A 115343-nucleotide genomic window follows, 5' to 3' on the forward strand; every position below is an offset into this window, starting at 1 on the left:
TTAAAATCAATAAGTTATATGGTGGAGGCGGCGGGAATCGAACCCGCGTCCGCAAATCCTCTGCCTTTGGTTCTACATGCGTAGCCTTGTCATTTGATTTAACTGTGGACTCTCCGACGGGCAGGATAGTACACAGCGATTCCCTGAGTTTCGCATCTTAACCCGGGATGGATTAAGACACTAGCTTATCTTCTATGACCGTTGATTCGATACCGATAAGCGAGCTCGGTCAACGGGGCACTGGGGTTTAGGCCAGTACACATTGCTTCCACTAAGATTGATTATGCTGCAATAGCACCCTCAAAATCAGCTTCTGCGAAGTTTGCATCGTTTGCATTTATATTTATTGAGCCTGATTTACGAGAGTTCTCATTCTCGGCATGCACCTCTGGTTTTGCAACCCACGTCGAAGCCAGGTCGCCCCCAATTCTGTACACTTTAATTATAACATAAAATGAAGAAGTATAAGCAGCTTCTTATTAAATTCTCATCAACATTAGCCTTTTTCTTGAAAAGTGGTGAAAAACTGTTGTCTTTGCAAATGAAGTGAAACAATCCAGATCTGAGTTTTATCTGCTTCGCTAACGCTCGCAAAGACGGTTTCTTATCGGCTTTTATAAAAGGCTAAGGTCCACTCTGAACTTTACAAAATCCCATTATGTCTTAAGAGGGCATCAACGGTAGCCGCACGGCCTCTGAATTCTTTATAGGCTTCTGCTGCTTTCTTGGATCCGCCGACTTCTAAAATGAATTTTAGAAAATCCTGTCCTGTTTTTTGATTAAATACCCCTTCCTCTTCAAAACGGGAGAAAGCATCGCTGGAAAGCACTTCGGCCCAACTGTAGCTGTAGTAACCTGCGGCATAGCCTCCGCCGAAAATATGGCTGAAACTGTGTTGAAAGCGGTTATAGGGAGCAATGGGAACGATGCTGGTTTTAGATCGCACGTTGGATAAAATATCAGTAACAAAGGATTCATTACTTGCTTCATATTCTTGATGAATACGAAAATCAAATAAAGAAAATTCGATTTGTCTTAACATGGCCATTGCCGATTGAAAATTCTTTGCCGCCAGTAATCGTTCAAATATTGGGGCAGGAAGAACTTCTCCGGTTTCCACATGAGAGGTCAGCAAAGAAAGAGCTCCTTCCTCCCAGCACCAGTTTTCGAAAAACTGGCTGGGTAATTCCACGGCATCCCATTCCACGCCATTAATGCCTGAACTGCTCAGGAAATCAACCTGAGTCAGAATATGATGCAAGCAGTGACCAAACTCATGGAATAAAGTGATGACCTCTTCATGAGAAAGCATTGCCGGTTTATCTTCAGAAGTTTTGGCAAAATTGCAGGTCAATGTGGCAATGGGCCGCTGGATGTGGCCGTCTGCTAATTTTCGGCGACTTTGCAAAGAGTCCATCCATGCCCCACCTCGTTTATGAGGTCTGGCGTATAAATCCGTGTAGATAAAACCACGGGTTTGATTGTGTTCATCAATCACCCCGTAACATTGAACGTCTTTATGCCAAACATCAACACCTTTAATTTCCTCAATAGTCATCCCATATAATTTATTGGCAATGTCGAACAAACCTTGCATGACTTTAGGTTGGGGGAAATAAGGGCGTAACTCTTCTTGAGACAAGGTATACAAATCCTGTCTTCTTTTTTCTGACAAATAACCGACGTCCCAAGGTTGTATTTGGTTCAAGTGAAATTTGTCTGCGGCAAACTGGGTCAATTGGTTGAATTCATTTTGGGCTTGATGAAGTGCTTTGTTGATCAAATCTTCCATAAACTCAATCACTTGATCCGGTGATTCGGCCATTTTGGTGGCCAAAGACAGTTCGGCATAATTATTGAAGCCTAAAAGCTGGGCTTTTTCATGTCTTAGCGCCAAAATTTCATTGATCAACGGCGTATTATCATATTTCCCGGCGGTTGGGCCTTGCTCAGAAGCACGGGTCACATAGGCCTGGTGCATTTCTTCCCGTAGACTACGGTCTTCGGCATAGCTCATTACAGCAAGATAGCAAGGAAACTCAAGGGTTAAGACATGCCCTGGCAAGCCCTTTTCCACGGCCAATGCTTTGGCGGTATTTAAAGCATGCTCAGGCAAGCCCGCCAGACGTTTTGGGTCGGTAATGTGTAGCGTAAATGCTTGTGTAGCATCAAGGATGTTATTACTAAATTGATTGGATAATTCATCTAAACGCGCTTGAATGGCTTCGAAGCGTTTTTTATTCTCTTTAGACAAAGCAACCCCGGATAATTCAAAATCACGAATGTTATCGGCAATGATTTTTTGCTGGGCCGGCTCCAAATGTTCCGTATCAATGGATTTAATGGCTTCGTATAATTGATGATTGTGGCCAATTGCCGCTTCATAAGCTGACAACAAAGGCAGGCAGGCTTCATAACAGTCACGTAATGCCGGCGAGTCCATCACTCCATGTAAATGTGACAGGGGGGACCAAAAACGTTCAAGCTCATCAGCCAAATCGTCTAAGGGATACATTAAATTATCCCAGGTATAATAATGATTTTCTTTAAGTAAGCGCTGAATTTGCTCTAAATGGTTTTTCAACATGGCTTCAAGGTGGTCCTTAAATCCATCTACATCAATATGGCTAAATTGTGGTAATCCGATAGTTGCTGACATGTTAGGCCTTCTGAAATTAATGCATGATTAAAAGCATAGCATTCAATTGCAGAAGGCTCTATAACTTTAAACTGATTAGACGAATGAATACCGTTCTGAGGCGAGAAAATCTTCTTCGGAAGTTAATTTCTGCTCATACGATAAGGAGGAATCCTCTTTGGGTTTGCAGGCAAAAAAGCCCAGCGTTGCGACATTGGATGGTCTTTCCACAGCATCATTAGGCCTGTATTGCTCCAGTCGGAGTGTTAAGGTATAACTGGCTACCCAAATCGCAATTAATAACAAGGCACCTATAAAAGGAATCACCGGGTTAACTGCAAACATCGGAAGAGCAAAACACATGGCGATAAATACCGCGGTGGTGGTGGCAACAGAAAGACCTAAACGCAGTTTTTCAAATTCTATGCGGTGGGTGATGAAGTTTTGATGGTCTTGAATTGCTCTTCTCTTCTCGGGATTTTCTTCCTTTTGCAACAGAGCGCTGTATTCTTGTTGTAATTTATATAATCGATTTAATTCAATGTAGGCACGCAAGCTGGTATTGGCTATATCAAAAGCAAAAGCAAACAAGGTGACGTAAATAGAAAGAGGAGCTAAGGCGCCAATCAGAACAAAGCAGTTTAGTAATCCAACGGTAATCCACACGCTGTCATTAGCCAGTTCAAACCAACGACGTTTTACTTGGGCTTCCAGGCGAGTCCACCACCCCAGATCTTTTTCCTTGTCGTCCATCCAGGGCCAGGGAATTGTATGTTTGACGAGAAGGAACAGATTGGTTGCAAAGCGGGGAATAAAAAAACACCAGGCCACATAGGCCAAAATAGGATTGGTGTATTTATCCAGTAGACCTATTAAATTTCGATAGGTTTCTGAACCCGTACCCACCAGATCCAGAAAATTTAAAACCCGCTTACTGCGTGTAAAGAGAAGCCTGAACCAGTTGATCAGCGCGGTATTTTCTCGTACTTGTTGCGACAGCGATAAGCCCACCTGGATGCTGACCTGCGGTTGGGGCGTAAAGATGTATCCACCCATTTCTCTTAAGAGCCCCCGGTACACCTCCTGGTGTCGGCGTAAACGCGCCACTTCACGAGGAACAATTAAATAATGAAGGTGGAGGTGCTCCAATAATTCAGCAAACATTAAAGCAGCTGTTAATTGGTCAATGATTTGTTCTTTGTTGATTTGCCCGGGAAAAGAAAAGTGATGCCTTAATTGATTGCATAAAATGCTGTATTCCATATTCAGCACGGGATGCATAGAAACTACTTTAGAATAAAAATCAGGCCCTAGCCGTTTAACGCGTGCATCAAAGGTCCAGTTTAATGAATGGTCCTCTGCAGGCAAAGGCAGTTCTAGAAAATGGGTTCGTAAATGTCTAATAACTGGCGTCATGATTTCCTAAACTTATTCTTGGGATATCAATTTTATTTTTATTTTGTATTTTGCTGTCCGTAAAACCCCAGCTCCAACTTAAAGTTGAAAAACGGCAGCATTATGCCAAAAAATAAACAAAAAGTAAAATTTTAAAAACATTGCGCTATAAAATTTACATTAGTTATTAGTAAAATTAAACTGTTTTCTTGCTGATTTATGCCTTCTGAGCGACAATAGCGCCTCGGTTTAAATGCAGAAGAGTACGCATGAATCTTTCCAGAGAACTAGCCAATGCCTTGCGCATATTGAGTGTTGATGCGGTTAACCAAGCCCAATCAGGCCATCCGGGGATGCCCTTGGGTATGGCAGATATAGCCACCGTGTTATGGAAAAAATTCTTAAAATTCAATCCTAAGAATCCTTATTGGTTTAACCGGGACCGTTTTGTCTTGTCAAATGGCCATGGTTCGATGCTGCTCTACTCCTTATTACATCTGACCGGTTACAGTCTATCCATTGACGAACTTAAAAATTTTCGTCAGCTCAACTCTAAAACCCCTGGCCATCCCGAACTGGGGCATACGCCAGGAGTAGAAACCACAACCGGCCCCTTGGGGCAAGGATTGGCCAATTCAGTGGGCATGGCTCTTGCCGAGCGCGTTCTCGCCAGCCAATATAATCGCAATGAGCTTAACCTGGTAGATCATTATACTTATGCTTTTGCCGGTGATGGCTGCCTCATGGAAGGTATTTCCCACGAAGCCTGTTCTTTAGCCGGCACTTTAGGCTTGGGTAAACTGATTGTTTTTTACGACGATAATGGCATTTCTATTGATGGCAAAGTGGAGTCCTGGTTTACCGATGATACGGCCTCCCGTTTTAGAGCGTACAATTGGCAAGTCATCGAGGCGATAGACGGCCATGATATGGATGCTATCGAACAAGCCATTATTAAGGCTCGTGCCAATACCACCCAACCCAGCTTAATCATCTGTAAAACCGTCATCGGCTTAGGTTCTTCTGTCGCCGGGAGTGAGAAATCACACGGTTCCCCATTAAGCGCTGATGATATCCTCAAAGTCCGGGAGTTTTTTAACTGGCAGCATGCTCCTTTTGAAATTCCTGATTCCATTTATCAACAATGGAGTCACGTAAAACAAGGGGAACAGGAAGAACAACAATGGTTGATGCTGCAGCAGAAGTACCAACAGCTTCATCCTAAAGAAAACTATGAATTTTTACGCCGCATTAACGGCGATCTGCCGGATAATTGGCAAGAAGATACTGCTGCGTTCTTAAAACAATGCCTCAATAATGAGAAAGCCATTGCTACCCGTAAAGCCTCTCAACAATGCATTGAGCATTTCGCGGCCTTATTACCCGAAATGTTTGGTGGCTCAGCTGATCTGACTGGTTCCAATAACACGGACTGGTCAGGCAGCAAAGCCATTTCAGCCCAAGATTTTTCGGGCAATTATCTGTACTACGGCGTGCGTGAATTTGCTATGGCAGCTATAATGAATGGATTAGCAGTACACGGCGGATTTATTCCTTATGGTGGAACCTTCCTGGTTTTTGCTGATTACGCGCGCAATGCAGTGCGCTTAAGTGCATTGATGAAACAACGAGTAATTTATGTATTTACTCATGACTCAATTGGCTTAGGTGAAGATGGCCCAACCCATCAACCTGTAGAACATGCTGCGATGTTACGAATGACCCCGAACATGACTGTATGGCGGCCTGCTGATTTAATGGAAACCGCCGTGGCATGGCAACAAGCTCTGGAACAGCATAATGGACCCAGTTCATTATTGCTCTCCCGACAAAACTTACCTGCCTTGCCACACGCTTCTGAAGCGGCTGAATTAATTAAAAAAGGCGGTTATATTATTGTTGACTGTGAAGGAAAGCCAGATGCCATCCTCATCTCAACGGGTTCTGAGGTCCAATTGGCCATCGCAGCTGCAGAACAGGTTAAATCCCAGGGACTAAAGGTAAGAGTGGTTTCTATGCCTTGTGGCGAGCGATTCCTGGCACAAGACCGTGATTATAGAAATCAGGTGTTACCTGAAGACGTTCGCATCCGTATCGCAATAGAAGCAGCCAGTAGTGCTTACTGGTATCAATTTGTTGGCTTGGACGGTGCAGTAATCGGTTTGGACTGTTTTGGCGTTTCAGCTCCAGCCGCACATGCGTACAACTTTTTAGGAATTACTGTAGAAAAAATAATTCAGACCCTGGATACATTAACAAAACAAACCATCGTGTAACACGCTAGATTTTGTAATTTGTAAAAAGAATAGCGAGAACACCTTAACTCGGAGAAGTACTATGGCAATACGAGTCGCAATTAATGGCTATGGCCGAATTGGTCGTTGCATTTTAAGATCGATTTTTGAATCCAATAGACAAAATGAATTTGACGTGGTTGCAATCAATGATCTGTCAGGTATCGATGTCACTGCACACCTTACCCGTTTTGATTCAACCCATGGTTCTTTTGCATCGGATGTCAGTGTTGAAGGCAACATGCTGATTGTTGATGGACATGCCATTCAAGTTCTGGCGCAACGTGATCCCAAGAATCTGCCCTGGAAAGAACTGAATATTGATTTGGTTCTGGAATGTACCGGCTATTTTACCGATCGTGAATCCGCCATGCAGCATATTACTGCCGGCGCTAAAAAAGTATTAATTTCAGCTCCTGGCAAAGGGGTGGATGCCACTATAGTTTATGGTGTTAACCATTCCGTGCTCAAAAATTCTGACATCATTGTTTCTAATGCTTCTTGCACGACAAACTGCCTGGCTCCGGTCGTCAAACCATTAAATGATGCCATAGGCATTGAACATGGCTTACTGAATACCGTCCATGCGTACACTAACGATCAAATGTTATTGGATGGCAGCCATGAGGATTTACGCCGTGCTCGTTCCGCAACTCAGTCCATCATTCCGACTAAAACCGGTGCAGCTTCTGCCGTAGGTCTGGTATTACCTGAATTAGCAGGAAAACTGGATGGTTTTGCCATGCGCGTTCCTGTTCTTAACGTATCCGTTATTGATTTAACGTTTACCAGCCGACGAGAAACAACAGTGGCCGAAGTGAATGATATAGTACGTAATGCGAAAAGCCGCATCTTACAAATTAATGAAGATCCTTTGGTTTCTTGTGATTTCAACCATAACTCTGCTTCAGCTATTTTTGATGCCACTCAAACTAAAGTATTAGGCAATTTGGTCAAGGTAGTTGCATGGTATGACAACGAATGGGGATTCTCTAATCGTATGATTGATACGGCACACCAAATGATGAATTGTTAAGGGATAACTAATGAATCTGATTAAAATGAGCGATGTAGACCTGAAAGGTAAACGGGTTTTAATTCGCGAAGATTTAAATGTCCCCATTAAAGAGGGGATAATAACCAGCGACCAGAGACTGCAGGCGGCATTACCTACCCTGCAGGCAGCACTGGACGCTGGTGCTGCGGTCATGGTGCTTTCGCACCTTGGCCGTCCCGAAGAAGGCAAATTTGAAAGTCGTTTCTCTTTGCAACCTATTGCAGATTATTTAAAACAAAATCTGAACTATCCTGTCCGCTTTGTTACTGATTATCTTGATGGTATAGAAGTAAAACCCGGTGAATTAGTTATTTGTGAAAACGTACGCTTTAATCCCGGTGAAAAAAGCAATGACACTACTCTGGCCAAAAAATTGGCAAAGTTATGTGACGTTTTTGTTATGGATGCCTTCGGTACTGCTCATAGAGCACAGGCATCTACTTACGGTGTGGCACAGTATGCGCCAGTGGCAGTCGCAGGCCCCTTATTGGTAAGAGAACTTGAGGCCTTGCAACAGGTGCTGAAAAGCCCTCAAAGACCTATTGTGGCCATCGTGGGTGGGGCAAAGGTTTCATCCAAACTCAGTTTATTAAAACAATTAGTGGGCATGGTAGACTACCTGATTCCCGGCGGAGGCATTGCCAATACGTTTCTCAAAGCCCAAGGTTTTGAGGTGGGTGTTTCTCTTTATGAACCCGAGTTATTGGACGAGGCGCGAACCATACTGGCTCTTGCTAAAGAAAAAGGCTGCCACATTCCTTTACCCTCGGATGTTGTCGTAGGTAAAACATTTAGTGAGCACTGCCCTGCGTTCAATAAGTCTTTGGCAAATGTAGCAATTGACGATATGATTCTTGATATTGGCCCCATTACGATTAGCGATTATGTTGACATAATCGATATGGCTAAAACCATTATCTGGAATGGTCCTGTAGGCGTATTTGAGTTTGCTCAATTTGCTTATGGAACACGAGCCCTGGCCATTGCCATCGCTGAAAGCGATGCATTTTCAATAGCTGGAGGCGGTGATACTTTGGCTGCTGTTGATCTTTATGATCTGAATCAGCAAATTTCTTATATTTCCACAGGAGGTGGGGCGTTTCTGGAGTACTTAGAAGGAAAATCCTTGCCAGCGGTCGCCATTTTGCAGGAGCGTGCTAAAGATGTTACGACGAACTAAGATAGTTGCCACATTAGGCCCAACCAGTAATGACCCTGTAACGCTGCGCGCCATGCTCAGCGCCGGGGTCGATGTAGTGCGAATTAATTTCTCTCATGCTGATTCTTCTGCAGTGGAACTGATTGCCTCAGTACGCAAAATTGCTGAAGAATTAAATCATCCTCTGGCTGTTATGGCTGATTTACAAGGCCCTAAAATACGAATAGGCCGTTTCAAGAATAAATCGATCACTTTAGTCGATGGCCAGTCGTTTACTCTTGATTGCTCGTCCACTAATGCACTGGGTGATCTACAGGGGGTTTCGGTCGCCTATCCCAACCTGGCTAATGAACTATCAGTTGGGGATCACCTGCTACTCAATGATGGGGTAATTGAATTGGAAGTAACCCAAATCATTGCCACTAAAATTCACTGCATTGTTATTGAGGGCGGTGTATTAACTGATCTTAAGGGAATAAATAGAAAAGGCGGCGGACTGGCTGCCCGGGCATTAACGGATAAAGACATTCAGGATATGCGCACAGCGGTCGAGGCGGAAGTTGATTACATCAGTTTATCTTTTGTAAAAGATGCTGCGGATATTCGTCATGCCCGATCATTAATGAATGAATTTGGGGCAAAAAAAACCCCCATTATTGCTAAAATTGAACGAACTGAAGCCCTGGAACACCTGACCGATATTATTCATGAAGCCGATGCCATAATGGTGGCGCGCGGTGATTTGGGAGTAGAAGTTGGTGCGGCAGAAGTTCCTGCGATACAAAAGCATATTATCGAACAAACCCGCCTGCTGGATAAGGTGGTGATTACTGCAACCCAGATGATGGAGTCCATGATCAGCAACCCGCAGCCTACTCGTGCTGAAGTTTCTGATGTTGCCAATGCCATCTTAGACGGTACAGATGCCGTCATGCTTTCAGCAGAAACTGCGAATGGTCTTTTCCCGGTAAAAGTGATCACTATGGTCAATAAAATTTGCCTGAGCGCCGAAAAGCATGCCAGTTTTTTCTATGATTCCGATTCGGAAAGCTGCCATTATCAGCGCGCCGATCAAGCAATTGCTATGGCCACCATGCATGCAGCCAATCATTTTCCCATTCAGGCAATAGTGACCCTTACTGAATCAGGAGATACCGCTTTATGGATATCGCGACAGCACAGTACTGTCCCCATTTTTGCAGTATCAGCCAATAAACGAACTATTGGACGACTGAGTCTGGTTAATAACGTGTTCCCCATCTATGTGAATTATCATGAATTTAACCCCCTTGATTTGCATCAGCAAATCATTAATGAATTGGTGAACGCTAACCATCTTGAAAAGAAAGGCTTTGTCCTATTAACTCGAGGCAGACAAATAGGAACCCCGGGCGGAACTAATTGCATGGAAATTATTCAGATAGGAAAATAAAATACCTATGGGTTAGGTACTTCAGGGATTTGTTGAGACAAGGAAGAAAAAATGAAAAATTGTTATTTAATATTAATGTTGCTGTTAAGCTTTTTTACGGTTAGCTCCTATGCAGCATCGAAGGACCAGCCGATTATCTGTATACAAGAGTACGCTCTGTGCACTTCAGCACCTTGCATTCCAGATCCGAGAAATCCGGACTATGCTATTTGCTCTTGTGTTGTGGAGACAGGAGACAGCATCGGCTATCAAACGTGTGCAAAACGTGCTCCCCAAAAAGGACCGTTTAAAACAAGGCAATTATCATCGACTTTTTCTTTCAAGCAATTTAACACCAAAAAAAGCATGAGTTGCGCCCGTGGAAAACCGTGGACAGACTGTCTTGATGCCCCGTGTACCGTCAATCCCCGGGATAAAAAGAAAGCCATCTGCAGTTGTAAAATCAATCATGATCAGGATTTTGTGACTTTCGGAGGGGGCTGCGACGTTGCTACTTGCGCAACCGGTTTCTGGTCAGGGGCGACAATCACTACGAGCAAGGCCTTGCGCAAATCACTGCTTGAAAAACTCAATATTACCCAAAATCCATGGCCAAATGGGAAGTGCTCCGGTGAGAAAATAAATAAACAATAGCAGTTACTCAACCTTGAACTTTTTTTGAACATTGGCGAAAAACTGTCGTCTTTGCGAGCGTTAGCGAAGCAAAGACGGTTTGTAAAAAAGGCCATTCAGTATTCAGTATTCAGTATTCAGTATTCAGTATTCAGTATTCAGTATTCAGTATTCAGTATTCAGTATTCAGTATTCAGTATTCAGTATTCAGTATTCAGTATTCAGTATCGTCACATTAAAGTACTATTACAAAAATAGTACTTTAATGCTTACTAGAATCCATGCACTGAGAACTGCTACCCCTTAATTGGCTATAAATGAAAATCATAATCATTTAAATTGTACTTTTTTAATTGACGATGCCCGCAATTTTGCTATCCTGCATCACTTTATTACAATGTGCCGCATACGGTATATCCTAAAAGAAGAATAATAGAGGTGTATCTTGAAGTTTTTTAAAGTATCTAAAAAAACTCCCCAAAAAACGACTACCTATATACGCTATAGCGATGGCCCGGAAGGCAATACGGTGGTATGTATTGCTAAAAAAGAAAATGGAGAAAAAAAAGTATTACTGAAAACTGGTGATACTGATGGTAATGAGACTCTTTATAGTAGGGTACATCATATTGGCGATTCAGGTGATAGCGCAAGAGAAGTCTTTGCTGACGCTGTTGTTGAAAAGGGATTTGATGAGGAAATTGAGCCCTATGAAGAAGAGTTTGCCATCTCCAGAGAAGTATTCTGTGCGGAAATGATCCGTGATGTGGATCCACATTGTACCCCTAAATATAACCGTTACTATGAAGAAGGTGACCATCCATTAATAGGCCCTGATTTTATAAATGATTTTCGCTCATGGAAATCCAGTTATCATTATAAAAATCAAACCATATTCGGATTTAGAATTAATACAATGGGGTTGGTTGATTTTCCAGCGCGCGATGAACTCCCTGCTCAACAAAAACGAATACGCGGCCTAGGCGTTTGCGCTGTTTTATTGGCGCTACTTGGTAAAGATGATAGAGGTGGGGAGAATTGGGGATTAATTGAAAGGCACAATCACCTGCAAGTGGTTTTGATTGATTTTGGCCGTTGTCTTTGTAAAATGATGTTTTCAGAAAAAAATAATCCGGAGAACACTTACACCAACCCCTTCGACATTATAAAAGCGGTATTCGAACCTTATGCGACAGCAGACGAACCCCCTCTGCCCCAGTCCTTCTTTGAGTCAGCTCATCTAAAATATGAAATTTTTGAAACGATAGACAAACTTTATCATATGCCGGCCTCATCTCTGGAAAAAAGAGCAGACGATAATTTCAAACAATTTCCCCTTTTTAAAGCAGCAATGTTGCAGGATAAAAGAAGAGGCATTGAGCATTTATATAATCAGTTCAAAGATAATAAAGAATATATTGCGACCCAATACATTAATGAAGTGCTTGAAAGAACAGGGGCCTCGGTCAAACTAAGCGAGCTGGATAATGAGTCAGTTGGTTATGTGATGAGTGTCTACACCTATTTAAATCCTTCTGAAAACCCGCTCAAAGGAGAGCTGTTTTTTAGACAAATGATGAATATATTTAGCTCTGAAGATCTTCGGGAAACCCCTCGAATAGCCCCTCAATCAATGTAAGGATACATTGATCGGGGAACTCAAATTGGCACACGCTTAGGAAATAAGCTAAATCTTCTGAGCTATACGCCTCTTCTTCTCTATTTTCTGCCGCTTTGTGCAGCTGCCTGTATAGCTTTTGCTGCTATCAGCACTATATCTACCGGTTTAGTCGTAGTATTACGATCATCAGTTATTGTTCCCCCTAGGCAGTTGATAGCAGCTATGGAGCAATAGTGAGAAGGGCTTTAAGAGTAGCCAAAAATTAGTTGCGTTTTATATGACCCACATGTTAATGTTTGTTCAGATTTAACTAAATTGGATCGGATTGACTTAAAGTGCAAGCCAATAATTTATTTAGTAACAATCAGAACTGTTCCACTCGAAACTAGAACACCATGAGAAATCAAAACAGAATAAAAATTACCAGATAATTGTTATCAATTGATCTACAGATAAATTGTGGGAGTAGCAATGGCAGCGTTAAACAAATTTTCTCTTAAGTCCAAACCCTCTTTCTTTAAACACTCAAAGCTAAAAGAAGACTGCTCATTAATTGAAGATTTACAAAATTTAAAAGAAACAATCCGTGCGGAAATCAATGCGAGCATCACTAAAGCCAAAGGGAAGCAGCACGTAATAGCAACTCACGGAAGGCATAAAATAGCAGCAATAGACAAACTTATTTCTGCCGTAGAGGGTAAACCCGTGACTTTTAATCTTGCAGACGATTATCACTATCATGTAAAAAAGGGACGACTAAAAGATATTCTGCATCAACACCTTGACCAGTCCGGAATACTGAAAGAAATTAAAGCAGACCGCGATGTAGTAATGGGAATCCAGATTGCTGCCAATTTCTCAAAACTGGGAATGGGTAATTTTATCTAGAAATGCAGAATACAGCCGTCTATCCTCTTCCCGTTCGAGCTGAAGAAGCGCTTTCGAGGAGAGATAAGAATTCACGCAATGGCGTCAATAAGGGAACACTGTAGCCAGGATGGGGCGAAGCACAATCCCGGGCTCAAGACTCGAATCAGGTTTCGATCCCGGGTTAGGGCTGCGCCCTCACCCAGGCTACATCCCCTAAGTTGACGCCATTGAGACTATTTTATTTACTCTCTTTTAACACCATAAAATAAGCATCTACATAATCTGGCAAATGACGCGTCGCTTGAGAAAAAGCCTCTCTACCAGGATAACTGCCTGCCAAATAATCTACTTGATACAAATTATCAGCAAAAGCACCACCCGTATCAGCTAAAATACCCGCCTTAGAGACTACTGCTCCCGATGGATCATGATATTGAATCATCAACATTTTACCCAAACCAAGCTGCTCCAAATCAGCAGCGAAGGTCACAGCAGGGTTAACGGTTATTTTATATTCAGCATCTTTACCATAGCCTTTTATTCCGGCTACCTGTTTAAAATACCAAAACCGTTCTTGGGTATAGGGATTTTTGCTGCGATCATATGCAATATTATTATTTCGATGTACATTAAATATTTTCTTCCCGCGAGCACCACCAAAATCAGCCACCACTGTCCCCTGCAATAAGGCGGCCTCTAAATCCTCACGACTAAAGTAAGCTAATTTCGGCACTGCTTGATGTTCTAATGCACCTTTTAATATAGATTGTTTGCCGTATTTAAATCGCGTTAGATGCGGTTGCGTATTCGCCTGCTCCAGAGTTAGATGTTGTTCGTCTTTAGGTAATGCATACAATGCAAAAGGGGTTGCGGGAGTAGGCAGGGAACTGGCTTTGGCTAAATGAACATAGTACTTAGTCATTAAAATGCGATCTTTGGGTAAATGGAGCAGCAAGGGCTTGTTCGCAGCCAATTGTTTTGCGCGATTCAAATCAGGATACCAACGGACAAAATCGAAATGTTGCTTTATAAAAGCCGGATTATTCAATTGATTCTGGTTTTGGCAAATAAATACCAACGTCGCTTTAACCCGCTCTAAGGGTATTTTGATGGCCTTGCCTGCATGAATCACTTGAGGATCATAAGCAGAGCCTTTATTCAAATAGGCTAAGGTCTCTTTTGCCGTAGCACATAATTCGGCTGCCTTAAAATCAAAATGGCTTTGAAAGTCAGGAGTAGACACTTTAAATTGCGGTGCAGCGAAGGTCAGTTGAATAAACATCAAACTGGAAAAGAATGTCCCTATTCTCATTTTACTCAGCCGTTTCTTTTTTCTCTTCTAAACTGCGTGACAGGCCCAATTTTTCTTTCAAGCGAGCTACTGCATCAGGATCATATTGTCTTGTGGCTTTATGCTTCACCACAACGGCCGCAGTTCGGGTGGGTTGGGTTGGCACAGTTTGAGGGCTGTACGCAGGCCCTCGGGCTGGATAGATTGGTAAATAATCATCAGATCCAGAAGACGATTGACTGCTTGATTTTGACGTATAGCCAGTACTTTGTGCCATGCTAACCGGTTGACTTGCGTTTTTCTCCGCCATCATTTTACGGGCATTCCGCACGCTTTTTTCTACTCGTTTTTTTATTTTAACAGCCGCGTGTTCTGCCTCTTCTTCTGTAACTTCAGATACAGTATTACCTTGCAAATCAATCCGCATTTCACGAGCCTTGAGACAGGCGAGGTAATCCAAACGACGAGTAAATAGGACAACAGCTTCTCTTAATTTGCTTTTTGATATCCCTGCTTCAGCAGCTTTTTCGGCGTGAAGCATGATGTCATCCATAATTCCTTTTTTCAAAGGGTTTATGCGCATCGAATTATCAAATGCATTGGGGAAGTTTACCGCAAGCCAAGACAGAGCATCAATTCTGGCTTTCTTAGATTGATTTTTTTGCTTTTTATTGATGACAGCGGTGCGTGGATGCAGCTCCTGTTTTCTCATTCTGGTACCTTTATTATATAGAGTGAAATAATGGGAAAATAACCAAAGTCATTTGATTTGAAAAAGTCTGTTGACCATGCGTTGTTGGTTGTCATATCCGGAAATTAGCTAGTGGAATAATACAGTTATTCGATTTAGAAATGAGCGCACAATGTACAATGTTTAATGAATGTTTGCAAGCACTCTCTGCTATTTACCGGTAATCAATAAAATCACTATTATCTGATATTTGAATTGTCTCAAATTAGCCAATAAAGCAGGATCAGCATATAATTAATATATTTATAAGTAATGGAGACATAATGAAACGGACAATGATGTCAATTCTTGCTATATTCTTACCGTGGCTAGTACTATTACTTTACGATAACCCAGGTGGCGCGTTCCTGGCCTTAATTATGCAGGCGACAATCATTGGATGGCCTTTTGCCGCCATATGGGCCTGGCGTATGGTTCATCCTGAAACAAACACAACTGAACGTTAACTCTCAATCCTGAACACAGCCCTAGACATTGGTTTTCTCAAGATTGGAAAGTACTCTAAATGGAGAACAGATGGTAACTCGAGTCATAGTGAATGGCGCTAATGGGAAAATGGGCTCTCTTGCCTGTGAAACCTTAGCAAATCATAGCGAATTTGAATTGGTAGCCCAGCTCAATAAACAAGACCATTTGGCCCAAACGATTAGAGATACGGATGCTCAAATCGTTGTGGATTTAACGCGGGCTGATTGTGTCTATGATAACTGTATGACGATTGTTGATCAGGGTGCTCATCCAGTGATTGGCACTTCAGGATTAACTGGTGCGCAAATCAAAGAATTAACCGAACGCTGTGAGGCAAAACAATTAGGGGGGCTTATTGTCCCCAATTTTTCAATTAGTGCTGTTTTGATGATGATTTTTGCAGCAAAGGCAGCGGAGTACTTGCCCGAAGTAGAAATTATAGAAGCCCATCATCAACAGAAACTGGATGCTCCTTCAGGCACTGCTCTAAAAACTGCAGAAATGATTGCTGCAGCAAGAAAAAAACCCAAGAACAAACTGGCTCTGAAAGAATTAATTCCCGGGGCTCGCGGCGGCACGCATCATGATGTGACTATTCACTCATTACGCTTGCCCGGAGTTCTTGCTCGCCAAGAAGTTCTCTTTGGTAACCTGGGTGAAACCCTGTCTCTCACTCACGACAGTATTGACCGTCGTTGTTTTATGCCTGGGGTAGTATTAGCCTGTCAAAAAGTACTTAATTTGAATACCCTGGTTTACGGTCTGGAACATTTACTTTAATAGAGTGGAGCCTAAAGCCCTTTCTACGTCTTACCCGATGATATAGCTTGGATGCAACCCTGTGACAGGAAAACCCGGGTTACGCCTACGGCTGCACCCAGGCTACGTCTTAATTAATAAACTAAACCCACGGTTGCCCCGTTGGTTTTGGACTTTTCAAACAATAACTCCCACTCTTTTACTGCTATCTCAGCAAGAACGTCAAGTTTATCGTTTGATTTTGGATTGGCTATATTACGCAGATGAGCATAAACTGAGGTAGTTGCCGGAGTTAGAGTTCCGGTGTCGGTATCCTTTAAAATAGCGCCAAATATTTTTGCAAGTCGTTGAGTATTCTTTTTACCGGCATGTTCATCAAACATGATTGCTCGAATGGCATCTATGCCTTTAGCCGTTGAGCTAGGCTCTTTATACCAGGTAGGAAGCCACCCTTTTTCTACCTTTTTAAATAGATGTACTTCATTAATCAATGCGCCTAATGCATTATACAGTGTGGTGCATGTAGCCTCACCCAGTTGCCTTGCCATCAATTTACATAACAATTCATTTTCTGGTAAGAAGTAACTTTTTAAATCTTTACTAATGTTCTTTACTTCATTATCGGTTGCTAAACGATCATCATACTCCAGAGCCCTTGAGTCTAAACGTTTATTAAGCAAATCGAAACGTTTATTAATTGCCTCGACAATATCTTTAGGTAAATACCAAGCAGGCGTTTTAATTCCCTCAGAACCCGGGGCGTTTTGCCCGGCAAGTTCGTGCTGATGGCGTGAAATATAAAGATCGACAAAGATATTAACAAAGCGAATGCGATCCTCTTTGTTAGATTCGCCAAATTTTGGCCAGCTGCCATATCTTGATTTATACAGAAGCATGGCATCAGTATGCATTAATTCTAGTGCTTTTCGGTCCTTGCCACTGACACAAGAGCCATAGCTGAATCCCCCTATGGTGAGAATAATTAAATGCTCCATAGAGCTTAAAAATAGTTCTCTTCCATCGTAATCCCAAAAAGTAGCCGAGCCAGTGGGGGATTCCAATGCACTTTTATAGTCGTCTAGAAGGTCCTGTAGGCCTGGGGTTGTTGCAACATATTTCTGTGCCTTTTCTAATATTGCCAAGCTGTCAGGATCGTTAGCCTGAGTATAATAATAGAGCTTGGCAATATTGAAAGGATGATTGTGTTGCCATGTATCAGCGACTCGTTTGCTTCGAGCAACTGCAGCGCGGGCTATTTTATATAATTCAAGATCAGGCGGTAATTCAGGTAAATAATCCGTTACGATACTTGGTACATAATCTACCGCATGAATTGGACTAATCAAAGTTTGCATCAAACAAGGCTTGCCTGGAGTGGCTGCTTCCGTAACCTTGGCAAAATTTGCATCGCAATGACGTTGTTGCACTGCTTCTGGAAATTTTAAACCATCCCGCGTTGCCACATGACTGGACCTATATCTTCTACCAAAAAGATCAACCACTTCCCCTTTAGCATTAATTTTTTTTAAGCTATGGGCTCCGAAATTTGCAGGAAGGGGCAGACCACGATTACGACTGGATATGGTTGCAACAGCGTCTTCCACCGTTTCGGAATGTTTCAGTACATGTCCTAAAAAAGATTGCTGCCGTCGAGATAAAACCCAATACCATTGAGGGATTGCAGGTACCAAAGCAAGAGTTTTCTTAAATTCAAAATTCGTTGCATGTTCAGTTAGCATGGATTTAAACTGAACAAGTTTAGTCTTGATGCGATCTGGTTTAAGGGCTAAAACCTTTATCATTTCTTTAAGCTGCCCATTTAATTCATTATACCATTTAGGAAATGGAGGAGAGTTGGCGTGAATTTTTGTTAATTCGGTAATCAGATTCGCGGATTTATTTTTAATATCCTCCCATGCCAGAATAAATTTATTAAGATCCTGAACCACCGTTGTTGGTGTGATCTCCTTTAATTGCAAATTACAGAAATAGGCTTGTTGATACTCAGGTAATTTGCGAAACCAAGCTGGTGTTTGGGGATGTTGCCTGGTTTTTATAGCCTCCAGTTCAGTGATTAACTGCTCATAATGAGGTGGGAGTATCTCATCATATTGGAGAACATACTCTACTCCGCCCTCTACATCTAATGTGGTTAAAGTGGCTATATCAGGGCGCCCGTGTTGCATCATTAAGTTATAACATTCGCCCTCATTCAAACAAGCGATCGCTTGTTTTACGGCACTACTTTTATCTGCGGTTTTACCATTGTCTTTAGGCTCCCATTTCCAGCATGTTGCTAAAACATCCACTAATTTAGCGGTAAACTTCTCTAATTCTTTGTGTAAATCATCTAGTGAATCGTTCTTTAAATCACATTCATTTTTACATTCTTCAACATAAGCTTTTAATGTATCTGCGGTAATGGGGGTGAATGCAGGATCAAGGGGATAAGCATTAAGAACAAATAAAAATGCATCATGAAGACTGTTAATGCGGCGCGTAATACTTCTTTTATAATCAGGGGATTGCTCATAAGATTCTAGTACATAACCCGGGATAAGTTGACTTAATGCAGAAGTTATCTCAGCTGGTAGTTCTGTACCATTCGCGACACGTAAAATTATACCTTTTCCCATAGCGATATTCCCTTACTGCTTTGTAATAATTCATTATTGTATAAATAATTCAATGAAACAATTACCCGATAAAAAGATTTGAATTATTTAACCCTCTTTGAACTAAAGTTGAGTACCTTAATAGTTTTACTTCATGCTAAACTATATCTCTCTAGGAAGAATGTTAAAAGGATGTCTATGAAAAGTATAGAAGTTTTTACAGGATTTTCGGAATCAGGAATTGATGATGCCATTCAAAATGCATTAGATAATGCTGGTAATCCCATTCATTTTGAAGTGATAGAAACACGAGGCTCACGAGATAATGACGCCTATCGCCAATATCAAGCCACCTTAAAAACCGTGACTAAATAAATAGCCAACCAAAAATATTAAAAAGGAGTTTAGTAATGGGATACAACGTACCACACCACATCGGTGGTCAACCGGTTAATGAAACCAATACGGAAAGCCACCCTATTTATAATCCCGCTTTAGGCGAAACCATTGGCCAGGTACATTTCGCCTCTAAGGCGACCTGCGATAAGGCAGTTGCTGTTGCCAAAGAAGCAGGCATAGATTGGGCACAAACTCCCGCCATAAAGAGAGCGCGAATTTTATTTAGATTTAGAGACTTATTAGAAAAACACCAAATGGATTTAGCGAGAATTGTAACTCGTGAACACGGTAAAACTATAGAAGATGCCAAAGGTTCGGTGGCTCGAGCAATAGAAGTCGTAGAGCTCCATTGCGGTCTGGTCAATCAACTCAAAGGTGATTTTTCTGCTAACGTCGCCAGCCACATTGATTGTCATACGGTCAGGCAACCATTGGGAGTCTGCGCTGGCGTGTCCCCTTTTAATTTTCCGGTAATGGTTCCTATTTGGATGATGATCCCAGCTATTGCCTGTGGTAACACCTTCATTCTTAAACCTTCAGAGCAAGATCCTTCAGCTCCCATTCGCTTACTGGAATTATTAACCGAGGCGGGTCTACCAGCGGGTGTTGCCAATTGTGTTCAAGGTAATAAAACTACCGTGGAACAATTATTAGCTCATCCGGATATTGCTGCCTTTACCGCAGTAGCTTCTACACCAGTCGCCCAATCCATTTACACCACCGCTACCGCCTATGGAAAACGGGCCCATACTTTTGGCGGAGCCAAAAATCATTGCGTGGTCATGCCCGATGCCGATTTGGATCAAGCAGCCAGCGCCATAGTCGGTGCGGCGTACGGTTCTGCAGGAGAGCGTTGCATGGCTATCTCCGTAGTAGTTGCCGTAGGCGATCAGACCGCCGATGCGCTCATCGCCAAAATGGCACCTCAAATTCGCGCCATGCGTATTGATGCCGGAGATGTGGCAAACACCGATATGGGACCTTTAATTAGTGACGCTCATCGCCAAAAAGTTCTGGCGGCTATAGATAAGGGTATAAACGAAGGGGCCAAATTAGTCATTGATGGCAGAACATTTAAACACCCCCAGCATGAACAAGGGTTCTTCCTGGGCCCATGCCTTTTTGATGAAGTAGAAGAACGGATGTCCGTGTATCAAAATGAAATTTTTGGTCCCGTTTTAGTGATTGTCCGGGTAAATAATTTTGAACAGGCTCTGGCTGTAGTTAATAAAAATCAATACGGTAATGGCACAGCCATTTTCACCCGAGATGGATTCAGTGCCCGTGAATACAGTCAACGAGTTCAGGTCGGTATGGTGGGAATTAATATTCCTATACCCGTCCCTATCGCTAACCATCCCTTTGGTGGCTGGAAAAGATCGGTTTTTGGCGACACCAATATGCATGGAGAAGAAAGTATTCACTTTTATACTCGCCGCAAAACAGTAACCAGTAAATGGCCTGTCACCGATTTAAAGGAAAGTGCCTTTGCTATGCCAACCCATGATTAAGCTGGATGATTACGGAGATATAAATGGCAAAAATAGGATTTGTAGGATTGGGGCATATGGGTTTACCTATGGCCATCAATCTTGTTAAAGCGGGTCATAGTGTTACCGGATATGATTTGCAACCGCCTGCTATGGAGCGGTTTTCTGAAGCGGGTGGCCTAATTGCCCACACGTTACAAGATACCTCCAAAGATCAAGACATCCTCATTACCATGTTACAGACAGGACAGCAGGTATTGCATGTTTGCACCGGGGTAGATGGGTTATTTAATAAAGCAAAAGAAGGCGCCCTGTTTATTGATTGTTCTACCATAGATGTAAAAACATCGCGAGAGTTACATCAAATCGCCAAAGAAAGTCATCTGCTGGCGGTTGATGCACCTGTCTCTGGTGGTGTAGGTGGGGCAGTTGCCGCTACCCTGACCTTTATGGTGGGGGGCGAAGAGGATGCATACAAAGTTGCGAAACCCATACTCTCATTGATGGGGCAAAAAGTAATCCATACAGGAAGTGCCGGCAGTGGTCAGGCAGCCAAGATATGTAACAATATGATCTTGGGGATTTCCATGATTGCAGTGTCTGAGGCTTTTACCTTGGCAGAGAAACTGGGGCTTTCTACCCAAAAATTATTTGAAGTAGTGAATAATTCATCAGGCCAATGCTGGGTTGTTAGTAAGTATATCCCTGTTCCCGATATTTTAGAAAATGTTCCGGCAAATAATGATTACAAAGCCGGCTTTGCTGCGGCAATGATGCTAAAAGATTTAAATTTAAGCCAAAATACTGCTCGTGCAGTCAATCTGGAAACCCCGCTGGGAGCCAAAACCACAGAACTTTATCAACATTTTATTGATGAAGGTCTGGGGGACGCAGATTTTTCAGCTATCATTAAACTGATTGCAAAAGCTAAAGAGGTGTAGCATGCATTCAGTGCATTTTATCCATCCAAAATTGACTCCTACGGAAGAGTCCTTAACTGAATTTTGGGCTGAAATTGCCAAACAGACCGTTGATTGGATGCAGCCTTGGCGAACTCCTCTTACCGGAGGATTAAAACATGGCGATGTCAAATGGTTTCAGGGGGGGATGCTGAATGTCAGCTCCAATTGCCTGGACAGACACCTACCTCACAAAGCCAATCAGCCCGCCATTATCTGGGAAGGTGATGATGAAAAAGACCAAAAAACCCTGACTTTTGCCCAGCTACATGATGAAGTCTGCCGAATGAGTAATGTGCTTAAACAGCTAAATGTGCATAAAGGTGATACTGTAGCCATCTATTTACCGATGATACCTGAAGCGGCCATTGCCATGCTCGCTTGTGCTCGCATTGGTGCAGTTCATACGGTTATATTCGCAGGATTTTCTGCTCATGCTCTGAAACAACGTCTGCTGGCCTCAGCATGTAAGCACCTGATTACCGCGGACAGTTTCCAGCGTGGCGGTAAACTCGTTCCCTTAAAAGAACAGGCGGACGAAGCCTGTAACGATTTAAACATTCAAACGCTGGTGGTTAAAACCAACGATCATCCTGTCACTTTAAATAAAAACAAAGAATATTGGTGGCATGAATTAAAACAGCAAGTCACGGCTCAATGTGCTCCAGAACCCATGAATGCGGAAGATCCGCTGTTTATCCTTTACACCTCTGGCAGTACAGGACAGCCGAAAGGAGTGGTACATAGTACTGGAGGCTATCTGGTACAAGCAGCCTACACCCATCAATTAATATTTGATTGTCATCAAAGCGAAGTATTTTGGTGTACCGCTGATGTTGGCTGGATTACAGGACACAGTTACGTAGTCTATGGTCCCCTTTGTAATGGCATTACCACTTTAATATTTGAAGGTATTCCCACGTGGCCAGACGCTGCAAGAAATTGGCATATCGTTGATAAACATCAGGTTAATGTATTTTATACTGCCCCTACGGCCATTCGCGCCTTGATGCGGGCGGGGGATAAATGGCTCAATTCAAGCTCAAGGCAGTCCTTGCGTTTACTGGGTAGTGTCGGAGAACCCATCAATCCGGAAGCATGGCAATGGTATAAGGAAAAAGTCGGGCAAGGCAGATGTCCTGTAGTCGATACCTGGTGGCAAACCGAAACTGGCGCCATCATGATAAGCCCCCGGATGACCGATCCCGTTATAAAACCAGGAGCAGCAAGCCAGCCTATACCAGGGATAGTTCCGGTATTACTTAATGATCATGGCCATGAATTAACGGGTGCAGGAGAAGGTTTTTTAGCCATTAAATATCCCTGGCCTTCTATGGCAAGAACTATTGCCGGCGATCACAAACGGTATTGCGAAACCTATTTATCTAATGGGTACTTCATCACTGGAGATGGAGCAAAACGTGATAAAGACGGTGATTATTGGATTACAGGTCGCGTGGATGATGTTGTTAATGTTTCAGGTCACCGTCTGGGAACTGCTGAAATTGAAAGCGCGCTAGTCAGTCACCCAATGGTTGCAGAAGCAGGCGTAGTGGGCATACCGCATGATCTCAAAGGCCAGGGCATTTACGCTTTTGTTATTCTAAAGCAAGGCCCCCATGTGGACACAACCTTACGTGAAGAACTCACCAATCATGTAAAAAAAGAAATAAGTGCTATAGCAAAACCGGATGTCATTCATTTTGCCAATGACTTGCCTAAAACGCGTTCTGGTAAAATTATGCGCCGTATTTTACGTAAAATAGCGTGTCAGGAAATAACGAATATTGAAGACTTGGGTGATTTGTCTACCCTGGCTAATCCCCATATCATTGAAGAGTTGATGAAAGAAGTCCAAAAATAAATGAGGTGAATCCAGTTCGCCTCCGTCTCATCATGAAAACAGGAACCGCTAATGGCCCTATTGGAACAGTCTGAAAAAGTGATTCACCAGAACCTCATCCCCCCTTTGTTGTATGGGACAGCCTGGAAAGAAGAGCGAACTCAAGAATTAGTCGTTCAAGCTTTAAATGCAGGCTTTATCGGCATTGATACGGCAAATCAGCGTAAACATTATTACGAGGAAGGGGTAGGACTTGGGATCCGACAGTTTTTGCATGCAAGTTCGATGAAAAGAGAAGACTTGTTTATGCAAACAAAGTTCACCTTTGCCCCAGGACAGGATGAACGAAAACCGTATAATGACCAAGATTCTTTTAAAAACCAGGTTGCCCAATCCTTTGCGAGCTCACTGCACCATTTACAAACGGAGTACATTGATTCTTATGTGCTGCATGGCCCATTCTACAATAGAGGTCTTAGCTCAGCAGATTGGGAGGTCTGGGCAGCAATGGAACAGTTGATTGATGCAGGAAAGGTAAAGTTTTTAGGCATTTCCAATGTCAGTATGAGTCAACTCGCCGAACTCTATAAAGAGGTGTCAATTAAACCAACCTTTGTACAAAATCGCTGTTTTGCCAGCACTCAGTGGGATCGGGAAATTAGAGAATTTTGTACGGAACATGGGCTTATTTATCAAGGTTTTTCTCTCCTTACAGCCAATCAACCCTATCTTTTGCAGCCAGTCATCCAAGCCATTGCGACTAAATATAAAAAAACCATTCCCCAAATTATTTTTCGTTTTGCCAAAGATATGGGGATGCTGCCTTTGACCGGAACTACCAATCCACAACATATGAATGAGGATTTGCATCTTGATGATTTTCAATTAACTAGTGATGAACTCAGACAAATTGAATTAATCAGTTCTTAAAAAAGCCGGCTAACGCCATCATCTCGAGTATCATCCTTTCGCTTAGCAAGCATAGCAAGCGTAGGCTGGGCTGTTAAGCCCAGCATCCTTCATTCGTGCACCAAGAAATATTGAATAAGAGCCAATGCTGGGCTTAACAGCCCAGCCTACCCGTAAATACTATCTAAGACCATTTAAGCCATTGGTTTAGAGTAGAAATCAATTCATCAATCCCCTCTTTTTTCAAAGAAGAAAAAGCAAGCGTAGGCTGGGCTGTTAAGCCCAGCATCCTTCATTCGTGCACCAAGAAACATTGAATAAGAGCCAATACTGGGCTTAACAGCCCAGCCTACCCGTAAATATTATCTAAGACCATTCAAACCATTGGTTTAGAGTAGAAATCAATTCATCAATCCCCTCTTTTTTCAAAGAAGAAAAAGATTGCACGGTAATAAGATGTTGGGCTAAATCATAATGCTTGCGCACTTTGAGCACACAGTTTTTTACTTCACTACGGCTTAATTTATCTGATTTAGTCAATAAGATATGGACGGGAAGCTCACGATTTAAAGCCCAATCAATCATCATCTGATCCAGATCTTTTAATGGGTGTCGTATATCCATTAAAAGAACCAAACCTTTCAGGCTTTCTCTTACTTCCAAATAGTGCGCCAGATTTTTTTGCCATTCCAGTTTCACTTGCAAGGCGACTTTTGCATAACCATAACCAGGCAAATCCACAAGACGTCGCTGCTCATCTAAAGAAAAAAGATTAATTAATTGAGTCCGGCCAGGAGTTTTACTGGTGCGTGCTAAATTTTTTATTGTGGTCAAGCAATTCAAAGCACTGGATTTGCCCGCATTGGAACGTCCAGCAAAAGCGACTTCATAGCCCGAATCCTCGGGTAATTGGTCAACACGAGCTGCGCTTTTTAAAAATACTGCTTTAGAATATGGATTTACTGACATGTGATCTAATTTCATTTTGGGATTTGGACCTAAGCAGTGTACCATTAATTCAAGAATTTATGATGAGAAATCGATGAAAAAATTAGCACTAATCTTTATTCTGTGCTCGCCAATTGCAATTTATGCTCAAGATAAGCCCACATCAGAGTCCAATAAAGCCTTGGTATGTGCCGCCTGTCATGGCCAACAAGGAATTAGTTCTAATCCTGAATGGCCCAATCTTGCGGGACAAAATGAGAAATATTTTATCAAGCAACTCGATGATCTGAAAAAAGGGACTCAACGCAATGCACCAACGATGACCACCATACTTGCAACCCTTAGTTCACAGGACATAGATGACTTGGCAACATATTATGCTAAAATGCCTCTCGCCCAAGGCGCAACTCCTAAGAAATTCGTACAACGTGGCGAGCAGCTTTATAAAGGTGGCGATTTTAATAAACAGATAACAGCATGTATTGCTTGCCATGGCCCAAAAGGTACCGGTAATGCCCAAGCGGGATTTCCTGTACTTTCAGGACAACATGCAGCCTATACGGTAACGCAGTTACAAGCATTTAAAGACGCGAAACGAACCAACGATTTAAACCATATTATGCAGGACATCTGTAGCAGAATGAATCAAGATGATATGGAAGCAGTGGCGCATTATATTGAAGGTCTATATTAAGGAACTATAAACATGTTAAGAAAATTAGTCGGGTTAATAATCCTTTTACCAGCCATAGCTCTGGCTGCAGCCTTTACTGAAGGTAAAGATTATCAGGTTGTTTCTAATCCTCAGGCTACAGAAAATAAAAGCAAAACCCCTGTGGTTACCGAGTTCTTCAGTTACGGTTGTCCCTGGTGTTACCGTATGGAAGCACCTCTTAATGAATGGGTAGGCAAAATGGGGAAAAATGCACAGCTGGAACGTATTCCTGTGGTATTTAAACCGGATTGGGAATTATATGCCAAAGCTTATTATACTGCGAAAACCCTTGCTTTATCCGACAAACTGAATCCAGCTTTATTTAAGGCCATCCAGGAAGATAAAAAAACCTTAAACACCAAACAATCAATGATTGATTTTTTTGTTGGCCAGGGAGTGGATAGAGAAATCGCCAAAAGCGCTTTTGAGAACTCACCAACTATTGACATGCACGTCGGTAATGGCATGCGTTTAATGGCCGCTTATCAAATCAACGCGGTACCCGCTTTTGTTATTAACAATAAATATAAAACGGATTTACAAATGGCCGGAAGTCCAGAACGTCTGTTCCAAATTCTTGATTATCTGATGAGACAACCTGCTTAATGGTGAAGGCCCCCGGGAGGAATGAACTGAAACCCGGGGGTGAAGCGATATTGTCCTCGGTTTTCTAAAAATTCCGAGATTGCAATATATCACAAGCAAAAACCGCCGTATGCAACCCCAATCAATCATCACACATCAACACGGTTACCCAAAATTATCTTTATTAAACCCCAAATGGCCCACATAAAATCAAAATAGCGATCTATACTGGAAATAGGTATTTCAATTAAGGCATACTCTATGGGACTGACTATATATGATTTAAAATACAATATCTATTTAGAATCAAAAGCCACTCTGGCTCAACGCATTGATTTTGCTTGGCATGTTTATTCAACCAGGACAGGACTGCCTGATACATTCAAAAAAGAAGCTCTTAAATTTCTTATCTACGCCTTTGATATCCCTTTGACCGCCAACGTAAACGCCCAGCTGATTACTCTGATGGATGAACGGATGAAACATTGGGATAAAAATCCTGAATATATTCCTGGTAAATCACCACAAAATATTCCTTTTGATCCCGGGAAATTAGTTTTAAATAAAACAAAGACCCCCAATCAATCAGCAGATAAGGATATTGAGCAGGCAATGCAAAGCAAAGAATTGCTCGATGTGAATCAACGCTCTAAAGAACTCGATAAAAACAAAAGCACCAGGTTTTTAACACCAGAACAAAGAGGACAGCATCGAGTACACATTTATAACGGAAAATTTAACCAAAATGGTCGACCTTGTGATACCTACGCCATGGTCTCCAAAGGCAAGCAAGGATTTGCCGCGTTCACCTTGAACGCCAATGGAGAACTATCTCTTTTTAATCATTATGGAATGAAAGACCGCATAGCGCATTCATCGATGAATGCGGGTTCGCCTGTAGTAGCAGCTGGCGAAATACGAATAGAAAAAGGTGTTTTAAAAGGAATAACGACCTTTAGCGGGCACTATCAACCTTCCTTATTCAATGTATATCGTTTATTGGAACATGTGTCAAAACACGGCATTGATATTTCACGGGCCCATATATACACTCTTAATGATCCGTCGAAATCCCTGGATAATATCAATTCACAAGCTCTAAAGGTCAATGAAAATACTATTATATATATAACACCTGCGACTCAGGTTTACAAAACGATAGATAATATTCTCAATGAAAATATAGCAACCATCGCACAGCAAGTAACCGCCTATAGAGAACGAGGCTTGGTCAATTTCATTTATCAAATAAAAGATCTGATCACCGGTTCTGATTTAACCGAAAAAAGAGCCATTCTTGCGGCAGAATTTGAAAGCCAACTTCACAACTTCAAAATGGGAATGCAAAAATCCATTAATCCTCGAGATCTTAAACAGAAAATCGGCGAACTGGATCAGATCATTGCGGATTATGAGCAAAAAAATGATGCATTATCCAGCGAGTATGGAAAAGAAAAGGCTTCTGGCCGCTTGGCAGAGAAGATACAGCACTTTAAAACGCAGATCTCAACGATGAAAACAGAACAAGACGCCATTGATGCAGAAGAGGAACATGATCAAAACAGTTTGAAAGGATTAAGTTAGCACCTGTTGCTGTTGCGTAGCACCATACTGTTCTTTAGTTGTGCCTGATTTTGTCGTCATGTACTGAAAATTATAACAATACTTCCAAAATGGAGCACCAAAGAAAAACCGAGATTTGATACCCTGAAAACAAGCCCCTAATGGAGGCTACAAGCCTTTTCCAGGGTTTTCCAGACTTAAAATTCCAGTATTGAAATCATAAGCAAAAATCTCCGCATACCGCCCCCAATCAATCATCGTACGTAACACGCGATCGGCTTCTTTCTCGCTTAAATAATCTTCCAATTTACTCAAAAAACGCTCTTCAGAAACTCTATGCCCTACTTTTTCATCTAATACCCTGCGAATGTAGCGGGCAAGAGGTACTTTTTCCAAAAGCCTTTGTGCAAATAACCGTTTGCGCTCTTGCAGATCTGCTTCAGAAAATTGTTTTCCCAAGTCGCTTAATTGAATATCGCCAGCAGAAACCTTGGCAAAGCCGAGTATTTCTAAAGTTTCAAGAATAGGGAACAAATCATCAATATTCATCATGAGCTCATCAGCAAGCTCAGGTAAATCAATGCGTTCCTCAAAAGACTTCATGGTTTCAATCAAACCTGATAATTCAGAAGGTTCTACATCAGGCAAGCGATACCCCAACCCTATTTGACGCTCACGCTGAGCGCGCTGGGCTTTTTCTTTAGGTCCGGTGGTCATTAAGGTATAGATTTTATCAACCAAAGCACGAAACTCAGGTGTTTCAGGATCGCGAGGTTGAGGCAAGGTAACAGGTAGTTCAGCACGAATGTATCCGGGATCGTTGCCGAAAATAACAATGCGATCAGCCAGAGTAGCGGCTTCCTCGATATTATGCGTCACTAATAAAATACCATTCGTATTCGTTTTCTTTTCTTTCCATAGTTCCAACAAATCTGATTTCAGATTTTCCGCGGTAAGAACATCCAGAGCAGAAAAAGGCTCATCCATTAGTAACACGTCAGGATTAATCACTAAAGCACGAGCAAAACCTACCCGCTGACGCATACCGCCAGATAATTCTTTAGGAAAAGCCGATTCAAACCCGTCCAGCCCAATGATGTCAATTGCTTCAATAGCTCTATGTCGTCGTTCATCACGGCTCACGCCTTGCGCTTCAAGACCCAGCTCTACATTTTCCAAAACATTAAGCCAGGGCATCAGAGCAAACGATTGAAAGACCATGGCGATACCGGCAACCGGTCGAGTCACCGGTTTTCCCCTATAGGTTACCGTTCCGCTGGAGGGGGCAATGAGTCCGGCGATAATTCGCAAAAGAGTAGATTTTCCCGAGCCGGATTTACCTAATAAAGCAACAATCTCCCCTTCCTGTAATTTAAAATTAACGTCTTCAAGCACCAGAAGGTCTTGAGTAGACGCTTTTTTAAATGACTTTCGTAAATTTTCTATGGAAATAATAGTTTCAGACATTGGAGCCTCAATTAAAATTAAATCGCTCTTCCGCCAAGCGATAAAGCGGACGCCAAATGAGATGATTGAAGGCCAGAACATAAAGACACATCATCGCTGTACCCAAAGCAATTTGCGGGAAATCCCCTGCTGTAGTACTGGCCTGTATGTACTCGCCTAAACCGGTAGCTTTGAGCGTTACATTCCCCCAACTAACCCATTCAGCCACAATACTGGCGTTCCATGCCCCACCAGCAGCAGTGATTGCGCCGGTAATATAAAAAGGAAAAATTCCGGGCAATGCGAGTCTTTTCCACCAAATCCATCCTTTTAAACCGAAGTTATCTGCGGCAAGATACAATTCACGTGGAATGGTGGAAGCTCCGGCGATCACATTAAATAAAATATACCATTGTGTACCAAGAATCATGAGAGGGGTCACCCAAATTTCCACACTTAAATTAAACTTTACTATGGCGATGACAAATAAAGGATAAAATAAATTGGCAGGAAAAGCGGCGACAAACTGCACGACCGGCTGTATTTTTTGAGCTATGCGGGGTCTTAAGCCTATCCATACTCCCACCGGAATCCATATTAAAGAGCTGATGACGATTAAAACAATAACCCGAGTCCCTGTCGCTGCTCCCAGCAAAAATACATGCAAAATATCACTGGCTTTCAATTCAGCAAGGATGAATCTTAATAAAAACCATCCCCCACTGAGAATACACAATAGAATGGCGGCGCCCCAAAATCGGTCCAGACGCTTCTGCTTTTTTAAGTCTATTTCTTTTACAGCTTTTGGCTCACTGATTCTAAGCCATCGTGCATTGACAAAGGCATCCGTGAATACCCCCATGGCTTTAGTAAAGCGCTTCATTAATCGGCTTCCCCGGATCAAATCAATTAACCAGGATTGATATTCTGCCTCATCCGGTGATTGCTCTACTTTAAACTTTTCAGACCAGGCAATTAATGGTCGGAACAATATCTGATCATATAAGAAAATAACGATCATCATGGCTAATATGGCATAACCCACCGCATGCAGATCTTTTTGTTGTATCGCCAAAGCAATATAAGATCCGACACCGGGCAATCTTATATTTTGATGGGCAACTGAAATTGCCTCAGATAACACCACGAAAAACCAACTTGCAGACATGGATATCATCATATTCCATAATAGTCCCGACATGGAAAAAGGAACCTCCATTTTCCAGAAACGTTGCCAGGCGGAAAGACGAAACATGGAAGATACTTCTTTCAGATCATGAGGAATTGTTTTTAAAGATTGATAAAATCCAAAAGTCATATTCCATACTTGAGCACAAAAAATAGCAAAAATAGAAGCGCACTCAGGTCCTAGTAAACTATTGGGGAAAAGATGAATGAACCCCGTAACGGTAATTGACAAAAAACTAAGCACGGGGATGGATTGCAGAATATCAATGGCCGGAATAATAATCTGTTCAGCCCGCCGGTTTTTAGCAGCCAAGGCACCAATAATAAAAGTAAAGACTATAGAAAAAATCAAGGCAATAAACAGGCGTAATACCGTGCGCAAGGCGTAAAAAGGGAGATTGGAAGGAGCCAGAGAAATAGGTATAGGCTCGCCCAATTGATAAGGCGTTGCCATTTGTGAGCCAGCCCATCCCAGAAAAAATAAAACTGAAAAAACGATAAGCAGCAAAAGAATATCCCAGCGATTAATAAATCGACCGACTTTATCAGGATTGGCGAAATAAAAACGGCTGTTAGGCACCATACTCTCTCACATTATTTATCTGAATTATTAAGGGCTGCTCTCATTTTTTGCCAGATATTTTAATTGGCAAAAAAATGGTCTGGAACCATGTCAGTTTCGGAGAAGAATTTATTCCCCCTCGGAACATAACGACGGCACCTTATCCTGAACACTATAAAATACCATAAATACAGGTTTATCGATACCTGAGAACACCGCAATCAGGCAGTATTAACCTCACAAGAAAATAAAATATGAATAAATATTGAACTTTATTGCACATCACGTGTCTATACTTGTGAGCGTTCTCCCCCGGATGCTCTACCCCGCTTTCCCCTCTTTATGCGGGGTGATGTCTGAATATAATTTATTCAGACACATAATTTTGCCCCGGTACCTTAACCGGGGATTTTTTTGTCTGCAAAAAATAGTTACACTGCAGTATATGACTCAATAATAATGAAGGTAGTTATGTTTAAGAAAATTCATCACCTGTCTGGTCTGATACTGTTTCTCTTTGCTCAGCTTGATTATGCAACCCCGGATAGAACCCAGGTAGCAGTCTGGGCTAATGAAGCCATTATTGCCACCTATACCTATAACTATAAAACGTACCTGCAACAACAAAAAGACATTGCCAAATATTTTACTGCTGATGGCTGGATAGCCTATAGCAAAGCTCTTAACGCTTCGAAACTACCCGAGGCAGTTCAAAAAAACTCCTACGATGTCACCGCAGTAGCAACACACCCCCCAAAGATTATCACTTTTGACCCTACTCATTGGCAGGCCATTATGCCAATATTGGTGGTGTATCAAAATCCGCAATATCAACAGCGGCAAAATCTAAAAGTAGTTGTGAATTTTACGGTGGCTCCGACAGGCCAGGGGGTACGAGGTTTAAGTATTACCAGTCTGCAATCTACCGTAACTGAACCGCCCTGCCAATGTCCCAATAAAGAAGCAACAGATCCAGCTAGCCCAGGAGCCGGAAAATCATAATACCAAGATGAATGACCAACATTGCTGCGATTAAAAGCAAAATAATGTTTAATTTTGAGGGCATAGCCACATCTAAGGCAGATTGCTCGGGGTTATTGGGATTATAATAAACATCGATTTCTGCGTTTTCTTTATAAGCCACTGCAGCTTTATAAGCGATGAGGCGTGAATATTTACTATTGGGGCTATTGTGTTTGGTATCTAAAAATAAATGTTCCCCCACCAAATCTTTATCATATACTTGATAAGAGTATTCAATTTTGGGCCAAATGCTATGGCCCTGTTCTACCCATTCACAACTCGTGATCCGGCCTTTAACTTTTAACCAGGATTGAGCCTGTAAGAGCGTTTTTCTGTCTCGCAAAAAATGGGACAACAGAATTAACAGAACAATTAACCACCCTATATCGAGCATCCATCGCCCATAATGAAGTGCCATTATGATAACCAATCCGATAAATATACAGTATATAGTGATTTCAAATCATAATCATAGAAAAAGCCAAGAGGAAATCTCGCAAAATAAATCGCAATAGGTATAATCACATCAATCAGGGTGATAAAAAAAGGATTTGCAATGATTGCTAAAACTCCACTTCATGCTACTCATCTGGCATGCGGCGCAAAAATGGTTGATTTTCACGGTTGGGATATGCCGCTCCATTACGGCTCTCAATTAAACGAACATCACTTTGTCCGTCAAGATGCGGGAGTGTTTGATGTCTCCCATATGACTATTGTTGATATTCTTGGTGCAGGTGGTCGTCAATTTCTCCGTAAACTGCTTACTAATGATGTCGATCAATTACTCCATAACGGCAAAGCCTTATACAGCTGCATGTGTAATGAACATGGCGGTATCATTGATGATTTAATCGTCTATCAACGTGCTTCGGACAATTACCGAGTCGTTCTTAACTCCGCAACGCGTCAAAATGATATAGCCTGGATCCGCAAAAAGAGCGAAGGCTTTGCTGTGGGCTTACAAGAAAGACCAGAGCTTGCAATGCTCGCGGTTCAAGGCCCTGCGGCCGTAGCCAAGACCCTGGCGGTGTTGACCCCCGCGCAAATTGATGCGGTATCCACGCTAACCAACTTTGAATGTGTTGATGTAGAAAACTGGTTCTTTGCCCGCACAGGATATACTGGAGAGGATGGTTTAGAAATTATTGTCCCCAAAGAACTCGTCGCCTCACTCTGGACTAATTTATTGCAAGTAGGAGTAAAACCCTGTGGACTTGCCGCTCGCGATACGCTTCGTATGGAGGCGGGTATGCTTCTTTACGGCCAAGATATGGATGAAACAACGACCCCTCTTGAATCAGGCCTGGCTTGGACCGTCAAGTGGGAGCCTGAAGATCGCGACTTTATTGGTATGGGTGCCTTATTTTCGCAAAAACAACAAGGTGTTGCGCGAAAACTGGTTGGCCTCACTTTATTAGGCAAAGGAATAATGCGACACGGCCAGAAAGTCATTATCGAAGGATGTTCTGATGGCATCATTACCAGCGGAGGCTATTCCCCAACCCTGGAGCAATCGATCGCTTTAGCTCGCGTACCGGTAGCCACTGGCGATCAAGTTTTGGTTGATATACGCGGTAAATTAATTCCTGCAAAAGTAGGAAAGCCGCGCTTTGTCAAACATGGAAAAGCAATTTGACTTTATCAAATAAATTAAGGCTATATAAAATAAGGATAATACAATGAATGATTTGAAATTTACCGCCACTCATGAATGGTTAAAAACAGAATCTGATGAAGTCACTATAGGAATTACCGATCACGCCCAACAATTACTGGGAGATATGGTGTTTGTTGAACTGCCTGAAATTGGTGATGTAGTGAAGGCAGGAGAGGAATTAGGCGTCGTCGAATCCGTAAAGGCAGCATCTGACTTTTACGCCCCCATTAGTGGTGTAGTTACCGCCGTGAACACCACAATTATTGATAATCCAGCCCTGGTCAATTCAGATCCTTATAATGCTGGTTGGCTTGTCAAACTAAAGCCCAGTCACATCAATGAAATTAATGACTTATTGAATGCTGACCAATATCAAAATGAGATAGCTGAGGATCATTAATCATGCCGTTTATTCCACACACTCCTGAAGACACAAAAGAGATGCTGACGTCGATTGGCGTCAATGATACCCAAGCTTTATTTGATGAAATCCCCGCATCATTACAATATGCAGGTTTTCAAAATATGCCTGCCGGCATCAATGAAATGGATATGCTTAAGGAGGCGCAGAATTTAGCGAATAAAAACAGGAATGGTATTTGTTTTATTGGCGCAGGATGCTATGAGCATCATATTCCGGCCGTCGTGTGGGATATAGCCTCAAGAGGGGAGTTTTTAACCGCATACACCCCCTATCAGGCAGAAGCCAGTCAAGGTACCTTGCAATTATTGTATGAATATCAAACCATGATTTGTGAATTGACGGGCATGGAAGTAGCGAATGCGTCGATGTACGATGGCGCCACTGCCTTAGCTGAAGCCGTTTTAATGGCGGTTCGCGTCAACAAACACAGCAAAACGAATCGAGTACTGATTGCAGGAACTGTTCATCCCTTTTATCGTGAAACTATTGAGACTGTAGTCCGTAATCAGCATATCGAAGTCACCACACTTCCATTTGATGAGCAACAAGGCATCACCCCGCTTTCAGCATTAAAACAATATGCTGGGGAAGACATCACTGCCCTGGTTATTGCCCAACCTAATTTTTTTGGTTGTCTGGAACAAGTCGATGAGCTCAGTGATTGGGCCCATGAAAATAAAACAATTAGTGTCGCCTGTGTTAATCCAATATCGCTGGCGCTGTTAAAACCTCCAGGATTATGGGGAAAGCATGGTGTGGATATCGTTTGTGGAGAAGGCCAGCCTTTAGGTTCTCCTATGGCTTCTGGTGGACCTTATTTTGGTTTTTTAAGTACTCGCCTGGCTCACGTAAGACAAATGCCAGGGCGTCTGATCGGCCGCACGGTGGATAAAGACGGTAAAATCGGCTTTAGCCTCACTTTGCAGGCACGCGAACAACACATAAGACGCGCTAAGGCAACCTCGAATATCTGTACCAATCAGGGATTACTGGTTACCGCAGCCACCATTCATATGAGCCTCCTGGGCGCTGAAGGTTTGCGCCAGGTAGCAAGCCAATGTCATCAAAATACCCATGAGCTAATTGAGGCTTTAACTCAAATTGAAGGGGTAGAGCTGGTTTTTAATGCCCCTTATTTTCATGAGGCATTAATCAAACTCAATCAACCGGTTGAAAAGGTACTCTCTCAGTTGGCAGATGCAGGAATTGCTGGAGGTTATGCCCCCGCTGCCCATTACTCACAACTGGCCAATACACTGCTGGTTTGTGCTACTGAGATGCGTACCCACGATGACATTGCACACTATACTGATGCATTAAAAACCATTATGAGTAAGCGAGGTGCCCCATGTTCATAATCCAATTAACCTATTTAACGCCCATGAATGAAGTGGATAAATACTTGCAAGCCCATAGAGAGTTCCTTGATTATTATTACAAACAAGGCTTATTAGTGGCTTCCGGTCCAATGAAACCTAGAACCGGTGGAATTATTATTGCAGCGACCAATGACAGGGCTTACTTGGAATCCATATTTAAAAAAGACCCCTATTATCTGGCAGAGATCGCCGAGTACCAATTTATTGAATTCACCCCGGTTAAACACCGAGACGAACTCAAAGAACTTATTCAAAAAACGGAAGGCAAATTATGTTGATCTTTGAATTATCCAAAGCAAAGCGTCAGGCAACCGCCCAAGCACCCAAAATTTTGAAAAGTAAATATGAAATTCCTGCAGCTTTTCAGCGAAAAAATCCGCCAAGAATGCCGGCTTGTTCTGAATTACAAGTTGTAAGACACTTTACCCGCCTCTCTCATAAAAATTTTTCCATAGACACTAATTTTTATCCGCTGGGCTCTTGTACCATGAAATATAATCCACGGGGTGTGCATAAGGCTGCGTCAATTGCCGGCTTTATCAACCGTCATCCCTTGGCCCCGGAAGAGGAAAGCCAAGGCTTTCTGGAGTCTATTTACCGCCTGCAAAACAACATCGCTGAAATTACTGGCATGGCTGGAGTATCGTTAACCCCCATGGCGGGCTCCCAAGGTGAGTTTGCCGGTGTGGCGATGATAAAAGCTTATCATCAATCGCGCGGTGATACTGCTCGAGATGAAATGCTTATCCCTGATGCCGCCCATGGCACCAACCCCGCCTCCGCGGTGATGTGCGGATTTAAGGTAGTAGAAATTGCTACAGATAAAGATGGCGACATCCATCTGGAAGAACTAAAAAGTAAAATAGGCCCCAGAACTGCGGGAATTATGCTGACTAATCCCTCAACGCTGGGATTATTTATGCGCCAGATCAAAGAAATAGCTGCCTTGGTACATCAAGCGGGCGGTTTATTGTACTATGATGGCGCTAACCTGAATGCGATTTTAGGTAAAGTAAGACCCGGAGATATGGGCTTTGACGTCATGCATTTAAATTTACATAAAACATTTGCGACTCCTCATGGTGGAGGAGGTCCAGGAGCGGGCCCGGTTGCTGTAGGTAAACGTCTCATTCCTTTTATGCCGCTTCCTGTAGTAAAGAAAACTGATTCGGGATATCAATGGGCAACGCGGCAAGATTACCCACAAAGTATAGGTCGTCTGTCTTGCTTTATGGGTAATGCAGGAATTTTACTGCGCGCCTACTTTTACATGCGACTATTGGGCAAGGAAGGTTTATTGCGCGTGTCAGAATACGCCACGCTTAATGCTAATTATTTACTTAAAGAATTAGCTAAAGCAGGATTTACTCCTGCTTATCCGGACAGAAGAGCTTCTCACGAGTTTATTCTCACCTTAAGCCCCGAAAAGAAAGCCTACGGAGTGTCCGCCATGGATCTGGCAAAACGACTACTGGATTATGGTGTTCATGCGCCAACGACTTATTTCCCTTTACTTGTTCCAGAATGTCTGCTGATAGAGCCCACTGAAACAGAAAGTAAAGAAGAGTTGGATGCGTTTATTCATACCATGAAAAACATCAGACAAGAAGCTATGAATAATCCTAATCTACTCAAAGAAGCACCTCATACATTGCCCGTCAAACGACTTGATGATGTTAAAGCGGCCCGTGAGTTGGATTTAAATTATTTCACCCCCAAAGAAGCCTTATCTGACTAATATGAGTCACCATTCGCCAACCTATACTCCATTATTGATAGGCTATAGGTTGGTTGCAACACTCCTAGAGAGCTCTCAACAGACTCAAGAATAATCCTGATCTAAATAAATGCAATATGACGGACGAGGGAATTTAATTACAGCTACTCTGGCCGATACCGTTACTTTTGCTGTGATCTACGGTAAAAAAGGCGACGCTCTAGGAGTGATCCGCTTAAATAAAGTAACCCATAAAGGCTCAAATGAGCCTGAAAAGAGACGGATTGAAGCGGCGGGCGGAACAATTTTATTCGATAGAGTATATAAAGATCGTTTGACTCTCGGAGTATCACGTGCAATTGGCGATCAGCGTTTTAAAGATTCAGGAGTTTGTTCTGAAGCAAGTATTGATGTCACCAACGTAAAGAAGATCGCAGAAGATCTGCATATTGATCCCAAAGATATGGCTCCCTGCAAATCATTTCTACATGCGATGGTTTTACTGACGGAGCAGGTCTTGCCTCTCAGACTAAAGACGGACATGAAAATTATTTACTTGGCATATTGCAAAGAATGGCATCGCCAAGCACTCTGTCGCCAGAGAAATTATGTGAAATACTGGCTCTCCACGCAAAAGCAAATGGCTCTATGGATAATATTTCAGTTGCCATCCAAACGCTGACTCAAGATACTCCGCCATTCTTGCTGGGAATGTATGATGGCCAAGACGCCTCGTGCCATGCTGCTAAAAATATTGGCCGAGTATTTAAGGAACAATGCGCTTTACCCCCTGTCACCTATGCGGCACAGGATTTAAGTGTAAACTGCCTGTTCTATTTTTTTGATATATACTATAAACAAGCAGACCAACTAACAATGCAAATTGAACCTACCTCTAATAAAAACATTATTAGCAAGACAAGGTATCTATAATAAAAACGGTTCTGTGTACGCTTATGAGCTTTTATATCGTGAAGATGATGCACTTACTGCAAATGTAGATAACCTGAATCCACTCGCTGGTGACGCAGCGACTTGCTCTGTTATTACTCAATTATTTGCCAACCTGGATATTAATACCATAATAGGCAACAAACGAGCATTTATAAACTTCACTTACAACCATTTGATCGAGCAAATACCTCTTTTATTGCCCAAGAGTCGAATTGTCGTTGAAGTATTGGAAACTGTAGAGGTAACCAAACCTTTAATTACCAATTTAACCACCCTAAGTAACCTGGGTTATGAAATTGCCCTTGATGATTTCATCTTTCGCGAAGAATTAATCCCCTTAATTGAGTTAGCCAACATCATTAAGATAGATGTACTCAATCGGAGCAATCAACAAATTATTGAGCTATTAGCCCCGCTGAAAGGATTTAAAGGTAAATTATTGGCAGAGAAGATTGAAAACGTAACCCAATTTAATCATTGTATCGATCTGGGGTTTGAGTATTTTCAAGGCTTTTTTCTAAACAAGCCCGACCCCTGTAAAGGCCAGGTTATTACTGAAAATAAAATTCACCTCTTAAAGTTATTATCAGAATTAAATAATCAAGATGTTCCCCTGAGACGAGTAGAAGAAATCATTCTGCAAATTCCCAAACTGAGTTACCGAATATTACGTTTATCCAATTCTGCCTCATTATATGTAGGTAAAAAATTTGAGTCGCTAATGGATGCTATTGCCCAATTAGGATTGGTGCAAATCCGCAATTGGATATGCCTGTTACTCTTGACCAGCCTTGATGATGTAACACCAGACCTCCTGGAACGAACGTTGATTCGCGCAAAAATGTGTGAAGCCTTGGCCAAAAAAACGGGGGCCAGCAATCCCCTTCAAGCCTATACTGTAGGAATACTTTCGACTTTAGACGGTATTCTTAATGAACCCATGAATTCGTTATTAGGTAAAATCCAGTTAAGTGAGGTTTTAAATGACGCATTACTGCATCAAAAAGGAGAGTTAGGACAAATCTTAAAATTCGTTATCGATTATGAAGAAGCCAAATTTAATGAATTAGATAAAGCACCTATTGCGCATAAAGATTTGACTCAATCTTATCTCCAGGGATTAGCTTACGCTAATGAGGTAATAGAGATCATCAAAAACACCATGTAAACCTTGCTTTAATAGTCAAGGAAATCTTATCTCCGCCAAACACATAAAAATATAGGTTAATTTTCTATTATTGAGAAATATTCTCGATAAGCCAATGAAAAATAATTGATTTTTTTTTAGAAAAAAGACTTTGCTATTGAAAAAAAATAAGTTATAACACTCTTACCGGTATCAAGGATTGATACAAGGTATATATGGGTCAGCGATCATTGGGATGATGCTGAATTAACTATTTTTTCATGGAGTGAGAAAATGAACAGCAAGGTGTTTTCACAACGCTTTAATCGAGAATTAGCCACACTTGGATTTCCCGAAGAGTTAACAGAAAAAACAAAAGCAGTATCTAAAGTGTTTGGAGTTACTCGTCACTTGGCAAATTCTCTAATTTTCGGCCATGTACTCCCAGACAACGATCAGCTGGATAAAATTGCTGAAATACTGGAAGTATGCCCTCAATGGTTAAGTGGTGCAACGGATAGAAAAAAAGCATACACTGGTCGGGAAACAGCTGATAGCGTGTAATATCGTTGATTTTATTGTATACTTTAGCCTATTAGATGGCGTTTGCCCTCCCCAAGTGTTCTGGAACCGCAAGCGCCTTTTTCATATCGCGGGTATCACTATCATGGAATGCTTAAGTTTTTGTTTGGCCAAATCAATTGATTTAGCACGTTTAGACAATTTTTTTAAAAATTCGGCTAACGAATATACTTCCGTGAAAACTCGTGACGTTATAAGACTTAGCCCCAATAATAATCAAAACCACGTTGTATTTATTTTTAAAAACGGCACCGTAGTTTCCTGGGGGGTTAAGCGTTATGAAATTAACGACTACTTAAATACCATCAAGCTTCTTATTGATAAGCCAGTCGCTCTTTTAGTTCATGATGAATTTCACTATCAAATAGCGGATAAAACGGCGATCGAGCCCCATGATTTTTTTGACGTGGATTGTTTGACTATAGACAATGAGAGTGATGAACTGAAATTAAGTCTCTCCTACGGATTTTCTCAATCAGTGAAGCTACAGTATTTTGAAACCATCATTGATGCATTAATTGAAAAATATAATCCCTTGATTCAAACCCTGTCTCACAAAGGTGAAATGCCCGTTAGTCGCAAACAAATACAACAAGTTATAGGGGAAATTTTAGGCGCGAAGAGTGAACTGAATTTAATTAGTAATTTCCTTTATCATCCTAAATACTTTTGGCAGCATCCTACCCTGGAAGAGCATTTTATTATGCTAGAACGTTATTTACACATTCAAAGACGGGTTAATGCAATTAACCACCGCCTGGATACTTTAAATGAAATTTTTGACATGTTTAACGGTTATCTTGAAAACCGTCATGGCCATAATTTAGAAATAATTATTATTATCCTAATCACTGTGGAAATTATTATAGCTGTACTAAACTTCCATTTTTAGAGTCTCTCATCTTTTATGAATACTTTAACAGCTTATTTCCTGAAGGGCACGACTCTACGAACGGAAGTTCTCGCGGGCATCACTACTTTTTTGACTATGGTGTACATTGCCTTCGTTAATCCAACGATTTTACATGATGCAGGGATGGAGCAAGGGGCTGTATTTACAGCGACCTGCCTCGTTACTGCTTTTGCCTGTGCGTTAACGGGCATCATGGCCAATACCCCTATAGGGGTGGCTCCTGGCATGGCATTGAATATTTATTTTTCTTATAGCGTCGTCCAGGGAATGGGGATAGATTGGCAGCATGCTTTGGCCATGGTATTCATATCAGGCCTTTTATTCTTTTTAGTCACCCTGACAGGACTTAGAAGACTGTTAATAGAGGCAATTCCTCATAATTTACAAATCGCAATTTTAATAGGCATCAGTTTATTAATCGCCTTGATTGCCCTGCAAAACAATCAACTCATTGTCGCGGATCATCATACCCTAATGCGGTTAGGCGATATTAAACGCCCTGAAAGTGGCTTATTTTTCTTAGGATTTTTACTGATATTAACTTTGGATTACTATTGCATACCGGGCGCAATTATTCTTGGTATATTGAGCATTAGCGCCTTGAGTTTACTGTTGGGATTGACCTCTTGGCAAGGCATAATAGCGACACCACCGTCCATGACACCCACCTTTTTAAAGCTTGATTTTTCAGGAATTACCAGCGTTGAATCGTTAAAGGCCACCTTTACCTTTTTCTTAATTGCTATCTTTGATGCGACAGGAACTTTAGTGGGCTTACTTAATCCCACCGTATTCAAACAACAAAAGGATTACCCGCAACGCCTTAGTAAAAGTTTAACAGCAGATGCAGCCGCATCTGCTTTGGCAGGAGTTCTTGGTTCAGCGAGCACTTCTCCTTATATTGAGTCGGCAACCGGCATAGAAGCTGGCGGGCGTACGGGAATAACTGCCTTGGTTATTGCTACTGGATTTCTCTTAATGTTATTCTTTTTCCCTCTCGCGAAAATGATCCCCAATTTTGCAGTAGGGCCAGCTCTCCTTTATGTTGCATGCTGCATGATGAAGCACTTAACCGATATAAAGTTAGATGACATCAGCGAAATAGCGCCGTGCATGGTTACCATAATGATGATCCCCTTTACCGCCTCTATTGCTGATGGTATAGGATGGGGCATTATTCTCTATACCCTGCTAAAAGGAGTTACCAGACAAAAGATTAATCCATTGATAATCGTTTTAAGTTTGGTTTTTATCGCCTTCTTTTTGATTAGCTAAATCAGGGAACAAAATTATTCTTTTAGCGCCCGGTAATTTGACAAGGCGACTTGTCTGGCTGTCCTATGGTCAACAATGGGGAATGGATAATCTACTCCCAAAACCAAGGGTAATGCATCTTTAGGAGCCTGCCAGGGTTGATGCACCCATTGTTTTGACATGGAAGCCAGCTCTGGTATCCACTGTTTGACGTATTCACCTTGTGGATCAAATTTCTCGCCCTGAAGCACTGGATTAAAAATTCGATAATAGGGCGCAGCATCCGCACCTGAACCCGCAACCCACTGCCAACTCGCTGAATTATTGGCCAAATCTGCATCCAACAAAGTATCCCAAAACCAGGCAGCTCCTTTTCGCCAATCAATCATCAGATCTTTGGTTAAAAAAGAAGCAACTATCATTCTCACTCTATTATGCATATATCCTGTATGCCATAACTCCCGCATTCCTGCGTCTACTATGGGATAACCAGTTAATCCCTTTTGCCATAATCTTAAATTGATTTCATCTTGTTGCCAGGGGAACCGATCAAATTGACTTTTAAAATTAGTATTTATTAATTGAGGATAGTGATAGAGCAAGTAGTAGGAAAACTCTCTCCATCCTAATTCTGACAGGTAGGTCTGGACTGAGGGTAAATTACTATCAGGATCTTGCATGACTTGCTGTAACGCCGCCCAAACTTGATGAGGACTGATTTCACCAAAATGTAAATGCGGCGATAATCTTGAAGTCCCGAAAATTGCTGGTTCATTCCTCAGCGCTTTATATTGTTGCAACTGATCAGAAATAAAATGATCCAGTTTAGCCAATGCTGCGTTTTCTCCTGGCTGCCAATATCGAGAAAACTCTGCTGCCCAGTTTGGATGCTGGGGCAGTAAGTTCCATTCTGCAAGCGATTCGGAACTAACGGGATGATCCGAGGGCCATTCAGAAATCTGGATAGGAGGTCTTTCCTGAATTTGACGCAAACATTGTCGCCAATAAGCGGTGAATACTTTAAAAAAAGAACCACTTTGATTTAAGACCTCCCATGGCTCGAGCAACAAACTGCTATTACAGCTAATTACTTTGACCCCCATTGCTCGGAGTTCCGCTTTAATTAACCGATCACGGTTAATGTGCATCGGTTCATAGCATCGATTCCAATAGACAGCATCTACTTGATGCTGAACAATTAATTCTTTTAAAAGAATTAACGGTTCGGCCTGCCTGAAACAGAGAGTCAGTCCCACTTTATTTAAATCATCTTTTAAGGAAAGTAAAGAATGGTATAGCCACCACTGCTGGGCTCGCCCCATAGGCAGATCAGGTTCAGAATCTTTAATATAAATAGGAATTAGTTTCTGATGATTTTTGCAGGCAAGCGCTAAAGCTGAATTATCTCGACAACGCAGATCTTGTCTAAACCAGAATAATGCGGTTGACATAGTTACCCTTTCTGTTTTGAAACCTTAAAACTATACAGGATGAGATAATTATTTGTTAGAGAAGATAGAAATTTAAACGCTCTAATGATTAACTTAAGAATCTGGGAAAATCGAGGTTCAAAGGGAAGATATGTCTCTAGAAGAAAATAAAGAGTGTATTATTGATTTAATTGCAGCAAAAAAAGAAAAAGCGCACATCGTTTTTGAAGATCAGCTCTTTATCGCGTTTCTGGATCATCGGCCTCTATTTCCCGGCCATACTCTTCTTGCTCCTAAAAATCATTATAAAACACTCTATGATTTACCCGATTCCATGGTGGGTTCTTTCTTTATTTTAACGAAGAAAATAGGTACGGCGGTTGAAAAGGCCATGCAAGCCACTGGCAGTTTTATTGCGCTGAATAACATTGTGAGTCAAAGTATTCCCCATTTGCACGTTCACATTGTGCCTCGTAACAAACACGATGGCTTAAAAGGATTTTTTTGGCCAAGAACCAGTTACCAGGATGAGAAACATAAGCTAGAAGTTCAAGAAAAAATTCAACATTATTTAAATAGCAGTCAATAGATTCAAGACAAAGGAAGAGGAGCAATGAAAACTGTCGTCTTTTGCAATGGCGTACTTGCTTTGATTCAACGACTTTAGAGTTCATACTAGAGACAAGATGGAAAAAAAAGTTATAGTGCCTATCTCGACCTTTTTAACAAAAAGAAGGCAAATCCCGATAAAACAAGCTAATCTTAGCAATAATAAAGGTTAATAATAAAATATCATCATGTTAAACAATACAAACCAATTAGATGCAGAACAACTGGAACAATTAGAAACTTTGCGCGCCATATGTAAAAAAACAGATGGCAGCACTCCTAATCTATACACCCACATATTAAGTCAGCCCAGAACTTTTCCTGCAAGTTTATTATATTACGAACAACAACAATTAATCGGATTTTTGGGTGCTTATTTTTTTTATGCTGACGCGGTTGAAGTATCCGTCTTAGTTCACCCCCTCCACCGGCGACGCGGAATTGCCAGACAACTTATCCAAAAAATATTGCCTCTCATTCAATCACAAGACTTCGAGAAGTTAATTTTTTCCAGTCCCGCCCAACTGAATAATGAGTGGTTATTCTCCCACGGATTTTCCTATCAACACAGTGAATACTATATGGAAAGAGATGATTTGAATCCCCTGTTGGATTACAAACAATCTTTAACTTTTCGTACGGCAACTATTGACGACCTCTCCTTACTCCATTCGTTGGATGAAGAATGCTTCCCCGACAAACAATCAGATTCATTCGAGAGATTTCAACATATAATTGATGGTAGAGAGTATCAAGTCATACTTGCTTACCAAGATAATAGCCTGATAGGTAAAGCCCATTTACGCTGGCTGCCTCATGGGGCAACCCTTTCTGATATTGCCATAGTGCCCACCAAGCAGGGGCAAGGATTAGGCACATTATTAATCACTCATTGTATTAATCTTGCATTGAGCGAAGGAAAACCTCATCTGAACCTGGATGTTGAGACTCATAATGAACGAGCGTTAAAATTATATACCCGACTCGGTTTTCTTACCAAAAATGCTTGTGATTACTGGGCAATTGACATCGCTCAATTACCTAAATAAAACGACTCTTTTGAGTCCAGGAAAACAGATAACAAATATGCCTTGACAGAATTTAAACCGCACCTTTAGTATTGCTCAATATCTGTTTTGAGGAAGACGTTTTTTAACCTAAATTTGGCCGTTGAATGGTAACAAAAATAGTTAATGTGCAGGCGATTAAAGTTTTTTTGTTTCTTTTTTGCTGAAAACATGCCCCATATGATAAAGCAGAAAAGAAGCAAAAAAACTTTAAGCTTTAGAGCAGTAACTGTTCGCAACAAAACTGTCAAATTCAGGCTTTATAGCTTAAGGGACCACTAATGAAAAAAAGAGTAGTTATTACGGGTATGGAAATAACATCGTCTATAGGTACAGGCGTTGACCAGTTTTGGAAGGCTGCAAGTCAGGGGCAATGTGGAATTAAGCGTATTCAATCCTATGATCCATCCGCCTATACAACGCAAATTGCTGGTGAAATTACTGATTTTTCTCTTAGTGAACTACCCCACTTTGATAAAAGCAAACGTTATCCCCGAGTCGCCCAATATGCTTTGTATTGCGCTCACCATGCGATAAAACAAGCAGGACTTAACGCCACCGATCTTAGTACTACAGGAACTTATATAGGAACCAGTTTGGGGGGGCAACCCGAACTTGAAGGAAGCTATGAAGTATTTTTCACCGAGAGCTGGAAAAAAATTCCCCCGCTAAGTGTCATCCGAGGGATGCCTAATTCAGTTGCCAATCATATAGCGATAGCCTTTGGTTTAGGGGGGCCCAATTCGACCATTTCCAATGCCTGTGTTTCCTCCGCAGAGGCTATAGGTAATGCCTACCAACAAATTTCTCAAGGAAAACTGGCTACGGCCGTTTGTGGCGGCACTGAATCATTAATCTGGGAAACCATAATGGCTGCCTGGTGTAAGTTAAGAGTGATGTCTACCAATAATGAAAATCCAACCCAGGCCTGTCGCCCTTTTGATCTGCATCGTGATGGAATGGTAATGGCTGATGGAGCCGGCATTTTAGTTCTTGAAGAATTACAACACGCGAAAGCAAGAGGAGCTCAAATCCTGGCAGAAATTATTGGCTTTGGAGCCAGCTGTGATGCATTTCATGTCACCGCACCCAACTCTCAAGGACAGACACGGGCTATTTTTGCCGCGTTAAATGATGCAAAATTATCCATAAATGATATTCATTATATTAATGCTCACGGCACTGGTACTCAATTAAACGACAGCATCGAAACAGAAAGCATTAAATCCGTCTTTGGTAAAAGAGCGTATGAAATTCCCGTTACTGCGCAAAAGTCCATGACCGGACATGCAATAGGTGCAGCAGGTGCTATGGAAATTATTGCCACAACCCTGAGCCTGCAAAAAGATATAGTACTTCCTACCATCAATCTCCATCATCCCGATACAAGCTGTGATCTTGATTATGTACCTAATACAGCGCGAGCTCAAAAAATAGATATTGCTTTGTCCAATCATTTTGCTTTTGGTGGAGCCAATGCTGCATTAGTGCTGCGCAAATACATAGGTTTTTAACTCGACTCCTATCTTATAAATTGAAATTCAGTGATACAGGTGACGCTGATTTCAATTTATAAGCTAGCGCTTCCAAGGTAGCGGTCATTTAAAACATGTCTGAAGAGATGTACTCCATGGTTGTATTTATTCCTAAAATTTCTTTAGGGCTATCTATTGTCGAACAGAGGATAAGCCCATTGATATGATCAAGATGAGCATGGGAAATTAAATAAGCCTTTATATTTTGGTAAACCATTCTTTAGGAGAGCCTATGTTTAACTTCTTAAGCTCTTGATAGGATATGGTATTCATTCCACTACACAAAGTGCCTGCATCCAATCCCCCCCCACTGATTGGATTGGCGCCACTAAATAAGCGGATAAATTATTTTGAAACTCGCCACCTGAAGTACCTAAAGGAACCATCTTAAAATATTTTTTTTCAGAATATTCATTTGGCGTTGCTGCCTTGATCCATTCCAGTATACCTGCGTCCCGCGGCTTGTCCGCGTGGTCTATAAATCTGGCTCAGAGCTTCGCACTCTGAAGCCCGCGGACAGACCGCGGGACATGGGGCATAGGCCAACATAGCCTAAACAATCGGTGAAAAATACTTAAATGAAATACTTTACTTAAGATTACTTTAAGAAAAGGTGCGTATAATTGGCACACTTTAACTAAATTGATGCAGAGATTATGAAAAAGAAAATCGATAGAACGAATAAAAAAACTGAGGGCACTGGTTTTGATTTTGCCAGAACATTACACGCATTGGATCAATTAGGCAGCGCCATTAGTAAAAATATCCAACCATCTCAACATAATGCACAAAAGATTAAAGATGAGATCGACGCTTATGGTAGATTATCAGATTCCTTTTCCCGTGAAGAATTAAGTGAAAAACAAAAAAGTGAGCTCAGAAAAGTAAGAGAAAAATATCGTGATGCACTTAAAGATATAAGAAGACAATTACCCTCTCTAATTGAAGCTCAAGCAAAAGAAGAAAAAAAGAATAACGATGCTTTCCAAGAACAACGTAGTAAAGTACAACAAACCGCTTCTAAAATACCAGACCTATTCAGGCGACTAAATACGGCAACCACTGATGTCCTGAATGCGACTACAGCAACAATGGATGGGAAACTCCAAGCATTCAGAAATTTACGCTTGGAATTGCATGAGGCACTTAGACAGCTTCCAGCAACAGTAGAAAGAACCGATTATTTTAAAAAAATAGATGCGTTGAATATCGATGTCAGAAACCATCAAGAAAAGGTTGCGAAGTCACTCAGAGAAATGAGAGCTCATGTGCAACAACGAGCAAAAGCTAATATTCAAAAAGTAGATGATTTGGTTGCAGAAAATAATGGCAATTTATTGCCGGTATTCTTCTTGGCAGCACCTGAAGAAGTACAACAAGCAGTGAAAAAGCTTACTAAAAATGCAAAAGTGATGAAAGCTCTTCAAGAAAACGAGCAATTCTTAGCATTACTAGGTACCGACCGTGTTGAAGAAGGGTTACTGCAAATTACCTCTGGAAGTGCGGAAAACGCTATTGTTCCAATATCGCAACAAAATCAACTTGCTGCACTTGAAACCCTCCTTGATGTATTGAGCCAAGATAAGAGCATTACATCAAAAGAAGTAGCGCTTGCTCGTCAATTTTTGGGAACTGTGGTTTCCTTGGCTAAAGGAGCACAAGCATTACAGAACGGGGAAAAAGAATACCTTACGTTGGTAACCCAAAAGGACAGCTTTGTTTATGTGTTGAATGCCAGCCTATATGACCTTTTAAATAGTCCTGAAACCGTAGGTAACATCTTCTCCACTCTCCTAGAACAAGGTGTGACTCAACCGTTACATATGCAATTTACCTCGCGTAAAGAGGCAGTAACACTAGCTGCTGTTATGAATAATATGGATGCCAAAGCCTTAACGGGACGTATGGGTTCTCTGTCACGAGAGGAGTTACTTAGTTTAACCCAGGGAAGTATGAGTGGTGCATTAGTAAAAGGGTCAGGTGGAGAACTTGCTGCCCTGACACAGGCAAAAACTTTACCCCAAATTAGTACATTAATCGCACGGTCGGCAGGTAACATTGAAGCGTTGGCTCGTGTTTTAGGCATCGCCAGTCCAAAACTGGAACAACAGCTAACGCAAGTGATGAGCGGATTAAACTCTCATTTTGTAGGTAAACCAACAACTGTTCGTGGTCCGGAAGCAACGTCTAACATAATGAAAGCATTGCTCACTATGGCATTCACTGCTCAGGATATAAATGCCATCATCAGCTTACCTAAAGGGGCGCCACAACGAGGAGCAATTGGTGACTTTGTTGCGAGCAGCTTCTATCCCAAGGTGTCTTTGGGGAATACAGTCATGCTACTGGATAGTTCATTACAAGCTGATCCAGTAGGAAGCCAGTTAATGTTGGGCATGGTACCAACGCCTCTTCAATTGATAAATGGACCAAAACAACCTCCATTAGCAATTAAGCCGCAACCAATAGTGCAAAATGACGTTTTAGTCTTTAACCGAGTTCAAAGCCTAGAACAACAGACCCATCTTGCAGAACAAGTTGCTAGAGAAGCGCGTGAGCAATTTGCTCGTGAAAAGGAAGAGCTGATGCGCAAATTAGCAGAAAAGCTTGTACAGGTAACCGAGCTCCATATGGATCAAAAAAAGCTGCTTGAAAAAGAAATTTCTCAACTAAAAGCGCAGTTGCTCTCGCTCACCAGCACAAGCCAACAAACCATTACCGAGTTGGAAAAGCAAGTTCAGCTCATGACTCAAGAGCATGCAAAAGAATCAGAAAAACAACTACAACAAATGAAAAATGAGCTGGAAGAGATTACGGCTGAATATGATTCTGAGAAGATGGAGTTACAACGTCGATTAGAAGAAAATGGTAAGACTATGGAAGAGATGGCTACTAAATTTAATTCTGAGAAGATGGAGTTACAACGTCGATTAGAAGAAAATGGTAAGACTATGGAAGAGATGGCTACTAAATTTAATTCTGAAAAGATGAAGTTACAAAGTCAATTAGAAGAAAATGCTAAGACTATGAAAGAGATGGCTACTGAATTTAATTCTGAGCGACATCAATCAGAAGAAAACCTTAAGAAGGTAGCGGGTATTTATGAAAGGAAACTACAAGAGCTTGCAGAAGAAAATAATCAGCTAAAGCTCCAATTGCACAAACAAGAAACAGTTGGTAAAGAAAAAATCAGCCATTTGCAAGAACAACTTAAGTTAGCCACTGATTCATTCCAGAGTCAATTAAAACACCAACAAAAAATGGCGGAAGATGCTTTGGCTGAACAAGAGATGTTACAGCAGGAATTAGAAGAAAGTCTGGATGTCATTACTCTTTATAGACAACAAGCTGAAGGGTTAACTCAACTGTTACTCAACTGCGAATCCAGGTTGAGACAGACGGAGCTATATCTTGATGAAACAAATAAGCAACAACGACTTCTTATAGAAGAGCTATTGAACGCTCAAGAAGAACCAGCGAATACACTGGACTTGAGTGTTCAAGCCGCAGAGTATGTAGCATTTCTGAATGAGTTTGAAAAAATATGTAATGTGTTGCAGGTTAAAGAAGCAGCTGATTCTATCTATTCAGATGCAACGGATGCAGCAGAAGATGCGTATCAAATTCTGAATGAGGTGGGCGAAGACTTCTTTGCTAATCCAACTCCCGAAACACTAGTCAATTTTAAAGCAATCTGTAAAGAAACCATGTCTACTGCTGCAATTGAATTGAGGCAGCACCGAGATATATGGCCTGCCATTCATCCTATCTTTAGAGGGATACTAGGTGTTCTTGCAACGTTAACGGTTATTCCTGCTTTACTGGTAGCTGGTTTATCAAAACAGGGATACTTGGGTAGTTTCTTTAAAACCACTGAAACCAACTCAGGTAAAGAACTGTCTCGAGTGGAATCTCTGTTTGACCGTGTAGAACATTCAATTGATCAGAATATGCAAATGGCATTTTAACAGAAGTAACCTAATAAAAAGGCCTCTTAGCGAGGCCTTTTTTATATCTTGAAATATCGCCAGTAGGGATTCAGTGAATGCAGTTCTCTAAGTTATCATTTAAATGTAAAAGTACTAGAAGATTCAGTTTTGTGAAACGTGGGGAAAGAAGAAGTGCATTTAAGTATCTCTTTTTTTAAATTCTTCAACCTCTTGTCCTCGCTCTTAAGCTCCTCTATGCCTTCAATAGCTTGCTTATATACTTGAACCTCACTATAAGTTGGTGGTGCTGTAACTGCCTCTAATCTTTTTGCATCTTCTAGCTTGGTAAAGTTCTCTGGGAGACTGATTTTCTTTGGGGTACTTCTTGTTTTTTTAGGGGCAAATAGAGAGAGTAAAGAGTGGGATATGGAACGAGTAAGGGAAGGGGGGGTATTGGAGGGGGCAAGCGTTAATGCCTCTATAGGGTGTGTTGGTTCAATAGATGTCTCTTTAGTATAGCGTGGAGATAGCAAAGGCAATATCCGTTTTGCTGAACTAGCCTCCTCTTCTCCTCTTGATTCCATAGACTTTTCTTTAGGGTAACGGGGAGATATCAAAGGAGAGACCCGCTGAATTGATGAGCCGAAGACCGTCTCCTGTTGCTGGAGTTCAATAGGCTGCTCTTCCAATGAGCCAGCTAACATCTGATTGTTTTTTTCAAACCACTGGCGCAGGATGGTTCCAGTTTTTTGCATCTTAATTACTAATGCCTTTTGTTCTTGATTCCATAGTGGTGGTGGAGTGACTTCTTTGTCTTCTTCCCATCTTTTTCGTGTATTCTGAAAGACGTCTGCTTTGTCTACTACTTGTCTAATTCCTTCAACACCGACCATTTCAGCAAGTACTGTTCTAAAAAACTGATTCGCCTTATTTATGGTCGTGATCATTAAGTCTTGGGAAGAGGTATTGGCGTCCAGCACGTATCCAAATTGAGATTTTAATTGTTTCGCCAGAAGTTTTTTCTCTTTTATGGTATTAATGGCCATCAAATCACTGGCTATACTATCAAAACCTATAGCTCCTTTAGATAGTGAGGATAGTGGTATATTTATTTGAAAACTGCCCTTTTCCGGAATGCACTCTTTCCAGATAATTTCAAGAATGTAACACGCATCAAATAAAGCTTGCTCAGCATGAGCCTGATTGACGCTATTGTTCTTTTCAGCAAGCTCTATATCTTCCTGAAACTCTAATTCAAACAGTGGTACTATTTTATCAGCATATTCAGTATATGTTTTTAAGTACCCTAAGTATCTGTTTAGGTGTTCCAGAAAAAATAAAGAGTCGGCTTTACGAGAGGCAATAGCTGCAGCTTGAAATCCAGCATATAAAGAAATGGGTAGCTTAGAACTACCTAGCCATTCTTTAATAGAATGACATTCATCAGCAATAGTTAGCTCATGCTCCAAAAGGCCCTCTATTTTGTTGATAGCCTCCCTGGCAAGAACCGGGACAAGAGTAGAGTCAATTTTAGTAGTAATCATATTCTAACCGATGGCAAAAAAATCACGCATTATGTCATAATTTATACAAAAAACAATGAAGCCATTGCATAAGAGAATCCTTAAATTATAAACAAGGAAATCCCGATGTTTTTTATGAGTTACATCATTTTACCACGCCCCTTTTTATTTTATTAAAAACATCAGAAGAAGCCCAAATAAGAGGCTCATTGATCAAAAAACCAATAAACCGTAAAATGCGCATCTCTTCTATTTAATGGTCAAGTCTATGTTTTTCTTTTCCCACGAAACCGGTGATGATTTGTTATTTACCGTGCGTTATATGCCTAAAATACTAACAACGACCATAAAATATGGTTTTTATGGTGCCTTATTGGGTCTTGGAGCCAGTTATGTATTTGCGGAAAGTTTGAATCGATATGCAGAACAAAATCATGATGGAGTTGATCTGACTGATAGCTACGTGGCAAATGATGAAGCGTTTATGAAGTTTTCTCGTAACAAGCATTTTAATAAGCGTACCCCCCCGATTTCGGAATTTCTCCCGGTTTATGGTGCTATTGTTGGCGCTGGCGCAGGAGCCCTATTTTCGTTAAGTAAAGTAGCCAATGACTTTTCCAAACAATTAAATGAAGATAGAGAAATGCGCAGACTAAATATGGTTTAATCTTTCGGCTCAAATCACAATTAGTTCTGGAGCAATCCGAGCCGTTATGATAGAATTTAAACCACCATTAAAGAGCTTATTCTTTCTTATATTTTTATGATGTTTTTTGGAGTTGTATATGTCTAAAACTGTGAATCAACAAGTAACATTCGATCATTATCAGGAAAAAGGATTCAAGCTTTTTGACAAAATAAGAGATTTGGAGGATTTAACTGCTCGCAGAAACTGGGTAATGATGCAAGTGGAAACTGACATTAAAATGAAAGAGGAGCTCGAACAATGGGAGCAACAAGTGAAAAATACAGGCAAGAAAGTATTGTCTAGTGCAAAGACCGAGAAAACTTGCGAGCTTCAAGATAAACATTATAAAAATTTCACCCCCTACGAAAGAATATCTGCGATTTTAAAAGATGATTACAACAATCAGAAATTTAACGGTCGAGGCAAAAGATTATTGATCGAGGAAATTGAAAAGTTAAAGCCAACCATAAAAACATTCTCTTTAAGCAAAGAGAATAAAAAAAATAAAGCCCTACTAAAAACCATGACCTCACTCGTAGAAAAATTAGCAGAATTAGAAAAAATGCAGCAAGAGTTACGTAGTCCCCAAAAAGCGACTCCAGACCAAGGTCAAGAAATAATCGCGTCAACCGGGAAAAGAAAAATAGAATCCAGCGATACTAAGCAAGAGCCCAAACAAAAAGCGCTCAAGAATGATATGTTTTCTCAGCGCGAGCAGCAATTTAAGACAAGAAAGAGTGCTGTAGTCAGTCCAACGGTAAAAGAGCATGAAGAGAGCACCATCAGAATGGAAGAAATGGACGGATTGGAAGGATCAAGAAGAAATTCCATTTCAATTTAAAAGACAGCGTCAAACCTAATCGCCACTGCATTGATTTAAGAAACGTCGTCGAGAGCGAAGCTAAGGATCTCCAAAATCGGGCTCATGCCTATTTCAGGAGATCTCTCGCTCAACGCTCGAGATGACGTTAGTGCTCAAGACCATATAGCTGAGCTCGGGCTATGAAGAATTCCCACAAAAGCAGCACCCTCTCTGTCATCCCTGCGAAAGCCTAATCTATCATCCATAAAGTGACAAAGTATCAGTGATGAACTCAGTATTAGTGGTATGTTTTAGCATCAATAAGCCTCGTATCACCTATTGATCAATATATGAACATCGTGTATACTTTGTGCCTTTAGTATTGACTCGAGGAAAGACAGAATGGCTCAATCAAATCAAGCGATAATTGATGAACTGGTACGAACCCAGGTTACGAACAGAAATTGGTCAAAAATTACAGATTTATGTGTCTCAGCAGAAACCCCTCCTAGTGCCCCCGTCATAGCTGATGTACTAAGGGAGGCTGCTTTTTTTGGCAAGCTGGATCTGGTAAAGACCCTATGCACCTTGAGGACAGAAAACCAACCCAATCAAGGGACAGTAAGTAGCGCGCTACAAAGAGCAATTGACGGCAATGAGTGGACAATTATTGTCTATCTTTGCAACTTACAAACAGACAATCAACCCAATCAAAAAGCAGTGAGTGCAGCCCTTATAAAAGCTGCAAATATGAATCAATGGAACGCTGTAACCAGTATAAGTTCTATAAAGACAAATAATAAACCAGATGCACCAGCTATCGCCGCCGCACTTGAGAGAGCGGCTTTATACGGGCAAAGAGCATTGGTAACCGCTTTCTGTACTCTGGAAACAGATAACCAACCCAATCAAGAGGCCGTCAATAAAGCGCTACGTAGTGCAGCTAATGGCAAGGAGTGGGTAATTGTTGCCGATCTTTGCAACTTACAAACAGCGAATAAGCCCGATCAAAAAGGAGTGAGTGCGGCCCTTATAATAGCTGCGGATGCGAATCAATGGAACCTAGTAGCCAGTTTACTCGCGATGACAACGACTAATAAACCCGATCAACAGGCGGTAAATCACGCCTTTACCAGAGCGATTTTCTGGGAACAACAAAATCTGATAACGACCTTTTGTGCGATGACAACCGATAATAAACCGAATAAAGCAACCATCAGTAAAGCACTTCAACAAGTTGTTGAGAAGGGACAGTGGAAGACGGCTTCGTGTTTATGTGCGATGACAGGGGACAATCAACCAGATGAAAAGAACATAGACTACGCCCTTGCAACAGCGTCTTTTTATGGAAGAAATGAACTGGTAAAAACCTTATGTGCTATGACAACAGCGAACAGACCCAATCAGGAAACGGTAAGTGCTGCGGTGCAAAGAGCAATTGACGGCAGTGAGTGGGAGATTGTTGCCTATTTTTGCGATTTACAAACAGAGAATAAGCCAAGTCAAAAAGCGGTCAGTAAGGCCCTTGTAGAAGTAGTGAATAATAGCCAATGGGACCTGGCAGCCAGTTTATGCGCGATGACAACGGAGAATAAACCAGATGCATCAGCCATCGCCTATGCTCTTCAAAAAGCAGCGTTCTATGGGCGCCTGCAATGGGTAAAAACGTTACTGGCTATGAAAACAGATAACCAGCCCAATCAAGAAGCAGTGAATAAGGCACTACTAAAAGCTGGTGAATTGAAAGAGTGGATGGTCGTTGCCGAGTTTTGCAACTTACAAACAGCGAATAAACCAAGTCAAGAAGCGGTAAGTAAGGTCCTTATACAAGCTGTGGATGCCGGCCAACTCCAATTGTCTCTAGTAATCGGTTTATGTCAAATGACTGCGGACAATCAACCGGATGCAAAGGCCATAGCCGACGCCCTTGCAAGAGCATCCTATCAGGGAGAAGAGGAACTGGTAGAAACCTTATGTACTATGACAACAGCGAACAAACCCAGGCAGGATGCAATAGATGGCGCACTACAAAAAGCCAGAGAAGGAAAAAAATGGAAGATTGTTGCTTATTTTTGCTCGTTACAAACAGAAAATAAGCCAAGTAAAGACGCAGTCAGCCAGACCCTTATAGCAGCAGTGCTTAATTCAAACTGGGAAATAGCGGCGTTACTCTGTGATATAAAAGCAGATAATAAACCAAATGCACTTGCCATAGCCTACACGCTTAAAAAAGCGGCTTGCTGTGCAGAAAAGGACCTGATAAAGATTTTATGTAGTATGGAAACAGAGAACAAACCCGATCAAAAAGCAATAAATACCGCTCTACAAAGCGCTATTAAATGGAAAAAATGGGAGATTGTGGATAGCCTTTGCTCCTTAAAAATTGCTAATAAGCCAAGCCAGGAAGCGATAAGTAATGCCCTTAGAGAAGCGGTTACTGCAATGCAGTGGAAGACGGCTACGTGTTTATGTGCGATGACGGGGAACAATCAACCGGATGAAAAGAGCATAGCCTATGCCCTTGCAACAGCGTCCTTGCATGGAAAAAATGAACTGGTAAAAACCTTATGTGCTATGACAACAGCGAACAGACCCAATCAGGAAACGATAAGTGCTGCGGTGCAAAGAGCAATTGACGGCAGTGAGTGGGAGATTGTTGCCTATTTTTGCGATTTACAAACAGAGAATAAGCCAAGTCAAGAAGCGGTCAGTAAGGCCCTTATAGAAGTAGTGGGTAATAGCCAATGGGACCTGGCAGCCAGTTTATGCGCGATGACAACGGAGAATAAACCAGATGCACCAGCCATCGCCTATGCTCTTCAAAAAGCAGCGGTCTATGGGCGCCTGCAATGGGTAAAAACGTTACTGGCTATGAAAACAGATAACCAGCCCAACCAAGAAGCAGTAAATAATGCGCTGCAGAAAGCTGCTGAATTCAAAGAATGGACGGTTGTTGCCGAGCTTTGCAACTTACAAACAGCGAATAAACCAAGTCAAGAAGCGGTAAGTAAGGTCCTTATACAAGCTGTGGATGCCGGCCAACTCCAATTGTCTCTAGTAATCGGTTTATGTCAAATGACTGCGGACAATCAACCGGATGCAAAGGCCATAGCCGACGCCCTTGCAAGAGCATCCTATCAGGGAGAAGAGGAACTGGTAGAAACCTTATGTACTATGACAACAGCGAACAAACCCAGGCAGGATGCAATAGATGGCGCGCTACAAAAAGCCAGTGAAGGAAAAAAGTGGAAAATTGTTGCTTATTTTTGCTCGTTACAAACAGAAAATAAGCCAAGCCAAGAAGCAATAACTGACGCCCTCCAAAAAGCTTCTTTAGACGGACAAACGCTTCTTGTAGAACCGTTTGGTACGGGTATTAAAAAAGAACCACAATTACCCGAAAAACAATCTAAGCGAGAAGACGAGACACATCAAGACGAAGAGCTCGAAGAAGTACTGTTACGCAAACTTGCAGAAGAAGAGAAGCAACGGCGTGAACTCCAAGAGGATGAACAACGTCCTAAGCTCCAAGAGGAACAACACCGTAAAGCCCAAGAGGATGAACAACGTCCTAAGCTCCAAGAGGAACAACACCGTAAAGCCCAAGAGGATGAACAACGTCCTAAGCTCCAAGAGGAACAACACCGTAAAGCCCAAGAGGATGAACAACGTCGTAAACTCGATGACGAAGTGGTGTTAGAACAAGAAAAACAATCTTCGTCAGACGAAATGCAACATCAGCAGAGCGAAGCAACACTACCGTATCAATCGTCGTTGTCGCAAATTGATGGGGAACTCGCCACTCTTCGTCGAAGAATTGGTCGTGTTGACCAACATCATTCTTCTTACGCTAGGGAAAAAGCAAGCGATTTATTAACAGGATTGGAAAATGCACGACGAGCCTATGAGACAGCTCTACGCGAGCAGAGCGTCCCTGCTTCACAGGCACGTAACACGTTTAATCAAACATGTTCTTCTTTAATCACTGATGCAAAACCAACATTGGAAAGAGATTTAGGCTGGGGTGACTATCTCACTGACCTGTTAAAAACACTGGTTAATGCAATAATTTGGCTGGGAACTTGTGGAAACAGAAACGCGTTCTTTGCCTACGCACCACGACCAGAATCAGCAATTGCCGTCGAACAAGCAGAGCAAGCTTTAGAGCTCGCTTGCTCGCAGTAGCGCATAATTTTTCCAAAGCACACGTCATCTCGAGCACCCAGCGAGAGATCTCCTGAAGAGAGAGCGGTACTTATCTTGGGGCTCTCTCACTGGCGTTCGAGATGCCGTAGCGTTGGCCTAAGGATTAAAGGCCTACGACCCTATCAAATTTTACAAAACACACTTTTTAGACTAAATAATAACAAAGAACTTCAATTAGAGTAATTATGAAAAAAGGGACTGCATTACTCATATCTTTTCTGGTGTTGATTCTTATCGCTTATTACGTCATGGGGCTTATCGTCCAGCGTACCTTCAATAATAATTTAAGCGCCATCCCCAAAACTTCCGTTCTGAGTATACATTTAGATAAATACCAGCGGGGCTGGTTTTCCTCTCGAGCCGTATTAGCGATTAAAATGCATATACCCGAACAAGCTATAACCGACAAAAATGGCGGTTCCAAGATGGACCCTGCCGTTGATTTTGACCTGGGATTTCCTCTGATTATTAATCATGGTCCTTTTATATTCACGGATCATGGCATACGCTTAGGGATGGGCGAGGCAACCACCCAACCTCAAACGCACTATAATGTGCTGGTGAATTATTTTAACAAAACCCTTTTCACCTATACCCTCCCCTCTTTTACGTTTAAAAGCACCGTTGGGCTTCAGGCCTTTCAATTTGAATGGCTGGGTGCAAGAGCCGTGTTTAGTATTGCCCCCAATATGAATAAATTAGATAGCCATTTCACCCTGTACGGATTGAACGGCACGGGTAATAATGTTCTATTCAAGCTGGGAGAAATCAGTCATCATGCTCAGTTTACCCATGCCCAGAATGGGTTGTGGCTGGGTCAGACTGATTTATCTATACCTTCTGCGACCATGAGTACAGGAGATAAAAAAAACTTTGACCTTGAATTGTTTAGGTTGATGTTAGGCTCTGACATCGCTGAAGGAGCATTGAATTTTAATTGTGATATATCCTTGAAAAAATTATTCATTGACGAAAAGACCTATGGTCCCAGTAGTTTAAAATGGGGGATTAAAAATCTGGATCCCGCGGCCATGGCCGATATCAATCAACTCGAATGGACCATGCTTGAAAACAATTCCGACACAAATCTGCTCAAGCTTAAATTATTAGCTGAATTGCCAAAACTGTTGTCTAAAGGTGCCGAATTAGAACTGTCTGAAATGATTTTAAATTTTCCCGAAGGTAAAGTTACAGGTAATTTTAAAATAATGCTGCCTCAAAACGAGAGTGATCCTGGTAAGTTACTGCAAAAAGCACATGGAGAAGGTCAATTTAAGGCGACTATTGCAGTAGTAAAACAGTTAATGGTGACTTTCATTGAAGATGACCTTAAAAAACAAGCCGAGAAAGCGGCCCAAACACCATCGTCTTCGCAATCTGGGACATCCTCTACGGCGATTATCGCTCCGCCCCCAAGCACCACCTATTTTCATGATGAAGCTCAAAAACAAATGGAGAACACCTTGCAGAACCTGGTCAGTAAAGGACTTTTAAAAGTTGATGGTAATGACTACGTGTTGATTTTCAAATTAGAAAATGAGCAGTTTAGTGTAAATGGACAACCATTTAACCCTGCCATGCTGCAGTAACGACAACTCTAATTGTTTAGAAGCAGCAATGGGGGGATTTAGTCTTTGAGCAGAACCACGTCATCTCACATGCGAGATGACGACGCTTTGAAAATCCCCTCTCTGCTTTAAAAATGACTGAAGTGACAAAAAATCAAGAAATCTCTTACAAAGAATTGCGCTCATTTCATGAGGTGATTTTTGTTTATTTTGCTATGCTTATAATACGAGGAAAGACAAAGGATGTCTTAAAAGGAATTTTCAAAATCTCAAGGATGAGATCAAACCACAAGGATGTGGTTTACCCCCCTCGTTTAAGTTATCACTCCTTTTTTAAATACATCACATCAATTAATGGATTTTAATTGGACAATAAAATCTTCACGCATTTTATAGAGAAGACAATTGTTTTTTAATCGTTCGATGTAACCCAACGCTTCCAACTTATTAACCGCCGCAACATTATCGTCAGTTAAATCATACCTCAAACGAGGCGAGGATGAATTTAGCAGGGCATGTTGCTCTACAACAAAAAATTCTCTGATGTTTTGATTTTCAGGATCGGAAACATCTGTCTTGATGAGACTCATAAAAAGAGGATGCTCATCAAACAATTTATTCCAGTCCATTTTTTTATTTTGCTGCTCTTGCGCAGTCTGCTCTCTATTATTAATAAATCGTTTAACGCCATATTGCCCTGCAATACCAATAAAAAATCCTGCTAATAATCCAGATAAAAAAGAAGGGATCATTTTAATTCTATTACCTTGAGAAAATTTACATTATAACAGGAAAAAAAAGAAACAATGTGAATTAAGATGTAAGAAATAGTATATGAACTATTGGGTAGCCTCGTGATATTGCGTTCAAATGAGTCCGATTTTTTCTTGAATGGGTCATAAGTCCTATTTTTTAAACATGGATTCATCTCATGGACATGGCTGGTGAAGAGATTATGCTCTGTTAACCTTTGTAGACGGCTCCCCGACTGTTTCAAATAATTGATATTCAATAGTACTAACGGGTTGCTGGCGTGCAATGGGTAAGACAAAACTGCTTATGAATGCCTGCCAAAAATTATAATATAAGCTGTTTTGCAAAGGATGTTCGTCGCTTGTCGGAAAACAAGGAGCATGATTGGCTTCCAGTAACCATACTTGCATGTCACTATCAACAATGAAATCAAAACCAAAAAGGGCCAGGGTTCGTTGTTTCTCAGCAATAAAAGCCTGGGGATATAGTTTACGTAAACCATTCACGGTCGCTGATACAATGGCCTTGATTTTAGGATAAAAAGGTTTAAATAAATCATATTGTTCAGTGCGAATTTGGACTACATTGAACTCATCCTCACTTAAATGTTCATTGGTTAAATGCGGGCGAAGATCACTGAAGTTATCGACTTGATAGGGATGAAGACCTACATTAAAGTATCCTTGAGGATAGAGATAAGCACCCGCATAATTAGTAAGTACCACAAACATACGAATACTGTATTTATGCCCTTTCTCTGGACCTTTGAGCAAATGGGGATGGGTTAGATATCGCTGTAACACATGTTCCCCCCCCAAACGATTGCCACTAAGATAATGCTGTTCTAACTGACTTAATTTTTGAAAAATCTTAATGTGTTGGCCATTATTCAATAAGGCTGGTTTTAATATCCAGGTCAAATGATCGATATGATCTAGCTGCTGGTTCTCACGTGTATAGTACTCATCAGCCAACTGATTCAAAATCAAAGGCCAGTTTTGATCATTAATACAATAAGTAACCGGCATGGCTTGCGAACAGAATTGAGCAATCAATTGCGCCAATAAATGTTTATACTCCAAGCATTCCGCCGCGGGCGCGTCAAACTGGAAGTTTTGTTCACTGAAATGAGCAAACCAATTAAAGCGTGTATGCCCCCATCCTTGCTCTTGCAAATAATGACACAAATTATAATAAGCCGGTGACTGGGATTGCCGTAAACAAAAGCGTAATCGTCTTGATTTTTGTTGCTGTTGAGCGACTAATTTGCGATTTTCTTTATGAGTGCCCATCTTCGCCTCCTGGTGTAACTCATAACCTTACACGTTAGGAAGCGTGCTTTAGGCTAATCATTTGAACTGGTTACAGGCTCAAATAGGGAAATTCTTCCTGTAAGAGTTGTACTACTTTTTCCAAATAACCCTTACCCTTAATGATCAGTAACAGGGTATCATCACCGGCTATGGTCCCAAGAATTCCAGAATCTTTTTCATCGGATGAATGGTAATTCACGTATTTTTGATCAATAAAATAGCCAAGGCTATTGGCATTACCTGGTTCGGTATGCAAAACGATGAGACCATAGTCTGAAACATGGATACCGAGTACCAAAGGTAAATTTGACGTTGCAAAATCAACTACCTTATATATCCCGGAAACTTTGGCAATCTTTAATTTTTTTAACCGGCGCGATAAAGTAGCTTGAGGCACTTCATAGCCTCTGGCCTTTAAATGGTGTTGTAGTTCGATTTGCTCAGCAATCTTATGATTCTGAATAATATTTATTATATATCCATCAAGTACGGCATCCCGTGACATAAACACTCCAAACAATGCTGAATTCAAACTCATTTCAATTGAAATTGTATCCATTGAGTAGCAATAAGGCAATAATGCTAATCCAGTTATATATTTATTTTCCAGAACAAGATCCCGCATTTCATTTATTATTAATTTTAGCAAAGATTAAACAAAACTGGATTAGAATAAGAAAGCACATGAATTTTTTTGATTCCAAGCGGTTATTTATAGATTTCTTGTCATCCTTGTCTTATATCCAGGGGAGCTCTTCTTGTAAGAATCCTCTCTTTTCCCACGAGCCCCCCTTAGTGATAGGACATCCTCATCGGCTATTTCCCCCGTTATCTTATTGAGTTTCAAAAATAGAAGTCGCTGAAATTATATTCAATATTATTTGGTTAAAAGTGCCTCTTTAATAATTTTTTGAACAAGATATTTGCTTTTTTAGGCGAGATTTTGGGATGACTTAAACAAGTAGCGGCACGTAGGGTTTACTCAATAAGGCTCGAGCGATGTGAATATATAGTCAAATAAGTGAAATTGTTTTCATTAATTATTGACAAAGAACTCCCAAACCGGGTAAATTGAATAAATGGATATAATTTGGATATATATTTATTATGAAATTTATTGCCTTAGGTTTGTTAGTTATTTCAACACTACTCTTATCAAGCTGTAACGAAGAAAAAAGTGCCAACACTCTGCACTTTGCCACCTCGGCAGAATATCCACCTTTTGAATACATGGAACAGGGGGAACTGAAAGGTTTTGATATCGATTTGGCCAAGTTGATTGCTAAAGAATTAGGCAAGGAGGCTGTTTTTGATAATATGCAGTTTAGTAGTATTTTACCCGCCGTTTCGTTTGGCCAGGATGATATGGCCATTTCCACCATTACCATTACTGCTGAACGCAAAACGAATCTGGATTTTAGCGCGCCTTATTATTTTGAAAGCATGGCGGTGGTATTTAAGAAAGAACAGCCCATCACCTCAGCAAAAGAGCTAACCAATAAAAAATTAGCCTGCCAACTGGGAACCACCATGGAAATATGGGCTAAAAAACAGGTCCCTACCGCCGAGCTCATTAGCATGAATAACAACAATCAAGCCATAGAGGCACTCAAAGCAGGACACGTAGAGGCGGTAATCATGGATGGGGCGCAAGGTCTGGTGTTTAGCCAGAAAAACCCGGGCTTATCTTATGCATTAATCGCCAAGTCAGAAGATGGTTATGGCATTGCCTTGCATAAAAACTCTCCCCTGACCTTGCAAGTCAACCAGGCCTTGAAGAAATTACAAGCCTCAGGAGCCATCCAAAAACTACACAAACAATGGCTAGGAGACACCCAATGGAAGAATTAATTCAAAATATTCTGCTCATAGGAAACGGCATCGTTTTAACCATGAAACTGCTCATTGGCGGTCTCTTAATGGGGCTGTTACTGGGGACAACCCTAGCCATAGTGCGACATCAAGGGATGGTTCAGGGCGTGATTAATCGCTTTATTTCCATCATGAGAGGCACGCCCGTTATTTTGCAACTGAGCTTCATTTACTTCTCATTGCCAGGACTGACCGGAGTACGACCCGACATTCTGCTCGCCGGAGTGTTGACCTTTGGTCTCAATAGCTCAGCCTATATTGCAGAAATCATCAGGGCAGGAATTGAACAATTACCTAAAGGTCAGTTTGAAGCAGCCAGTACCTTACAAATACCCGGTTTTTATTTATGGAAAGATATTATTTTACCCCAGGTAATCAAAAACATTCTGCCCGCCCTGGTTAATGAAACCATAGCGTTAGCAAAAGAAACCGCATTGATATCGACTATTGGCGGCATGGATTTAATGCGAAAAGCACAATCCATTGCGGCAGAACAATTTACCTATTTTTTACCCTTATGTATTGCCGGTGGTTATTACTATGCCCTGGTTGTACTGATTGAGTATTTAGGTAAACGAATAGCAAAAGGGGGTTATGATGTTACATATTGCTAATGCGTCAAAATATTTTGGCTCAACCCCGATACTAAATAAGCTCAATTTAGACCTCGAACCGAATACCATTCTGGGTCTCGCCGGACCTTCAGGCAGCGGAAAATCTACTTTACTACGATGCATCCAACAACTGGAGGTTTTAAGCTCGGGAACCATTAAAGTAACCGGAAAAAGCGGGTTTATGTTCCAGGACTTTCAACTTTTTCCTCATATGACGGTCCTTAAAAATCTGACTTATGCACCGAAATTACGTCTTAAGATCATGCATGGAGCAAAAAAGAAGCACTCACTACCAGGTAATAACCCCACTGACGGCCTGCCTGACAGCCTGGATGGCATACAAGAACAGGCTTTCAACCTGTTAACTGCACTGGGAATAGCCGACAAGGTCCAGTGCTTTCCGCATCAGTTGTCCGGAGGACAAAAACAACGTGTTGCCCTGGCACGCAGCCTAATGATGCATCCTTCATTATTGCTTTGTGATGAACCTACCTCTGGTTTGGACCCCGCAATGATAGAAGAAATTATTGTCTTGCTTCAATCGGTAAAAGCCATGGGCGTTACTATGGTGATCGCCTCTCATGACTTAACGTTTCTCACCCGGGTAGCCGACCGCTTGGTAGTCCTTAAAGGGGGTGAATTAATTGCTGACCTAAACCCCGCAGAGGTTGATCATCCTATTCATTATTTAAAACAAAAATTATCAGGAGCAGATTATGACCCCCAAAATTAAAAAAATTGTTTTAGCTTATTCAGGTGGACTTGATACTTCAGTCATGATTCCTTGGCTTAAAGAACATTATCCTAATGTGGAGATCATTGCCGTAATTTGCGATTTGGGCCAGCAAGAAGATCTGGTCGCCATCAAACAAAAGGCTATCAAGAGCGGGGCCAGTAAAGCTATTGTCTGTGATGTACAGCAAGAGTTTGTTACTGATTACCTTTGGCCATTACTCAAATCAGGGGCTCTATACGAAGACCAGTATATTTTAGGAACTATTTCGCGTCCCCTTATCGCACAGAAGCTGACTGAAATCGCAGCGCTGGAACAAGCAGATGCTATAGCTCATGGCGCTACCGGTAAAGGCAATGATCAGGTACGATTTGAGTACACCATTAAAGCCCTCGCCCCCCATCTTGATATTATTGCTCCCTGGAGAAGCTGGGAAATCAAATCAAGACAGCAAGCCATTGACTATGCCAAAGCGCACGGGATAGAGGTTCCAGTAACTCCCAAATCACCCTATTCCAGAGATCATAATATCTGGTACATCTCTCATGAAGGAGGTGTCTTAGAGGATCCGGCCCAGGAAAAGCCTGATGATTTATTACTGATGACCAAGCCTATTGAACAGACACCCAATACCGCAGAAATAATCAGTCTGGAATTCAAGCAAGGGGTTCCTATTTCGTTAAACGGTAATTCTATGAATCCGGTATTATTACTCAATACGCTAAATGCAATAGCTGGGGAACACGGCATAGGAGTAGCTGACATCATTGAAAATCGATTAGTCGGCATGAAAATAAGGGGAATCTACGAAGCTCCTGCGGCAGCGGTCCTCTATAAAGCCCACCAGATGTTAGAAAGCCTGTGCCTGGATAGATCGACTTTGCATCTAAAACAATCCATGCAATCGACTTATGCCAACCTTGTTTATGAAGGACGTTGGTTTACCCAGACTAAAGAGGCTTTGGATGCATTGATCAAAGTGACGCAAAAGCATATTACCGGAATCGTGAAACTAAAATTATTTAAAGGAAATATTATTTCCTGTGGTATGCATTCGCCGTTTAGTTTACATCAACCGGCTTTAGCAACTTTTGAAGAAGACAGCGTGTACAACCAACAAGACGCCGAAGGGTTCATTAATTTGTTTTCCTTATCCGCAAAGGTGTATGGCATGGTCCATCTGGGGGGGAGTTATGAGTAATAAAACCTGGGGTGGTCGATTTAAGAAACCACTGGATCCACTGACCATCCAGTTCAATGCATCACTTGCTTTTGATCACGTCCTTTATGCTTACGACATCCAGGGCAGTCAGGTTCATGCGACCATGCTGGCACGCCAGGGAATTATTTCTGCTGAAGAAGCTCAGGAAATTAATGCTGCATTGGCGGAGATTAAACTGGAATTACAAAAAGGCCAGCATGCTCTGGATGAAGCTTATGAAGACATTCATATGTTTATTGAACATTTACTGATTGAGAAAATTGGTGAAACCGGTAAAAAACTCCATACCGGCCGAAGCAGAAACGATCAGGTGGCCCTTGATTTACGTCTCTATACTCGCGATGCTGCTTCCAACATTATGGCTCAATTATATGCGGTGACCGATGTTCTCCGAAAACTGTCTTACCGACATGCTCAGGATAAAATGCCAGGCTATACGCATTTGCAGCAGGCCCAACCTATTTATTTAGGTTGGGTTTTTGATGCCTATCTGGCAATGTTTAATAGGGATATCACCCGCCTGCAAGACCTGAAAAAACGAATGAATTTTTCACCTTTAGGCGCCGGGGCACTGGCTGGGAGCAGTTTACCCCTAGACAGAGAATGGGTAGCACAAACCTTAGGATTTGACGGTGTTATAAACAACACGCTGGATGCAGTCAGTGACCGCGATTTTATCATGGAATTTTGCGGTGCAACCTCTGTTATCATGGTGCACTTGTCACGACTGTGTGAGGATTTGATCCTCTGGGCTACCCAGGAGTTTGGTTTTATTACTCTGGATGATGGGTTTGCCACCGGATCGTCCTTAATGCCCAACAAGAAAAATCCCGATATTTTAGAGCTGATCAGGGGAAAATCAGGTCGAGTGTTCGGACATCTATTGGGTATTTTAACCGTCATGAAAGGTCTGCCCCTGGCTTACAATAAGGACATGCAGGAAGACAAGGAGGGGTTATTCGATTCCGTGAAAACCGTCACCTCCTGTCTGACCATCCTTGCCCCATTTTTAGAAAGTCTGCATTTTAATACGGAACTGATGGAGAAAAAGGCAAACTCTGGGTATCTGGATGCGACCGCAACCCTTGAAACCTTGATTTTAAAAGGTGTTCCCTTCAGGGATGCACATCATCAAGTGGGGCAAATGGTAGCAGCCGCTCTTGACAAAGGATGTTCGCTGAGCGAGATCATAAATGAATCCGAGTTCTTATTGCCGGATACGGCGCTCACCAATTCATGTCCTAATGACATCCAACATCCTCCAAAATCCGCGGAGCAACACCCAATAAAAGACGCGAGCACGATCAAGCATCTGTTAACGGGAAAAGAATTGGAGAGCCATGATCTGTTACGTCTGCTTAAGTTGGCCAGCCAGATAAAACAAAATCCCGAGGCGTATCGTCAGGCATTGGCAGGAAAAAATCTGGCCATGATTTTTGAAAAGCCTTCCTTCCGAACGCGATTAAGTTTTACTTTAGCCATGGAAAATCTTGGCGGAACCGCCATAGAAAGTGTCAGTACTACTCGCAAGCAGGAGGAGCCGCGTGATTTAATCAGGGTACTGAATGGTTACTGCGATTACGTCATGCTCAGAACCCATGATGACAATGCCTTGCTGGAAATGGCGCAATTTGCAAAAGTACCGATTATTAATGGATTATCTGCTTTATATCACCCTTGTCAGGCGCTTGCAGATTTACTTTCCTTACAAGAACAGTTTGGCAAGCTTAATGGGTTAACTCTTGCTTATGTAGGCGATGGCAATAACGTATTGCACAGCCTTTTACTCATGGCGCCTTTAGTCGGGGTAAAAATCAATTTTTGCTGTCCTGCAGATCATCAACCCAACAATGAAATTCTGACGCAGAGTAAGCTGCTGTTTGATGCAATGATTCTTGCTTATCCTACTCCTGAAGCAGCAGTCCAGAATGCAGATGCCATTTATACGGATGTTTGGACCAGTATGGGCTTTGAACCTCAAGATGCGGAGCATCATTTTGCAGGATTCCAGGTCAATGAATCGTTGATGGAACAGGCAAAACCCGGGGCGGTGTTCATGCATTGTATGCCGATGGAGCGAGGTAAAGAGGTGTCTGTGTCATTACCTGATAGTGCTGCATCCATTATATTCTCGCAAAGCGAAAACCGGATGCATGTCCAAAAGGCGTTGTTAATTGATCTGGGATTATGAACTAATTAATAAACTGTTGTCCCCATGTAGACAGGGAACCATCCAATAAAGTAGCAGGTGCTAAATATTTGAATGGATTCCCTGTTATTAAAATCCTGTCCTTGATACTTCAGTAAAGCGTAGCCTGGCTGCTTGCATCCGGGAAAAACATCTATTCAATATAAAATAATTAGAAACAACAGCCCCTTTGATTATCACCAGCATTATCTCTGAGCGCCGTGAGAAATTCACCAGTGCGGTTGCTAAAAATCCCTTTATTAGCATCAGGATATCGATTCAGCACATCGGTAACGAGTTGTTGCACGTCACTATAATGAAAGGATTGATTTGCCAGCATCGTCAGTGCATCAATTTTAGTTTTCTTTCTATCTAAATTAAACGACCAGAAACATCCTCTTTCTCTTTCCAAACGGTTAATTAATCCCTGGATTTCGCGCAACTGTTGATTGCTTAAACAGCTTGTTGCGGATGGTGGCCGGAAAAAACTCCAGGAAGAAGGACTGGCGGAAACATTAGGTGTAGCTTGAGCAACCAATATTTGTTCCGTTAACGTCCGGTATTGAGCGGAAGTTAAATACACCACATAATATCCATCCTCAAATTGTGCTTTTTTCTTTCCTCTTCGTCCATTAACTCCGTGAGTATGTAATAATTCAATAAAAGCCAGAGCATTGTTTTTGCGTTTAAAAGAAATTCGGTAATTCTCATCCGCCCGAAAAACCCAGGGTCTTTCCCTAAGATTTAATGTCTGCTTGATATGATCCGCAACTATTTTTAAGGAGCTATCTACATGAGGCATATAGGTAAACTGAGTAGAGTTACTTTGTTGCCGCATGTCTTTTTGTTGTTTAAATTGAGTATTAAATCGTGCAACCATATCTCCATTTAATTGCGAATGTAATAAGACTAAATCAGACTGTTGCGCTATTTGCTCTTCAAGAGTAGTAGGATTTTTATGAGTGTATGCACCACCTATAGTGCGATCACTACCAGGATTAAGTAAAACAAGGTTTTCTTGCTCCTCTGCAAGAGCTTGGGCATATAACATCATATCCGCATGGATAACCGGCTTCATATACTGATTATCGGGCGAATAACTCGCTAAAAGAGTAGCGTCTTCTTGGGCAGCAGAATCTTGCGCCCAGACTACCCAATCGACTTGAATTTGATGCTTTAAAGCGGCTTCGGCAAAAGCCTTATACATTTTTTCTTTGGCTATTTGTTTAGAAGCCCTATCAAGTTGTCTGATATAAACGCCCACGCCGAACGCAGGCATGACCAAACGGCTCTTCCCTTGTTGTTTTACCGTATCCACGATGAAGTCAGCCAGTTTTTTACACTCTTCATCGTATTCTTTAACTTTGAGAGCTCTTTTACGACCATTTGGAGTAGAGAATTCTTCCAGATCGCTTGCAGATGAACCCATTAAGTTGGGGGCACAGGCAGTAATTACCGGGATTTCCGTTGGGTCTTCCAGTTGACTCCCTAAATAAAAATCAACTGGACCATAAACAAGTCTGTAACGGCTTAAACGACGATTTCCTGGACGAATATCTTCCCCCAAAGGAGCTAAAATAAGTTGTTCAGATGTATAAGCAACATTCTTTAAAGGAGGATAACCAATTCGCGTGGTATCAAGCTCTTTACCTTCCTCAATATCAAGAAAATCATCAAGAAAATAAATAACCTGTTGGCTTTGCTTCTCTTCCAAACGCTGTAATCGCCTTTGGTCCCCAGGAAGAAGAGCTGAGCGAATATAACGATCAATGAAACTCATTTGTTCTAAATAATAATCGTTATAAGAAAGTATATTGGCCATTGGTATCCTGATAAGCTCCTAAGTATCGCGGCATTATACATGGTTAATATTAAGACAACATTAAAAAATCAAGCTCAAAAATTCTTGAGGAATTGAGCCAATCCGCTTAATGAAGAAAAATCGTCAAGACTATAGGCTTTAATGTGGGGATTTTCCGCAGCAAACATCTTTTTTAATGAACTTCGTGGGCCCAGCTCCAGAAAAAGTGAAATGCCGTATTCTGGAGCCAGTTGCATCACCCTGCCCCAATGCAAGGTCTGGGATACCTCATTGGCCAAAATAGATAACATGTCAGTCGTGTTATAAAGTACCTCGTTGGTTAAAGCATTTAATATGGGGTATTTCATTGAGCGTGGGGGTGTACTTTGTAAATAATTAAAGAATTCAATGCTGGCTTTACTCAATAAAGGAGTATGGGAAGGCACACTCACTCTTAATTGCTCTGCCTTAACCACTCCTTTTAATTTAGCCTCGGCCAGCAATGAATTTATATTCGTTAACAATCCCCCCACAATAAAGTGATCCGCTGCATTAATGATGGCAATATAACAATCAAATGTTTTAGTGAGCAGCTGGGCAAGATTCAGGTTTATATTCCCTTTCAAAACAGCCAGACTGCATTCCTTCTTTCCAGCTGTTTCCTTCATTGCCTGGAGCATGAGCGATGCTCTTTTTTTAGTAAGGAAACAGAGCTCATTTAAGCTCAGATTAGTACTGATCCCAAAAGCGGTTAACTCCCCTAAACTATAACCGCAAAGAAACTCGGGCATTAAACTGATCTGATGGTTAATAGCATGAAAAGCACCTGCCCCAAGAATTACAATAAAATACTGGGCATAAACCGCATCCAAGCAATACTGTTGGACTATACGGGAATCCAATAGATCCAGATTAATCAGTTGGCTCGCTTCTTTGAGCCAATGATTGCCCCAATCATCTGCGGCCAGAATTTTAAACATCTCTGCATGCTGCATTCCCTGACCAGAAAAAGCGACTAGTAATGACATGAAAGAGGCTCGCAAAATAGTTGTCCCATAAAGAGCAATACACTGATTAAATCCGCAACACCTCCAGGGCTTATTCCTTCTTGGGAAAAGAGTTGATGGATTTTCATAGCCTGAAGCCGGCGCGTTTCAAGACAATCAATGGCTAAAATTTCCTGTGCTTTCTTTTTTGCAAAAATTAGACCCTCTTTACCTTTTCTAAAAAGCACGTTGGTGTCATCAACTTGGGTTAAGAGTTTTAAATAAGCAAACAAGCAGCTTCTATCCAGACATTTAGTCTCCTCATACAAGGAAATAAAAGAGATTAATAACTGGAAAACCAGCCCATATCCTTCAATGGCCATTTGTCTGGCATCCACAATCTGATGCCTTTGTCTAACGATTCCCCCATGGCTGGATTGGTCTGGCTGATGCTGCTGTAAAATAGCATTCCAGTCGTTGAGCAGTTGTTGATAAAATTCAACAGGGGTAAATTGTTTTTTCTCTTTGGCAATTCGTGCTGCCGAGACACATAAAATACCTAAAGCAAAAATAGCGCCTCTGTGGGTGTTAACCCCTGCCGTCGTAGCTAACATTTGCCGTTCAGCATTAAGTGCCGTTTGGCGTAACTGCTCAAAAGAGTTATGAGCTAATCCTTGTAAGGTAATTAAATAAAAATAATGACGTAAGGTAAAAAGGCTGCGATAAAATGTTTCCCCATTCATATCCACGTGGGCACCAGAATCGATAAAGCTGACTAAACCGGGTTTTGGATAGGCCTTTATTTCCATATAAAGCGCTCTAATTGCTATTTTGGCAATTTTTCTGGCTATTTTACGATTAGAGTCTGAGTAAATCGGGATATTGTTTATAAAGATCATGTCTTGATATCAATCCAATTTCATCCGTATTTTTAAATAACAATTGATCCGCGGATGAATTTACTAATTCATTAACCGCAATATCACCCAATTTTTTAAAACGCACCTCTCCATCAATGGTTCTATTAAATTTCTTTTTTAATATAGTTAATATTTGCTTTAATTTATCTAATGAATGACCTTCATAATCAATAAGTAAATCCAGATCCGAGTTATCACCAACAAAAGGCTGCTCGGATAAATACTCCCATAGAAAAGAACCATAGACTGATATGGAGTGAAAATCAGCCATATCCTGTTGAGAAAACAGAGTAAAAGGCTGCCCCTTAATTTTTTTGCAAAAATAACTCGCCATATCAATTAATCGTGGCAAATCTTCTTTTCTACTCACCTTATTTTTATTAAGACGCAAGCCAACGCGATGCTTCTTATTGGCAAGAAAAACGGGTAACCCCAAATCCAGCATATCCTGTTCCGCAGACAACTGCCGTGCATAAATACAAGGTAATCCCTGATTAATCCATTGGTTCACATAATGAGTAATGGCCTGCTTTTCTTCGTGAATGGAATGAATAACAAAAGCAGAATCATGCTCGAGAAATACCAATTGATGTCTTTGGCTCATCATGTCATCGCAGTCACTTTATTAATCACCGGAAAAGCCAACTTTCTACCCCCACGTTCCTCTCCCAGTTTTGCCCGTCGATCACCACAGTCATTATTTTTTAATGCCTGTATTAATGCACTGGCCACTTGCGGTAAGGCAACAATTTTATGTAGGCCACCCAGTTTATAAAAGTTATTAACCCCGGGAGCAAATACCGCCACTGTTTTACTTAACTCCTGCAAAGTACTTAATTCTATTTTGGTCACTTTGGCAATGCCCTCTAACCACATCACCGCTAATTCAGCATCTGGCAAAGCCAAGATGGTATCTGCCATTAGACCATAGGCAATAAAACCGCCGCCCAATGCCTGATTATAGACCAATGATATGAGTTTATTTCCTTGCTTGCGTAAACATTCCAGACTGGTGAGAAGATGAGCAAAATACTGGTGCATTCCCAACCATTCATCGCGCATGCTTAATTGTTGGCCGGCCACATCAACTAATAATAAAAGCGGTTCGGGAGATTTCGCGTCAATCAGCCCTATTATTTTTTCGGCCATAATCATCGCTTGCTCAGCACCCAAAAAAGTAGCTTCCTTGACCCCCAAAAGATGAAATGGTTGCGTACCAATTCGTCCCTGACCATAAACCACCGAATGATGTTCTGCTAATTGATACTCATTCCCAAATATTCCCTTCAGCACATCAGCTAATGCAATCATTATTGATCCTTGCTTATTTGTTCTGCCGCGTGTAAAAAACTGCGCTCATCCATATCAAATAAAGTGGCGGCATATTGAGGATGCTTGGCGGCCAAATAAGCGCCCTCCTCTTCATAACCTTTGGTGCTCTCAAAACGCTTTTTTAATAAAGCATGTTGTTTTTTCAAATGCGCTATATCTATAGGACTTTTTTTATTTATAGCCCCCTTAATTGCCTCTTTAATCGATTGAATTGACGAGCCCACATAGGACTGGGCAACTTGTTGTAAATAACGGGTTTTTCCTCCATAAACACGCCAAACCAGGGACCTGTCTTGCGCGTCAAACACTTCAACACCCTTGACTGCCTGAATCACATCAGCTCCGGATACACCGATACGCGCGATTTCGTTGACAATAAGATAATCCAGACAGGAGGAAATAATCCCCATGCCTCCAAAGGCGCCATTTTTTCCGCAGATTACGCCTAAAGTCATTACCCCCTGGTTTCTGGCTTCAAAAATGGCTCTAATAGTTTCGGAGATCGCAATTTCCCCGGCATTAGCCTCATGCAACCTGACTCCGCCGCTGTCTATCAATAAAATCACTGTCTGGATGCCGAGCTTAACCGCTGCCTTGAATAAACCAGTTAATTTAGCGCCATGAATTTCACCCACGCCCCCACCCATAAAATCCTTTTGCTGAGCGGCAATCAAAATCTTTTTTTTGGAGCATTCGGCAGATCCGATAATAATGCCATCATCCGCTTCACCAGGTAGTCCTAATGCAGCCAAATGAGGACTGTAATACGCTTCATTGGCTAGCCATTCTTTAAAGGTATTCACATCCACCAGAGCAGAAATTCGTTCCCGAGCCCCTAATTCCAAATAATTATTTGCTGTGGAGCGATACCCTTTAAATGCTTCAAACGCCTGTCTCAGTCGCAACGAAACAACAGGAGGAGTAGCCCCATTATCATTAAGAGTAAATTTAAGGCCTACCGGCTGGTACTCCTTAACAAAGTCCTCAATGACCATAGACCAGATTGGCTTATAATGGTCTACTGCTGTTTCAATTTCAAACCGGCTCTGCAAGGAGTCGTTTTCTTCAACAATAACTTCCAAGTTACCTGAGCCGACAACACCGCATACTGTTCGTTGACCTTTAACTCCAGTCCCTGATAAAACAAAATCAAATACCATTGATTCCATTATGCATTCCTTACCAATTTCTAAATTTTGCGGGAGGAGAATATAACCCCCCGGAATAATCTACCAACTCCCGAATGGATTTTGCTGCCAGCAAATCTCTGGTTGCATCAGAAAGTTTAATTCCTAAATCCTCAGGACGCTGGATTACTCCTCTGGCACGTAATTCATCTACTTTATTTTTATCCCGGCTTCTGCCTACTTCGGTATACCCGGCAACCCCTCGTATTGCCTGCTCACGCTCTTCGAGAGTACGACACGTTAATAAATTGGCAATTCCTTCTTCGGTCACAATATGGCTAATGTCATCACCATAAATCATGACTGGAGGCAGATCTGCTTCCATTGATTTCTGTAAGGCCCAGGCATCCAGTTTTTCAACAAAAGTAGGTTGGTCCGCATTTTGAAATGTTTCAACCATTTGAATTACCAATTTTCTGCCGCGAGGCATCTTGGTAGCCAAAGCCTCGCTTCGTTCACGTCCGGCTTTTAACCAGGCATAAGAAGAATGCCTTCTTCCTGGAGCATCACAGCCCATATTGGGTGCGCCACCAAAACCAGCAATACGCCCATCAATGGCGGTAGAACTATTTCCTTCAACATCAATTTGCAAGGTAGCCCCAGTAAAAACATCACAGGCATAATGCCCTGCTAATTGCCCGAATGCACGATTGGAGCGTAAAGACCCGTCTTTTCCTGTAAAGAAGATATCGGGCCGTGCTGCTACATAGTCATTCATTCCCACTTCACCGCCAACAGCATGGATTGACTTGACAAACCCATGCTCAATTGCAGGGATTAAAGTCGGCAAAGGATTGACCATCCAGTGTTGACAAATTGCGCCTTTCAGCCCTAAGGACTCGGCATAGGTAGGGAGTAATAACTCGATAGCACAGGTATTAAATCCAACCCCATGATTTAATATATTGACCTGGTAGGGTGCGTAAATGCCTTTAATAACCATCATGGCCATTAATATTTTGATTTCATTAATTTGAGCAGGATCTCGAGTAAAAAGCGGCTCAATGTAAGAGGGCTTCGGTCCCTTAACAATGACATCGACCCAATCACCTGGAATATCTACTCGGGGTAACTTGTCTACAATTTCATTAACCTGAACAATAACCACACCGTTTTTAAACGCCGTTGCCTCTATAAGGAACGGTGTTTCTTCCGTATTAGCCCCGGTATATAAATTACCTTCTTTATCTGCTTTATCCGCCATCAGTAAACAGATATCAGGGGTCAAATCAGTCAGCAATCGTCCATACAATTCATTATAAGTATGAATATTTCCAATATGAATTTTTTTATTTTTTACCATATTGGCCAAGCGAACAGACTGCGGTCCGGAAAAAGCAAAATCAATCTTTGACGCAATTCCTTTTTCAAAAACCGTCAAATGCTCAGGTAAGACAATAGCCGATTGAATCATGTGCAGATTATTAATAGTCGTGGAATCCAGCTGGGTCATAGCCGCGGCTAAATAACTTGCCTGTTTTTGATTATCGCCCTCGATGCAAATCCTGTCACCGCTGATAATAAGTTGAGACAGCACGGCAACGATATCTTCTGTATTAATAAATTTCTTATGGTGTAAATAAGACTGAATTTTAGCAAGGCGTTGTAAATAGTCCCGTTTATTTTTATCCCACATAGTTCTTCCCTGAATGCTGCGACATTTTATTCCTTAAAATGACTCTCCCTCAATATAATGCAGACAAACTTTATACTCAACTGCCCCTTTTTGAAAATTGGCGAAAAACTATCGTCTTTGCCTTTGGATTGCTTAATCAACGCTCACAAAAACGATCTATTAATTAGGGATTATTGGCAAGCCATTCCAGCATCACTAAAATAGTCTGGGTCACTGTGGTGGAAAATTGCTTATACAAAGCCTCTACCAGATGAGAAGACTCTTCCTTATAACAGAGTTCAAGATATTGGCAGGCAAATTTCAAACGAATGGCCCCGCAATATAGGGCCTCCGTTTTCATTTTTTTGGCTAGCTGTTCTACCTGAGTCCAATGCTTATGGGCAAAAGCCTGATCCATTGCTTTTAAATCATGAGGAAGCGCCTCATTTATCATCATTTGCAGAAGTTCTTTTAAGGTTGTCGAGTCGCCCAAGTTAACTATTCCATTTTGCTCATCAAGAAGAGGATAGGAGTCCAGCTTGAATAATTCGTCCTCAGAGGCAGGTAAGTTGGGGCCCAGATAGGGAGAAGTATGAGCCTCTAAATGATTTTTTGATCTAACAAATTCGCAGATAAGATTTTGTAAGGTATTTAATTTCAAAGGCTTAATCATTACTTTACTCATCCCAACCACGAGGCATTCTTTTTTTACCGCATCAATAGCATGCGCGGTTAATCCTACAATAGGCACGGGAGGTTTTTTTTCCCTTTGTTCATAAGCTCGTATGGCCAAAGTCAATTCACTTCCTGAAATACCGGGTAATCCTATATCTGATAGAATTAAATCAAACTGGTGAGACTGGACCAAATCTAATGCTTCTTCTCCTGAATAAGCCGACATATAACGACAATTCGCTTGTTTGGCTATGGATTCAACCATTCTTAAAGCAATGGCATTATCCTCAACCAACAGTAAAAGCGGTGGAACAGAATTCATAATCTCCATTTGCTGTGCAGGGGGAGTGGACTCATTAACCCAGTGCTCTTCAAGTTTCAGCTTGGAAGACAGAGAGATTTCCGAATCCGGCTTTGATTCGGTTCTAGTCGAGTCGATTAATACGGGAATTTTTATAGTAAACTCTGTCCCCTTTTTCTGGTCACTTTCAAAGGAAATGGTGCCTTTTAGTAATTCAACATATTTTTGGACAATATGCAGGCCAACCCCGTGCCCTTTATATAGCCCCTTAGAAGAAGGAGTTACTCGATAGAAGCGGTCAAAGATCATATCTTGCTCTTCTTCAGGAATCCCGATACCACTATCAGAAATCCTCACCTCCAGCTCGATATGTTCCTTATCCTCCATAGCTCTTCCTACCATATTTATTTTTATAGAGCCTTCTTTGGTAAATTTTATCGCATTCGATAAAAGATTTAAGATGATACGATGTAGTTTAACCGAGTCCGTTATAATCCATTGGGGGACGGAAGCATCAATAGTAAGATGTAATTCCAATTTTTTTACTTTAATCGTGGGTAACTCCAACTCACAAATACCTTTAAGCAGCTCGTGCAAATCAAAAGATTGCGCCTCAATGACTTGTTCTCTGGAGTTACCGGTGGAGACTATATCCAGGATGCTATTAAATAATCCCAACAATTGTTCTCCACTCATCTGAATCATTTGGGCATAGTCTTTTTCTTGCCCCTTTTGTACTTCTTGCTCCAAAAGAGCCGCCATTCCGATGATCCCAATTAATGGGGTGCGAATATCATGGCTCATATTTTGAATAAATTCATCTTTTGCATGATTGGCTTTTTCAGCAATAACTTTGGCTATCCGAAGTTCTTCTTCCTGTTTTTTTTGCTCTGTCACATCAATTGCTATTCCCGTTACCCCGAAACAAATACCTTTATCATCATAAAGTGGAAATCCATTGTCCATTATCCATCGAATTTCACCATTGGGGCGAATAATTCGGTATTGTTCAGAGTATCTGGCTTTATCACCCAATTGAATAATTTTGTTGGCCATTTCATCTATGGGATGATGGTCTTTTGCGTCTTCAGGATGCAGGAAAGTAATCCATATTTTCGGATTTTTATAAAGTTCTTCTCGAGGCCGCCCCCAAATACGTTCATACGAGGGGCTAATGTATTGGATTTTTTTAAAATCAGGACTGCTAATCCAATAAACATGTTCGCTATTCTCGGTGAATTTTGCTAAAAAACTGCCTACTTCATCTAGCGTTAAGGTTATTTTGTTATAATTTTTGGCCATTACGGTTTATACATTGGTTATTATTAACTAAAATATTAGCACATGTTATATAAATTATTCATTTAACACGAGATTAAGATAATGCTAACTCCAGAAGGCCGGTCAGGCGACAAGCTAGATAAAACCATGCTGCTCAATATGTGGGCCAATACCTTAAATGACGAAGCCAGATTCTCTGTTAGAACAAAACCCTTTATTTTTGCTGGAATGGGGAAACCCACTTTTCCTGTTAACCTACACATGGTAGAAATGTTCCTCGCTTATTGGAGTGCCATTAAAATATTAATCAAAAGCACAGCAGACGCAGTAGTAAAAGACGACAAGGAAGCAAAACCAAAACAATCTTCAGCCATAGACTACGGAGACGGGCGTAGCGACTTTTTGCCCCGTAAGGTAATGGCCGAGGCGATGACTGATTGGTACAATGCCCCGATTACTGCTGACAATGTATTATATACCGCTGGCGGAGCAGGTGCCTTACACATCATTTTCACTGCGTTCAACTCATTATATGAGGATATTCCAAAATACCGAGTAATCACTCCATTTCCTCACTATTCTCTTTATGCAGCCAATAAAAAGCACCAACTGCACCCTATTGATGTCATGAAGGAGCCTGGATATCAATTAACTGCAACAGCCTTGGAAGCGAGTATTAAATCAGCCTATAAACTAGCTGAGTTAGATAATAATCTTCCTAAAGTAGTCCTTTTATGCAATCCAAGCAATCCCTTAGGCACAATAATTCCAGAAGATGAATTGAAAAAAATTGCAGCAGTCCTGCGGAAATATCCTGATTTAAAAATAGTAATGGATGAAGCCTATGCGGAAATGTGCTGGAGTTCGCCAAAGGCCCCCTCCTTATTGACCATAGCTCCAGATCTTCGCCAACGAATTACTATTTTACGTTCGGCAACGAAAGCGCTGTCTGCGGCCGGTGAGCGTCTGGGCATGCTCATGACTTTTGACAACCAATTGATGGACGCATTCCGCGAACATAACATTGTGGCTATAGGACATGCAGCTCGCTCAGCCCAATTAGCTTATGCCTATACAATGCTGAACTTTTCTGAGGAAGAAAGACAAAAATTAGAAAATTATTATAAGCCTAAGGTAGAGTATGTGTATGAAAGAGCAAAGAAGATGGGGGCGGCTATGCCCGACCCTAAATATAAAGTAGACGGTACTTTTTACGTTCTTTGTGATTTGAGTGATTTACTGGGGGAGGAAATACCCCAGGAAGCAAAAAGGGCATTGGGGAAAACAGGCAATATACAAACGAGTGAAGAGCTAGTTTATTCTTTATTATTCCAAGACTCGCTGATGCTCGGACCAGGCTCCTATTTTGGCATGCCTTCAAATAATGGTTTTGTACGCATTACCTGCAGTGGTGATGAAGAAGAACTAAAAGAAATTATGGATAGATTAGAAGCCCGTCTTTTGGATGTACGCCAAAAGAAGGCACTACATTTGATAAATGAGATTAACAACCAAATTACCCAATTAGACGGTGCGCCGGAAACATTCAGCACACTTAAACCGAGCCTCCTAAATCGATTGAGCAGTATCAAACTAAATATGAATGATACTCTGGATCTTAAAACTCAAAATATTGCTTTAAAAAAATTACTGTTCGACGTGAAATGTGAGGTTAATCTTGTTACCCCCGAGAGCAGAGTATGTCTTGGGCAACAGCTGTCTGCTTTTTTTGTTTCAGCAAAGGGAACATTCAAACAAAAACAAAAGCAGTTGGGGTTAGAAGATGAATGGCGAAAATTTGTTGATGAAAACTTTACTGATGGTCCCGTGAAGAATTATTTCCTTAATTTGAAGGAAGAGGAGAAAAAAACCTGTAAAGCATGGCTCCAACATCTGAGAACATTAGAAAACCAAAATTTTGCAGAGATGGCTCCCAGCACAGAAAATTTGTCCGAGACGCCCCACTTAAAAATGAACGTGGCCTGAAAATGAGCCCTCATTGCTTTGAGAGCTGTTCAAATGCCGGCACTGTCAACTATCCGCATCCTTCGGGTGCGTTAAAAACTTGGCCACTTTGAATTGACTCTAAAAAATCAGGGGTCATAGGAGTATGATGCAAAAGTTACTGAATTAGCTGCCTAAATGTGTAATTGTTGCCAATTTTTTAGAAAATCGACTATTATTTTGGCGTCATCTGGCTTAAACGGTTTATAAAAATAGCCTTCCATGCCCGCCGCTGCGGCTTTATGATAGTACTCGGGCTCCCCATGTGACGTAACAGCCATAATAGGGGTAGTACGATTAATCTTGCTTTGTTTTTTATTTGAACAGCGACTTCAAAACCATCTGGTCCATCACCAAGACCTATATCCATTAAAATAATATCGTAATGGGTTAAAAGTGCCAGATTTAAGGCGGATACTCCGTCTGATGCAGTATCAACAGTACAGCCTTGTTTCATCATCTGTGTTTTAAGAACAACCTGAGCAATCATTGTATCTTCAACAATGAGAATATGAGGTGCTCTGTGCATCAATATCTCCTTATGCCAAGCTATTTATTCATCAACGGTGCCAACTTAACGCCTTGAGTTAAGTATAGCATCCAAGAATTGATAGCTGCCTGTAATTTCTTAAGGTAACTATAACAATTTTCGGTATGATGATCGCATTTTAGATCGTACCGAGCCAAAAACAACCACATGGAAAGCTTTTCATTCACCAACACAGCTATCCCAATAGCTTGGATTGAACCATAGTTTCCACAAGAATGTTACTGATTCTTAAGGTAATCATAACAATTTTTCGGCATAATACGCGCGCTTAAAACTAAATGAACAAAATAAAGCAATATGCCCCCTTTATTTCCAGATGATAATGAAAGAATCACTTTAATGCAAGGTAAAACAAGGGATTGCTCTGTGCAGCCGTCTTGGATTGTATTTTTAACAAAGAGAATGCTCAAATGCTGGTCTTAACGCAAGGGAAGTAATCTGTCTTTCCGTCATCCCGAGGAGCTTGCGACGCGAGCCACATTGTGGAGCTCCTTCGCTTCGTTCTAGATGTCGCTTCTTAAGTCAATGGCAGCGAACCTAATCCAGTCGCACCCTGAAAAAGTTTGTTATCCACCAACCATTTGCCGATAAAACAACCGGCTTTAGTTAAATAAATAACTTAAACTCATCAGCAGTTCATGAGTATAAAGATGAGTAAGCCCTGGCCCATTGAGCTGAATAGTAGGATCAGGACCAAGGAAATTTTTGCCCCAATCAGCAAATTCATAACCAATGCCTACTTGCCAATGAGGCGTCAGCCTGGTTTGTACACCGGCTCCCAGAGTATAGGAAAAAGCGATATTCGTGTTGGATGTAAACCAGAATGCGGGGAAAATTATTGGATTTACCGTGGTTGGCACGTAAGCATGAGAATTATTAAATCCTGCCCCAAAACTTCCGCTAATGTAGGGTTGGACCGGCTGAAAATTAAGGCCGATGAGCCGTCCCTTAATCTCTGCTCGGCCATGATCGACTTTATAATCGAAGGCATTTACCGCAACATTACCATTAATATCAACCACACCTGTGGCTTTAGCATCAGTAGCACCGGCCAAACCAATACCTAACTCGCCTAAAATTCCGGGGGAAACAATACGTTGTAATCCAAAAAAAATCTCACCTGTAGCCAATATGCCCGTAGGTGAATCATAGATAAAATTTTCAACAATAAGAGGAGGTAAATTAGGATTAAGAAAGGGGGGGACATTCGGATAAAGATATTGATTCTGTCCTGGACTAGCCCAGGCGGGACCGCCACTTATCGTAATAATTGATGACCATACCAAAGGTAAATTTTCATCAAAAATAGTATCTATGGAGAAGGCACTCATGCTAAAAAACATACCAAGCACAGTGATTCCTATTTTTTTAAACATATCTCATCCTTTTGATCTTAGAAATTAGACAACCCGATCACACCGCTCTATGAAACGATTAAACAATCCTTAATTATTTATTTTTATACCTTATTTAACTGTATTTTTCTATTGAATTAACTTTTCTAAGAGAAAAAGAGCTGAAGACCGTGACGTACTTAAATGTCCTGAGCCCCCTCTAAAAATGACAGAAATAATATAGATTCTCATTTCTTATTCTTATTAACTCGAAAATAGCGTGTAAGGGGTATATAATCGGTCTATTTTGCAGAATTAAAGGGTCAATGAATGAATATTTCACTATGTGATATTGCAAACCTGGTTCAAGGAACAGTAATAGGGGACGCCTCAATAAAAATTTCTTCATTAGCACCTATTGATGACATTATTTCCGGGGCGCTGGTTTTTGCCGAAGGCGAAGACAATTTAAGGTTGGCCGAGGCCTCTGAAGCAAGTGCTATTTTAGTGAGCTCGAAAATTACTCAATCTAAAAAAAATCTGATTCAAGTCGCTCATCCCTTTAAGGCATTCATTAAACTACTGCATCATTTTCAGCCCGCTAAAAAAGTCAATATCGGTATTCACCCTACCGCCGTAATTGGCGAAGGAGTGCAATTGGGCGAGCATGTATCCATAGGGCCTTATGTCGTTATTGAATCAGGAAGTGTTATAGGAAATCATAGTGTTCTTAAAAGTCACATTCATATTGGTCATGATGTTAGAATAGGCGAACAGACCACCATTCATCCTCATGTAACCGTCTATGATGGTTGTCAGATTGGCTCCAGAGTCACTATTCATGCGTCGACCGTCATTGGTTCCGATGGCTTTGGTTATACTTTTGTAGAAGGCCAACACCTGAAAGTCCCTCATATAGGCAACGTAATTATTGAAGATGATGTTGAAGTGGGTGCCAATACAGCTATAGATCGCGCAACAATGGGGGCGACGGTTATTGGTGAAGGGACTAAAATAGATAATTTGGTCCAGGTAGCCCATTCAGTCAAATTGGGAAAACATAATATTCTTTGTGGATTTACAGGCATAGCAGGAAGCAGCAAGACCGGAAATAATGTTATTTTTGCAGCCAATGTCGGAGTCAGTGACCATGTACGGATAGAAGACAACGTGGTATTGGGAGCCCGCACTGGAGTACCACCCAATAAACTTTTAAATGCAGGAACCATCTATTTGGGTAATCCGGCCCGTCCCAAAGATTTGGCGATTAAACATGAACTGTCCGTGAATCGAATTCCTTTAATGCGTAAAAACATTAAAACCCTTACTGAACAAGTGGCCTTACTACAAAAACAAATAGCGCAACAAGAGGTAGAATGAGCATGAAAGCACCTCTGGTTCTGATTGATGGCTCTTCTTATTTTTTTCGTGCATTTCATGCACTGCCTCCTTTAACAAATTCTAAAGGGCAACCCACTGGAGCAGTCTATGGAGTTGCCAATATGATTAAGAAACTCATTAAAGATTATCAACCAGAAGATCTGGCCGTGGTTTTTGATGCAAAGGGAAAAACATTCCGAGATGAATGGTATCCGGAGTATAAAGCCCATAGACCTCCCATGCCTCAAGAGCTCAGCTCTCAATTTCAACCGTTAATCCAATTACTGCAAGCCATGGGTTTGCCTATATTGATTGTCGAGGGAGTTGAAGCAGACGATGTAATAGGCACCTTGGCACGCCAAGCCACAGAACAAGGTCTGCCAGTTGTCATCTCGACGGGCGATAAAGATATGGCTCAATTAGTCAATGAACATGTCACTTTGATTAATACTATGAGTAATTACAGTATGGATATTGCCGGGGTTAAAGAGAAATTTGGTGTCGGTCCCGAGCAAATCATTGATTATCTGACCCTTATAGGTGATACCGTAGATAACGTACCAGGAGTGACTAAATGTGGGCCAAAAACGGCGGTCAAATGGCTGACAGAATATCAAACCTTAGATAATTTGATAGAACATGCCCACGATATTGGTGGCAAAATTGGCGAATATCTTCGCGCCAGCCTTCCCCAGTTGCCGTTATCGAAAAAGCTGGTTACCATTAAAATTGATTTGGACTTACCGCTAAACCTGAATGAATTAACTCCCAAACCAGTAAACAAGCAACAACTTATTGAGCTAGTTCGTGAACTGGAATTCAAAACCTGGCTTAAAGAGCTTTTAGGTCAAGAAGAAAATCAAGCAACACCCTCATCAGATGCCAGTAGCCCCGACACAGCCTATGAACTGATTACCAGCAACGAGCAATTAAACCAATGGCTGAATAAACTGGAGTGCTGCACCGTATTTTGTATTGATGCTGAAACCACCAGTCTTGATTTCATGGCAGCCGAACTTGTCGGCATCTCTCTTGCCATTGAAAAAGGAAAAGCGGTGTACATCCCGCTAACCCATACGGACGGAAGCCCTCAACTGAATCGAGAAGAAGTTTTAACCGCCCTAAAACCTATTTTAGAAAATCCGGCCATAGAAAAAATAGGGCAAAATATCAAATATGATTATGCTGTTTTTAAAAATTATGGCATCACCCTGGCCGGAATTAAGTACGATACCATGCTGGAGTCCTATATCCTCAATAGCAGTGCAGGTCGTCATGACATGGACAGTCTGGCATTAAAATATTTAGGATATAAGACCATTAGCTTTGAAGAGATTGCAGGGAAAGGAGCAAAGCAATTACGATTCGACCAAATACCGGTAGACAAAGCAGGTTTTTATGCCGCTGAAGATGCTGATATAACCTTGCAATTACATCACCAGTTATTCCCGATGATGGATGCCTCTTTGCAGCGGGTTTTTAGCGAGATAGAAATGCCGCTGATCCCCGTTCTTGCGAACATGGAGCGGCTCGGAGTGTTAATTGATCCTGTCACCTTACAAAAACACGGTGACCGTTTAAAAGAACGCATCCAGACCTTGGAAGAAGAAGCCATACAATTGGCAGGCAAACCGTTTAATCTCAATTCCCCCAAACAATTGCAAGAAATTTTGTTTGATGTACAAAAACTTCCTGTCTTATCAAAAACCCCAACAGGGCAACCATCCACCGCAGAATCTGTGTTACAAGAATTAGCCTTTGACTATAGGCTTGCTGCCGTTATCCTGGAATACCGTAGTTTAACGAAATTGGTATCCACTTATATTGATGCCCTACCTAAAAAAATTAATCCCCATACCCATCGAGTGCATACTTCCTATAATCAGGCAGTTGCCGCAACCGGGCGTCTATCCTCCAGCGAACCTAATTTGCAAAATATCCCCATCCGTAGTGAGGAGGGTAGATTAATTCGTACCGCATTCATCGCCCCTCCTGGATACCTTATCCTGGCAGCAGACTATTCACAAATTGAATTACGCATCATGGCGCATTTATCCCAAGATGAAAATTTATTAAAAGCTTTTGCCAATAGCTGGGACATTCATGCAGCAACAGCCAGTGAAATTTTTCAAACAGCTCTTGATGAGGTGACCCATGAACAACGAAGACGGGCTAAAGCAGTAAACTTCGGTTTAATATATGGCATGTCTGCTTTTGGTTTGGCCAAGCAAATAGGGGTGGAACGCCAAGACGCGCAATATTATATTGATACTTATTTCCATCGTTATCCAGGAGTGCTTGAGTACATGGAACGCACGAGGAAACAAGCGCATCAATCAGGTTATGTAGAAACATTATTTGGTCGACGTCTCTACTTGCCCGAAATTAATGCCCGCAATATGATGAGACAAAAAGCAGCAGAACGAATGGCAATTAATGCTCCAATGCAAGGGACTGCTGCTGATATTATCAAAAAAAGCATGCTAGCAATTGCTGATTGGCAGCACTCGCAAGAAAATCCCCAAGTGAACATGATCATGCAAGTGCATGATGAATTGGTTTTTGAAGTCCAGGAGGAAGCCATAGAGTCCTCTAAAGGCATTATTCGGAATCTGATGGAGCAAACCGTAAAATTATCGGTACCATTAGTTGTTTCTATTGGTGTGGGGCCCAATTGGGATGCCGCTCATTAAACGGTGCAGAGCAGCAGTGGCCTTTGAGCAGCAGTGCTTTGCCCTGGATTTCTAGATGCTAATAATCGTCGTTGCAAACGAAGTGAAGCAGTACCGAACGCTAACGAAACATTGTTCTGCTTCGCCAAGGCTCGCAACGACGGAATTTACATACCAGGGCCTTTGCTCCCACCTCAGGCCGAGCGGCCCCAAGTAATGGCTGGTCTCGCTGTTCTCAATTTTGTAGCCCTCTTTCAGGAACAAGTCGCGGCATGCAGTTTAAAGAGAGAATAGGACCTATAATTATTGGTAATAACTCGCAGTAGTCTGCTGGTAGGCAAATGCGGGATTTTGTCCGCCCATGAATTCACCAAAATAATACGCCCATGTCTTACATATTCGCTCAATGCTGATCACTTTGGTCCAAGTGTTGTATTCATTAAGCGGTTTATTATGTTGATTAAACACTACGGCAAACGCTTCGCGCATGGCCTCTGAATCAGACCAGGCGATAATTGGAAGATAAGGATATTTTTGCCACAAGGCATCGGTAAGTGCAGGTCCACTGCAATTTAGTTCATCAGTTAAACCCAGATCGCCATCCATTACAACCATATCAGGCAAATGACTATTAATATGAGACATAGCAGCCTGACTATTATTGACTATAGTCACTGATATCGATGTAACCACTGATTCTAATAAACGACGTAAACAAAATGCATTAAAAGCATTGTCTTCGACAATTAATACTCGCATCACAGCTCCCTGTTACTTACCATAAAAAGTATAAAGGGCAAACCTTAAGAAAAACTTAAGAAAACAAATAAATTAAATTTAATTTTTATGTCTCTTTTTAATGGCCGAACATGCGAGTTAAATGAGTGAACTTATTAATTTCACTCTGTATTTATAAGATGCGGATCGTGGAAGGGATAATGCTATAAGGATTCTGTGGCACTTCATCCCAGGTTACGACTTCGTCTCTACCCAAGCATCACAGCCATTGACTTAAGCCGCTTTCCTTCATCTCGAGGAGCTTGCGACGAGGGATAGGCATGAGCCATATTTTGCAGATCCTTCGCTTCGCTGTGGATGACGTTTCTTAAGTCAATGGCACTGAGACTACTCATATACTCAACTACAAGACGAAATTGTAACCCTGGATAATAGAACACCGGAGCCAAGTTACATCGATCATCCAACTCTAAAATTAAATTTCTATATCATGAGCTAATAAACGTCTGTTGGCCCGGAAATACGTAATAGGAGAATGCTCTAACAGGTCAGATAATTTTTCCATGTAAATACAAGCAAAACGATCCACTTGATAGGCAAAATAACTTTCTTCAGCGCCGGCGCGAAATACGCGTTCCCATTTAGGATTATAAAATGCACTTTGCTCTTTTAGCAGTTTAGAAATCTGTAAATCCACTGCGGAGATTTGTAACTGTAACTCTTGAATTTCTTTATCGTATTGCTCTGAGTCTTCATCAATGCTCTGAGTACAAAGATTGACATATTTTTGTTCAAGGACCTTTTTAATACTCATTGCGTCGCCAATTTTTTTCTCTATGGGTAAGGCCCTTATCTGTGCTGCTATCTCTTCGCCCAGCTCATCAACTACCAACGCGGTACGCCAGTTACAATCTTTTTTCAATCTTAAAATATCGCCATAGATATGATCCCCAATATAGAGAATCTCATCACCTCTAATATTCAGACTTTCCGTAAATTTTTTCGCATTTCCCCCTTGATATACACCAGGCACCAATAATCCTTCAGCATTGGTCATGGTGCCATTCTCAGGGTTCACCGATAAAAAACGCAGATTATCATAAAAAAAACGGGGTTTATTGGCCAAAGTAATAACATACTCAAACAAATCACGCCAAGTCTCTCCTTTATTTAAAAAGGGAGTAATCGCATAATCTAGCAAAAGCTTAGTATAAGAATATTCGGAATTGGTCAAGATGAAGATCTTCTTACCGTGACGAATAAAATGCTTCAAACCATCTACAACAGCTTTTTCTTTAAGGACGTATTTATTTAAATCTTTACTAATAATACTTTTTAAACTGCCATCAGAATGCACTTTATCCACACAATATTGGACGTCTTTAGCTATGGTTTGATAATTAGGCATTTCATGAGCAGGTAATTCATCTTTTAAATCAACTAACTGGCCATATAAAACACAAAATGCAATAGAAAAAGAAGTATCTATAGGCATGTAATTGGGATCGCCTAAATCGACATAAATACTTCGGTAAATTTCCTGCTGATCATTAAAACTAATCAGTTTTGTGCCGTGATAACTTTGCCTGATTGCTCCATAACGGCTGAGTTTCAAAATATTTCCATTATTACAGTCAATCACTAAGCCCCGAATGGCATCATGAAAATTAAATTTTAATTTTTTTAGCACTGCAGGATAGTTTTTTATTGCCACTAATTTTTCTTTGATTAATTCATAAACCAGGGATTCAAAATTTTCTGAGTTATAACGAATTAAGGTGTGATCCATATCCAGACCAATCAGCTTAATTTTTCTCATATTTATAATGCGATTTACAAAAACCTTATGCATATCCATTGTTTAAACAACCTTATTTTAAAAGACGCACGCCATCTGTAGAAGCAACCAGAATTTTATCTGCCAGACGATGGGCAAACAATCCGTTATCAACTACGCCGGGAATGACGTTAATGCTGTCTTCCAAGGCCTTGGATGGATTAATTGTCAAATTATAAACATCCAGAATAATATTGCCATTGTCAGTGATGAATCCCTCTCTGTACTCAGGATCCCCGCCTAATCTAACCAATTGTCTGGCAACAAAACTACGTGCCATAGGAATAACTTCTACCGCCACTGGGAATGTTCCTAACTGAGTGACAATCTTTGATTCATCAACAATACAAATAAACTGATGGGCTACATTAGCGACAATTTTCTCGCGAGTAAGAGCACCGCCCCCCCCTTTAATCATTTCACCAAGTTCATTAACCTCATCTGCGCCATCAATATAAACAGGTAAATCGCTGACTGAATTTAAGTCAATTACGGGAATACCCGCTGCACGCAGTAAAATTTCAGTTGCTTTAGAACTTGCGACACAAGCATCAATCCGATGCTTGATGGCGGCCAATTCCTTAATAAAAAAATTCACTGTGGAACCAGTGCCAACCCCTATCACCATATCGTCTTCAATATAAGCCATAGCGGCTTGTGCCGCTTTAATTTTTAATTCACTCATTGCGCCCTCTTTGTCTTTGCCTAATCACTTCATACAAAGAGACTCCAGTAGCTACAGACACATTCAAGCTTTCCACAGAGCCCAGCATAGGTAAAGAAAACAAGCCGTCACAGTGCTCCCGGGTTAAGCGTCTCAATCCCTCTCCTTCAGCCCCCATAGCAATAGCTATAGTTCCTGAACAATCTACTTGATAAAGAGAATGTTCTGCCTCACCGGCAGCACCATAAATCCAAACCCCTTGTTCTTTTAAAGTTTCCATGGCTCTAACCAGATTAGTTACTCTAACCAGGGGTACTGATTCAGCAGCACCACAAGCCACCTTGCTTACCACAGGAGTTATACTGGCACTCTTATCTTTAGGGATCATCACAAAATCCACACCAGTTGCATCGGCCGAACGCAGACAGGCTCCTAAATTGTGGGGATCAGTAACCCCGTCAAGAATAAGAATCAAGGCAGGCTTTTTACTGGAATCCAATAATGAAAGAAGATCGGACTCACCATAGTCGGGTAATGAAGTAGCACTGGCAACTACACCTTGATGAGTAAAGTCAGCGAAACGCTGATTCATTTTTTGAGTACTTAATTTTTCAATACTGATTTTGGCTTGTTCTGCTTTATCTAACACTTCCTGTAGTCTCTTGTCCGTTCTATCCTGACTGATAAAGATCTTATTTATAATCCGATGGGGATTGGTCAATAAAGCAAAAACCGCATGCACCCCATATACTAACTGCTCACTCATTGCTAACTTCTTCCTCTGCAGGCTCAAAATCTATTTTGCGTTCATCTAAATCAACTCGAGCAACCAATACCGTCATGGGATCACCCAAACCATATACATGCCCACCTCGAGCCCCAACTAATCGATGTTTAACCGAGTCATAATTATAATAATCATTCTTCAATGAAGTGACGTGCACTAAACCTTCAACATAGATATCGTCTAATTCCACAAAAATCCCAAAACTGGTCACTGCAGAAATTCGTCCTTTGAATACTTGCCCTAATTTATCTTGCATGTATTCGCATTTCAGCCAGGTCACCACTTCTCGCGTTGCCTCATCAGCCCTGCGTTCAGTCATAGAGGAGTGCTTACCCAGACGGTTCATGTCCTCATGGGTATAGCTAAACTCGTAAACCGGATGATTATCTAATAAATGGCCTATAGCCCGATGAATTAATAAATCGGGGAAGCGCCTAATCGGTGAAGTAAAATGAGTATAGGCAGAATAAGCCAAACCAAAATGCCCTTCATTGGCCTCAACATATTGTGCCTGCTTCAAAGAGCGTAACATCACTGTTTCAATGAGATGTTTTTCAGGCCGATCGCCGATCATATTCATCGTGCGTTGAAAATCTTTAGGACCTGGCTTCCTACCGCCACTTAACTGTAATCCTAACTCACCTAAAAACTGCCTTAAGACAGTAATCTTATCTTCTTCAGGAGCCGCATGAACACGATATAAAGTAGGAATTTCCGCTTTTTCTAAAAATCGTGCCGTAGCCACATTGGCAGCCAACATGCATTCCTCAATCAACTTATGAGCATCATTACGAATCACGGGGACGATGCACTTAATTTTTTTATTCTCATCAAATTCGATGCGGGTTTCCGTGGTTTCAAAATCCATAGCACCGCGCGTTTTACGCGTCGCTAATAAAACGTGATACAAATCATAAAGTGTCTCAAGCATAGGCCATAAAGGTTGGTGCTTTTCATCAGCGCGCCCTTGTCCAAGCCATAACCCCACTTGCGTGTAGGTCAAACGAGCGTGCGAATGAATCACGGCACGATAAAAACGGGAGCGCGATATTTTACCGTCTGCAGCAATCGACATTTCAGCGACCATACACAATCTATCGACATGAGGATTTAGCGAACACAATCCATTAGACAAAGCCTCTGGTAACATAGGAACCACTTTTCCCGGAAAATAAACTGAATTTCCACGGCGTGCCGCTTCTTTATCCAAGGCTGAGTCTTTGGGTACGTAGTTACTGACATCAGCTATAGCAACATATAATTGAAAGCCGCCTTTAGGTTTCTTATAGCAATAAACGGCATCATCAAAGTCTTTGGCATCTTCCCCATCGATAGTCACAAAAGGCAGATTACGCAAATCGGTACGTCCTTTGAGTTGGTCTTCGCTGACTTGTTGAGGGATTTTAGCCACTTCAGTGACTACATCATCAGGCCATTCAAAAGGGATTCCGTGAGCATGAATTGCAACCTGAATTTCCATACCCGGCGCCATATGCTCACCTAAAATATGAATAATTTTACCTATAGCCTGGGCACGTTTATTAGGAAATGCAATTAACTCCACCAAAACTATTTGGCCATTTTTAGCGCCCCCGGTAAATTCCTGGGGAATAGAAATATCTTGAGTTAAACGTTTGCTATCAGGTAATACAAAGCTCACGCCATGATCAGTAAAGAAACGCCCGACAACGGTGGCATTCGCATGCTCCAGAACTTCGTGAATTTTACCTTCAGGCCTGCCACGTCTATCCACTCCAGCCTGATAGGCCAACACAACATCGCCGTGCATCACGGTACGCATTTCTTTGGCAGACAGCACCATATCATCCCCACCATCATCGGGAATGAAAAAGCCAAAACCATCGGGATGTCCCTGCACAGTACCTCGAAGCAGATTTATTTTTTGCAGCAGACAAAAACGCCCACGCCGGTCTTGCATGATTTGACCATCACGCAACATGGCCTTCAATCTAAAGCCGAGGGATTCTTGTCTGCTTTCTTGGTCCAAACCCAATTTATCAAATAATTGATTGCGCGACATTGGCCTGCCGTATTCATTCAAGACTTCCATTATGAATTCGCGGCTAGGAATAGGATCTGCGTACTTCTCACTTTCCCGTTTATAAAAGGGATCTTTTGATTTTTTACTCACCTTCCACCATTATATATTTTATTATCATAGTTTAACCCTAAACACTGTTTAGTCTCTTCTACCACTTATCCAGTTCAGTAGCAAGAAAGAGACCTCAGACAGATGACTTAAAGCGTAACAAGACCGGTTATTTAGCCACAGGCAATACAAATCCACGAGCGCCAATAGCAGCAGTTAAGGCATCTAAAGATTTGTCTTCCGCAGCCCAAAAAGTGCCTTGCTCGTTGCCTGGAATTTTAACATTAGGCCATTGGCATACTGCTATAGCCCCTTCACAAGGTACTTGCTGTTCATGTCCTGGTCTTGACTCAATGCAATTTAAAACAAAGGGCGGTTTATCTACCGCCAATGCTGACCAATTACCCGCTTGCAATCTACTGGTCCAGCCCGCACTGGCACTAGGCTCAGCTACAGGATGCGTAATCCACAGATCCGCATTGCTGAGGTTATGAATAAATACCAATTTACTCTTCTTGGATTTCAAGGTTACCGACTCTCCTTGTACAGTAACTGGCCGACATCCTGCAGGTAAAGTAGATTCAGCCAGTACGTAAGAAGACATCAGTAAAAAGCAAAAAAAAGCCAACACTCTCATCATTCTCTCCAAAATTATTAAACTGCTTTTTCTACATACATCAATATTTATCGAGCAATTTTACCTATTTTGTATCCCATCCGCCGTTGCAAACACAGTAAAGCAATCCAGAAAGCCCCCTGAAGGAACTCAGTCTGGGTTGCTTCGTCGCAAGCTTCTCGCAATGACGAAATATTTTGGCCTTCCTTACTCTCGATGCGAAAACAACAAAACCTTTTTGTCGATACAAAGAAAATTATATATGTACCACAGCTTGCTCTTGAGCAACAACTGTTTCTTTTGTTTCCCCTTTTCCGTGGAACAAACTTTGGCTGATTTGCGACGGCCTGGTAATTAATGAAGCCGGAACAGGACTGTGTTTAATGGTCGCTAAAAGTCTGATTAATTGTTTTTTCCTTTCGGTAAACTCCAAATAGGTAGTACTTCCCTTGCCGCTTAAACCCGGCATTTTTACTTCCTCTGGTGCACGTTTAGGTATCGGATGAGACAACACGTCATCGCAAAAGGATACAATGCCGGATGAGTTTTTCTTTGCATTCACTCCATAATGCCATAACCTTTTAAATACCTTAACCAAGCTAAAATAAAAATAACCTTGGCTGGAACTTAAATCAGTTTCAACCTTAGCCTCAAGGGCTCCTTTCAATAGTCTTTGTTTTAATTTTTTGTCTTCACAAGTTTTTGCTAATTCGTCACATCCTCTTTGCACCAAGGGATACCGTTTACGTTGACCAAAATAAATCAATAAATTCAACTCAGCCTCAGGAGATTTAACGTCCTGATTCGCGTTTGTCCTCGCGTGATAGTGCGCCATATGATGCAAAACAGTTCCATCTAAAAGAAGAGGATTTTTTATAATCATCACCTCTAAAACATCAAAAATCACTGCAGAAACATCACGTTGCGGAAACTGTTGTAATAATTTCACGACAGGGTAAAGATAATTAGGATCCTCTTGAAACTCATTAATATAATCACGCAATAAACAAGATAATGGCTTTTTGGAGCCTGAATAATTCAATAAATAAGCACAAATAATAGGCAATTTCTTTTTATTAATTTCCTTCCAGGTTTGAGTTACCAAATGACGCCAATCAACCAAAACGGGATGACTTTCTAATTCTTTTTGCAATGGATTTTGATCGTGAGCCCAGGCTTTTATTCGTAACATCCCATCTGCGAATTGTTCTTTCACTCCTTCGGGGATCCAAAATTTGTCCACCAAGCACTCTAAAAATGGACGAGTAAAAGACATATGGGCTATTGCTGGATTAAATGTTTTTTTGCTGTAAAACAAAGAGATCTGCCCAGCCTTCGCCCCGCGGAATAGGAGTTCACTCAACACTCTATGCCCTACTGAAAAATCGCTATCCAAAGAGCGTTTCTTACTTAAGTGCCGGTTAATAAAGTCTGCCAAGTCATTTAACTCATTTTTTTGCCAAGGCTCCTCGACAGTAAAATTAAATTCCTTAGACGAAAAAAGTTGCTCGTGTTGAGTATCTAAAAGGTGCAATACCAGTTTATATAACGAACTATTCTGCCAATGGGCTGTTTCATTTAATACTTGAAGAGCAACAACCAAATGGCGTTTGTAAAAATATTGAGTGACTTTTTTTATTTCAGGACTTTTTAGTTGCTGTACTGGTGTCTCGCTACGATCTTGAAGAAATTCCTGTAGCACCACTCTAGCGGAGTCCTCCGCTCCAATGAGACTTTTCAGCACCGCATCTACTAACTCTCCTCGCTGTTTCTCTTTATTGCTCTCGCGAGTAAGCTGAGCCAACGCGTCGCTAAGCAAGGTGTGTTTTTTCTGTTTTTTTGCATAATCAGCAAAACACAGCAATCCTTTAGCAAACCAAGGCTTATCATGATAATGAGTCATGTAATCTGCCAGACAAGTCACGGCATCATGATGATCCAAAAATCCTTCAACCTCTGATGCAAACAATCCTTTAAGTAGTATTTCACGCTTTTTATCATCATTTAAAATAGCGTGGAATAAACTACGGGCATTAGCCTCATGTTTCATCGTCGCGAGCAAAGAAAACAGCATGTCGTCAGGATGATGATTCACCAAAGAATTAAAGGTTGAGGATGAAATAGGATATTCTGTTTCCCTGACGGCGGTAGAAATGCGCTGCGCTAGCCAGAGGTATTTTGCCCTGTCCAATGAGAGGGGGGCGCTACCATAAAGCGCTTCTAAAGAATCTTCATCCAACACGTTCTGAATTAGCAGCTCCAATCCCTCGGGAGATTGTTCTAAATCCTTTTCAGGTACCATCGCTAATAGTTGGGCACTTGCATTTTTTTGCACTAAATCGGCACTTCTTATTTGACCCGATTCTGTTAAATAACCGATGATGGAGCCTTGTTCATCAAGTAGTGGCTCATTGGCCGGAATCAAGCCGGTGCTGCTTAATAAAACCACCTCTCCTGCAAGGAAAGCCATTGCCTCATTGGCTTCGTTAACAAAACCGATTTTTTGGCCCCTTGGATAGTACAAGCTCGTTTCTTTTCTTTGGGCCACATCCAGCCCGGTTATATCGTTGGTCAGAGGACGATAAATAGAATCTACCGCACGCAGTAATAAATCAGTCCTTAAATGAGGAACTGTTTGGCCATAATAACGATAGAGAACCTCTAAGGCTCTTTCCGCTGTCTCTTCACCATGGGCCTTTTGTTGTTGGCATAACGCCTCAAACTGCATCCATAAAGCATGCACCAGATGCTCACCACCGCCCTCCAGTTGTTTTTTGTTCAACAAATATTCTTGTATCGCAAGCTCATCATCCTTGCCAAAATACTTTTTTAATGACTCGATTAATGGCCCATATTCCTCTTGATCTAGCACTGTAGTAAGCGCAAGATATCTATCGCTCAATTGTTTTAAAACTTTGGGGGTACTTGCAGCAACAAAGCGGGGAGAGGCCAGTAATGTTTCAATACACAAGTCACAACCGCCCCCTTGTGGAGCTACGCTTGACGCAGTCAAAATTTCTTTTGCTAATTCAAAGATCTCAGGGGTATCAAATAAATAGGGATCAAGCTGCTGCAGACGTCTCTTAATCAAATCACGATAGGGTTTATCAGGTACCGCTGTTTCTGAACACAATAAAAATAATAAACTCTTACAGGCTTGCTGGGATGTTAAGTCTGGGCTGGTCATTCCCACCAAACCCTGTTCAATAATAAAAAAGAAACATTCTTGATTTAAACTGAGCACCAATTCACTTTGAATAGTTAAATCAGTACGCTTTATCAGCTCATAAAACAACGAAATAAAGGCACCATTTACAGCAGAAAAGGGTTCTTTTTTTAATTTGGCGTAATAAAAATAAATTACCGCTTGCATCGCTTCCCTATGCAGGAAAAAAGGATAATCAGCAAGCAACGCCTTTATCTCTGCCAATTTATTGAGTTCATTAGTACAAGGGGTAAAAGCAAGCCTTAATAACTTCAAAGACATGATATGACTTGCCTGACTAACAAGTGACTCAATATATTCAGTAAACCAACGCGTTAAATCAGGTCGCCGTAAAAAATGAACTAAGCGAGTGCGATCAATGGCCTCTAGTTCCTTATTGTTTTTAGTCAAGAAAGTATCAACCAAAAGGGCTACATCCCCCCCTTGGTCCAACGAGGCAAATGACCTTAATGTTTGCTCATTTGCACTATCAAGTATTTGAATTAAATCGTAAATCCCTTGTGTCTTCAGGGCAACAATAATGGGCCAAGCTCCACGATAAATAATCAATCGCTCTGTTAGTTCTCGGTTTATTGGGGCATCATCTATAGTCTTGTCGGCAAACATTAATTCAGGGGAGGCTGAAAGCTTATCAACCAACTCGCGCCGCAAGGGTTCTGCTGCATAAATATAAAAAATGGATAACACCGGTAAGAAGGAAGAAAATTGACTAATAAAGGAAGGCATTACCGCTACTGGAGTGGAAACTGCGGAACATTGTTTCGCAAAAAGCTCCGTTAAATTATTTGCATCTTCTTTAAGATGGCTTAATAGCCATTCGCTTAATTGCAAATGATTTAACTGTTGCATTTGTGTTTTTATAATGGCAACTAACTGCTTCATTACGACTCGTCCTTTAAACCCTTAAATCAATAGACTTAGTTCAACCTAAATTCGCTGATTGCCTCGAGCACTCGTTCAAAGGGGAAAAGATCGTTTGGTAGGTACCCATCTTTGAAAGAGTACTAGGTCAAATTCTTATCGCCGAATTAGGGTTCAAACCTGTTACTGTAGATTAATCTTAAGATACTACGACATGTACTTTTTCTAAAATTAATATACCGCGAATTAATGCATTTGAACATGCAGAATGACCTTCTTTTTTGCACCCCTCCTGGCGGAACAATTGCAAATTAAAATGAATCGTCTAAAATCCAACGTTATTTATCGGGTATATAGCCCGCGTGAAGTGAACGTAATATGGGAATCGGTCATTTTCATCCAATGCCATACCCTGTCTAAGGATCCAAAGAAATGCATATCTGGGTAGATGCCGACGCTTGTCCCAAGATGATTAAAGAAATTTTATTTCGTGCAGCCATACGCACAAAAACGCATCTTACCTTAGTAGCTAATGCGTTTCTGACTTATCCAAACTCTCCTTTCCTTCATTCGGTACGCGTCGAAAAAGGCTTCGACACGGCCGACCATTATATCGTTAGCCACATGGAAGCACAGGATTTGGTGATTACTGCAGACATACCTCTAGCGGCAGATGTAGTTGCCAAACTAGGACTTGCCATTAATCCCCGGGGAGAAATCTATACCGAAAACAACATCAAACAACGTTTAAATTTCCGGGATATAAATGAACAACTGCGTTCAACCGGAGAACGTACTGGAGGACCCGCGGCGCTAAGTATTAAAGAAAAAACCGCTTTTGCCAATGCATTAGACCGTTGCCTGGCAAAAAAATAGTGCGAGATCCTGCAACATTCCGAAACACAGTTTGACAAAAAACACCTTCCTTCCTACAGTTTAAGTACACTCTAAAAGGATTTTACGTATGAAAGCTTTAGTTTTCATCATCCTGCTTATTAGCAATACCTTTGCGTACAGCGATACTCTCAAGGTGGGTGTTTTGAAATTTGCTCCTCCCTTTTCCTCTTTGGCTGGGGATGGCAAGCACTTTTTTGGATTCACCATCGATCTGATGGATAATATTTGTCAACGCATTCAAGCAGAGTGTAGTTACGTATCGACCACCGTAGACCAACACGGCAATGCCTTACAACAAGGGCTCATTGATGTTTCTTTTATTCCAGTCCCCATTTCGGCAGAAAGTTCGGAGTCTTTTGTATTCAGTCTCCCTTATTTAGCCAGTAATGGCCAATTTCTCACCTTAAGTGATTCCCCTATCAAGAACCTGGCGGATATTAAAAATCATAAAATAGGCGTCATAACCGATACTTTATACACCGTAGTCCTTAACTCGCCTTATGCAAAAGATAATGACATCAAGAAATACGAACTTATGACTGATTTAATTGCTGCTTTGGCCAATCATAAGGTGGATGTCATTTATGTTAATGACAGTGTAGGTAAATTTATGGTTAACAATGCATTGCAGCAATTTAGGCTGGTAGGAAAAAAAATTTCCATGGGTGGAGGCTATGGCATTATGGCACTCAAAAACAATGCGGTTCTGATTCAAAAAATTAATAAAGCATTGTTGAATATGGAAAACGATGGGACTTATTTAAAAATTTATAATCGCTATTTTTAGCGAGCTGTAGCTGGCGTTGTGCCCATTAATAAGTAAAAACGACAAGAATCCTAAGCATGGTTATCATCCTCTTTTTATTCGGCATAGATCCGCGGGTCTAATTTGAGTTAAACTAGGCAACTTATTATTCAGCTGGATACACTATGCAACACCTAATCAATGCCTCAACGATTACTGCTCTTCATGAACAGTGCATCATCCAATGGAAATCTTTAGGAATTAAATACCAACATAAAGAATTTTACCAGTTGGTGGAAGAGAATCATGCTTTTAATTTTCAATTATGGCATGCCGAAGATCGTGCACGTCGCGATGATATGGGTCATGAATTTGTTTACCAAGCGAAACGGGAGATAGATACCTGTAATCAGCTTAGAAACAATCGCATGGAAGCGATGGATGAGTGGCTTTTCAAAGCGTTACAACCCGAAAAACCGGAGCAATGCCCGGTAAACTCCGAATCGCCAGGAATGATAATCGACAGACTTTCTATTTTATCACTTAAATCATATCACATGGCTTTACAGACCAACCGTCAGGATGTAAGTGAAGAACATAGGAAAACCTGTGCTTATAAACTAGAAACCATACACCAACAATTAGAACAATTAAGTCTTTGTTTAAGACAATTGCTTGATGAGATACAAGCCAAAAGTCGTACTTTTAGAATATATCATCAATTTAAAATGTATAATGATCCTACCCTAAACCCCGAATTGTACCGTCAGGACTAGCATCACGGGAGATTAAACAAGCGTCGCTTTCAGAGCGGTGGAGAGAGGCTTTAGTTTCAAAAAAACCAAAGATGGAACGGCTGGAATCGAAACGAAACTGGGAATCATTCCGGGACTTAAATTGCTGGATTGATTCCCCTGGCACTTTGGTTGTTGATGCGTCCTTAGCATTCTTGCTGATTTTAATAAGTTCCAGTTTAATATCCGCGGTTCCCTTCTTATCTGTTGACTCGTGCAAAGATGATAATTCCCCTTTCTCTGGCCCCTTTGCTGATCGCTCACGCGGTATTACCGGTTCCGGGGCCAGACTTACCGCAGGTTGATCCTGACCTAAAGGGACGCGTCCAAAACCGCGAGCTAAAGCCCTAAGTCCCAGGATAATGCCAAATATAAGCGCACTAAACACCGAGAAAATCTGCATAGCACTACTATCATGATAATGGCCCTGCTCATCCTTGGACTGTAAAAAAAAGCCGAAAAAACTGATAATCTTTTGTCCCTTACCAAAGCCAGAAAATGTAGATCGCACTACCTCAGAACGGTCTTGCACGGAGGATTGAGGGGATGCTTCAACCGCTATGCCCTCATCCAATATCTCACGAAAAACGTCTTTTTCAACCCAGCAGTCCAGATCCTGATTCAGCTTTATGCTGTTTCTCAGTGCAACCAATAGCTCAGGAAGTTCAGCTTGAGCCTTTTCTTTCTGTAAATGTTGATAATTGGTTATTAAGGAATGAATGATACAAGTGGTGATAAAAACCAGGCCAAGAGAGACACAAACAACCAATAATGCTGGAGGGAAAACCCAACCGCTGAGCGTTAATATAGAGCCCACTAAAAATAAAATACTGGCAAGTGCGCCATAAACATATAGGCCGTTTTTTAAACCTAACAAAACTGCAGAAAGATAAGTACGTGTCGATCGCTCACGCAATATCTTACGCTGTTCTTCAAACTGGGTAAGTAAATAATTAAGCTCATTTTTTAAAAGACTCAGCTGAATAAGGTCATCATCACTCTTATCTGTTTTTTTCTGCAAGGCAAGCAATTTTGCATAAACAGTTTCGGTTTCTTTTGCGACAAGCTCTAATCTACATTTAGTTTGGGTAATAAGTAACCTGAGCTGAAAATCATACTCCTCATAGATCCGGGTAATAATACAAGCCACCGTATAAAAAACACACATCGCCACCATATAAAAAAGCAGCGGCGAGGAGAGTATCGCCAGACTTAAAACACCAACATAAAGATATAAACCATCGATAGCTCCCCCGAGCCCTACCGCTAAAAAAGCAAAAATACGCGTATCAACATCTTGTTCCTGAATGTCCTGAGCATATAATTTACTTTCTTCGTAGGTTAGCGACAGTAATTGCTTTATTTCATCCTTTAACCTTACATTGGCACTCATCATTGATTTGCGGGGTTCTGTTACCAGATAACGGACCAAAAATCGGTTCGCTGCGGCAAAAATACCCAGAATAACCCCAACTGGAATAATGAGAAAATTAATATCAACGGCACCAAGCAAACCAAATGCGACTATTGCACTGCGCCATCCTTTATAAGCATTCTTTAAACCTTTCATGATGTCGCGAAAATACGGCCAGGCCGTTGCGATCATTTTTTTATAATTATCGCCCGTTTCGTTATCAAATTTAGCCGCCAAAACAGAAAAACTAATCAAGAACAACGATTCTAACGTCATTGCAGCGATGCCACCGGGTGTCATCATCAGGTCATGCATTGCATCGTTACTGCTATTGGCAAAAAATACGTCCAGGAAATATTTGAACATACTGTAGGAGGAACTTAAGGAATCACAAACGGCGTAACCGTAATAGATAGAGCGATCGTTATCGAGTTCTTTAGCAATGATACGACTTTGCGCGTCAATACGGCCAGCAATTGCTAGAATGAAGACTAAATCTGTGGGCGTTGAAGCTTGACTATCATCACTCTTAAGAGACATGCGTGCACGTTAGGGGCATCAGCTAAAGATTGCTCGCCATTGTATGGGATTATGGCCCTTGATGTCAATAAAATTTTCATCCTGAACCAAAAAAATACAATTAAGCTCAGCAATCTGCAATTTTATCACAGGAAACCAATAAAAATATAATAAATTTCCAAAATTTATTTCACTAAACTCATTCTCAGACTGTGACTTAAGGCACAAACCTGCTACGATACTGCACCAAAATATATAACTCAGGTAAGAGGATTAAATGAGATCGATAATTGCTCTCTTTATTTTTATGTCACTATTGACTGGAACCCTTATGGCAAAAAGTGAACCGCAAATTTATGGTTATGTTGAAAAAGCGACCTTAATTGATAAAAACCTGACTTTGTCAGCAAAATTGGATACCGGGGCCAAATCTGCATCTTTAAATGCGACTAACATTACTGAGATTGATGTTAAAGGTGTTCCGTATTTACGCTTTACCGTCCCGACTAAAGAAGGGGATCAGATTTTTGAATGCGAATACATAGGCAAAGTAAAAATTAAAGTTCGAGCCAGTGAAGCCAATCCCGGGTTATTAAAATCAAAGCCAATGAAACGCCCTGTTGTACTACTCAATATCAAATTAGGTGATAAGGTCAGAGCGATCCAAGTTAATTTAACCAACCGTAAACGCTTCCTGTATCCGTTACTGCTAGGGAGAGATGCCATTATTGATTTTAATGGAGCAGTCGATCCAGCCCTTACTTTCACTGTCAAATCTCTGAGCCCTAAGAAATAATGAAAAATAACAAACGTCATGTTTATGGCCTAATAATTACCCTACTTCTTGTAGGGTCAAGTCTTTTCCTATACAGGCACTTCGCTTTAGATGTCCCTTTAACGGATGCTGAAACAATAAACAGCTGGATGGTAGAGTCCAATTTACGCTTTATTGCCGATAACAATACGCCTATTAAAGCGAGCTTTACCATTCCATACTTGCCCCCTCATTTTGCTATACTTGATGAATACTTTGTCTCCAGAAGCTATGGCGTCACCACCAACTTAAACGGTTATAACCGTGAAACAGTATGGTCCATCAGAAGAAGTCATGGACCGCAATCACTCTACTATAGAGCAATTATTCGCCAAACAGAGAGTGATGAATCAACATTACCCAAGCCTTCGGCTGTTAAATCGCAAACCCTTGATGAGAGTCAAAAGTCCGCTGTTGAAACCATTACCAACCAAGTACGGCAATCTTCCGCTGACATTCAAACATTTGCCCAAAGCACGGTTAAAGAACTCAATAAAAAGGATGGCAATGCCAAACTTTTAGTTGGCAATGAATTCGATGATGAAGGGATTATTAAAGCAACCATTCTGATTCTTAATCAGTCTAAAATTTTTGCCATGCCCGTCAAAGGAATTTATCTAAACCAAAAAAGCAAAGCGGATTTAAAGTCTTTTCTGGCTGTTTTTAATGGTAAAAACTGGATTTATATCAACCCGCGTACGGGTGGCGCAGGCTTGCCAAAAGAGTTCCTTATTTGGCAATACGGTAATGAAGCGTTATTTGATGTCGTAGGAGGCTCAAAAGCTCAATTCTCATTGACTGTATCACCAACCCCTATTAATGCATTAAGTGTTGCTAAAGCCAGGGGATTACAATCCGATTCACAACTTCTCCGGTTTTCACTACTGCAACTTCCGGTTAATGTGCAGGCTACCTATAAAATTTTATTAACTGTACCTATTGGTGCCTTCATCATCTTAATCCTGCGCAATTTTATAGGGATTAAAACCTTTGGTACCTTTATGCCAGTACTGATCGCTTTAGCATTTAGAGAAACCCATGTAATTTGGGGTATTTGTCTGTTCGTTATTATTGTATCGTTTGGCTTATTAGCCCGCTTTTATCTTGATCAATTGAAATTGCTGCTGGTACCCAGGCTTGCAGCCATTTTAACCGTGGTTATTCTATTGATGATTTTTATTAGCGTCGTCAGTCAAAATCTCGCTCTTGATGCAGGAATGTCTGTTGCCTTATTCCCTATGGTTATTTTAACAATGACTATAGAACGCATGTGTATTACCTGGGACGAACGGGGCGCATCGGAAGCGATAAAATCAGGCATAGGAAGTCTGTTTGCCGCAGTGATATCTTACTGGGCGATGAGTTATGAACCGCTGCAATATCTGATTTTTGCCTTCCCTGAACTTCTTTTAATTCTTTTAGCCCTGATTTTATGGTTTGGACAATATCGTGGATATCGCTTATTTGAATTAAAACGGTTTAAAGTACTGGCAAGAGATATAAAATGATTAGTCTTTTTCGTCGTTTGAAAAATCATGGGGTTTTAAGTATTAATCAGCGGAACACTGATTTTGTGCTCCGTTATAACCCAAGGAAATTATTTCCTTTAGTCGATGATAAGCTGAAAACCAAAAAACTGGCATTAAAAGCAGGAATTGCCGTCCCTCCTTTATATGACATTATAGAAACAGAGCAACAGATCAAAACCATAGAAGAGCGTTTTGCTCCTTATAACGACTTTGTAGTCAAACCCGCTCGTGGCTCGGGTGGTGATGGTATTTTAGTTTTTAAAGACAAGGTCTATGGACGTTATCGGCAAATTAATGGCAAATTAACCACCGTTCAGGAACTGAGTTATCACCTGTCCTGTTTATTGTCCGGTGCCTATAGCCTGGGTGGTTCATCGGATTATGCCATCATTGAAAAACGAGTTGTGGTTGACCCTATATTTGCCGAAGTAAGTTATGAGGGCATTCCTGATATTCGCATTATTACTTTATTGGGCTACCCGGCGATGGCCATGGTAAGACTTCCTACTCGATTATCAGGTGGTAAAGCCAATTTACATCAAGGGGCAATAGGTGTTGGTGTTGATCTGGCAACCGGAAAAACCCTGGGGGGAGTCTTTCATAATGACACCATTGATTATCACCCTGACACTTTAAATCCAATTGTCGGTATCGAAGTGCCTTATTGGAATAAGATTCTTGAAATTGCGTCAAGTTGTTATGACTTAACCGGCTTAGGTTATCTTGGCGTAGATATTGTCCTTGATAAAGATCAAGGACCTTTAATGCTGGAGCTTAATGCTCGTCCCGGCTTGAATATTCAAATCGCCAATAGAGAGGGGGGATTAAAGAGATATCGCGCCATAGAGGCTCATTTTAAAGATCATCCTAAACAATCAACAGCAGAAAAAGTAGCTTTCAGCCGTGAGCATTTTGCGCGTTAGCTTGGGAAGTAAGAAGCTATTACTTTTTTCAAGACATATCACCCATTAATACTGCCTTCGATGACGATACTATTAAAAGAATCGGCCACTTCTTCTGATAATAATTTATCAATAGCAGCTGCCTCAGGCGTAGAAGACCAAGGTCTTCTAGGATGAATTCGATCATTAACCCATTGGGGAGACCAATCAGAAGTAGTAGTAATGCATTGTCGAGCATAATCGCTCAGGTGATATTTTTTTTCCATTTGAATACATCCCGATAAAAAAATGTCCACGTAACTTTGGACAATAGGATACTGTTTGTTGGCTAGAGCAATTTGCTCTGGTTCAGGCACATAAATCCAATATTGAGCTTGTGGCAGTGGATCTGCCGTCAGTGGTTGGATACTGTTTAACTCAACAAGCTGACGACAATAGCCTTGTTCTCGCTCATCAATGGCCAATAATTCATTAGAGTCAGGAAGATTGAAGACAACGCCATTTATTCTTTGGTTTACAGCAGACTTAATTCCAAGAAAAGTAGCACTATATTTCGCAGCAGGCCCCTTCAAAAACCAGCCACGTTGATAACCAGTAATAGTGACAGGAATATTGTCACCGGAATTCTTTGCTGAGGTTTTTTTTGAGTCTTCTGACATCAAGGAGCCATAGCCCACAATATATTGTGGCTGAGATGGATTAATGGGGGGATGGCAACTCCTCATTGCCCTAGCTTGTGCAAGAGGGCTTACTAAAAATAAGGTAATAACAAAAATCTTAAGTCGTAAACAGCCAGCTAGACGGGTCAACATATTATTTCTTCGCAACAAAAGAGGAATAATTGTACACTAAGTACAAAATATCTCAACATGCCCTTATCAATTAGATCATGCTTTAACCGTCCATGCTTCATTGTAGGGCCACTTGGTAACCGTTATCGATAGCCAAATGAAGAGTTATAATTCTCAGATAAGGACTCCTCATCATCCATTGATGCATCTTGCTCTGGCAAAGGAAGGTGTAGGGAATGTCTTCCTGCCTGAATGATGGAGAGGATGGCATCTACTGCAATGTCTTCTTTATTTTCCAAGATGGCTTCATCATATGCGGCTTGCTCCTCTTGGGTTAGCATCGTTTGCTCTCGGAATAAAGGAAGTCTAATAGTTTCTAGAAGACGCCATCCCTAGCCCGATGCGTGCTGAATGAATAACCGTTTCAGGGGGGTAATTCCATTACAAATACGTAAGCCTAAACCACGAAGAGCAGCAACCGGGGCCAATGAATAACCAAATAACCATTTGAAGCCTTCCATCAATAAAATAATTTGCCAGACTGCAGATTTACGTTCTCGTTGATAAGCATTCAATATCTTTCTTGATGGCAAGGCACCATTTGAAGCCTCCAAAAGCTGCAGCCAACAACGCACGTCAGCCAAGCCCACATTCAGCCCCAAGCCGGCCAAGGGATGAATGGTATGAGCAGCATCGCCAAGAAGTAACCAACGATTACCGCTATATTGCTTTACATGCCTCATTTGCAAAGGAAACTGGTAGCGGGTACTCACCAAGGTAACGTGGCCTAAATATGCAGCGAAGGCCTGAGTTAGCTCCGCATTAAACGCCTCTTCATCAAGAGCGATTAACTGTTGAGCCCTTTCTGCGTTCGTTGACCAAACAATGGAGCATTGATGGGGATCCGATAACGGTAAAAAAGCCAAAGGTCCATCAGGATTAAAGACTTGGTAGGCTGTTTGCTGATGAGTCTTTTCAATTTGGACAGTCGCAACCAAGGCTTTTTGGTGATAAGGCCAGGTGGTTAACTCTACATTAAGTTTTTGACGAGTAGGTGAATTGGCACCATCAGCAATCATTAATAACTGCCCGCTCCAAACCACGTTTTGACTGCTAATCTGCACGCCTTGTATCGAACTACATACCTCATCCACCGAACAATGGGGGAACAAACTGATCTTTTCTTCGCTAATTATCTGCTGCAAAAGCGCTTGTTTTAATACCGACTCCTCTATAATCGCACCTAAATCAGGTGCCGCAATAGATCTTGAATCAAAGTCTATAGAGGCTCCATTAACCCCGTCCCAAACATGCATCTTCTTATAGGGGGAAACTCGCGAGGCATCCAGGTGTTGCCATACACCAAGCTCAAGCAATAAAGCTTGTGACGCTTTGTTGATGGCATAAACTCGCGAATCAACCCCTGAGGTATCTGCCTTTAATGTCCCTGCATCAATTACTGCAACCGTATAATGATGCTGAGCCATGGCTAAAGCTGCGGTTAAACCAACGATTCCGCCACCAACGATCAGCACATCAAAATGTTGGCTCATTTCTATCTCCGAGGTAAGGGACATCTACAGTCTCCAAAGCAATTTCACAAACCAAGTCCGGGGTAAAACCACCAAAGCCTCGGGCATAACGCGCCAAACAGTTTTTTAAAGCTGGAATATTGTCGATCGCAATCAGGCCAATATTGCGTACCAACCCCATTCCAGGTAACCGGCTGGTAAATACTTGAATTAAACCATCAGTGAAACGCGTAATGACTTGCTGATCATGGCGTCTTAATTGCAAATACTGCTGCAACATTTCTTCATTCAAACCCTGTTTGCTAATACATTGCGCCAAAGTTGCCGCATCTCGTAGTCCCAGGTTAAAGCCTTGCCCAGCAACGGGGTGGAGGGTATGCGCAGCATTTCCTACAAAAACAACAGGCCATTTTATCTGTTGTGGCATCAGCACTTGTTTCAATGGGTAGCTGTGCCGTTTTCCGACTTTAACCAATCGGCCTAATCGATAACCAAAAGCCTGCTGTAATTCTTTAAGAAAAGCAGCCTCAGTTAATGCCATCAATTGCTCTGCCTTTTTAGGAGACATAGCCCAGACTAAGGACATACGGTTATCCTGCATAGGCAACAGTGCCAAAGGTCCATGGGCGGTGAAGCGCTCATAAGCCCGGTGTTCATGCGGTTTCACCAAACCCACATTAGCCACTATAGCCTGTTGATTGTAACTCTTGATTTTAGCGGGCAAATCACAAAAGCGGCGCACCACCGATTCAGCCCCGTCAGCTGCCACGATTAATTGAGCTGCAATCTGCACGTCACCGGTATCAGTACTTACCGTCACGGTTTTAGCAGCAAGATCTAAAGAAGTTACCGTAGCAGGAGCCATCAGCTGTTCTTTAGCTAATAATTGATGTAACGCTAAATTAATGTGTTGCATTTCAACTACATAGCCCAGGGGATTATCTGCATCCCCCTGTAATCGCGATACGCCAAAACGATGCTGATCAGAAACATGGATCATATCAATGGCCGTAGCATATTCTTTAAGAATATCCCATACGCCCAACATGTTTAAAATACGTTTGGTTGCTGGTGATAAGGCTAACGATCGCGCATCAAAATCGGGATTTACCTTATCGCTAAACGGTTTAGCCTCAACCAACAAGGTATTGAGCCCTAAACCTTGCAATGCAAGCATTAAGGTAGCTCCAGTTAGCCCCCCACCGATGATCAGTATGTCAACCTGTTTTTTAGCCACGCATTAATGCCTCAATATCATCGACCTCAACGGGCAAAGCAGCGGTAAATACCTCATGCCCTGTACTAGTCACTAAAACATCATCTTCTATACGCACGCCAATGCCCCACCAACGTTTGTCTACCCCATGCATGCCCGGACTGATGTACAAGCCAGGCTCCACAGTTAATACCATACCAGGCACCAAGGGACGCCATTCCCCATTGATTCGATAGCTTCCGGAATCATGAACATCCAGGCCTAACCAATGCCCAGAATTATGCATATAGAATGGTTTATAGGCTTCATTGGCAATTAAGTCATTAACGGCTCCAGTTAAAATACCCAATTCGCATAAACCCGCAGTTAAGATCCTGACCATGATTTGTTGGATGCTGTTCCAGGCAATGCCTGGTTTAATCGCGGCAATTCCTGCTTGTTGTGCTTTAAGAACCAGTTCATAAATGCTTTTTTGCTCAGGATTAAATCGACCATTCACCGGAAAAGTTCGGGTAATATCTGCAGCATAATTACCGTATTCGCCACCCGCATCAATAAGCACTAAATCGCCAGGGCGTAAAGGCTGATTATTCTCAGTGTAATGAAGAATACACGCATTTTCCCCACTGCCCACTATAGAATCATAAGCAGTACTGCGGCAGCCATGACGACTGAATTCATAAACAAGCTCAGCTTCTAATTGATACTCATACTCCATCTTCTTGCAAATTTGCATCGCCCGTTTATGGGCATTCACAGAAATATGCGCAGCCTGACGCATTAAATCAATCTCAGCCTCGCTTTTAAACAAGCGCATTTCACCCAATACAGGCTCCAGATCACATAAAGCGACCGGGGCTTTAACCCCTCGTCTCACCTGAGATTTTAAGGTATTCAAAGCGTGCATTATTTGTTTTTCTAATTCGGGATCCTGACCAAGAACATAGTAAACTGCGGCTTTCCCTGCTAATAATTTGGGTAATTCTTCAGCAATGCTTGCCACAGGAAAAGCGGCATTCATGCTCAATTCCTTCAGGGCGCCCTCTTGCCCTAATCGTTTTCCTGTCCATTGCTCTTCAGCAGGATTATGCGGCCTATTGAACAAAATACTTTGCGGCTCTTTGCCAGAAATAATGACTAATAAGGCATCAGGCTCATTAAAACCGGTTAAATAATAGAAATTACTGTTCTGACGAAAACGATAATGGGCATCTCCATTGCGCAATAATTCATGGGAGGCAGAAATAACTACCACACTGTCGGCGGGCAATTGTTCAGCTAATTTTTTGCGTCTCGTCTGGTATTCTTTTTGAGTAATCATGTAAAGATCCTTTTAATGTGTCGTTTCCGAACCACCACGCTCGCGTTCATTCATTACTAAATCACCGTGTAAACGAATAACTGCCATACGAGCATACTCGCTTACCTCCATCAAGGCCTTTTCATCTTCCTCATCAACATCTAAAGAATCAGTATCCAATTCACCAAATTCAATAAGATGCTGGAGGGCTTCTTGAGCTTCTTCATCATAAAATTGATCCATACCCACACCAGACATAGACAGCCCCTGGGTAAACCCTTCACACCATTCACTAAAGGCTTGGGCCCGGTCAATTAAAGACTCATTTTCATCGGGAAGTAACATTTCAAATTCAAAATCGAAATTAGAAATTTGCTGCTGACTTATAGAAAAAACGCCGAACATAGCCAGGAAAGCAGAACGACTGGCCTCATCCTTTTTATTATTTAACAAAGCGCGTAAATAGGTCTCACCTTGATTATCGGCTCCCGCACAAAGAAAACCACACATGATCCCATGCAATTCACTGCCAGATATATCTAATGCCAAGACAGCAATAGACTCAATAAAGCCATCATACTCTGGCAAATGCAATCGGTTATTTTCTTCGGACATAATCAACTCATAGATAAAAATAACTAATGATAACCGATTTAAAGCGAGTGTTCACCTTGGTCAGTTAGACGATAAAGATTTATAAAAATTAAATTTCACTATTTGCTGCCATCAGCCAAAATTGCTACTATTTGAATAGCGCCGTGCTAATGCGAAGGATAATAATGACTAATATAAAATCCTGTAAAGTTAAAATATTAAATAAATCCTATGAAATCAAATGTCCAGAGGGCGAAGAAACCAATTTATTACTCGCCGCCCAAAAGCTTAGTGAGCAAATGCATCTTAACAAGAATAAGTCAAAAAAACTTGATGACTATAAAATACTGTTGCTCGCTGCCCTGGATATAAGTCATGAATTAATCATCTGTAAAAATGATCAGGAACATCAACGCTTTCAAGTCACCCAGTTTATCACCTCATTAGAAAATAAAATTAATAAAACGGTGGGCGGCGAGGGCGATACTATCCCACAAACCGATTAATTACAGTTTAGCTTATCACTTCGTTATTAGAGGTAATAAATAATTTAAAAGGAATTATTGATGAGACGCCAATGGTATCTTGGATTTGCAGTTATCCTGGCAGTACTGCTTGCCATCTTTATCATGCTGAAAGATGTAAGATGGTTTATCCTCTTTCTTATTCCCATAGCAGTCTTATGGCTTTATGACGTATTGCAAAGAAAGCACACGCTCTTGCGTAATTTTCCTGTTTTGGGTCATCTTCGTTATTTTTTGGAATTTATTCGTCCGGAGATTCAACAATACTTTATTGCTACTGATGAAAATGAACTCCCCTTTAATCGCGAAATCCGCTCCCTGATCTACCAACGCGCTAAAAATGAACGGGATACGATTCCTTTCGGAACAGAACGTGACATCTTAAGCGTAGGCTATACTTGGGCTCTTCACTCGTTAGTGCCCAAGCATGCTTCTGAAGTAGAAAACCGAATTATGGTGGGGGGGCCTGATTGCACCAAACCCTATAGTGCCTCTCGCTTAAATATCTCTGCTATGAGTTTTGGTTCTTTATCGGCCAATGCCATTATGGCCCTTAATAAGGGAGCAAAGATTGGCGGCTTTGCGCACAATACTGGAGAAGGTGGTCTAAGCCCCTATCATTTGCAAGGAGGAGATATCATCTTCCAAATTGGTACTGCCTATTTTGGTTGTCGTGATCAAGACGGTAATTTTGATGACAATGAGTTTAGGATAGAGGCCTCTCGTGAAGAAGTAAAAATGATAGAAATTAAATTATCACAAGGCGCCAAACCATCTCATGGTGGAATTCTGCCTGCGGCCAAATTGACCGAAGAAATAGCACGAGTCAGAAAAGTGCCCATGGGGAAGGATGTATTATCCCCTATTGCCCATTCTACTTTTAATACCCCCGTGGGTTTACTGCTCTTTGTAAAAAAATTACGCGAACTTTCTGGCGGCAAACCAATTGGATTTAAATTATGCGTGGGCCGAAGAGATGAGTTTTTCGCTATTTGCAAAGCCATGCTAAAAACCAATATTCTGCCTGATTTTATTACCGTAGATGGTGCCGAAGGAGGGACTGGTGCGGCTCCTGAAGAGTACACAAATTTTATTGGAACCCCTTTAGAGCCAGGATTAGTCTTTGTTCATAATGCTCTGGTCGGTATTAATGTACGCGATAAAATAAGAGTTATTTGCAGTGGCAAAGTAACGAATGGTTTTGATTTAGTCACCAATATTGCTCTGGGTGCTGATATGTGTAATGCCGCGAGAGCGATGATGATGGCGGCCGGTTGCGTTCAATCCAAACAATGTAATGCCAATACCTGTCCTACAGGAGTAGCCACCCAAAACAAACGCTTGCAATATGGTTTAGTCGTCGATGAGAAGAAACATCGCATTGCCAATTTCCATAAAAACACAATGAAAAGTTTTTTAGAGATGGTTGGTGCATTAGGCTTAGACAACCCCAGCGATTTAACTCCTGCTCACATCATGCGTCGAATTGCTATTGGGCAAGCTAAAACCATGGATAAACTTTATGATTACTGCACGCCTGGGCAGTATTTGGAAAACAAGCTTCCCGAAAGGCATAAAGAAGCTTGGGCAAAAGCAAGTCCAGATAAGTTTTAACGCAAAATCAGCCAGAAAGAGGACTCTTATGAGTCCTCTTCTCTTATAAAATTATTCTCTAATCAGTGGACTTTTTACCTAATAAATTCGTAAATTGAGCTGCATCAACTGCCCGTGAAAAATAGACCCCTTGTCCATAAGCACAACCTGATTTTTTTAACTGCTCGAGAGTTTCTTTATCGCTGATGCCATTTGCTATGACATCTCGCTCTAATAAGTCCATCAGTTTAATAATGACTTTCACTATTTTGGCATTCTTGGCATCTTTAGTCATAGTCAAAACATATGACTTTTCAATTTTGATGTCATCAATAGGGAAATTAAGTAAATAAATAAAAGGGGAATAACCACTACAATAATCACTTATGGATAATTTAACACCCATGTTGGATAACTGCTCCAGCACTTCCCGGGTAATGGATTGATTGGTAAGACATGCCTTCTCGGTAAGTTCTAATTTTAAAAATTCCGGAGCCATCTCATAATCATGAAGCAATTTCTCTATAAAAGCAGGCAATTCTCGATTGGTCGCATCCTGATTTGAGATATTCACTGAAGCGAAAATGGGGTAACCGGCGCTATGCCAAGATGCCAATTGTTTTATCACCATTTTTAACATAAATGCAGTTAATTCAGTCGTTAAAGTAGTTCCTTCAATTATCGGAAGAAATTTTTCCGCGTTTAATAGGCCAAATTGAGGATGGTCAAAACGAACCATAGACTCAGCGCCAATAATTTTTCCAGTAGCCAGCGCCACAATAGGTTGAAAACACACATCAAGTTCATTATTTTCTATACCACGCATCAATTCGTGGATCAGCATACGATTGTTGGTAAAATCCTCTATCATTTCATAATGATACAGCAGGTAAGGTATACCTTGTTTTTTTGCATGTTCCAGAGCAATATTGGCATGATTTAACAACATGCCTTCTTCATCACCATGGACAGGATAAATAGCCATTCCGCACGTGGTGTTCACATTGATCTTGATATCATCAATATGAAAAGAAGAGGTTATTAATTGATGCAGCGTAGATAAAAATTCCTCTGCATTAAAATCTTTCTTAAGTCGGGTTAACAATAAAGCAAATTCCTCATTGTTCAAGTGCGCCACGCTGGTGACCCCCGTGGATACCTTCAACAAATAAGGATCGACCAGAATGGATTTTAATTTGTCAGCAAACTGTTTTAAGAGACTATTTGCATTAAAAGTACCAAAATTAGATTGAATATTCTGAAAGTCATTAATTTTTATCGTCACTAACCCGAGCTCTCCTTCCGTCCCCATTTGCTCAATAATGTGACTAATCTGGGCACTTAACATGCGACCGTTTGCTAATTTGGTTAAGGCATCATGATGGGTTTCAAACTTCAGTTTGGACTCCAGCTCGTTACTGATAGTTAAAAACTCGTTCGTTTTATCACTTAGAATGGATTGTGCTCGAGTAACAAGACCTTCGCAAAAAGCCTGTCCCCAATAGACAAACATAAAAGGGGTTAAATTCAAAACCCAGATTGCAGGATTACTCATTTGTGCGGCAACAAAACCCTCTAAATTCACATGGCCGGTTAATTGATACGAAACGATTAAACTGGCAATAAGGATACTACCCACAGAAATGGCTAATCCCAAAAAGGTATAACGATTAACATGATGTTTTAAAATGATAGTACTAGGTAAAATTTTATCTTTGATATTCATTAATCGAGACCCAGCTCCACTACAGCATTAACCAACAAGTTAATTTTGTATAAAGCAACTAACTTCCCGTTTGATCCTTTCGCCGCATTCAAATGTGATAATTAACATGAGTATAGTCTATAAAAGAGCGATTGCATGATTTTAATGAAAGAAAATAAACCAATGAAATTAAATAATAATCAGCTAGCTTATGAGAGCAGGAAAATGCTATAATTTAACTAACCCGATGGCGAGTGATTTTAGAACCAACACTCACAGCCAGGGGAGCATCCTGAAATCGGCGTTGTGCAAGCCCACCCAGTAGTGGGAAGCCTGAACCGATTCATCCGCCCCCCACTTGAACCTCAGGGTTCAAAATCGATGCCGGTCGGGTTATATCTTGATTAATTGCTCTTTCAATAAAAGATATTCATCCCGCACTTTAGCCGCTGCCTCAAACTCCATATTTTTAGCATGCAGATACATTTGTTTTTCCAGGGTATTGATTTGTTTCATCAATTCTTGCGGTGACCAATGCATGTATTCAGGAATTTTTCCGGCAACCACTGTTTTTCGTTTGCCTATATAGGTTCCTTCCATGATATCAGCTATTGATTTATTAATACCCAGAGGAGTAATGCCATGTTCCAGATTAAAAGTTTTCTGTTTTTCACGTCTTCTGTCTGTTTCATCCAAAGCTCTCTTCATCGAGCCAGTCATTTTATCCGCATAAAGAATAGCGCGTCCTTTCACGTTACGTGCTGCGCGCCCAATGGTTTGGATTAAAGACCGATCGGAACGTAAAAAGCCCTCCTTATCGGCATCAAGAATAGCGACCAGAGCAACCTCTGGCATGTCTAATCCTTCTCGTAATAAATTAATTCCGACCAAAACATCAAATTCGCCTAAACGTAAATCACGAATAATTTCTACCCGCTCAACAG

Annotated in this window: 95 protein-coding genes, 2 other RNA genes and 1 pseudogene (1 of these 98 running past the window's edge); 55 read left to right on the forward strand and 43 right to left on the reverse strand. The window is 41.3% G+C overall.

Going from position 1 to position 115343, the window contains the following annotated elements; genetic code table 11:
- Positions 1-19 precede the first annotated feature (19 nt).
- The 3 genes from ssrA to LOX96_RS10080 all read right to left on the reverse strand — a co-directional run bounded on the left by ssrA (position 20) and on the right by LOX96_RS10080 (position 4054).
- Positions 20-425: a transfer-messenger RNA gene (gene ssrA, locus LOX96_RS10070) on the reverse strand.
- Between the two features lie 218 nt (positions 426-643).
- Positions 644-2659, reverse strand: coding sequence for a M3 family metallopeptidase (locus tag LOX96_RS10075; protein WP_250424724.1), 2016 nt, complete (start codon positions 2657-2659; stop codon positions 644-646).
- A 75-nt stretch (positions 2660-2734) separates the two neighbouring features.
- Complete coding sequence (locus LOX96_RS10080; protein ID WP_250424723.1) at positions 2735-4054, reverse strand: hypothetical protein; 1320 nt, start codon at positions 4052-4054, stop codon at positions 2735-2737.
- Positions 4055-4302: 248 nt separating this feature from the next.
- Here LOX96_RS10080 and tkt point away from each other — a divergent pair, with 248 nt between their 5' ends.
- From tkt to LOX96_RS10115, 7 genes are all read left to right on the forward strand, one after another.
- Entirely contained in the window at positions 4303-6309 is a 2007-nt protein-coding gene (gene tkt / locus LOX96_RS10085) for a transketolase (RefSeq protein WP_250424722.1), read from the forward strand.
- Between the two features lie 61 nt (positions 6310-6370).
- Positions 6371-7363, forward strand: coding sequence for a type I glyceraldehyde-3-phosphate dehydrogenase (gene gap / locus LOX96_RS10090; protein WP_250424721.1), 993 nt, complete (start codon positions 6371-6373; stop codon positions 7361-7363).
- Positions 7364-7373: 10 nt separating this feature from the next.
- Positions 7374-8564, forward strand: a complete 1191-nt coding sequence (locus tag LOX96_RS10095) for a phosphoglycerate kinase (RefSeq protein WP_250424720.1) — start codon at positions 7374-7376, stop codon at positions 8562-8564.
- Positions 8548-9975 (forward strand): pyruvate kinase, encoded by a 1428-nt coding sequence (gene pyk, locus LOX96_RS10100; protein ID WP_250424719.1) that lies wholly within the window; start codon positions 8548-8550, stop codon positions 9973-9975. Before LOX96_RS10095 ends, pyk begins: the two co-directional genes overlap by 17 nt.
- Positions 9976-10026: 51 nt before the next feature.
- Positions 10027-10608: a hypothetical protein gene (locus LOX96_RS10105; RefSeq protein WP_250424718.1), complete on the forward strand. Its 582-nt coding sequence runs from the start codon at positions 10027-10029 to the stop codon at positions 10606-10608.
- A gap of 424 nt (positions 10609-11032) precedes the next feature.
- Positions 11033-12226 carry a hypothetical protein gene (locus LOX96_RS10110; protein WP_250424286.1) on the forward strand — a complete coding sequence of 398 codons (1194 nt, stop codon included), beginning with the start codon at positions 11033-11035 and terminating at the stop codon, positions 12224-12226.
- Positions 12227-12679: 453 nt separating this feature from the next.
- On the forward strand, positions 12680-13096 hold the full coding sequence (locus tag LOX96_RS10115; protein WP_250424285.1) for a hypothetical protein: 417 nt from the start codon (positions 12680-12682) through the stop codon (positions 13094-13096).
- 220 nt (positions 13097-13316) lie between these two features.
- Here the strand turns inward: LOX96_RS10115 and LOX96_RS10120 are convergent, their stop codons facing one another.
- Complete coding sequence (locus tag LOX96_RS10120; protein ID WP_250424284.1) at positions 13317-14390, reverse strand: hypothetical protein; 1074 nt, start codon at positions 14388-14390, stop codon at positions 13317-13319.
- 1 nt (position 14391) lies between these two features.
- Positions 14392-15081, reverse strand: a complete 690-nt coding sequence (locus tag LOX96_RS10125) for a ProQ/FinO family protein (RefSeq protein WP_250424283.1) — start codon at positions 15079-15081, stop codon at positions 14392-14394.
- A 302-nt stretch (positions 15082-15383) separates the two neighbouring features.
- Between LOX96_RS10125 and LOX96_RS10130 the strand changes: the two genes are divergently transcribed.
- On the forward strand, positions 15384-15566 hold the full coding sequence (locus LOX96_RS10130; RefSeq protein ID WP_250424282.1) for a hypothetical protein: 183 nt from the start codon (positions 15384-15386) through the stop codon (positions 15564-15566).
- Positions 15567-15636: 70 nt separating this feature from the next.
- On the forward strand, positions 15637-16368 hold the full coding sequence (gene dapB, locus LOX96_RS10135) for a 4-hydroxy-tetrahydrodipicolinate reductase (protein ID WP_250424281.1): 732 nt from the start codon (positions 15637-15639) through the stop codon (positions 16366-16368).
- A 113-nt stretch (positions 16369-16481) separates the two neighbouring features.
- Here dapB and LOX96_RS10140 read toward each other — a convergent pair whose 3' ends face one another.
- Complete coding sequence (locus tag LOX96_RS10140; protein WP_250424280.1) at positions 16482-18983, reverse strand: oxidoreductase; 2502 nt, start codon at positions 18981-18983, stop codon at positions 16482-16484.
- Positions 18984-19160: 177 nt separating this feature from the next.
- Here LOX96_RS10140 and LOX96_RS10145 point away from each other — a divergent pair, with 177 nt between their 5' ends.
- Genes LOX96_RS10145 through LOX96_RS10165 form a run of 5 tightly spaced genes read left to right on the forward strand, consistent with a single transcriptional unit; the run spans position 19161 to position 24583 of the window.
- A complete protein-coding gene (locus LOX96_RS10145; protein WP_250424279.1) occupies positions 19161-19337 on the forward strand; it encodes a dodecin family protein in 177 nt (58 codons plus the stop codon).
- Between the two features lie 35 nt (positions 19338-19372).
- Positions 19373-20872, forward strand: coding sequence for a CoA-acylating methylmalonate-semialdehyde dehydrogenase (locus tag LOX96_RS10150; protein ID WP_250424278.1), 1500 nt, complete (start codon positions 19373-19375; stop codon positions 20870-20872).
- A gap of 23 nt (positions 20873-20895) precedes the next feature.
- The gene (mmsB, locus tag LOX96_RS10155; RefSeq protein ID WP_250424277.1) at positions 20896-21792 is read left to right on the forward strand and encodes a 3-hydroxyisobutyrate dehydrogenase; all 897 of its coding nucleotides are present in this window, start codon (positions 20896-20898) and stop codon (positions 21790-21792) included.
- Between the two features lies 1 nt (position 21793).
- Positions 21794-23674, forward strand: a complete 1881-nt coding sequence (gene acs, locus LOX96_RS10160) for an acetate--CoA ligase (protein WP_250424237.1) — start codon at positions 21794-21796, stop codon at positions 23672-23674.
- Between the two features lie 51 nt (positions 23675-23725).
- Positions 23726-24583 (forward strand): aldo/keto reductase family protein, encoded by an 858-nt coding sequence (locus LOX96_RS10165; protein WP_250424235.1) that lies wholly within the window; start codon positions 23726-23728, stop codon positions 24581-24583.
- A 345-nt stretch (positions 24584-24928) separates the two neighbouring features.
- Here LOX96_RS10165 and yihA read toward each other — a convergent pair whose 3' ends face one another.
- Entirely contained in the window at positions 24929-25531 is a 603-nt protein-coding gene (yihA, locus tag LOX96_RS10170) for a ribosome biogenesis GTP-binding protein YihA/YsxC (protein ID WP_250424233.1), read from the reverse strand.
- Between the two features lie 73 nt (positions 25532-25604).
- Between yihA and LOX96_RS10175 the strand changes: the two genes are divergently transcribed.
- From LOX96_RS10175 to LOX96_RS10185, 3 genes are all read left to right on the forward strand, one after another.
- Positions 25605-26204, forward strand: a complete 600-nt coding sequence (locus tag LOX96_RS10175; protein WP_250424225.1) for a c-type cytochrome — start codon at positions 25605-25607, stop codon at positions 26202-26204.
- A gap of 12 nt (positions 26205-26216) precedes the next feature.
- Positions 26217-26831, forward strand: a complete 615-nt coding sequence (locus tag LOX96_RS10180; RefSeq protein WP_250424224.1) for a thiol:disulfide interchange protein DsbA/DsbL — start codon at positions 26217-26219, stop codon at positions 26829-26831.
- 240 nt (positions 26832-27071) lie between these two features.
- Complete coding sequence (locus tag LOX96_RS10185) at positions 27072-28394, forward strand: hypothetical protein (RefSeq protein ID WP_250424222.1); 1323 nt, start codon at positions 27072-27074, stop codon at positions 28392-28394.
- Positions 28395-28541: 147 nt separating this feature from the next.
- Here the strand turns inward: LOX96_RS10185 and LOX96_RS10190 are convergent, their stop codons facing one another.
- The gene (locus LOX96_RS10190) at positions 28542-29840 is read right to left on the reverse strand and encodes an ABC transporter ATP-binding protein (protein ID WP_250424220.1); all 1299 of its coding nucleotides are present in this window, start codon (positions 29838-29840) and stop codon (positions 28542-28544) included.
- Between the two features lie 7 nt (positions 29841-29847).
- Positions 29848-31587, reverse strand: coding sequence for an ABC transporter permease (locus LOX96_RS10195; protein ID WP_250424287.1), 1740 nt, complete (start codon positions 31585-31587; stop codon positions 29848-29850).
- A 453-nt stretch (positions 31588-32040) separates the two neighbouring features.
- Between LOX96_RS10195 and LOX96_RS10200 the strand changes: the two genes are divergently transcribed.
- Positions 32041-32571: a DotI/IcmL family type IV secretion protein gene (locus LOX96_RS10200; protein ID WP_250424218.1), complete on the forward strand. Its 531-nt coding sequence runs from the start codon at positions 32041-32043 to the stop codon at positions 32569-32571.
- On the opposite strand, the gene LOX96_RS10205 is transcribed toward LOX96_RS10200, so the two are convergent.
- Entirely contained in the window at positions 32546-33010 is a 465-nt protein-coding gene (locus LOX96_RS10205; RefSeq protein WP_250424216.1) for a DUF3592 domain-containing protein, read from the reverse strand. The two genes, LOX96_RS10200 and LOX96_RS10205, sit on opposite strands and share 26 nt — an antisense overlap.
- Before the next feature lie 138 nt (positions 33011-33148).
- Here LOX96_RS10205 and gcvT point away from each other — a divergent pair, with 138 nt between their 5' ends.
- The 11 genes from gcvT (at position 33149) to LOX96_RS10260 (ending at position 42622) form a co-directional block, all read left to right on the forward strand.
- The gene (gene gcvT, locus LOX96_RS10210; RefSeq protein ID WP_250424214.1) at positions 33149-34231 is read left to right on the forward strand and encodes a glycine cleavage system aminomethyltransferase GcvT; all 1083 of its coding nucleotides are present in this window, start codon (positions 33149-33151) and stop codon (positions 34229-34231) included.
- Between the two features lie 43 nt (positions 34232-34274).
- On the forward strand, positions 34275-34652 hold the full coding sequence (gene gcvH, locus LOX96_RS10215; RefSeq protein WP_250424213.1) for a glycine cleavage system protein GcvH: 378 nt from the start codon (positions 34275-34277) through the stop codon (positions 34650-34652).
- 2 nt (positions 34653-34654) lie between these two features.
- The gene (gene gcvPA / locus LOX96_RS10220; protein ID WP_250424211.1) at positions 34655-36034 is read left to right on the forward strand and encodes an aminomethyl-transferring glycine dehydrogenase subunit GcvPA; all 1380 of its coding nucleotides are present in this window, start codon (positions 34655-34657) and stop codon (positions 36032-36034) included.
- Positions 36025-36333, forward strand: coding sequence for a YciI family protein (locus LOX96_RS10225; protein WP_250424209.1), 309 nt, complete (start codon positions 36025-36027; stop codon positions 36331-36333). Before gcvPA ends, LOX96_RS10225 begins: the two co-directional genes overlap by 10 nt.
- On the forward strand, positions 36327-37793 hold the full coding sequence (gene gcvPB / locus LOX96_RS10230) for an aminomethyl-transferring glycine dehydrogenase subunit GcvPB (protein ID WP_250424202.1): 1467 nt from the start codon (positions 36327-36329) through the stop codon (positions 37791-37793). The genes LOX96_RS10225 and gcvPB overlap by 7 nt, the downstream gene beginning before the upstream one ends.
- Positions 37794-37902: 109 nt before the next feature.
- Positions 37903-38454 (forward strand): PP2C family serine/threonine-protein phosphatase, encoded by a 552-nt coding sequence (locus LOX96_RS10235; RefSeq protein ID WP_250424194.1) that lies wholly within the window; start codon positions 37903-37905, stop codon positions 38452-38454.
- Positions 38421-38705 carry a hypothetical protein gene (locus tag LOX96_RS10240; RefSeq protein ID WP_250424192.1) on the forward strand — a complete coding sequence of 95 codons (285 nt, stop codon included), beginning with the start codon at positions 38421-38423 and terminating at the stop codon, positions 38703-38705. Before LOX96_RS10235 ends, LOX96_RS10240 begins: the two co-directional genes overlap by 34 nt.
- Positions 38706-38718: 13 nt before the next feature.
- Entirely contained in the window at positions 38719-39894 is a 1176-nt protein-coding gene (locus tag LOX96_RS10245; protein ID WP_250456364.1) for an EAL and HDOD domain-containing protein, read from the forward strand.
- 252 nt (positions 39895-40146) lie between these two features.
- Positions 40147-40416, forward strand: a complete 270-nt coding sequence (locus LOX96_RS10250; RefSeq protein ID WP_250424188.1) for a hypothetical protein — start codon at positions 40147-40149, stop codon at positions 40414-40416.
- Positions 40417-40519: 103 nt separating this feature from the next.
- Positions 40520-41326, forward strand: a complete 807-nt coding sequence (locus LOX96_RS10255) for an RMD1 family protein (RefSeq protein ID WP_250424186.1) — start codon at positions 40520-40522, stop codon at positions 41324-41326.
- 15 nt (positions 41327-41341) lie between these two features.
- Positions 41342-42622: an NCS2 family permease gene (locus LOX96_RS10260; protein WP_250424185.1), complete on the forward strand. Its 1281-nt coding sequence runs from the start codon at positions 41342-41344 to the stop codon at positions 42620-42622.
- A 14-nt stretch (positions 42623-42636) separates the two neighbouring features.
- On the opposite strand, the gene LOX96_RS10265 is transcribed toward LOX96_RS10260, so the two are convergent.
- On the reverse strand, positions 42637-44052 hold the full coding sequence (locus tag LOX96_RS10265; RefSeq protein WP_250424175.1) for a cryptochrome/photolyase family protein: 1416 nt from the start codon (positions 44050-44052) through the stop codon (positions 42637-42639).
- Positions 44053-44182: 130 nt separating this feature from the next.
- Here LOX96_RS10265 and LOX96_RS10270 point away from each other — a divergent pair, with 130 nt between their 5' ends.
- From LOX96_RS10270 to LOX96_RS10280, 3 genes are all read left to right on the forward strand, one after another.
- Positions 44183-44620: an HIT family protein gene (locus LOX96_RS10270; RefSeq protein ID WP_250424174.1), complete on the forward strand. Its 438-nt coding sequence runs from the start codon at positions 44183-44185 to the stop codon at positions 44618-44620.
- Positions 44621-44828: 208 nt separating this feature from the next.
- On the forward strand, positions 44829-45689 hold the full coding sequence (locus LOX96_RS10275) for a GNAT family N-acetyltransferase (RefSeq protein ID WP_250424172.1): 861 nt from the start codon (positions 44829-44831) through the stop codon (positions 45687-45689).
- Between the two features lie 299 nt (positions 45690-45988).
- The gene (locus tag LOX96_RS10280) at positions 45989-47221 is read left to right on the forward strand and encodes a beta-ketoacyl-[acyl-carrier-protein] synthase family protein (RefSeq protein WP_250424171.1); all 1233 of its coding nucleotides are present in this window, start codon (positions 45989-45991) and stop codon (positions 47219-47221) included.
- An 88-nt stretch (positions 47222-47309) separates the two neighbouring features.
- Here the strand turns inward: LOX96_RS10280 and LOX96_RS17715 are convergent, their stop codons facing one another.
- The gene (locus LOX96_RS17715) at positions 47310-47459 is read right to left on the reverse strand and encodes a hypothetical protein (protein ID WP_431606652.1); all 150 of its coding nucleotides are present in this window, start codon (positions 47457-47459) and stop codon (positions 47310-47312) included.
- A 439-nt stretch (positions 47460-47898) separates the two neighbouring features.
- On the opposite strand from LOX96_RS17715, the gene LOX96_RS10285 reads away from it, so the two are divergent.
- The gene (locus LOX96_RS10285) at positions 47899-51210 is read left to right on the forward strand and encodes a hypothetical protein (protein WP_250456365.1); all 3312 of its coding nucleotides are present in this window, start codon (positions 47899-47901) and stop codon (positions 51208-51210) included.
- A 95-nt stretch (positions 51211-51305) separates the two neighbouring features.
- Here LOX96_RS10285 and LOX96_RS10290 read toward each other — a convergent pair whose 3' ends face one another.
- A complete protein-coding gene (locus LOX96_RS10290; protein WP_250422140.1) occupies positions 51306-52715 on the reverse strand; it encodes a hypothetical protein in 1410 nt (469 codons plus the stop codon).
- Positions 52716-52962: 247 nt separating this feature from the next.
- Here LOX96_RS10290 and LOX96_RS10295 point away from each other — a divergent pair, with 247 nt between their 5' ends.
- The 4 genes from LOX96_RS10295 (at position 52963) to LOX96_RS10310 (ending at position 59979) form a co-directional block, all read left to right on the forward strand.
- Positions 52963-53361 (forward strand): hypothetical protein, encoded by a 399-nt coding sequence (locus LOX96_RS10295; RefSeq protein WP_250422139.1) that lies wholly within the window; start codon positions 52963-52965, stop codon positions 53359-53361.
- Between the two features lie 130 nt (positions 53362-53491).
- On the forward strand, positions 53492-54223 hold the full coding sequence (locus LOX96_RS10300; protein WP_250422138.1) for a hypothetical protein: 732 nt from the start codon (positions 53492-53494) through the stop codon (positions 54221-54223).
- A 363-nt stretch (positions 54224-54586) separates the two neighbouring features.
- On the forward strand, positions 54587-58369 hold the full coding sequence (locus tag LOX96_RS10305) for a hypothetical protein (protein ID WP_250456366.1): 3783 nt from the start codon (positions 54587-54589) through the stop codon (positions 58367-58369).
- A gap of 206 nt (positions 58370-58575) precedes the next feature.
- A complete protein-coding gene (locus tag LOX96_RS10310) occupies positions 58576-59979 on the forward strand; it encodes a YdgA family protein (RefSeq protein WP_250422136.1) in 1404 nt (467 codons plus the stop codon).
- A 326-nt stretch (positions 59980-60305) separates the two neighbouring features.
- Here LOX96_RS10310 and LOX96_RS10315 read toward each other — a convergent pair whose 3' ends face one another.
- The 3 genes from LOX96_RS10315 to LOX96_RS10325 form a co-directional block, all read right to left on the reverse strand.
- Positions 60306-60710, reverse strand: a complete 405-nt coding sequence (locus LOX96_RS10315) for a hypothetical protein (RefSeq protein WP_250422135.1) — start codon at positions 60708-60710, stop codon at positions 60306-60308.
- Between the two features lie 201 nt (positions 60711-60911).
- The gene (locus LOX96_RS10320) at positions 60912-62003 is read right to left on the reverse strand and encodes an ATP-grasp domain-containing protein (protein WP_250422134.1); all 1092 of its coding nucleotides are present in this window, start codon (positions 62001-62003) and stop codon (positions 60912-60914) included.
- A 70-nt stretch (positions 62004-62073) separates the two neighbouring features.
- Complete coding sequence (locus LOX96_RS10325; RefSeq protein ID WP_250422133.1) at positions 62074-62529, reverse strand: arginine repressor; 456 nt, start codon at positions 62527-62529, stop codon at positions 62074-62076.
- 602 nt (positions 62530-63131) lie between these two features.
- On the opposite strand from LOX96_RS10325, the gene LOX96_RS10330 reads away from it, so the two are divergent.
- The 6 genes and pseudogenes from LOX96_RS10330 to argF all read left to right on the forward strand — a co-directional run bounded on the left by LOX96_RS10330 (position 63132) and on the right by argF (position 68656).
- Positions 63132-63875, forward strand: a complete 744-nt coding sequence (locus LOX96_RS10330) for an ABC transporter substrate-binding protein (protein ID WP_250422132.1) — start codon at positions 63132-63134, stop codon at positions 63873-63875.
- Positions 63863-64510, forward strand: a complete 648-nt coding sequence (locus tag LOX96_RS10335; protein WP_250422131.1) for an amino acid ABC transporter permease — start codon at positions 63863-63865, stop codon at positions 64508-64510. The genes LOX96_RS10330 and LOX96_RS10335 overlap by 13 nt, the downstream gene beginning before the upstream one ends.
- On the forward strand, positions 64494-65243 hold the full coding sequence (locus LOX96_RS10340; RefSeq protein ID WP_348645845.1) for an amino acid ABC transporter ATP-binding protein: 750 nt from the start codon (positions 64494-64496) through the stop codon (positions 65241-65243). The genes LOX96_RS10335 and LOX96_RS10340 overlap by 17 nt, the downstream gene beginning before the upstream one ends.
- Entirely contained in the window at positions 65227-66444 is a 1218-nt protein-coding gene (locus LOX96_RS10345) for an argininosuccinate synthase (RefSeq protein ID WP_250422129.1), read from the forward strand. The genes LOX96_RS10340 and LOX96_RS10345 overlap by 17 nt, the downstream gene beginning before the upstream one ends.
- A pseudogene (argH, locus tag LOX96_RS17640) lies at positions 66437-67657 on the forward strand (argininosuccinate lyase); the annotation flags it as partial. The gene LOX96_RS10345 and the pseudogene argH, both read left to right, overlap by 8 nt.
- Before the next feature lie 18 nt (positions 67658-67675).
- Positions 67676-68656, forward strand: a complete 981-nt coding sequence (gene argF, locus LOX96_RS17645) for an ornithine carbamoyltransferase (RefSeq protein ID WP_348645844.1) — start codon at positions 67676-67678, stop codon at positions 68654-68656.
- Between the two features lie 169 nt (positions 68657-68825).
- Here argF and LOX96_RS10355 read toward each other — a convergent pair whose 3' ends face one another.
- From LOX96_RS10355 to LOX96_RS10390, 8 genes are all read right to left on the reverse strand, one after another.
- A complete protein-coding gene (locus LOX96_RS10355) occupies positions 68826-70475 on the reverse strand; it encodes a hypothetical protein (RefSeq protein WP_250422127.1) in 1650 nt (549 codons plus the stop codon).
- Positions 70476-70549: 74 nt separating this feature from the next.
- The gene (locus LOX96_RS10360) at positions 70550-71482 is read right to left on the reverse strand and encodes an ACP S-malonyltransferase (protein WP_250422126.1); all 933 of its coding nucleotides are present in this window, start codon (positions 71480-71482) and stop codon (positions 70550-70552) included.
- Positions 71470-72339 carry a triphosphoribosyl-dephospho-CoA synthase gene (locus tag LOX96_RS10365; protein ID WP_250422125.1) on the reverse strand — a complete coding sequence of 290 codons (870 nt, stop codon included), beginning with the start codon at positions 72337-72339 and terminating at the stop codon, positions 71470-71472. The genes LOX96_RS10360 and LOX96_RS10365 overlap by 13 nt, the downstream gene beginning before the upstream one ends.
- A complete protein-coding gene (mdcG, locus tag LOX96_RS10370; protein WP_250422123.1) occupies positions 72299-72967 on the reverse strand; it encodes a malonate decarboxylase holo-[acyl-carrier-protein] synthase in 669 nt (222 codons plus the stop codon). Before mdcG ends, LOX96_RS10365 begins: the two co-directional genes overlap by 41 nt.
- Positions 72964-73671 (reverse strand): biotin-independent malonate decarboxylase subunit gamma, encoded by a 708-nt coding sequence (locus LOX96_RS10375; RefSeq protein WP_250422122.1) that lies wholly within the window; start codon positions 73669-73671, stop codon positions 72964-72966. The genes mdcG and LOX96_RS10375 overlap by 4 nt, the downstream gene beginning before the upstream one ends.
- Positions 73671-74861, reverse strand: coding sequence for a biotin-independent malonate decarboxylase subunit beta (locus LOX96_RS10380; protein WP_250422121.1), 1191 nt, complete (start codon positions 74859-74861; stop codon positions 73671-73673). The genes LOX96_RS10375 and LOX96_RS10380 overlap by 1 nt, the downstream gene beginning before the upstream one ends.
- A 10-nt stretch (positions 74862-74871) precedes the next feature.
- A complete protein-coding gene (gene mdcA, locus LOX96_RS10385; protein ID WP_250422120.1) occupies positions 74872-76515 on the reverse strand; it encodes a malonate decarboxylase subunit alpha in 1644 nt (547 codons plus the stop codon).
- A 163-nt stretch (positions 76516-76678) separates the two neighbouring features.
- The gene (locus LOX96_RS10390; RefSeq protein ID WP_250422119.1) at positions 76679-78772 is read right to left on the reverse strand and encodes a PAS domain-containing hybrid sensor histidine kinase/response regulator; all 2094 of its coding nucleotides are present in this window, start codon (positions 78770-78772) and stop codon (positions 76679-76681) included.
- A gap of 81 nt (positions 78773-78853) precedes the next feature.
- On the opposite strand from LOX96_RS10390, the gene LOX96_RS10395 reads away from it, so the two are divergent.
- Positions 78854-80737 carry a pyridoxal phosphate-dependent aminotransferase gene (locus LOX96_RS10395; protein ID WP_250422118.1) on the forward strand — a complete coding sequence of 628 codons (1884 nt, stop codon included), beginning with the start codon at positions 78854-78856 and terminating at the stop codon, positions 80735-80737.
- A gap of 193 nt (positions 80738-80930) precedes the next feature.
- On the opposite strand, the gene LOX96_RS10400 is transcribed toward LOX96_RS10395, so the two are convergent.
- Together LOX96_RS10400 and LOX96_RS10405 are read right to left on the reverse strand one after the other, a co-directional pair.
- The gene (locus LOX96_RS10400; RefSeq protein WP_250456367.1) at positions 80931-81284 is read right to left on the reverse strand and encodes a response regulator; all 354 of its coding nucleotides are present in this window, start codon (positions 81282-81284) and stop codon (positions 80931-80933) included.
- A gap of 623 nt (positions 81285-81907) precedes the next feature.
- Complete coding sequence (locus LOX96_RS10405) at positions 81908-82681, reverse strand: outer membrane protein (protein WP_250422116.1); 774 nt, start codon at positions 82679-82681, stop codon at positions 81908-81910.
- Between the two features lie 288 nt (positions 82682-82969).
- On the opposite strand from LOX96_RS10405, the gene lpxD reads away from it, so the two are divergent.
- Both lpxD and polA read left to right on the forward strand, forming a co-directional pair.
- Entirely contained in the window at positions 82970-84019 is a 1050-nt protein-coding gene (lpxD, locus tag LOX96_RS10410) for a UDP-3-O-(3-hydroxymyristoyl)glucosamine N-acyltransferase (RefSeq protein WP_250422115.1), read from the forward strand.
- A gap of 2 nt (positions 84020-84021) precedes the next feature.
- Positions 84022-86712 (forward strand): DNA polymerase I, encoded by a 2691-nt coding sequence (gene polA, locus LOX96_RS10415; RefSeq protein ID WP_250422143.1) that lies wholly within the window; start codon positions 84022-84024, stop codon positions 86710-86712.
- A gap of 282 nt (positions 86713-86994) precedes the next feature.
- Here polA and LOX96_RS10420 read toward each other — a convergent pair whose 3' ends face one another.
- From LOX96_RS10420 to LOX96_RS10455, 8 genes are all read right to left on the reverse strand, one after another.
- Entirely contained in the window at positions 86995-87450 is a 456-nt protein-coding gene (locus LOX96_RS10420; RefSeq protein ID WP_250422114.1) for a response regulator, read from the reverse strand.
- A 227-nt stretch (positions 87451-87677) separates the two neighbouring features.
- Positions 87678-87824 (reverse strand): hypothetical protein, encoded by a 147-nt coding sequence (locus LOX96_RS10425; protein ID WP_250422112.1) that lies wholly within the window; start codon positions 87822-87824, stop codon positions 87678-87680.
- A gap of 80 nt (positions 87825-87904) precedes the next feature.
- Positions 87905-89287 carry an HAD-IG family 5'-nucleotidase gene (locus LOX96_RS10430; RefSeq protein ID WP_250422111.1) on the reverse strand — a complete coding sequence of 461 codons (1383 nt, stop codon included), beginning with the start codon at positions 89285-89287 and terminating at the stop codon, positions 87905-87907.
- Between the two features lie 13 nt (positions 89288-89300).
- Positions 89301-89951 carry a ribose-5-phosphate isomerase RpiA gene (gene rpiA / locus LOX96_RS10435; protein WP_250422110.1) on the reverse strand — a complete coding sequence of 217 codons (651 nt, stop codon included), beginning with the start codon at positions 89949-89951 and terminating at the stop codon, positions 89301-89303.
- Positions 89944-90696: a 23S rRNA (guanosine(2251)-2'-O)-methyltransferase RlmB gene (gene rlmB, locus LOX96_RS10440; protein WP_250422109.1), complete on the reverse strand. Its 753-nt coding sequence runs from the start codon at positions 90694-90696 to the stop codon at positions 89944-89946. The genes rpiA and rlmB overlap by 8 nt, the downstream gene beginning before the upstream one ends.
- Complete coding sequence (gene rnr / locus LOX96_RS10445) at positions 90689-92869, reverse strand: ribonuclease R (protein WP_250422108.1); 2181 nt, start codon at positions 92867-92869, stop codon at positions 90689-90691. Before rnr ends, rlmB begins: the two co-directional genes overlap by 8 nt.
- Before the next feature lie 127 nt (positions 92870-92996).
- Positions 92997-93464, reverse strand: coding sequence for a hypothetical protein (locus LOX96_RS10450; protein WP_250422142.1), 468 nt, complete (start codon positions 93462-93464; stop codon positions 92997-92999).
- 235 nt (positions 93465-93699) lie between these two features.
- A complete protein-coding gene (locus tag LOX96_RS10455; protein ID WP_250422107.1) occupies positions 93700-97551 on the reverse strand; it encodes a hypothetical protein in 3852 nt (1283 codons plus the stop codon).
- Between the two features lie 411 nt (positions 97552-97962).
- On the opposite strand from LOX96_RS10455, the gene LOX96_RS10460 reads away from it, so the two are divergent.
- From LOX96_RS10460 to LOX96_RS10470, 3 genes are all read left to right on the forward strand, one after another.
- Positions 97963-98406, forward strand: coding sequence for a YaiI/YqxD family protein (locus LOX96_RS10460; protein WP_250422106.1), 444 nt, complete (start codon positions 97963-97965; stop codon positions 98404-98406).
- An 88-nt stretch (positions 98407-98494) separates the two neighbouring features.
- Entirely contained in the window at positions 98495-99214 is a 720-nt protein-coding gene (locus LOX96_RS10465; protein ID WP_250422105.1) for a transporter substrate-binding domain-containing protein, read from the forward strand.
- Positions 99215-99357: 143 nt separating this feature from the next.
- Positions 99358-99948, forward strand: a complete 591-nt coding sequence (locus tag LOX96_RS10470; protein ID WP_250422104.1) for a DUF4254 domain-containing protein — start codon at positions 99358-99360, stop codon at positions 99946-99948.
- Here LOX96_RS10470 and LOX96_RS10475 read toward each other — a convergent pair.
- Entirely contained in the window at positions 99914-101920 is a 2007-nt protein-coding gene (locus LOX96_RS10475) for a hypothetical protein (protein WP_250422103.1), read from the reverse strand. The two genes, LOX96_RS10470 and LOX96_RS10475, sit on opposite strands and share 35 nt — an antisense overlap.
- A gap of 256 nt (positions 101921-102176) precedes the next feature.
- On the opposite strand from LOX96_RS10475, the gene LOX96_RS10480 reads away from it, so the two are divergent.
- The 3 genes from LOX96_RS10480 to LOX96_RS10490 are packed head-to-tail and all read left to right on the forward strand — an operon-like array spanning position 102177 to position 105165.
- Complete coding sequence (locus tag LOX96_RS10480) at positions 102177-102695, forward strand: ATP-dependent zinc protease family protein (protein ID WP_250422102.1); 519 nt, start codon at positions 102177-102179, stop codon at positions 102693-102695.
- On the forward strand, positions 102695-104221 hold the full coding sequence (locus LOX96_RS10485) for an inactive transglutaminase family protein (RefSeq protein ID WP_250422101.1): 1527 nt from the start codon (positions 102695-102697) through the stop codon (positions 104219-104221). Before LOX96_RS10480 ends, LOX96_RS10485 begins: the two co-directional genes overlap by 1 nt.
- Positions 104218-105165: an alpha-L-glutamate ligase-like protein gene (locus tag LOX96_RS10490; protein ID WP_250422100.1), complete on the forward strand. Its 948-nt coding sequence runs from the start codon at positions 104218-104220 to the stop codon at positions 105163-105165. The genes LOX96_RS10485 and LOX96_RS10490 overlap by 4 nt, the downstream gene beginning before the upstream one ends.
- Positions 105166-105203: 38 nt before the next feature.
- On the opposite strand, the gene LOX96_RS10495 is transcribed toward LOX96_RS10490, so the two are convergent.
- From LOX96_RS10495 to LOX96_RS10520, 6 genes are all read right to left on the reverse strand, one after another.
- Positions 105204-105956: a hypothetical protein gene (locus tag LOX96_RS10495; protein WP_250422099.1), complete on the reverse strand. Its 753-nt coding sequence runs from the start codon at positions 105954-105956 to the stop codon at positions 105204-105206.
- Positions 105957-106078: 122 nt separating this feature from the next.
- Positions 106079-106276: a hypothetical protein gene (locus LOX96_RS10500; protein WP_250422098.1), complete on the reverse strand. Its 198-nt coding sequence runs from the start codon at positions 106274-106276 to the stop codon at positions 106079-106081.
- 51 nt (positions 106277-106327) lie between these two features.
- The gene (locus tag LOX96_RS10505) at positions 106328-107488 is read right to left on the reverse strand and encodes a UbiH/UbiF/VisC/COQ6 family ubiquinone biosynthesis hydroxylase (RefSeq protein ID WP_250422097.1); all 1161 of its coding nucleotides are present in this window, start codon (positions 107486-107488) and stop codon (positions 106328-106330) included.
- The gene (ubiH, locus tag LOX96_RS10510; RefSeq protein ID WP_250422096.1) at positions 107472-108704 is read right to left on the reverse strand and encodes a 2-octaprenyl-6-methoxyphenyl hydroxylase; all 1233 of its coding nucleotides are present in this window, start codon (positions 108702-108704) and stop codon (positions 107472-107474) included. Before ubiH ends, LOX96_RS10505 begins: the two co-directional genes overlap by 17 nt.
- Positions 108697-110004: a Xaa-Pro aminopeptidase gene (gene pepP / locus LOX96_RS10515; protein WP_250422095.1), complete on the reverse strand. Its 1308-nt coding sequence runs from the start codon at positions 110002-110004 to the stop codon at positions 108697-108699. The genes ubiH and pepP overlap by 8 nt, the downstream gene beginning before the upstream one ends.
- Before the next feature lie 12 nt (positions 110005-110016).
- The gene (locus LOX96_RS10520; protein WP_250422094.1) at positions 110017-110598 is read right to left on the reverse strand and encodes a UPF0149 family protein; all 582 of its coding nucleotides are present in this window, start codon (positions 110596-110598) and stop codon (positions 110017-110019) included.
- A 164-nt stretch (positions 110599-110762) separates the two neighbouring features.
- On the opposite strand from LOX96_RS10520, the gene LOX96_RS10525 reads away from it, so the two are divergent.
- Together LOX96_RS10525 and LOX96_RS10530 are read left to right on the forward strand one after the other, a co-directional pair.
- The gene (locus LOX96_RS10525) at positions 110763-111083 is read left to right on the forward strand and encodes a cell division protein ZapA (protein WP_250422093.1); all 321 of its coding nucleotides are present in this window, start codon (positions 110763-110765) and stop codon (positions 111081-111083) included.
- A 60-nt stretch (positions 111084-111143) separates the two neighbouring features.
- Positions 111144-112715: an FMN-binding glutamate synthase family protein gene (locus LOX96_RS10530; protein WP_250422092.1), complete on the forward strand. Its 1572-nt coding sequence runs from the start codon at positions 111144-111146 to the stop codon at positions 112713-112715.
- 58 nt (positions 112716-112773) lie between these two features.
- Here the strand turns inward: LOX96_RS10530 and LOX96_RS10535 are convergent, their stop codons facing one another.
- Positions 112774-114420, reverse strand: a complete 1647-nt coding sequence (locus LOX96_RS10535; RefSeq protein ID WP_250422091.1) for a putative bifunctional diguanylate cyclase/phosphodiesterase — start codon at positions 114418-114420, stop codon at positions 112774-112776.
- A 212-nt stretch (positions 114421-114632) separates the two neighbouring features.
- On the opposite strand from LOX96_RS10535, the gene ssrS reads away from it, so the two are divergent.
- Positions 114633-114799, forward strand: a non-coding RNA gene (gene ssrS / locus LOX96_RS10540) — 6S RNA.
- Here the strand turns inward: ssrS and uvrB are convergent.
- Positions 114793-115343, reverse strand: partial view of an excinuclease ABC subunit UvrB gene (gene uvrB / locus LOX96_RS10545; RefSeq protein ID WP_250422090.1) — the final stretch only. Its footprint extends 1441 nt past the window's final position; 551 of the gene's 1992 nt are visible here — the last part of the coding sequence; the start codon falls outside the window, past its right edge; its stop codon occupies positions 114793-114795. The two genes, ssrS and uvrB, sit on opposite strands and share 7 nt — an antisense overlap.

This window comes from Legionella maioricensis (assembly GCF_023618015.1).
GTDB classification, from domain to species: domain Bacteria; phylum Pseudomonadota; class Gammaproteobacteria; order Legionellales; family Legionellaceae; genus Legionella; species Legionella maioricensis.

What these genes read in the sequence shown, in the direction of transcription:
- gcvH (WP_250424213.1), top strand. Translation starts at nt 34,275, where the DNA reads ATGAATGATTTGAAATTTACCGCCACTCATGAATGGTTAAAAACAGAA.
- LOX96_RS10400 (WP_250456367.1), bottom strand. Translation starts at nt 81,284, where the DNA reads ATGCACAGAGCACCTCATATTCTCATTGTTGAAGATACAATGATTGCT.
- LOX96_RS10495 (WP_250422099.1), bottom strand. Translation starts at nt 105,956, where the DNA reads ATGTTGACCCGTCTAGCTGGCTGTTTACGACTTAAGATTTTTGTTATT.
- pepP (WP_250422095.1), bottom strand. Translation starts at nt 110,004, where the DNA reads ATGATTACTCAAAAAGAATACCAGACGAGACGCAAAAAATTAGCTGAA.
- LOX96_RS10365 (WP_250422125.1), bottom strand. Translation starts at nt 72,339, where the DNA reads ATGATCTTTATAAACAATATCCCGATTTACTCAGACTCTAATCGTAAA.
- gcvPB (WP_250424202.1), top strand. Translation starts at nt 36,327, where the DNA reads ATGTTGATCTTTGAATTATCCAAAGCAAAGCGTCAGGCAACCGCCCAA.
- LOX96_RS10465 (WP_250422105.1), top strand. Translation starts at nt 98,495, where the DNA reads ATGAAAGCTTTAGTTTTCATCATCCTGCTTATTAGCAATACCTTTGCG.
- mmsB (WP_250424277.1), top strand. Translation starts at nt 20,896, where the DNA reads ATGGCAAAAATAGGATTTGTAGGATTGGGGCATATGGGTTTACCTATG.
- polA (WP_250422143.1), top strand. Translation starts at nt 84,022, where the DNA reads ATGAAAGCACCTCTGGTTCTGATTGATGGCTCTTCTTATTTTTTTCGT.
- LOX96_RS10280 (WP_250424171.1), top strand. Translation starts at nt 45,989, where the DNA reads ATGAAAAAAAGAGTAGTTATTACGGGTATGGAAATAACATCGTCTATA.
- acs (WP_250424237.1), top strand. Translation starts at nt 21,794, where the DNA reads ATGCATTCAGTGCATTTTATCCATCCAAAATTGACTCCTACGGAAGAG.
- LOX96_RS10480 (WP_250422102.1), top strand. Translation starts at nt 102,177, where the DNA reads ATGAGATCGATAATTGCTCTCTTTATTTTTATGTCACTATTGACTGGA.
- LOX96_RS10105 (WP_250424718.1), top strand. Translation starts at nt 10,027, where the DNA reads ATGAAAAATTGTTATTTAATATTAATGTTGCTGTTAAGCTTTTTTACG.
- LOX96_RS10500 (WP_250422098.1), bottom strand. Translation starts at nt 106,276, where the DNA reads ATGCTAACCCAAGAGGAGCAAGCCGCATATGATGAAGCCATCTTGGAA.
- LOX96_RS10360 (WP_250422126.1), bottom strand. Translation starts at nt 71,482, where the DNA reads ATGTCATTACTAGTCGCTTTTTCTGGTCAGGGAATGCAGCATGCAGAG.
- LOX96_RS10235 (WP_250424194.1), top strand. Translation starts at nt 37,903, where the DNA reads ATGCAATATGACGGACGAGGGAATTTAATTACAGCTACTCTGGCCGAT.
- LOX96_RS10455 (WP_250422107.1), bottom strand. Translation starts at nt 97,551, where the DNA reads ATGAAGCAGTTAGTTGCCATTATAAAAACACAAATGCAACAGTTAAAT.
- LOX96_RS10430 (WP_250422111.1), bottom strand. Translation starts at nt 89,287, where the DNA reads ATGGATATGCATAAGGTTTTTGTAAATCGCATTATAAATATGAGAAAA.
- tkt (WP_250424722.1), top strand. Translation starts at nt 4,303, where the DNA reads ATGAATCTTTCCAGAGAACTAGCCAATGCCTTGCGCATATTGAGTGTT.
- LOX96_RS10200 (WP_250424218.1), top strand. Translation starts at nt 32,041, where the DNA reads ATGTTTAAGAAAATTCATCACCTGTCTGGTCTGATACTGTTTCTCTTT.
- LOX96_RS10485 (WP_250422101.1), top strand. Translation starts at nt 102,695, where the DNA reads ATGAAAAATAACAAACGTCATGTTTATGGCCTAATAATTACCCTACTT.
- LOX96_RS10270 (WP_250424174.1), top strand. Translation starts at nt 44,183, where the DNA reads ATGTCTCTAGAAGAAAATAAAGAGTGTATTATTGATTTAATTGCAGCA.
- LOX96_RS10240 (WP_250424192.1), top strand. Translation starts at nt 38,421, where the DNA reads ATGGATAATATTTCAGTTGCCATCCAAACGCTGACTCAAGATACTCCG.
- LOX96_RS10335 (WP_250422131.1), top strand. Translation starts at nt 63,863, where the DNA reads ATGGAAGAATTAATTCAAAATATTCTGCTCATAGGAAACGGCATCGTT.
- gcvT (WP_250424214.1), top strand. Translation starts at nt 33,149, where the DNA reads ATGATTGCTAAAACTCCACTTCATGCTACTCATCTGGCATGCGGCGCA.
- LOX96_RS10130 (WP_250424282.1), top strand. Translation starts at nt 15,384, where the DNA reads ATGAAACGGACAATGATGTCAATTCTTGCTATATTCTTACCGTGGCTA.
- LOX96_RS10145 (WP_250424279.1), top strand. Translation starts at nt 19,161, where the DNA reads ATGAAAAGTATAGAAGTTTTTACAGGATTTTCGGAATCAGGAATTGAT.
- LOX96_RS10285 (WP_250456365.1), top strand. Translation starts at nt 47,899, where the DNA reads ATGAAAAAGAAAATCGATAGAACGAATAAAAAAACTGAGGGCACTGGT.
- rpiA (WP_250422110.1), bottom strand. Translation starts at nt 89,951, where the DNA reads ATGAGTGAATTAAAAATTAAAGCGGCACAAGCCGCTATGGCTTATATT.
- LOX96_RS10525 (WP_250422093.1), top strand. Translation starts at nt 110,763, where the DNA reads ATGACTAATATAAAATCCTGTAAAGTTAAAATATTAAATAAATCCTAT.
- LOX96_RS10165 (WP_250424235.1), top strand. Translation starts at nt 23,726, where the DNA reads ATGGCCCTATTGGAACAGTCTGAAAAAGTGATTCACCAGAACCTCATC.
- LOX96_RS10355 (WP_250422127.1), bottom strand. Translation starts at nt 70,475, where the DNA reads ATGGCCAATATACTTTCTTATAACGATTATTATTTAGAACAAATGAGT.
- LOX96_RS10530 (WP_250422092.1), top strand. Translation starts at nt 111,144, where the DNA reads ATGAGACGCCAATGGTATCTTGGATTTGCAGTTATCCTGGCAGTACTG.
- LOX96_RS10205 (WP_250424216.1), bottom strand. Translation starts at nt 33,010, where the DNA reads ATGGCACTTCATTATGGGCGATGGATGCTCGATATAGGGTGGTTAATT.
- LOX96_RS10405 (WP_250422116.1), bottom strand. Translation starts at nt 82,681, where the DNA reads ATGTTTAAAAAAATAGGAATCACTGTGCTTGGTATGTTTTTTAGCATG.
- LOX96_RS10180 (WP_250424224.1), top strand. Translation starts at nt 26,217, where the DNA reads ATGTTAAGAAAATTAGTCGGGTTAATAATCCTTTTACCAGCCATAGCT.
- LOX96_RS10475 (WP_250422103.1), bottom strand. Translation starts at nt 101,920, where the DNA reads ATGTCTCTTAAGAGTGATGATAGTCAAGCTTCAACGCCCACAGATTTA.
- yihA (WP_250424233.1), bottom strand. Translation starts at nt 25,531, where the DNA reads ATGTCAGTAAATCCATATTCTAAAGCAGTATTTTTAAAAAGCGCAGCT.
- mdcG (WP_250422123.1), bottom strand. Translation starts at nt 72,967, where the DNA reads ATGATGAGCCAAAGACATCAATTGGTATTTCTCGAGCATGATTCTGCT.
- LOX96_RS10260 (WP_250424185.1), top strand. Translation starts at nt 41,342, where the DNA reads ATGAATACTTTAACAGCTTATTTCCTGAAGGGCACGACTCTACGAACG.
- LOX96_RS10340 (WP_348645845.1), top strand. Translation starts at nt 64,494, where the DNA reads ATGTTACATATTGCTAATGCGTCAAAATATTTTGGCTCAACCCCGATA.
- LOX96_RS10375 (WP_250422122.1), bottom strand. Translation starts at nt 73,671, where the DNA reads ATGATTGCATTAGCTGATGTGCTGAAGGGAATATTTGGGAATGAGTAT.
- LOX96_RS10395 (WP_250422118.1), top strand. Translation starts at nt 78,854, where the DNA reads ATGCTAACTCCAGAAGGCCGGTCAGGCGACAAGCTAGATAAAACCATG.
- LOX96_RS10535 (WP_250422091.1), bottom strand. Translation starts at nt 114,420, where the DNA reads ATGAATATCAAAGATAAAATTTTACCTAGTACTATCATTTTAAAACAT.
- LOX96_RS10095 (WP_250424720.1), top strand. Translation starts at nt 7,374, where the DNA reads ATGAATCTGATTAAAATGAGCGATGTAGACCTGAAAGGTAAACGGGTT.
- LOX96_RS10150 (WP_250424278.1), top strand. Translation starts at nt 19,373, where the DNA reads ATGGGATACAACGTACCACACCACATCGGTGGTCAACCGGTTAATGAA.
- gap (WP_250424721.1), top strand. Translation starts at nt 6,371, where the DNA reads ATGGCAATACGAGTCGCAATTAATGGCTATGGCCGAATTGGTCGTTGC.
- LOX96_RS10120 (WP_250424284.1), bottom strand. Translation starts at nt 14,390, where the DNA reads ATGAGAATAGGGACATTCTTTTCCAGTTTGATGTTTATTCAACTGACC.
- rlmB (WP_250422109.1), bottom strand. Translation starts at nt 90,696, where the DNA reads ATGAGTGAGCAGTTAGTATATGGGGTGCATGCGGTTTTTGCTTTATTG.
- gcvPA (WP_250424211.1), top strand. Translation starts at nt 34,655, where the DNA reads ATGCCGTTTATTCCACACACTCCTGAAGACACAAAAGAGATGCTGACG.
- LOX96_RS10175 (WP_250424225.1), top strand. Translation starts at nt 25,605, where the DNA reads ATGAAAAAATTAGCACTAATCTTTATTCTGTGCTCGCCAATTGCAATT.
- LOX96_RS10310 (WP_250422136.1), top strand. Translation starts at nt 58,576, where the DNA reads ATGAAAAAAGGGACTGCATTACTCATATCTTTTCTGGTGTTGATTCTT.
- LOX96_RS10190 (WP_250424220.1), bottom strand. Translation starts at nt 29,840, where the DNA reads ATGTCTGAAACTATTATTTCCATAGAAAATTTACGAAAGTCATTTAAA.
- LOX96_RS10305 (WP_250456366.1), top strand. Translation starts at nt 54,587, where the DNA reads ATGGCTCAATCAAATCAAGCGATAATTGATGAACTGGTACGAACCCAG.
- LOX96_RS10320 (WP_250422134.1), bottom strand. Translation starts at nt 62,003, where the DNA reads ATGGGCACTCATAAAGAAAATCGCAAATTAGTCGCTCAACAGCAACAA.
- LOX96_RS10450 (WP_250422142.1), bottom strand. Translation starts at nt 93,464, where the DNA reads ATGAGAGTGTTGGCTTTTTTTTGCTTTTTACTGATGTCTTCTTACGTA.
- LOX96_RS10470 (WP_250422104.1), top strand. Translation starts at nt 99,358, where the DNA reads ATGCAACACCTAATCAATGCCTCAACGATTACTGCTCTTCATGAACAG.
- LOX96_RS10275 (WP_250424172.1), top strand. Translation starts at nt 44,829, where the DNA reads ATGTTAAACAATACAAACCAATTAGATGCAGAACAACTGGAACAATTA.
- LOX96_RS10490 (WP_250422100.1), top strand. Translation starts at nt 104,218, where the DNA reads ATGATTAGTCTTTTTCGTCGTTTGAAAAATCATGGGGTTTTAAGTATT.
- LOX96_RS10255 (WP_250424186.1), top strand. Translation starts at nt 40,520, where the DNA reads ATGGAATGCTTAAGTTTTTGTTTGGCCAAATCAATTGATTTAGCACGT.
- LOX96_RS10520 (WP_250422094.1), bottom strand. Translation starts at nt 110,598, where the DNA reads ATGTCCGAAGAAAATAACCGATTGCATTTGCCAGAGTATGATGGCTTT.
- LOX96_RS10390 (WP_250422119.1), bottom strand. Translation starts at nt 78,772, where the DNA reads ATGGCCAAAAATTATAACAAAATAACCTTAACGCTAGATGAAGTAGGC.
- LOX96_RS10345 (WP_250422129.1), top strand. Translation starts at nt 65,227, where the DNA reads ATGACCCCCAAAATTAAAAAAATTGTTTTAGCTTATTCAGGTGGACTT.
- LOX96_RS10460 (WP_250422106.1), top strand. Translation starts at nt 97,963, where the DNA reads ATGCATATCTGGGTAGATGCCGACGCTTGTCCCAAGATGATTAAAGAA.
- LOX96_RS10325 (WP_250422133.1), bottom strand. Translation starts at nt 62,529, where the DNA reads ATGTCACGGGATGCCGTACTTGATGGATATATAATAAATATTATTCAG.
- LOX96_RS10225 (WP_250424209.1), top strand. Translation starts at nt 36,025, where the DNA reads ATGTTCATAATCCAATTAACCTATTTAACGCCCATGAATGAAGTGGAT.
- LOX96_RS17715 (WP_431606652.1), bottom strand. Translation starts at nt 47,459, where the DNA reads ATGGTTTACCAAAATATAAAGGCTTATTTAATTTCCCATGCTCATCTT.
- LOX96_RS10425 (WP_250422112.1), bottom strand. Translation starts at nt 87,824, where the DNA reads ATGAGTAGTCTCAGTGCCATTGACTTAAGAAACGTCATCCACAGCGAA.
- LOX96_RS10140 (WP_250424280.1), bottom strand. Translation starts at nt 18,983, where the DNA reads ATGGGAAAAGGTATAATTTTACGTGTCGCGAATGGTACAGAACTACCA.
- mdcA (WP_250422120.1), bottom strand. Translation starts at nt 76,515, where the DNA reads ATGTGGGATAAAAATAAACGGGACTATTTACAACGCCTTGCTAAAATT.
- LOX96_RS10315 (WP_250422135.1), bottom strand. Translation starts at nt 60,710, where the DNA reads ATGATCCCTTCTTTTTTATCTGGATTATTAGCAGGATTTTTTATTGGT.
- LOX96_RS10420 (WP_250422114.1), bottom strand. Translation starts at nt 87,450, where the DNA reads ATGCGAGTATTAATTGTCGAAGACAATGCTTTTAATGCATTTTGTTTA.
- LOX96_RS10330 (WP_250422132.1), top strand. Translation starts at nt 63,132, where the DNA reads ATGAAATTTATTGCCTTAGGTTTGTTAGTTATTTCAACACTACTCTTA.
- pyk (WP_250424719.1), top strand. Translation starts at nt 8,548, where the DNA reads ATGTTACGACGAACTAAGATAGTTGCCACATTAGGCCCAACCAGTAAT.
- LOX96_RS10505 (WP_250422097.1), bottom strand. Translation starts at nt 107,488, where the DNA reads ATGAGCCAACATTTTGATGTGCTGATCGTTGGTGGCGGAATCGTTGGT.
- lpxD (WP_250422115.1), top strand. Translation starts at nt 82,970, where the DNA reads ATGAATATTTCACTATGTGATATTGCAAACCTGGTTCAAGGAACAGTA.
- LOX96_RS10265 (WP_250424175.1), bottom strand. Translation starts at nt 44,052, where the DNA reads ATGTCAACCGCATTATTCTGGTTTAGACAAGATCTGCGTTGTCGAGAT.
- LOX96_RS10380 (WP_250422121.1), bottom strand. Translation starts at nt 74,861, where the DNA reads ATGGAATCAATGGTATTTGATTTTGTTTTATCAGGGACTGGAGTTAAA.
- LOX96_RS10080 (WP_250424723.1), bottom strand. Translation starts at nt 4,054, where the DNA reads ATGACGCCAGTTATTAGACATTTACGAACCCATTTTCTAGAACTGCCT.
- LOX96_RS10295 (WP_250422139.1), top strand. Translation starts at nt 52,963, where the DNA reads ATGTTTTTCTTTTCCCACGAAACCGGTGATGATTTGTTATTTACCGTG.
- LOX96_RS10185 (WP_250424222.1), top strand. Translation starts at nt 27,072, where the DNA reads ATGGGACTGACTATATATGATTTAAAATACAATATCTATTTAGAATCA.
- LOX96_RS10250 (WP_250424188.1), top strand. Translation starts at nt 40,147, where the DNA reads ATGAACAGCAAGGTGTTTTCACAACGCTTTAATCGAGAATTAGCCACA.
- dapB (WP_250424281.1), top strand. Translation starts at nt 15,637, where the DNA reads ATGGTAACTCGAGTCATAGTGAATGGCGCTAATGGGAAAATGGGCTCT.
- LOX96_RS10290 (WP_250422140.1), bottom strand. Translation starts at nt 52,715, where the DNA reads ATGATTACTACTAAAATTGACTCTACTCTTGTCCCGGTTCTTGCCAGG.
- LOX96_RS10075 (WP_250424724.1), bottom strand. Translation starts at nt 2,659, where the DNA reads ATGTCAGCAACTATCGGATTACCACAATTTAGCCATATTGATGTAGAT.
- LOX96_RS10115 (WP_250424285.1), top strand. Translation starts at nt 12,680, where the DNA reads ATGGCAGCGTTAAACAAATTTTCTCTTAAGTCCAAACCCTCTTTCTTT.
- LOX96_RS10125 (WP_250424283.1), bottom strand. Translation starts at nt 15,081, where the DNA reads ATGAGAAAACAGGAGCTGCATCCACGCACCGCTGTCATCAATAAAAAG.